Source organism: Streptomyces sp. NPDC058001, from assembly GCF_042886315.1.
Classification (GTDB): domain Bacteria; phylum Actinomycetota; class Actinomycetes; order Streptomycetales; family Streptomycetaceae; genus Streptomyces.
The window spans coordinates 1-113,517 of the sequence record NZ_JBHVQT010000011.1 but is presented as its reverse complement, the minus strand read 5'-3'; the positions used below and the strand labels follow the sequence as shown (position 1 = coordinate 113,517).

Sequence of the window (113,517 nt, the reverse complement as noted above, 5' to 3'; positions counted from 1 at the left end):
CAATGGTAATGGCGGGCTATTCGGCGGCACAGGATAGCGATTTCGGCCGCGGGGATGGCTTGATCGCATCATTGTTCCCTGTGGATCACCGGGCTAGGGTCAGTCTCTGAAGCGCCGTTCGACCTCAATCCAATGCTTTGTGGATTGAGGTCGAACGGTGTCCGGGAGTATCTGAATCGTAGATTCGATTGCGGGGGGAACATGAAGAAGGTCCTCACTCGTGCTGCCACGATTTCGGCGGCAGCGGTGACACTGACCCTGATTCCGCTGGCCGGCACGTCCTACGCGGCCAGCTGCTCGGGGGCAGGGTGCGACAACAAGGGGCCCGTGGCGACGGGATGTGACGTCACGGATGTGGCCACGCAGCGCACGGTGAACAACAACGAGCGAGTGGCCGAACTCAGATGGTCTTTCGACTGTCAGGCCGCCTGGGTTCGCGTCGTCCAGAAGTCCAGCAATCCCGTGTATCCCGCTTACGGGTACATCGAGAAATATAATTCTTCAGGAACTCTCCTGAAGTCTCTCTCGGTTGCTTTTCCCAGTAGTGGAAGCGACTGGTCGAATATGCTCGGTGGCACCGCCTACTACTACCGGGTGTGCGTCAAGTTCGTAGGGAACGAGTACCCGCTCAAGTGCTCCACCAAGTTCTGATCCGCACGACGTCGAGCGCCAGGCGCCACTCCAGGCCGCCTCGTCACTGAGCGTGGTCGATGTTTCACGTGAAACCAGGGCCGCCGCACCCACCGGTGCGGCGGCCCTGGCCCCGTTCTCGGCCGCGTACGGCAGGATGTGCGGCATGCCCAGTGCAGAGACGACGCGCACCGATGTGCCCAAGCCCGAGCCGGTACAGCCGACCAAGGAAGACAAGGTCGCCGCTGCCGGCAGTGAGCTGATCGGAGGGCCGCTCGGTCGGCGCGCCCTGCTCGGGACGTCCTGGTTGACCCCCGTACGGGTCATGGCGCTCGTGATGATCGGCATGTTCGCGCTCGGCATGGTGCAGAAGTTCCCCTGCTACGACGGTGCCTGGTTCTTCGGCGCCAGCTCGCAGTACACCCACGCCTGCTACTCGGACATTCCGCACCTCTACCAGGGGCGCGGATTCGCCGAGGGACTGGTCCCCTACTTCGACCGGCTCTCCGGCGACATGGACTACCTCGAATACCCGGTGCTGACCGGTGTGTTCATGGAGGTCGCCGCGTGGCTCACCCCCGGCGGCGGCAGCATCCAGGACCAGGAACAGGTCTACTGGATGGTCAACGCCGGCATGCTGATGGTGTGCGCGGCGGTCATCGCGGTCTGTGTCGCGCGCACCCATCGCCGGCGCCCCTGGGACGGCCTCCTGGTCGCCCTGGCACCCGCTTTCGCGCTCACCGCCACCATCAACTGGGATCTGCTCGCCGTCGCCCTGCTGGCCGCCGCCATGCTGATGTGGGCGCGGGGCCGTGCCGTCGCCTTCGGTGTCCTCCTGGGGCTCGCCACGGCCGCCAAGTTCTATCCGTTCCTGCTGCTCGGACCGGTCTTCCTGCTCTGTTGGCGGGCCGGGAAATGGCGGGACTTCTGGCGGGCGCTGGCCGGGGCGGTGGGGGCCTGGCTCGCCGTGAACCTTCCGGTGATGCTGCTCGCTCCGGAAGGCTGGGCGAAGTTCTACACGTTCAGCCGGGAACGCGGAGTCGACTTCGGCTCCATCTGGCTGCTGATCACGCAGCGCATCAGCATCCAGATCACCCCCAGCCAGGCCAACACCTACGCGATGCTGTTGATGTTCCTGGTCTGCGGTGGCATGGCCGTACTGGTGCTGACCGCTCCTAGGCGCCCCCGGTTCGCGCAGCTGGCGTTCCTGATCATCGCCGCGTTCATCCTCACCAACAAGGTCTACTCACCGCAGTACGTACTGTGGCTGATCCCGCTCGCCGCACTGGCCCGGCCCCGTTGGCGGGACTTCCTGATCTGGCAGGCGTGCGAGGTCGCGTACTTCCTGGGGATCTGGATGTATCTCGCGTACACGACCAGCGGAGACGCCCACAAGGGCCTCCCGACGGACGGCTACCACCTCGCCATCGTGCTGCACCTGGTGGGCACGCTCTATCTGTGCGCCGTCGTCGTACGCGACATCCTGATGCCGGAGCGGGACGTGGTGCGCCGGGCCGGGGACGACGATCCTTCGGGCGGCGTCCTGGACGGCGCACCGGATGTCGTCGTGTTCGGCAGGGCGGACTATCCACCGCGGCACGCCGGGTATTACGAGGGCCCGTACGTGCAGTGGGGCACGGGATACCCGGAGGGTTCGCACCCGGGCGGCTGGTACGGGGTCGGGGCGAACAACGCCGGCGGGAACATCGCCGGCGGCGACAAGGTCGAGGGTGACGAGGTCGGTGGCCACGGGCACGGCGGTCACGAGGGCGGTCCCCCGCAGGGGCGTTCGCTCTGAGCGAACAGGCTCTCCGGGGCAGACGATTGAGGGCGGTACACGGTCGGTCCGACCGTGTACCGCCCTCATGCGTGACCCGTGACCCGAGACCCGTCAGCGGTCGACGATCCGGTCGAACTGGGTCGTGGTGTGCCGCAGATGGGCCACCAGTTCCTCGCCGACCTTCGGCTCGGGCGCGTCCGAGGGGACGAACAGGATCGACACCTGCATGTGCGGCGGCTCCGCGAACCAGCGCTGCTTGCCGGCCCACACGAACGGCGCGAGGTTGCGGTTCACCGTCGCCAGGCCGGCGCGGGCGACGCCCTTGGCGCGGGGCATGACGCCGTGCAGCGCCTTGGGCGCCTCCAGGCCGACCCCGTGGGACGTACCGCCCGCGACGACCACCAGATAGCCGTCCGAGGCCGCCTTCTGCTGCCGGTAGCCGAAACGGTCGCCCTTGGAGACACGCGCGACGTCGAGGACGGCGCCGCGGTACTCGGTCGCCTCGTGGTCCCCCAGCCACAGCCGCGTACCGATACGGGCGCGGAAGCGGGTCTGCGGGAACTGCTGCTGGAGACGCGCGAGTTCCTCGGACTTCAGATGGCTGACGAACATGGTGTGCAGTGGCAGCCGGGCCGCGCGCAGCCGGTCCATCCAGCCTATGACCTCCTCGACGGCGTCGGAGCCGTCGGTGCGGTCCAGCGGCAGATGGATCGCGAACCCTTCGAGCCGTACGTCCTCGATGGCGGCGTGCAGCTGGGGCAGATCGTGCTCGCTCACCCCGTGCCGCTTCATCGAGGACATCACCTCGATGACGACGCGGGCGCCGACGAGGCCGTGCACCCCGTCGATCGAGGAGACGGAGCGGATGACGCGGTCGGGCAGGGGCACGGGCTCCTCACCCCGGCGGAACGGCGTCAGCACGAGCAGGTCACCACTGAACCAGTCCTTGATCCGGGCGGCCTCGTAGGTCGTGCCGATGGCGAGGATGTCGGAGCCGAAGCGCGTGGCCTCCTCGGCGAGCCGTTCATGACCGAAGCCGTAGCCGTTGCCCTTGCAGACCGGGACGATGCCCGGAAACTGCTCAAGCACGTGCTTGTGATGTGCCCGCCAGCGCGCGGTGTCGACATAGAGCGTGAGCGCCATGGCCGGTCCCGGAACCTTTCTCGTGGTTGCGGTGTATCAGAGATATGTACGGAAATTCTGCCGGGTCCGCCAGTCCATCGGCGCACCGGAATCGGCGCACGACGGGCTCAGCGGCGCGACATGTAGATGTCGAGCGCCTTGTGGAGCAGCTTGTTGAGCGGGAAGTCCCACTCGCCGAGGTACTCGGCCGCCTGCCCACCGGTGCCCACCTTGAACTGGATCAGTCCGAAGAGATGGTCCGACTCGTCGAGCGAGTCGGAGATGCCGCGCAGGTCGTAGACCGTGGCACCGAGCGCGTAGGAGTCGCGGAGCATCCGCCACTGCATCGCGTTCGACGGCCGGAACTCCCGCCCGATGTTGTCCGAAGCCCCGTAGGAGTACCAGACGTGCCCGCCGACCACGAGCATGGTCGCGGCGGACAGGTTCACGCCGTTGTGCCGCGCGAAGTAGAGCCGCATCCGGTTGGGGTCCTCGGTGTTGAGGGCCGTCCACATGCGCTGGAAGTACGACAGCGGGCGCGGCCGGAAGTGGTCGCGCGTGGCCGTGATCTCGTACAGCCGCTGCCACTCCGCCAGGTCCTCGTAGCCGCCCTGGACGACCTCGACGCCCGCCTTCTCAGCCTTCTTGATGTTGCGCCGCCACAACTGGTTGAAGCCCTTGTGGACGTCCTCCAGGGAGCGGTTGGCGAGCGGCACCTGGAAGACATAGCGCGGCTGGACGTCACCGAAGCCCGCGCCACCGTCCTCGCCCTGCTGCCAGCCCATCCGGCGCAGCTTGTCGGCGACCTCGAAGGCACGCGGCTCGATGAAGTCCGCCTCGATGTCGCGCAGTCGCTTCACATCCGGGTTCTGGATGCCCTGCTTGATGGAAGCGGCTTCCCACCGACGGATGATGACCGGCGGGCCCATCTTCACGGAGAAGGCGCCCTGCTGCTTCAGATGCGCCAGCATCGGCCGCATCCACTCGTCGAGATTCGGCGCGAACCAGTTGATGACCGGGCCCTCGGGCATATAGGCGAGATAGCGCTTGATCTTGGGGAGTTGGCGGTACAGCACCAGACCGGCTCCGACGATCTCACCCGTCTTGTCGTCGAACCACCCGAGGCTCTCGGCACGCCACTCCGCCTTCACATCGGCCCACGCCGGGACCTGCATGTGACTGGCGGCGGGCAGACTCTGGAGGTACGCCAGATGCTGCTCGCGGCTGATGGTCCTCAGGGTCAGACTCATTCGGGGCGCTCCTCGGGCTGGGGTGTCCCCATGGGTACAGGGGCTCCGGCTCTCGCGCCGAAGCCTACTGCGCCTCGCCCGCCCGTCGGCTGGCCGTGCGGCACCTTGGCGTCGGCCATGTGGCGGCCGACGCGTCCCTCCACTCCCGGGGACCGACGCGGGAACCCCGGCGCCGCGCGGGCACCGGGGATCGCGCCGGAGCGTCAGCCGATCAGACCGCCGAAGAGCCCGCCATGGGCCATTCCGATGAAGAAGCCGACGGCTGATGCCCCCAGGCCCAGGATCAGACCGAAGCGCTCGCGTGTCGTCACCGAGATGAACTGCCCGTACGCGCCGACGAGGATCCCCACCAGCCCGGTCCAGGAGCTGAGGAGGTGGAGTCCGACGAAGATCGAGGAGATCGCGGCGGTGAGCCCGAGTACCAGGGTCACCGCGACCAGCGCGTCCTGAAGAGGATGGGCCTTGCCGTCCGTGGCGAGTAGAGAGATCGCGGAGTTCGGTCGCATTGCCTGTGCCATGGGGCACCTCCTGCGGAAGGGCGGCGCATCGTAGCGCCATGCACACCCGATGTGTACAGATTGCGGGTCAGGACCACCGGATTTCAACCGGAAGCCGTGGTGCGGGTAGTCTGTACCGTCTGCACCAGTGTCTGCCCAGGCCACGACCCGGAATACCCTTCGCGGGACCCGATTGTCAGTGGCGACTGTTTTACTGGCACCACTGTTGCGAAACGCATCACAACCCTCCTGCCACGGAACGACCGTGGCCGCTGAGTCCAAAGGAGGTGGGTTCCACATGCGTCATTACGAGGTGATGGTCATCCTCGACCCCGATCTTGAGGAGCGCGCTGTCTCCCCGTTGATCGAGAACTTCCTCTCCGTCGTCCGTGAGGGCAACGGAAAGGTGGAGAAGGTCGACACCTGGGGCCGTCGTCGTCTCTCGTACGAGATCAAGAAGAAGCCCGAGGGCATCTACTCGGTCATCGACCTCCAGGCCGAGCCTGCGGTCGTCAAGGAGCTCGACCGACAGATGAACCTGAACGAGTCGGTCCTCCGGACCAAGGTCCTCCGTCCCGAGACCCACTGAGCATCCCGCTCAGCTGATCCCGGGATTCGAGTAGCAGCACCAGCAGCCAGCAGCAAACCCGCCGAGAGGTTCCCCGAATGGCAGGCGAGACCGTCATCACGGTTGTCGGCAATCTTGTCGACGACCCCGAGCTGCGCTTCACCCCTTCCGGTGCGGCGGTCGCGAAGTTCCGTGTCGCGTCCACACCCCGCACCTTCGACCGTCAGACCAATGAGTGGAAGGACGGCGAGAGCCTGTTCCTGACCTGCTCGGTCTGGCGTCAGGCGGCGGAGAACGTCGCAGAGTCGCTTCAGCGAGGCATGCGCGTGATCGTGCAGGGCCGGCTGAAGCAGCGGTCCTATGAGGACCGTGAGGGCGTCAAGCGCACGGTCTACGAACTCGACGTCGACGAGGTCGGCGCGAGTCTGCGCAGTGCCACGGCCAAGGTCACCAAGACCTCCGGTGGCGGCCGTAGCGGCCAGGGTGGTTACGGCGGCGGCGGTGGCGGCGGCCAGCAGGGCGGCGGCTGGGGCGGCGGCCCCGGTGGCGGCCAGCAGGGTGGCGGCGGGGCTCCCGCCGACGACCCGTGGGCGACCGGCACGCCGGCCAGCGGTGGCCAGCAGGGCGGCGGCGGCAACTGGGGCGGAGGCTCCAGCGGCGGCAACGGTGGCGGCAATGGCGGCGGCTACTCGGACGAGCCCCCCTTCTAGGGCGGGCCCGTACCCACACTTCTTGATCACACAGGAGAAACAGCATGGCGAAGCCGCCTGTGCGCAAGCCGAAGAAGAAGGTCTGCGCATTCTGCAAGGACAAGGTCACGTACGTGGACTACAAGGACACGAACATGCTGCGGAAGTTCATTTCCGACCGCGGCAAGATCCGTGCCCGCCGCGTGACCGGCAACTGCACGCAGCATCAGCGTGACGTCGCCACGGCCGTGAAGAACAGCCGTGAGATGGCGCTGCTGCCCTACACCTCCACCGCGCGATAAGGGAAGGGTGACCGACATATGAAGATCATCCTCACCCACGAGGTCTCCGGCCTCGGTGCCGCGGGCGACGTCGTGGACGTCAAGGACGGTTACGCTCGCAACTACCTGATCCCGCGGAACTTCGCGATCCGTTGGACCAAGGGTGGCGAGAAGGACGTCGCGCAGATCCGTCGCGCTCGCAAGATCCATGAGATCGCGACGATCGAGCAGGCCAACGAGATCAAGGCACGCCTTGAGGGCGTCAGGGTCCGTCTGGCCGTCCGCTCCGGCGACGCCGGTCGTCTCTTCGGTTCCGTCACGCCGGCCGACATCGCCTCGGCGATCAAGGCCGCCGGTGGTCCCGACGTCGACAAGCGCCGTATCGAGCTGGGCACGCCGATCAAGACGCTGGGCGCCCACGCGACGTCCGTGCGTCTGCACCCCGAGGTGGCCGCCAAGGTCAACATCGAGGTCGTCGCTGCCTGAGCGCTCCGCGCCAGGCCGAGCTGACAGCTCTGTGGGGCCGCATCCTTCGGGGTGCGGCCCCACACGCTTGCCGGGTGCCGGGTGCCGGGTGCCGGGTGCCGGGTGCCGGGTGCCGGGTGCCGGATGGTGCGTCGTGCGTCGTGGGGTGTTTCACGTGAAACATGCCCTATCGCGTGGCGCCCGTGACGATCCAGCGGCCCGAACGGGACCGTAGCCACAGGGTCAGCATGCGGACGGTCATCATCAGGGTCATCGCGGCCCACAGCGCGGTGAGGCCACCGCCGAGTGCGGGGACGAGCAGGGCCACCGGAGCGAAGGCGGCCAGGGTCACGATCATCGCCCAGGCCAGATACCGACCGTCTCCGGCGCCCATCAGTACACCGTCGAGGACGAAGACGATGCCGCAGACCGGCTGGGAGAGGGCCACCACGACCAGGGCGGGCAGTGCGGTGTCCTGGACGAGTTGGTCGCCCGTGAACAGCGGGATGAACAGCGGCCGGGTGAGGACGACCAGCACTCCGAGGACGAGTCCGGCGACGATCCCCCACTGCACCATCCGCCGGCAGGCGGCACGGGCGCCTTCGGGGTCGTTCGCGCCCAGATAGCGCCCGATGATCGCCTGTCCCGCTATGGCGATGGCGTCGAGGGCGAAGGCCAGCAGACTCCAGAGCGACAGGATGATCTGGTGGGCGGCGATGTCCGCGTCCCCCATGCGGGCGGCGACCGCGGTGGCGATCATGAGGATTGCCCGCAGCGAGAGCGTACGGACCAGGAGGGGGGCGCCCGCCTGGGCGGAGGCCCGTATCCCGGCGAGGTCGGGACGCAGAGAGGCGTTGTGCCGCCGGGCGCCGCGTACGACGACGACGAGATAGACCGCGGCCATTCCGCACTGGGCGATCACGGTGCCCCAGGCGGAGCCCGCGATACCGAGGCCGGCGCCGTAGACGAGGCCGACATTGAGCACGGCGTTGGTGACGAAGCCCCCGATGGCGACATACAGCGGGGTGCGGGTGTCCTGGAGGCCGCGCAGCACTCCGGTGGCGGCGAGTACCACGAGCATGGCGGGGATGCCGAGGGATGAGATCCGCAGATACGTGATGGCGTAGGGCGCGGCGGTGTCGGAGGCGCCGAAGAGGTCGACGAGTGCCGGTGCGGTGGGGAGTACGACGGCGATGACGGCGGCGCCGAGCAGCAGGGCGAGCCAGATGCCGTCCATGCCCTGGCGGATGGCGGCCTGGAGATCACCGGCGCCGACCCGGCGGGAGACGGCGGCCGTGGTGGCGTAGGCGAGGAAGACGAAGACGCTCACGGCCGTCATCAGAAGGGCCGACGCGATGCCGAGTCCGGCGAGTTGGGCGGTGCCGAGATGGCCGACGATCGCGCTGTCGGCCATCACGAAGAGAGGCTCGGCGACGAGTGCGCCGAAGGCGGGGACGGCCAGCGCGACGATCTCTCGGTCGTGCCGGCGCCGGGCGGCCTTGGTCACCGCGGGAGCCTGGGTCATGGGCGCCAATCTAATCTTCCACAGGTAAGAGATGCAATGCTCATTGGCCCCTTACTTTTGTGGGGGTTCGGCACGGGGTGCCGTGTGGCTCGGAGGGATCTTGCGCCGACTGGGAAAGTTTTTCTTCTGCACAGCCGGTGGATGGGAAAAGCGCAGGTCACAGAGGGTTGATCGGGGTGTTCGAGGGCTTGTTCACAGCGCTGTCCACCGTGTCGTGCACAGGTTTCGCGGGGTTCTCCACAGCGTAGGGGGAGTTGTCCACAGCGCCTGTGGATAACCAGATTGGCTGACGGTGGCCACGGGCCTAACGTGGGTCGGCGCCCGCCCTGTCCCACGGCCTCGGAAACGTCACAAAACCGACGCGTCGCAACCGGAGTTGGGCACCTGAATTGTCAGAGCCGTGCCGTAGGAATGAAGGCACGGCGAGGTCCGCTCGGCGGACGGGAGGAGGTGGCCCGGTGAGTATTTCCGAGCCCTTGGACGACCCCTGGGCCGACAGCGGTCCCAGTGATCGTCTGCCCGTCTCCCGTCAGCGCGGCGACGGTGGCCGGGGGCGTGACGAGCAGCACGAGCGGGGCCGCGAGGGCGGTTCCTGGGACGGCGGGCCGTCCTCGTTCGAGCGGGTGCCGCCGCAGGATCTCGACGCCGAGCAGTCGGTGCTCGGCGGCATGCTGCTCTCCAAGGACGCCATCGCCGATGTCGTCGAGGTCATCAAGGGCCATGACTTCTACCGGCCCGCGCACGAGACGATCTTTCAGGCGATCCTCGACCTCTATGCGAAGGGTGAGCCCGCCGACCCGATCACGGTCGCCGCGGAGCTGACCAAGCGGGGGGAGATCACCAAGGTCGGCGGCGCGTCCTATCTGCACACCGTGGTGCAGACGGTGCCGACAGCGGCGAACGCCGAGTACTACGCGGAGATCGTCCACGAGCGCGCGGTCCTGCGGCGCCTGGTCGAGGCCGGTACCCGTATCACCCAGATGGGATACGCGGCGGACGGCGACGTCGACGAGATCGTCAACAGCGCCCAGGCCGAGATCTACGCGGTCACCGAGCAGCGCACCAGCGAGGACTATCTGCCGCTCGGCGACATCATGGAGGGCGCGCTCGACGAGATCGAGGCCATCGGGTCGCGCAGCGGCGAGATGACCGGTGTGCCCACGGGGTTCACCGACTTCGACTCCCTGACGAACGGTCTGCACCCCGGCCAGATGATCGTCATCGCGGCCCGGCCCGCGATGGGTAAGTCCACCCTGGCCCTGGACTTCGCGCGGGCCGCCTCGATCAAGAACAACCTGCCCAGCGTGATCTTCTCGCTGGAAATGGGGCGCAACGAGATCGCGATGCGTCTGCTGTCCGCCGAGGCCCGGGTGGCGCTGCACCACATGCGGTCCGGAACGATGACGGACGAGGACTGGACGCGGCTCGCCCGCCGGATGCCGGACGTCTCGGCCGCCCCGCTCTACATCGACGACTCGCCCAACCTGTCGATGATGGAGATCCGCGCCAAGTGCCGGCGGCTGAAGCAGCGCAATGATCTGAAGCTCGTCGTCATCGACTACCTCCAGCTGATGCAGTCCGGCGGTTCGAAGCGGGCCGAGAGCCGCCAGCAGGAGGTCTCGGACATGTCCCGTAACCTCAAGCTCCTCGCCAAGGAGCTGGAACTCCCGGTCATCGCGCTCTCCCAGCTGAACCGTGGCCCCGAGCAGCGCACCGACAAGAAGCCGATGGTGTCGGACCTCCGTGAGTCGGGCTCGATCGAGCAGGACGCGGACATGGTGATCCTGCTGCACCGCGAGGACGCCTACGAGAAGGAGTCCCCCCGCGCGGGCGAGGCGGACCTGATCGTCGCCAAACACCGAAACGGCCCGACTGCGACGATCACGGTGGCGTTCCAGGGCCACTACTCCCGCTTCGTGGACATGGCCCAGACGTAGCGGCTCGTCTTTGCTGCTCGGGCGTGGGGTATGCCGCGTGATCACTCATCGACGGAGTCCCAGGAGCTACCCGACTCACCGAGTTCGTCCACGGTTTCGGAGCCGGGCTTCTTCTGTCCGGCAGGGTGAAAACGCCGTACCCCACGGATTCATCAGATGGTGTAGATCATCCGCTGTTTGGTCGTCTCGCCTTTCTTGTCCGCTGATGCTCAAGGAGCGTCCGTTGGCCAGGGAGCGTTGTCCGTGACCTCGGCATATCCGGCCGCACGCACCATCCGGCCAACAGAATTGAGTCATAGTGCATTTGACTCCGCATGAGCAGGAGCGCTTGCTGATCCACGTCGCGGCCGACGTAGCAGGGAAGCGCCGCGACCGGGGGCTGCTTCTCAACTATCCCGAGACCATGGCCCTGCTGACCGTTCACGTCTTCGAGGCAGCGCGCGACGGTAAGACGGTCAGCGACGTCATGGACTCGGGCCGACGGGTGCTCACCCGTGACGACGTGATGGACGGCGTCCCGGAGATGATCAAGAACGTCCAGGTGGAGGCGACCTTCCCGGACGGCACCAAGCTGGTCACGATCCATGACCCCATCCCGGAGGCCGCGGAGGAGCCCGAGGTCTACCCGGGCAAGGTCGAGCACCCCCAGCCGGCGCGCAGGCCGGAGTGCCCTGTCGACTGCGACGACACCGACTCGCCTGCCTGTTGCGATGAGTGCGAGGACGCCGCGTCCTGGCATGAGGCGATCGCGTTCAACGCGAACCTGCAGCCCGACAAGAAGACGATCAAGGTCAGGAACACGTCCGATCGTCCCGTCCAGGTCGGCTCCCACTACCACTTTGCCGAGGTCAACCCCGGCCTCAAGGTGGTCGAGAACCCCGTCGGCAGGTCCGTGCCCGACGAACCGCTCAAGGACTGCGCTGAGGCGAAGGGGCGACGGCTGAACATCGCCGCGGGCACGTCCGTGAGGTTCGAACCAGGAGACGTGTGCTGTGTTGAGCTGGTGAAGATCGAGGGCGATGCCAAGAACGACACCAGCAAGATTCAGGGACTGCGCGAGGGGGTCGTCCGATGAGTGGCCAGCCGGGGCAGAGGGGCCGGCAGAGGCAGAGCAACTTGCTGAAGCGGGTGGACTACGCCGCTCTGTACGGGCCCACCAGCAAGGACCGGGTCCGCCTCGCCGACACCGATCTCACCGTCGAGATCGAAGCCGACTGGAGCGGCGGACCGGAATACAGCGGCAATGAGATGATCTTCGGTGGCGGGAAGGTGATCCGGGAGTCGATGGGCATGTCCCACATCCCGAGGGACGGGGACGGCGAAGAGGGCCGCGTTCCCGTGGACACGGTCATCACGGGGGCGCTGATCCTCGACTGGTGGGGTGTGGTCAAGGCCGACGTCGGCATCAGGGACGGCAAGGTTCATGCCATCGGCAAGGCATACAACCCCGAGACGATGGACCCGATCTCGGCGTTCGAGAAGCCCGCTCGTGAACAGGCGGGCGAGCAGCTGCCGGTGACGGCGACGAACTTTGTGGTCGGCCCGAGCACCGAGGTCATCTCCGGCAACGGCCGGATCCTCACCGCGGGGGGTGTGGACACCCACGTTCACTTCATCTGCCCGGAGGAGATCCACGAGGCCCTGGCATCGGGCGTGACCACTCTCATCGGCGGCGGCACCGGTCCCGCTGAGGGCAGCACGGCCACCACCGTGACTCCGGGCAAGTGGCACATCACCCGAGTCTTCGAGGCCCTGGACGAGTACCCGGTCAACATCGGTCTGCTCGGCAAGGGCAGCACGATGAACGACAAGGCTTTGAACGAGCAGGTGGACGCCGGTGTCATCGGCTTCAAGGTGCACGAAGACTGGGGCGCCACTCCGGCGGTGATCGACAAGGCGCTGGCAGTCTGTGAGAAGCGCAAGGTCCAGCTCGCTCTGCACGCCGACTCGCTCAACGAGTCCGGTTTCCTGGAGAGCACCAAGGCCGCTTTCAAGGGCCGTTCCGTCCATGTCTTCCATGTCGAGGGCGCCGGAGGGGGCCACGCCCCGGACATGATCGAGCTGGTCAAGGAGGAGAACGTCCTGCCCGCCTCGACCAATCCCACCCGGCCCTTGACGGTGAACACCGTCAAGGAGCACGTCGACATGATGGTCGTGTGCCACCACCTCAACCCGGACATTCCGGCGGACATGGCTTTCGCGGATTCCCGCATCCGACCGTCCACCATGGCGGCGGAGGACCTCCTCCACGACATGGGCGCGATCTCGATGATGTCCTCGGATGCCCAGGCGATGGGGCGCATCGGCGAGATGATCATGCGCACCTGGCAGACCGCGCACGTCATGAAGGCCCGCTACGGCGCGCTGTCCGAAGACCTGCTGAGCGCGAGAGTCCGACCGATCGAGGCGGACGAGAACCACTCCTTCAATGAGGACAGGCTGAAGCCGAACGACAACTACCGGGCGCGCCGGTACGTCGCCAAGTACACGGTCAACCCGTCGATCACGCACGGCATCGCGGGTTACGTCGGTTCCGTGGAGCCGGGGAGGCTGGCGGACCTGGTGCTGTGGGAGCCGAAGTTCTTCGGCGTCAAGACGCACATGGTCCTCAAGGGCGGCCAGCTCGCCTACGCGCAGGTCGGCGACGCCAATGCGTCGATCACGACGCCGCAGCCCTACCTGCCGCGGGCGGTCTGGGGGTCCACCGGTCGTGCCCCGGGGAGCAACTCGGTGAACTTCGCCGCCCCGGGCGTGGCTGACAGGCTGAACACCCAGTTCGTCATCACCCAGGACAGCCGCAACAAGGTCACGGAGGCGAGGACGGAGGGGCTCGGGCTCAGTAAGAAGTTCGTCGAGATCTCGGACACCCGGGGCGTCAGGAAGAGCGACATGAAGCTGAACGACACGGTGCCGGACAGCCTCGAAGTCGACCACAACAGCTTCGAGGTCACCATCGGCGGTGCGACGACGAGCGACGCCCGCACCGAACTCAACGGTGCGACCGTACCGCGCTCCTACGTCAACGAAGTCCCCCTGGCACAGCGGTACTTCCTCTTCTGACCCGACACCAGGCCCGGCCGTCGGCGCCGCCGCAACGGCCGGGCCTGGTGTGCCCGTCCGGGCCACCGCATCACTGTCTACCCTGCGAAAGGCAGCCGCTCGCCCATGAGCCGCGCAGCCCTGCTCCTCCTGGCCGACGGCCGCTTCCCCGCCGGAGGGCACGCCCACTCCGGCGGCGTCGAGGCCGCGGTCGCCCACGGAGCCGTACACGACACCGACAGCCTGGAGGCGTTCTGCCGCGGGCGTCTGCACACCACCGGTCTGACGATGGCCGGGCTGGCCGCGGCAGCCGCCGGCGGACATGACCCGCTGCTGCTCGACGCCGCCGCCGACGCCCGCACCCCCGTCCCCGCACTACGTGCCGTCGCCCGCAGGCTCGGCCGGCAGATGATGCGCGCGGCGCGTGCCACCTTTCCGTCGGCCGAACTCGAACACCTGGCCTCCGCGCGACCCCAGGGCGCACACCAGCCCATCGTTGTGGGCCTCGCCGCCCGCGCCGCCGGGCTCGCCCCGGTGGACGCCGCCTACGCCGCCGCGTACGAGAACATCGGTGGCCCGGCCACCGCAGCGGTGCGCCTGCTGAGCCTCGACCCGCTCGACGCCTCGGGGCTGCTGGCCCGCCTCGGCCCCGAAACCGACCACGTCGCGGCAGCCGCGGCCGACGCCGCGACCCGCGCCATGACCGAGGGCGTCGACGCCCTGCCGTCGGCCTCCTCACCCCTGCTGGACATCACCGCGGAGCAGCACGCCGCCTGGACCGTCCGGCTCTTCGCCTCCTGACCACCACCCGAACACCCGGATTTCCCAACGGAGTCGCCATGCACCTCGACCACTCTCCGCCTCACCAGCACATCCCCAGCGCCTCCGCGACCCGGCCCGACGGCAGCCGCCGCGCCCTCCGCGTCGGCCTGGGCGGCCCCGTCGGCTCCGGCAAGACCGCGACCGTCGCCGCGCTCTGCCGCACCCTGCGCGACCGCTGGTGCATCGCCGCTGTCACCAACGACATCTACACCCGGGAGGACGCCGAATACCTGCTGCGCGAAGCCGTCCTGCCGCCCGAGCGCATCACCGCCGTCGAGACCGGCGCCTGCCCGCACACCGCGATCCGCGACGACATCTCCGCCAACCTGGAAGCCGTCGAGCACCTGGAACAGACCCTCCACCCCCTCGACCTGGTGCTCGTCGAGTCCGGTGGTGACAACCTGACCGCCACCTTCTCCAAGGGCCTCGTCGACGTACAGATCTTCGTCATCGACGTGGCCAGCGGCGACGACATCCCCCGCAAGGGCGGCCCCGGCATCACCACCGCCGACCTCCTCATCGTCAACAAGACCGACCTCGCCCCGCACGTCGGCGCCGATCTGAACACCATGGCCATCGACGCGAAACGACAGCGCGGCGACCTTCCCGTCATCTTCACCAGCCTCACCTGCGACGACGGCATCCGCGAAGTCGCCGACTGGGTAACCGGCCACCTCGCCCAGTGGCGCGCCGGGGCAACTGCATGAGCCCCTCCTCCCCACCCGCCTCCGCCCAAGCCACGTCCGACCTCGACGCTCCCCCAGCCGGCGCCCAGAAGGCCGCCGGCCACCCCGACGGCGTACGTGCCACGGCCCGGATCCGCGCCGCGCACAACGGACGCGTCACCACCCTCCCGCAGTTGCGCAGCGACGGTCCCTTCCACCTGCGGCGCATGCGCACCGCCGGCAACGCCGCCACGGTGGGGATCATCGGCGCGATGAGCGCCCCGCTCGGCGGCGACCGGCTCACCCTCGACATCACCGCCGAGGACCGGGCCGAGCTGGAGGTCACCACGGCCGCCGCCACGCTCGCCCTGCGCGGCCCCACCACCGAAGCGGCCACCTACGACGTGCGGCTCACCGCCGGAGAACACGCCCAACTGCGCTGGCTGCCGCAGCCCCTGATCAGCGCCGCCGGCAGCAATCTCAGACAGACGTACACGGTCGAACTCGCCGCCACCTCACGGTTCGTACTGCGAGAAGTGCAACTCCTGGGCCGGGCCGACGAGGAACCAGGCCACCTCGTCAGCCGGATCCTGGTCCACCGCGCCGGGCGCCCACTACTCGACCAGCACACGGCTTATGGGGCGCCAGAACCCGGCTGGGACGGCCCGGCCGTCCTGAACAGGCACCGCGCCGTCGGCCAGCTCCTTGTCGTGGACCCGCGCCTCAACGTCCGACGAGACCCCGTACTCCTCGGCGAAGGCACCAAGGACGGGTGTGCCGTCCTCGCACCGCTGGCAGGCGGCCCGGCACTGCTCGCCACCGCCATCGCACCAACCACCTCGGCGCTGCGGGAACTACTCGACGAGGCACACGCACACGCCCTCACCCGCTAGTGCGGACGGGCCGACGCCCTCGGCAGGCAGACGGCCGTCCGGTGTGGACGTTCAGCCGCCGAGGATCTCCGCCGCGGGTCGCCGCGGGTCGTAGGGAGTCCAGCCCGGGTTCCCGGTGCCGGCGAACGTGACCCAGGCGCCGTGTATCTGGGACCCGAGTCCTGCTGGGGCGGGGTCGGGGCCGAGTAGGCGGGTGTCCCCGTGCAGCCAGGGTTTGTCGGCGATGTCGAACACGAAGGGCAGTTCGACGGTGTGGGCGGCACCGAGTCGCCCGTTCAGGGCCGTCGAGCGGTACCCGAACGAGTAGAGGTACGTACGGCCGCCCGAGATCCGCGCGTGGGCCTGCGCCAAGCGTGTCGTACCGGCCTCGAACAGGGCCTGCCCGAGTACGGCGGAGCGCAGCTCGCCCGGTGTGTCGTCCGGCCGGGCCGCGCGGTGCGCGGCGAGCGCGGCCTCCGGGTCCGTATGCGTCCGGGTGGCGACGGCGAGCACATCGGCTTCCGTGGTGGACTCCAGGTCGCCCCGCGGTACGAGATAGAGGTGCCCCTCTTCGGTGTTGGTACCGATGAGCAGGTCGACGTCGCCGGCCGGGCCGTCGGCGAGAGCGTCGGCGGGCTGGACCGGCAGGACCAGGCTGAACGGGCTGAGCCCGGCGAGCGGGTCCGTGGCGGTGCTGGTGCGGAGGTCGAGGCCGGCCAGTGCGGGCAGGATCGCCAGGAAGCGCTCGTCCGTGATCCGGGCGAACGCCTCGGCGGTCGGTTCGACGCCCAGCGCGGCGGCTGCCGTGGCGGTGACCCGTCGCGCCTGCTCCGGGGTGAACGCGCCGGTGCCGCTGCCGCTCTGGACGATCGCTCGCCGGAACAGGCCCTTGGCCTCCGGTGTCGCGAGCAGCGCGCCGACGAGCGTGGCGCCCGCGGACTGGCCGAAGACCGTGACGTTCTCGGGGTCGCCGCCGAAGGTCGCGACCGTGTCGTGCACCCAGCCGAGTGCGGCGAGCACGTCGAGCAGTCCGCGGTTGGCCGGAGCACCCGCCAGATCGAGGAACCCGGGGATGCCGAGGCGGTAGTTCACCGTCACAAGGACGACGTCGTCGCGGGCGAACGCGCTGCCGTCGTAGAGCGCGGCGCGGTTCGAGCCGGTGACGAACCCGCCGCCGTGCACGAAGACCATGACGGGGCGCCTGCCGCCGTCGGCGGCGGGCGTGTGGACATCGACGGTCAGGTATTCCTCGCCGGGCACCCAGCCCGGCCCGAAGTAAGGGGTCATGTCGAGTCGGCCGAAGTCGCGGGCCGGCTGGGGTGCCGTGGGCGAGGGCCGGATGCCGTCGCGGACACCGGACCAGCCCGGGTGCGGCGCGGGCGGGGCGAAACGGCCGGCGCCGGTCGGTGCCGCCGCGTAGGGGAGGGCGCGGTAGCGCTCGCCGGATCGGTCACGGACGCCGCGCACGGCGCCCGCCGGGGTTTCGACCACCGGATCTGCCTGTGGGGACACGGGACACACGGGACACACTTCCTCTCCGGAGGGGGACATCAGGCATCAGGTCTGGAGGGGGACATCAGGAGATGCGGGAGAAGCCCGCCCACTCCTTGATCGCGAACTTCGATCCGCTGCGCGCGACCTGCGCGGCGCCTTGGCCGCCGAAGTGCGCAGGGAAGACGAGCGCGTTGTTCTCGCTGGCGCGGCCGAGCAGCTTGTGCCGGGTGGCGCGGGACTCCGCCGGGTCCTCGCAGAAGCAGGAGTTGGTCTCCGGCTCCGCGATTTGCAGCGCGGTGTGCACCAGGTCCCCGACGAACAGGGCCTGATCGCCGCCAGATTCCAGGGTGAGCACGGACGAGCCGGGGGTGTGCCCAGGAGCGAGATCGAGACGCAGGTTCCTGTCGATCCGGTACGTCCCCTCCCACAGGCGCGTCAGTCCCGCCCGGTGGACCGGCGTGACGCTGTCCTCGAAGACGTTCTGGTTCCCGCGGCCGAGCACGGTCCTGTTCTCGTTGGCCGGGTCCCAGAACTCGAAGTCCCGGCTGCTCATCAGGTACGTGGCGTTCGGGAAGGTCGGCACCCAGGTCCGGCCGTCGAGGCGGGTGTTCCAGCCGACGTGATCGATGTGCAGGTGGGTGTTGACCACGATGTCGACGTCCTCGGGCCGCACTCCGGCGGCGGCGAGGTTGTCGAGGTAGTGCGTGTCCAGGCGGCTCCACACCGGCGCGTAGGGCCGGTCCTTGTGGTTGCCCACACCGGTGTCGACGAGGATCGTGCGCCCCTCGCTGCGCAGCAGCCAGGACTGGATCGCCGAATGACACTCGTCCGTCCCCGGGTTCCAGAAGTCGGGTGCCAGCCAGGCGCGGTGCTCGTCCCACGAGCCGTCGGGGCTGTCCGGGAAGAACTGGCTCGGGGGCATCCGGACCGAGCCGTAGAACTCTTTGATGCGGGTGACGGTGACGTCGCCGAGGGTGATCTGCCCCGGGTTCTGATCCATGCGGTCCGTCCTCGGGTCTGGGGTACGTGGCCGAATGAGACCGATCCTGGACACGCGGACGGGCACGGACCACTCCCGGTCTGTCCTCCCCCTCGCAGGGTGTGGCTGGGATCGGGCCGCGCACCGAATACTGGGGTGATGAACGGACCCGGCCCACTCGGCGCCTTCCTCCAAGCCCGACGGACCCGGCTGCGACCCGAGGACGTCGGCCTGCGCGACCTCGGGCCCCGCAGACGGGTGGCCGGGCTCCGGCGCGAGGAACTGGCCCAGCTGGCGGGCGTCAGCGTCTCGTACTACGCACGGCTGGAACAGGGCATGTCCCGCGGGGCCTCGGCCGAGGTGCTCGACGCGATCGCCCGCGCTCTCCTGCTCGACGACCACGAGCGCGAGCACCTCGACCGGCTCGCCGGCGCCGCCCGCCACGCGCCCCGGGTGCGCCGCCCGCGGCCCGAGAAGCTCGCCGACGAAACGCGCGACCTCCTCCGCGCCGTCGACGGCGTCCCGGCGGTCGTGCTCGGCCGCCGTACGGACGTGCTGGCCTGGAACACCCTCGGGCACGCGCTGCTCGCCGGTCACCTGGACTTCCTCGGCCCGGACGACCCGGCGCGACGCCCGAACATGAGCCGGATGCTGTTCCTGGACCCGCACTGTCAGGAGCTGTACGCGGACTGGAAGCGCAAGGTGCGTGCGGTGGTCGGCAACCTGCGCGGCGCCGTCGGCAGGCACCCGGAGGACCCGCTGCTCGCGGAGCTGATCGGCGAGCTGACGATGAAGAGCCCGGAGTTCGTCACCCTGTGGGGGGACCACCGGGTGGCGCCGTGCGATGCCGCGTCGTACGAACTGCGCCATCCCGTCGTCGGCACGGTGACGGTGACACAGCAGACGCTGTCGATCGCCCGTTCACCGGAACAGGTGCTCATCGTGTGCACAACCCCCGCCGGTTCCTCTTCCGAGGAGGCACTCGCGCTCCTCCGGCAGGCGAGCGGCAGCCGGGCGCCGCACGCGGATGACGTCCGGAGGATCCCCGGGTGAGGAAATCCCGGGTGAGGAAATGACACGGCGGTGAGAGCGGGTCGCGGCGAGAGCGCATCGTGCTGAGAGCGCATCGCTGTGAGAGCGGGTCGTGGTGAGAGCGGGTCGCGAGAACCTACATGTGGCTCTCGGCGAAGGGCAGGAGAAGTGCGGCGGTCCGCGCCGGTTCCTCCAGAATGGGTGTGTGTCCCGCGCCGGGCAGCAACTCGACCCTCGCGCCCGGAACGACGCGGTAGTCGGCCGCGGACGAAGGTCGCCATCTGCGGTCCTGGTCACCGAAGATCACTTGCAGCGGCTTACCGAGGGTCCTCAGCCGATCCGGGAGCGCTTGCCGGTTCAGATACGCGACGGACGCCTGCATCGCCGTGGTGACCGCGTGGTACGTCATACCCCGCAGTTCGTCGACGAGTTCTTGCGGGACCTCGTACCCCGCGCGGAACGCGGTGCTCGCGAACTGGCGGATCTGATCGTCGGTCGGTGGCCACCGCGCGGGATCGATCACGGCGGGCCCCGGTGCGGTGAAGGCATCCATGCCGGGGCCGGTGTTGATGAGTACGAGCGCGGTCACCAGGTCGGGCCGTTGCTCGGCGAGAGCGGTGGCGGCATACCCACCGCTTGAGTGGCCGACGACGACGGCGTGCCCGACACCGAGCCGGTCCAGTGCCGTGCCGACCCTGCGGCCCTGCTCGCGGATCGCGTAGTCGCCGTCGACCGGTTCGGCCGAGCGGCCGTGCCCCGGCAGGTCGATCCGGATGACGCGATGGAGCGTGGTCAGCAGCGGAACCAGCGCGTTCCACGAACGGCTTGTCGCGGCGGATCCATGGATGAGCAGGAGCACGGGGCCGTCGCGCGGGCCGTCCTGGCACAGGTAGATGTCGCCGTGCTCCAGGGAGAGGACCGAATCCTCGGTGGCGCCGGCGCCACCGTTCTGATGAGGGTGCCCGTCGGGAGGAGTCATGAGCCCACTGTCGCCCCCGGTGCGCACGGGCGGCTTGGACAAATGTTCCCTCTGGTGGCCCGCGTAAAATTTGGTGATGGAGTCCACCACGAGGCGATGTGACGATCCCGCTGTGTGGGAGGTCGCCCGTCCGCAGCGGCCCAGCCGGGTGGCCGGTGTGGACATGGCCGGATTCCGGGTCCCCGGCCCGCCCCTCAATGGCCTGCGGGTGGTACCGCACCCCGCGGTGATGCTGATCCTGGAGTTCGGGCCGAGCCAACCCACCCTGGAGGATGGCGCCGGGCGGCGACATCGGGGCAGCCTCGTCGCCGGGCCCGGATTCGGCTCCGGAGGCGGGGTCCGTGCGTGGGGCGAACAGGTCGAGTGCGTGCAGGTGCGTCTGTCCCCCGTGGTCGCGGGCGCGGTTCTGGGTGACAGTCCGGCCGATCTGGCCGGCTCCCTGGTGTCCCTCGATGACCTGTGGGGCAGGGAGGCATCACGGATCCGTGAGCGCCTGAGCGACATCCCCTCGTGGGAGAAGCGCTTCGCGTTCATGGACGCGTTGCTCGCCCGCCGACTTGAGGCGCGGTCACCGGTGGACCCGGCGGTGGCCTGGGCCTGGAACCGGATCGTCGTCAGCAGGGGCGTCGTCCGGGTCGACCACCTGGCGGCCGAACTCGGATGGAGCCGCAAGCGCCTGTGGTCGCGGTTCCACTCGCACCTCGGCATTCCGCCCAAATACGCGGCGAAGCTGGTCCGCTTCGACCATGCCGTGCACCGTCTGGTCGCGGGTGAGGGGGTGGCCCGAGTCGCGGCGGACGGGGGCTACTGCGACCAGTCCCATCTGCATCGGGACGTCGTGGAGTTCACCGGCACCACCCCGGCGACCGTGCTAAGCGAGCCCTTTCTGACGGTGGACGACCGCGCGTGGCCGACCGTGGGACACCCACCCGAGCCCAACTTTTCCTGACGTCGGTTCACCGGCCCGGCAGTTGGCCGCTCTCGGGCGGTAGCGTGCGCGCATGACGTGGCGGGGACCGACGTATCGGACGGTGGGCGGGGAGAGGATCGAGGGGGTCTGGTGCCACGTCTGGCAGTTGAATCAGTCGTCCGGCCGGTACTTTCTCGACGATCTGATCGTGTTCGCGGACGGGGCGATCAGATGCGAAGAGTGGACCGATCTGCGCGGTCTGGAGACGATGCTGGCAGCGGGTCGGATCGCGGCCACGGATCCCGCGGCCGTACAGCGTCCTGACGAGCCGTCGAAGTGGGCCTCCCGGCTCGGCGAACCACTGACCCCTGAGGGGTTTCTCCTCGAAGTCGCCGACAAGGTCGAGGAACTCAACGGACGACCTATGGCCGGGCAGCGTTGCTGGGATGCGATCCGACGATTTCAGCAGGACCGGAGTGAGTCCCGTCGCATCTCGCTACGAGACGCCTACCTGGCGGTTCCCCCTCACCTCCGTATCTACGTCCTCGGCGACATGGACCGTCAGGACCGGCCCCTGCGGATTCTGCTGACCGACGTGGGCACCGCCGTCGACGGGGACGGTCCGGTGGTGACAGCGGACATGCACAGGGAGGCCCTGGACTACTTCGACCGGGGTGACCAGGGAGTCGCACGCGAGCAGGAGCGTCGCGCCGTCCAGTACGCGGACGATCCGGTCGAGGCCGGTCAGGCCGCCTTCATGTTGCATGAGACCGTCCATCCACGGGGCTGGCCGGAAGTACTCGGACGGTTCGTGCTGCGCAACGAGTTCCCGGCGCCGGTGGACTTCGCCGGGGAAACCTACCCCTCCGTACTCCATGGTTACTGGGCCCTGTCAGTCGCCGACGCCTCCGAGCACGATCGGATCCGCGACGCCCCGAGCGGAAAGGAAGCGCACGACAGAGGAGGTCGCGCAAAGCGCAGAGCCGATTGGCCCGGCATGCGGCTCGCGGTCATGGAGGGCCTGCTGGAGGCGAAATTCACCCAGCACCCCGACCTCGCCGAGATCCTCCTCGCCACCGGGGACAGCGTGATCAGCTACACCGGCCTCTCGGACTCCCCCTTCTGGCGGGACGCTCACGACCACCGAGGGCGCAACTGGATGGGCCGCCTGCTTGAGCTGACCCGCTCCAAACTCGTCACCCGACAAAGGCTCGTCGGCCGGCAAACGCTCGCCGCCGAACAAGCACCGCCTAGCTGATACCGCCCACACCGCGCAGGTGCACGGCACGTCCACCGCGCGTCGAGCGGCGCGTCGAGCGGCGGGTCGTGGGAAATGCGCTCGACGTTTCGCGGCGCAGTGGATGGACTGGGGGGATGACGTCATCTTCTGAAGGTTTGTTGGCCCCCACGCGGCGGGCTCTGCTGCGGCGGATCGCCGTGGCGCAGGCGGAGGGCCGGGCGCCCTCGCTGGTCGCCTGTGTCGTACGGGACGGGGAGGTCGTCTGGAGCGGCGCCCGGTCCTGCGTGGCCGGACACGCTCCCGACGACAATGTGCAGTACCGCATCGGCTCCATCACCAAGACCTTCACCGCCGTGCTGGTGATGCGGCTGCGCGACGAGGGCCTGCTCGACCTCGGGGATCCACTGGAGAAGCACCTGAAGGCAACCGGAGTCGGCGAGGTGACCATCGCCGAACTCCTCACCCACAGCGCCGGACTGGCCGCCGAGTCACCCGCGCCCTGGTGGGAGCGGACCCCGGGCTCACTGCGGCCCGACCTCGCGGATGTCCTCGGTGACCAGCCGTTCAAGCATCCGACCGGCCGAAGGCACCACTACTCCAACCCGGGCTTCACGCTTCTCGGCGCCCTTGTGGAGGAGCTGCGTGGAGCCCCCTGGGAGGACGTGCTGCGCCAGGAGGTCCTGGAGCCGCTCGGGCTGCACCGGACCAGCGGACAGCCGCAGGCGCCCCACGCGGGCGGCTGGGCGGTGCATCCCTGGGCCGATGCCCTGCTGCCGGAACCCGTCGAGGACCTGGGACGGATGGCGCCGGCCGGGCAACTGTGGTCGACCACCGCCGACTTGGCCCGTTTCGCGGTCTTCCTGGCCCGTGGCGACGACCGGGTGCTCAGCGCCGCGTCGGTCCTGGAGATGCGGACCCCCGCGTCCCCGTCCGAACTCGCGGACGTCGCCACCGGAGGGGCGTACGGGCTCGGGATGCAGCTCCAACTCATGGGCGGGCGGATGATCGTGGGGCACTCGGGGTCGCTGCCCGGGTTCCTCGCGGGGCTCGCCATCAGCGTGGAGGACGGCCTCGCCGCCGTCACGCTCGCCAACTGCACCTCCGGCCTGCCGATCTGGGGCCTCGCCGCTGATCTCGTACGGATCGTGGCGGAGGCCGAGCCGACGATTCCGGAGCCGTGGCGCCCTTTGCCCGAGGTCGACCAGGCCGTACTGGAGCTGACCGGACCCTGGTACTGGGGGACGGGGGCGGTCGCGCTGCGGTTGACCGCGGACGGCGGTGCCACGCTGGGGCCACTGTCGGGACAGGGACGCGCTTCCCGTTTCCGGGTGCGGGACGACGGCTCCTGGCTCGGCCTTGAGGGCTATTACGCGGGGGAGACCCTGCGGGCCGTGCGGCGACCGGACGGTTCGGTGAGCCATCTCGACCTGGGGTCGTTCGTGTTCACCCGGCAGCCGTACGACCCGGAGGCGGAGGTGCCGGGCGGAGTCGACCCGGAGGGCTGGCGGGGACTGCCGCAGTAGCCCACCAGGCACCAGCCGGCAACCACCGAGCACCGACCGAGTACCCACCGACGGCAACCTCCCGCACGCGGCGAAGCGTCTTGTTTCACGTGAAACAGGACGCTTTGTTTCACGTGAAACATGGCGCTTTCGCGTTCCCGCCCCTCGGAACGGTTCATGCCCGCCCCTCGGAACGGCTCGTCCGGTGGCCTCAGAGCGGCAGCTTGAACCCCACATGCGACGCCTCGAAGCCGAGCCGCTCGTAGAACCGGTGCGCGTCGATCCGTCTGGCGTCGGATGTGAGTTGTACCAACTGGCAGCCCTCACGCCGGGATACGTCGATCGCCCACTCGATGAGCTGGGTGCCGAGTCCACTGCCACGCTCGTCGGCGTGGATACGGACCGCCTCGATGATCGAGCGGGAGGCGCCCTTGCGGGACAACCCCGGAATGACGGTGAGTTGCAGGGTGCCGATGACGCGCTCGTCCCGCACGGCAACGACCAGATGCTGGTGAGGATCGGCGGCCAGCCGCTCGTACGCGGCGCTGTACGGCGTGAGGTCGTCGGGTGATTCCCGCTGGGCGCCCAGCGGGTCGTCGGCCAGCATGGCCACGATCGCCGGGATGTCCTCGGCGACGGCCGGCCGGATGGCGAGATCTGTCATGAGGGCAGCCTACGAGGGCGCGTGACGACGACACGCTACGACCGCACGCTACAGCGGCACTCGTACCGCCTCGACGGCCCTGACCAGGGGTGCCAGCTCCGGATCGCGGGCGCTCTCGTCCAGCGCCTCGCGCAGGGCGCGGTCATGGGTGGGGCGCGCCTCTTCGAGGAGCTTCAGACCGGCGTCGCCGACATTGGTATAGATCCCCCGGCGGTCCGTCGGGCACAGATAGCGCGTGAGCAGGCTCCGGTCCTCCAGCCGTGTCACCAGTCGGGTGGTGGCGCTCTGGCTGAGTACGACGGCGTCGGCGACCTGCTTCATCTGGAGATGACCGCCGGGGCCGTCGTGCTGCCGGCTGAGGGTGTTGAGCAGCGAATACTCCCGCACGCTCAGACCGTGCCCGGACTGAAGGGCCCGCTCGATATGCGTCTCGATCCTGCCGTGGAGCGAGGAGAGGGCGCACCAGCCCTGGGCGAGGGCGGTGAGTGCGGGGTCCGTGGCTGTCATGGCGGTGGGTCCTCCGTCCCGGAGCGGCTTCCCCCAGGGTAGGGCACAAACGCAATAGCCCGCGCTTGCAAGTATCGCGCGTCTGCAATTATTGTGTTCGCAAGTTAACCGCTCTTGCAATCGTCTGGGAAGGTCTCCTCCTCATGCCTCTCGCCCTCCTGGCCCTCGCGATCGGGGCCTTCGGCATCGGCACCACGGAGTTCGTGATCATGGGTTTGCTGCCCGAGGTCGCCGGTGACTTCGGTGTGTCGATCCCGACCGCGGGCTTTCTCGTGACCGGCTATGCCCTGGGTGTCATGATCGGGGCGCCGATCATGACCGTCCTCGGCACCAAGGTGTCCCGTAAGCGGATGTTGATGCTGCTGATGGGGCTGTTCATCGTCGGCAATCTGCTGTCCGCCGTCGCACCCGTCTTCGGCGTGATGCTCATCGGCCGGATCGTCGCCTCACTGGCACACGGCGCCTTCTTCGGCATCGGCTCGGTCGTCGCGGCCGAACTGGTCGCCCCGCACAAGAAGGCCGGGGCCATCGCGATGATGTTCACCGGTCTGACCGTCGCCAATGTCGTCGGCGTACCGCTCGGCACGCTCCTCGGGCAGACCGCCGGCTGGCGGATCACCTTCGTCGCCGTGGCCGTGCTCGGGGTGATCGGGCTCGCCGGTGTCGCCAAGCTGGTGCCGGAGATGCCCAGGGCCGAGGGGGTGCGGCTGCGTCATGAACTGGCCGCGTTCCGCAATACGCAGGTGCTGCTCGCCATGGCGATGACGGTCCTCGGCTTCGGCGGTGTCTTCGCCGCCATCACCTACATCGCGCCGATGATGACGCAGGTCACCGGCTTCGCCGACGGCTCCGTCACCTGGCTGCTCGTGCTGTTCGGCCTCGGCATGGTCGGCGGGAACCTGGTCGGTGGGAGGTTCGCCGACCGCGCCCTGATGCCGATGCTGTACGTGGCCCTCGGAGCCCTCGCGGTCGTGCTCGCCCTGTTCACCGTGACCGCCCACAACAAGATCGCGGCTGCCGTGACCATCACACTGATCGGTGCCCTGGGCTTCGCGACCGTACCGCCGTTGCAGAAGCGGGTGCTCGACCATGCCCAGGGTGCGCCGACGCTCGCCTCGGCCGTGAACATCGGTGCCTTCAACCTCGGCAACGCCCTGTCGGCCTGGCTCGGCGGAGTCGTGATCGCCGCCGGGTTCGGCTACACCGCGCCGAACTGGGTGGGAGCGGCGCTCGCCGCGACGGCGCTGATGCTGGCCGTGGTGTCGGCGACCCTGGAACGCCGTGCCGTACGCGTCGGGCGGGTCGTCACCGGTTCCCAGGCTGTCACAAGTGCCCAGACCGTCAGGGGTGCCCAACACATCGGGAGTGCCCAGGACGTCGGTAGTGCCCAGGACGCTGGAGGGGCGACGGGTGGAGGGACGGCCGCCACCGACCAGGCCGAGCGGGCGACGGCCGACCGACACTGATCCCGCCCGTCCAACCGGTACGCGGCCCTCTCTGGATGCGCGGCGGTCCTCAGCCCGCCGCGACCGTCAGTGGAGCGAATCGCCGGACCCAGTCTCCGGGCAGGTCCGGGGCGCTGTGCACCATCACCGTGTTGAAGGCGACCGGCTCAAGACCGCGCTCCTTCAGCCAGGTCAGCAGCTCCTCATGGCGTACGTCGATGTCGGTACGCAGCGGTCGCACCGCCCGCGCGGCGAGTGAGGTGATGAGTGCCTTGGCCGTCTCCGTGTCCCGGGCGATCAACGGCCCGACGACTTCGTGGTGCGTGTTGGGCCAGGCGGCGGCGTAGCCGACGATCTCACCGTTCGCCTCGGCGACCTGGAGCTGATCCGCGAAGGCCGGCAGACGCGTGATCATATGGGTGCGGTCGAGGCCGAACACCTCGTCGTCCAGGCGGAGGATCGCGGGCAGATCCTCGGCGGTGGCGGAGCGCGTGGCCACCGACGCCCCGGTCCCCTTGGCTCCCCTGGCTTGCTTGGTTCCCGCCGTGTCCGCGGCGGCGTCGACACCCTCGGCAGTGAAGGCGCCGACCATCATCTCGGCGCTGCCCACGGCCTTGAAGCCCAACTCCTCGTACAGCGGGCGGCCGTTCGGTGTCGCGTGCAGGGTGAGCGGCGTCGTGCCCGCCTCCGCGAGCAGGTGGCGCATCATCCGGCGCCCGACGCCCTGGCGCTCGTACCGCTGGGCGACCAGCACCATGCCGATCGCCAGCAGGTCAGGGCTGTCCTGTCGGCCGTAGGCGGTCACGACGGCTGCGCCCATCAGTCCTTGGCCGTCGGGGGCATCGATGCCGTATCCCGTACCGGCGGCGAGGAGCAGGCCCCATTTGTGGTCCTCGGGGGACCAGCCGCGATCCTGGGAGAGATCGGCACAGGCGGTCACATCCCGAGGGGTCAGTCGGCGGATGGGCAGTGCGGAGAGAGAAGGTGTCGACACCCTGGTCAGGCTGTCTGACGCAGACCCTCGGCGTCCAGCGGTTTGCGCCCACTCGACCGTACCTTTCGGCCACGCCGAGTGAGACCCCACGGTTTGAGGACGGAGAGGGCCGTCATGAAGGCGTAGGCGCTGAGCGAGACCAAAGGCGGTACGACGAGACCGGCCGCACCCTCGACCGGTACGCCGGCGACGGCTTGCGCGGCTGCGTTGTCGACGCTCGGCCGCAGCGCGAAGACCGACGCGGCGGTGGTGACGAGGGTGAGCCAGAACTTGGTGTAGACCCAGCGGTGCTGGGCCAGGCCCCAGGGGGTACCGAGTGAGAGCAGCAGTCCGGTGCCCAGCGTGATCAGTGCCACCGGAAGGATCAGCCAGTCGGTGAACACCTTCATGGAGCGGTACGAGGCTTCCATGGCCTCCGTCGATCCGCTGGTCGCCGCAGTGACGGCGAGTGCGAGCAGCCCCAGGCTGAGGCCGAGCCAGCTGACCGAGAAGGCGATATGCAGGACGAGGGTGGCCCTACGGGCCGGGCGGCGTAGTTTCACGTGAAACAGCGTGCCGTGCGCGGCCCGGCAGGGCGTCTGACAGCGGGAGTAACCCCGCGTACTAGCGTCGGCGTACGGGGGCAGTGCTTCGACGGCTCGGTGGGTCAGCCCAGATCGGGCGCGTGCATCGCCCGTACACCCTCGATGTTGCCGTCGAGATAGTGGCGCAGGGACAGCGGCACCAGATGCACTGAGGCGATACCGACCCGGGTGAACGGCACCCGTACGATCTCGTACTCGCCACAGGGCTCGTCCACCTCGGGACCGTGCCGTTGGGTCTCGTCCAGGGACTCCAGTCGGCAGACGAAGAAGTGCTGGACCTTCACTCCGGTCGACGCACTGTCCTCACCGATGTGCTCGACGGTGTCGACAAAGCAGGGCACCACATCGGTGATCTTGGCGCCGAGTTCCTCGTGTACCTCGCGGTGCAGGGCGTCGACGACCGTGGAATCCTCCGGTTCCACTCCGCCGCCGGGGGTGAGCCAGTAGGGATCGACGCCGGGCTTGGTCCGCTTGATCAGGACCAGGTCGTCTCCGTCGAGCAGGATGGCGCGTGCGGTGCGTTTGACCACGGGTCGAACGGTCATGGGAGAAATGTGGCCCGGCTGGTTCCACGTGAAACATTCCGCACGTCCGGCGGCCCTTGGCGGCCCTCGGTGGCCTTCGGCGGCCTTCCTCAGTCCCAGGCGCCCCCGGCCCGCAGCAGCCACTCGTGTGCCCGCGCGACGTGCGGCATCGCCAGGGTCCCCGTACGGACCACGAGGAAGTACGTCCGCAGAGGCGGGACCGCCGGGTCGAGCAGGGAGACGATGTCGCCGCGCTCCAGGGCGGACGTACACAGATAGCGCGGCAGTACGGCGAGCCCGGCGCCCGCTGCGGTGCAGGAGAGGACCGCGCGGAGATCGGGGACGACGACTGTGCCAGAGGCGGCGGGGACGGAGTCGAAGACGGCTGCCCAGTAGCGCGTCACGAACGGCAGTGACTCATGCACCTCGACCACCGGCAGGTTCTCCAGCACGGGTGCGCCTTTGCGGCGCAGCTTGCCCGGACCGATGTGGGTCGCCCAGCGGGGTGCGGCGACCAGGACGTGCTCCTCGTCGCAGAGCGGAGTGGCGGTGAGCAGGGCGCCGCGTGGACGGGCCGTGGAAAGGGCCAGATCGTGATGTCCGGCGGCCAGCCCCTCCAAGGTCTCCTCGGCGGTGCCGAACGAGGCGCGCAGCGCGAAGCCCTGGCCGTCGTGGCCGGTCAGCGCGGTGAGGGCGGGTAGGGCGCGCTCGGCGGTGAACTCGGGGGGACCGGCGAGGTGCAGCGTGCGCAGCGAGGAGTCCTCGTCCAGGCCGGTCTCGGCGATCTCCACAAGGGCGTCGAGATGGGGCGCGGCCTTGTGGGCGAGTTCGTCACCGATGGTTGTGGGGGTGACCCCACGGGCCTGACGCAGGAAGAGGGGGCGGCCCAACTGGCGTTCCAGGGTGCGGATCTGGGACGTCACCGCAGGCTGCGAGAGGCCGAGCAGTGCGGCGGCCCGCGTGAAGGAGCCGGCTCGGTGCACGGTGACGAAGGTGCGCAGCAGGGCCAGATCCATTGCGCTCCCCTCCTCCTGTCCTTGCCCCCGTCCCCCACCCTCCCCCTGCCGTGCCAAGTATAAATATGTCGATAGGTCTCTGTCGCTGGAGTGATTGGACACTGACAGAGAGTCAACTAGCCTTGTTCGCGCGGTTCTTCACAAAAGGAACCGGGACGGCCCGAGCCACGAGGGGGGAGGTTCGGGCCGTCCGTCTGTCGTCCGCGCGTTGTCGTTCAGTGTGCTGTCGTGGTCAAGGCGTGCAGGACGTCCGGGATCAGGTCCTGGGGGTCCTCGGCGCCCGCTGAGAAGCGGATGAAGCCTTCCGGGACGTTGTCTCCGCCCCAGCGGCGGCGGCGTTCGGCCGTGGACCGTACGCCGCCGAAGCTCGTCGCGTCGTCCACGAGGGTCAGCGCTTCCAGGAAGCGTTCCGCGCGGGCGCGGGTGGGTAGCGTGAACGACACCACGCATCCGAACCGCCGCATCTGGCGCGACGCGATCGGGTACGAGGGGTCGTCGGGCAGCCCGGGGTAGCGCAGGTCCGTCACCTCGGGTCGGTCGCGCAGCGCCTCGGCGAGTGCGAGGGCGTTGGCGTTCTGCCGGTCGGCGCGCAGGTGCAGGGTGGCCAGGGAGCGGTGGGCGAGCCATGCCTCCATCGGTCCCGGAATCGCCCCGACGATCTTGCGCCAACGGCGCACGGCCGCGGCTCGTTCGGCGTCGCGGCAGGTGACGTAGCCGAGGAGGATGTCGCCGTGTCCGGTGAGCTGCTTGGTGCCGCTGGCCACCGAGAAGTCGGCGCCGAAGTCCAGGGGGCGCTGGCCGAGCGGGGTCGCGAGGGTGTTGTCGACGGCGACCAGGGTGCCCTGCGCGTGCGCCGCGTCGATGAGCCGGCGCAGGTCGCAGACGTCGAGGCCGGGGTTCGACGGGGTCTCGATCCACAGCAGCCGGGCGCCGTCGAGTACGGCGAGCTGACCGTCGCCGCCGGTGGGCGCGGTGCGCACCTCGATGCCGTACGCCTGGAGCTGTTCGCGGACCAGGGGGAGGACCTGGTAACCGTCGTCCGGGAGGACCACGGTGTCGCCCGCGCGCAGGTGCGAGAAGAGCACGGCGGAGATGGCGGCCATGCCGGACGCGAACACCAGCGTTTCGACGCCGTGGCCTGCGCCCCCCTGGTCGTTCGGGGACTCCAGTTCGCTGATGGCGCGTTCCAGATGGGTCCAGGTCGGGTTCTCGTCGCGCCCGTACTTGTAGGGCCCCGTGACATCGCCCGAGAGGTGGAAGTGGGCCGCGAACACAGGCCCCGGGAGGGTCGGTTCATGGTTCACCGGCTCGGGCAGTCCGGCCCGCACCGCCCGCGTACCGTCACCCGGCCCGCCCGCCGCCGAAGCCGCCCGCGCAGCCCCCGATCCCGCACCCGCCCCTGACCCCGCTGAAACGTCCGTCATACCGCCTGTCCCTCCACTGCCTCGCGTACGGCGTCGAGCAGGCCCTCACTTGCCGCTTCGACCATCTCCAGGCACTCCTCGAACCCGTCGAGACCACCGTAATAAGGGTCGGGTACGTCCAGGTCGGAGCCCGCGGCGGGGTCGTACGAGCGGAGCAACCGGACCTTCGCGGCGGCGGCCGGGGTGGGTGCCAGTCGGCGCAGGGCGCGTAGGTGCCCGGTGTCCAGCGCGATCACGAGGTCGAGCCGGTGGAACCACGAGGCCCGGAACCGCTGGGCCTCGTGGTCGCCCCGGTAGCCGGCGGCCACCAGGACGGACACCGTGCGCGGGTCCGCGCCGTCCCCCTCGTGCCAGCCGTCCGTGCCCGCGCTGTCGACCTCGACCCGACCGCCGAGTCCGGCCGTCTCGACCCGTGCGCGGAACACCGACTCGGCCATGGGTGAGCGGCAGATGTTGCCGGTGCAGACGAAACAGACGCGATAGGGCACGGGACTCACTCAGTCGTTGTCGTCGGGCAGGACGACGTTCAGCGCCCAGGACACCACGGAGATGATCAGGCCGCCGAGGACCGCGGTCCAGAACCCCTCCACCTGGAAGCTGAGGCTCAGCTTGTCGGCGAGCCATGAGGTGAGCAACAGCATCAGGGCATTGACCACCAGGGTGATCAGACCGAGCGTCAGAATGAACAGCGGGAAAGTCAGCACCTTGACAACGGGCTTGACCAGGAAGTTCACCAGGCCGAAGAGCAGCGCCACTATGACGAGTGTCAGCACCTTCTTGCCGGTGCCGGCCCCGCTCAGGGTGATCTTGTCGAGCAGCCAGATGGCGACGGCGAGGGCCCCTGCGTTGGCGAGCGTCTTGACTACGAAATTCCTCATCGGGGTTCCTCCATGGATACCGCACTTGTCACTGAATGTGATGATAATGGTGAGCTGTGAACGCCCACCCCGGTGAAGTGGGCGTTCAAGTACCGCTTCTACCCAACCGATGCGCGGGCAACGGAACTGTGGCGCACCTTCCGTTGTGTACGGAAGGTCTGCGCGAGACGCCTTGCGGGAGAAGATGCCCTTGGCGTCCGTACCTGGACGTATGGCTGTGCCGCGCCCCATGATCGGGGGAGCCAAGCGGCTGATCGTGGCAGACGGACATCACATCAAGAGCCCGCGCGGGCGGAACCGGCGGCGGGCCAGGGCGGACAGAGGGCGATGAAGGCATTCCGACTGGATGAGCTGGAGACGGAACGCGCCGCGAACGACGGTGCGTACCTACAGTTTCTGCGTGAACGGAACATGTCGGTCGGCCTGTACGCGCTGGACGCCGGCACCCAGGATCCGCAGCAGCCGCACGGGCAGGACGAGGTGTACTTCGTGGTGAGCGGACGGGCGTCGATCACGGTCGGCATGGAGACGACCCAGGTGGCGCGCGGCAGCGTGGTCTATGTGCCCGCGGGGGTCGCGCACAAGTTCCACCACATCACCGAGGATCTGCGGGTCCTCGTGATGTTCTCGCCGCCCGAGCGCTGACCCCGGGCCCCGGGCCTCTGTGCCAGTTCGCTGTTCTGTTCCTGTCTGTTGCTGGAACGTCCGGGTCGGCTCCCGCGTTCCCTAGGGGGACGGTCAGGGGAGGACAAGGGATCGGCGGGGCCCGCCGACGCCCGCGCCGACCTAGCATCGAAGGCAGGTAAACGAAGAGTGCGGTGACGTGGGAATGCGGCACCGCACCTGTGCGGAAGTGAGGAAGGACGATGGCTGTGCGAGAGATCTTCGCGGGCATGCCGTGGTGGGTTAAGTGGGTCGCGGTGCCGGTCATCGCCCTGTTCGTGTTCGGCGGGCTGATCGTCGGCATCCTCTCCTTCCTGGTGGGGCTGCTCTTCAAGGTGCTGGTGTTCGTGGCCCTGGTCGCCGGACTCGTCTACCTCGTACGGAAGTTCATGTCGAGTTCATCGTCACGCGGCGACTGGTGACCGCCCCGCCGTCACGCGACGCCTACGGCACGGCGTCGCGTGACGCAAGGCGCAGTCCCTCGCCCGGGGGAAGTTTTCCCCGGCGGCCCTGATGGCCCAGGGCGGACCGTTACAGTCCGGAACTCCCCCCGCTTCCGGAGTGAGCCTTGGCCACGGTTGACGACAGCCGCCCGACCGGCACCGGGCCGACCGCTACCGGCCCGACAGGCGTCGGCCCGCCAGGCGCCGGTCCGGCCGACACCAGCCCGACCCTGATCGGGTCGGTACAGCGCGCCCTGCGCCTGCTGGAGGCCGCGGCCTCGCACCCGGACGGCGCGCCCGCGAAGCAACTCGCGCGTGAGGCGGGGGTCGCCCTCCCCACCGCCTACCACTTGCTGCGCACCCTGGCCCACGAAGGCTATGTGCGCCGTGAGCGAGGGGTGTTCCTGCTCGCCGAGGCGGCCCGGCGGCTGGGCGGTGGCGCCGCCCAGCAGAATCGTCGCAGCATGATCAACGACGCGCTGGCACACTGGCGCGACGCCCTCGGCGTACCCGTGTACTTCGCCGTCTACCGCGAGGGCGAGATCGAGGTCGTGGCGATCGCCGACACCCCCACCAACCCGGCCGTCCACGAGTGGGCCGACTTCCGGGAGACCGGACACGCCCATGCGATCGGCCAGTGTCTGCTGGCCCAGCTCGACGCGGAGGCCCGGCGCGACCATCTCGACCGGCACCCTGTGGGATACGTCACTCCGTACTCCGTGCGTGACGAGCGGACGTTGCTGCGGCGCCTGGCCGCGGTGGAGCGGACCCGGCCGGTCGTCGAGCATCAGGAGTACGCGCTCGGCACGGTCTGTGCCGCGATTCCCCTCACCGCCGGCTCCACCGTGGCGGCCATGGCGGTCTCGCTGCCCGCACATCAAGCGGAGCGGTTGCTTCCGGCGATCGGGCAGCTCCAGGTCGAGGTAGGAAAGCTACTAAAGACACTCGGTTTCTCTATCAGCATCTGAAAACTCACTCCTTGTGATCTGTCGTGTACTTTAAGCAAGATGCCATGAGCGTCAGGGGGCGATTCCTGGCCAGTCGACAGCACACGACGGGGTAGGCGATGAGTGAGTCGGTACACGCAGAGGTCATGATGAGCTTCCTCGTCTCCGAGGAACTCATCTTCCGTATTCCCGTCGAGCTGCGATACAGGAGTGACGACCCGTATGCCGTGCGGCTGACCTTCCATCTGCCCGGAGACGCGCCCGTGAGCTGGACGTTCGGGCGGGAGTTGCTGGTGGACGGGGTCGCCGAGCCGTGCGGGGACGGTGATGTGCACATCGCGCCGGGTGATCAGGATCTGCTCAGCGAGGTCCTCATCACGCTTCAGGTGGGCAGCGACCAGGCGGTGTTCCGGGCCGGGGTCGCGCCGTTGATCGCGTTTCTGGACCGGACGGACAAGCTGGTGCCCCTGGGGCAGGAGCGCTCTTTGGCCGGATTTGAGTCCCTCCTCGACGAGACGCTGGACCGGATCCTGGCCGAGGAGCAGAGCGCCGGATGAACGGAGACGGTCGAGTCCACGGGCCCACGGCACTCAAGGTGCCGTAACGCTTCAGCACCCTGACGGCGCCCCTGGCGGCGCCCAAGGTGCCGTAACGCGTGAGCAACTCCCGGCGCCCAAGGTGCCGTAACGCCGTAAGGCTCAGCGCTTCCGCCGCTTGCCCCGTCCGCCCCGCATCGGAACCCGCGCCCCCAGCGCGTCCACGCGCGCCCCCAGCGCGCCGCCAAGCGCCTCTGAGCCCCCGCCCTGCGCCCCCACGCCCCCGCCCGGTACGCCCGCGCCGGCGACCGCCACGCCCGCGCCCTCGCCGGGCCGGTCCGCCGACACCACGAGCGCGGCCAGCGCCGTCGTCACCGGCACCGAGGCGACCAGGCCGATGGAGCCGATGAGCGTGCGCACGATCTCCTCGGCCACCAACTCACTGGTGGCGACCGTCCCCACGCTGCTCTGCGCGATCGAGAACAGCAGCAGCAACGGCAGCGCGGCGCCCGCGTAGGCCAGGACCAGCGTGTTCACGACGGACGCGATGTGGTCGCGGCCGATCCGGATGCCCGCGCGGTACAGCCCGCGCCGCCCCATCGTCGGATCCGCCTGGTGCAGTTCCCACACCGCCGATGTCTGCGTCACCGTCACATCGTCGAGGACACCCAGCGAACCGATGATCACGCCCGCGAGCAGCAGACCGCTCATGTCGATCGACGGATAAAGCCCGTGGATCAGGCCGGTGTTGTCGTCCGTGTTGCCCGAGAGCGCGGCCCAGCCGATGAACAGCGAACCGAGCAGCCCGATCAGCAGCAGCGACACCAGCGTGCCGAGCACCGCGACGGAGGTACGGGCTGTGAGTCCATGGCACAGATACAGCGCGATCAGCATGATGGCGCTCGCCCCGACCACCGCGACGACCAGCGGATTCGAGCCCTGGAGGATCGCCGGCAGGATGAAGAGGGTCAGCACCATGAAGCTCGCGGCCAGCGCGACCAGGGCCATCAGTCCGCGCAGCCGGCCCACCACGACCACCGCGATCGCGAAGATCCCGGCGAGCAGAGCCATCGGAACCTTCCGGTCCACGTCGGTCACCGCGTACTGCAACTCCGTTGGCGCGTCCGGGGCGTAGGCGACGATGACCTTCTGGCCGGTGCGCAACTGCCGTGGTGAGTCGGGCTGCACGATCTCCGTGAACGTACGGCCTTTGTCCTTGCCCGTGGTGACCTCGACCGTCGCCTTGCCGCACTGGCCGGTCGCCTGCTGCTGGGCCGAGTTGCCCTCGGCGGTCGAGGTGTCACCGTTGGGGGTGTCGCCGGAGGCGTTCACGGACCCGCAGTCCACGCGGTCGACGCGGACGACCTTCGCCTGCTGCGCCTGCCGGTCGAAGCCGACGCCGGTGCGCTCGTGGGACGGTGCGCCGCCGGGCCAGAGCACGACGAGGCCCACGGTGACCGCCGCCGCGAAGGGGATTAGCACCGCGGCGATGACCTTGCGCAGATGCCGCGAGACCGGGGCGGCCGGACCATGCCCGTGCCCGTGCCCGTGCCCGTGCCCGTGCCCGTGCCCGTGCCCGTGCCCGTGTCCATGCCCGTGTCCGTGGCCGCCGCCTGTGGGGCCCGAGTTGCCGTCGCCGTGGTCGTCGCCGTGCCCGTGCGGGCCGGGGCCGGACGGCGAAACGGGGGGCTGCTGCGAGGTCGTCACCGCCCGATCATCGCAAGAACGGCGGAGGCCCACTGTTCAGCACGCCCGATATGACGCTAGCGTGGAGGCACCTTTGCACACGCGGGAGCTCGGAGCACCGGGCTGAGAGGGCGCTGACCTCCGTAAACGGACGTACTCGCACGACGAGTCGGCCTACGGAATCCGCTGCGTCGACCGCCGAACCTGTTACCGGGTAATGCCGGCGTAGGGAGTAGGTCTCATGACCATCAAGGACGCACGCACGCCTGCCTCGAACCAGACACATCGTGAGGAACCGGGCGAAAAGGTCGACAGTCCCGCTGACCCCAATGGCACCGCCAACCTCATCGGCTGGCACAAGGGCTATGTGACCGGCGCGACGGGCACCCGCCCCGATCTGCGGGTGCCCGTCCGCCAGGTCCACCTCACCAACGGCCGGACGGTCACGCTGTACGACACGTCAGGGCCGTACACCGATCCGTCGACCGAGACCGACGTACGGCGCGGTCTTCCGCCGCTGCGGGAGAACTGGATCGTCGTGCGCGGCGACACCGAGGAGTACGCGGGCCGACCGGTCCGGCCCGAGGACGACGGGATCAAGCACACCTCGCCGCGCGGCGGGCTGCGCAATCTCGACGCGGTGTTCCCGGGGCGGCCACGCCAGCCGCGCCGGGGCCGCGACGGAGCACCGGTGACCCAACTCGCGTACGCACGGCGGGGCGAGATCACGCCCGAGATGGAGTTCGTGGCCCTGCGCGAGCACGTCGAACCCGAGGTCGTACGGGCGGAGATCGCGGCGGGGCGTGCCGTGCTGCCCGCGAACGTCAACCACCCCGAGATCGAACCGATGATCATCGGGAAGCGGTTCTTGGTGAAGGTCAACGCCAACATCGGGAACTCCGCGGTGACCTCGTCGATCGAGGAGGAGGTGGAGAAGATGACCTGGGCGACCCGCTGGGGCGCCGACACCGTCATGGACCTCTCCACCGGCCGCAACATCCACACCACCCGCGAGTGGGTACTGCGCAACTCCCCCGTCCCGATCGGAACGGTGCCGCTCTACCAGGCGTTGGAGAAGGTGGACGGCAGGGCGGAGGAGCTGACTTGGGAGATCTACAAGGACACGGTCGTCGAACAGGCCGAGCAGGGCGTCGACTACATGACGGTGCACGCGGGCGTACGGCTGCCCTTCGTGCCGCTCACCGCGAACCGTAAGACCGGCATCGTCTCGCGTGGCGGCTCGATCATGGCGGCGTGGTGCCTGGCGCACCACAAGGAGTCGTTCCTGTACGAGAACTTCGAGGAACTGTGCGAGATCCTCGCCGCGTACGACGTGACGTACTCCCTCGGTGACGGGCTGCGCCCCGGCTCCATCGCCGACGCCAACGACGACGCACAGTTCGCGGAGTTGCGGACGCTCGGCGAACTGAACACGATCGCCAAGCGGATGAACGTACAGACGATGATCGAGGGCCCGGGACATGTCCCGATGCACAAGATCAAGGAGAACATCGACCTCCAGCAGGAGATCTGCGAGGAGGCGCCGTTCTACACGCTCGGCCCGCTCACCACGGACATCGCGCCCGCGTACGACCACATCACCTCGGGTATCGGCGCCGCGATGATCGCCTGGTGGGGCACCGCGATGCTCTGCTACGTCACGCCGAAGGAGCACTTGGGCCTGCCCAACCGCGACGACGTGAAGACCGGTGTCATCACATACAAGATCGCCGCGCACGCGGCGGACCTCGCCAAGGGGCATCCCGGTGCCCAGGAGTGGGACGACGCGCTGTCCGACGCCCGCTTCGAGTTCCGCTGGGAGGACCAGTTCAATCTGGCCCTCGACCCGGACACGGCCCGTGCGTTCCATGACGAGACCCTGCCGGCGGAGCCCGCGAAGACGGCCCACTTCTGCTCGATGTGCGGCCCGAAGTTCTGCTCGATGAAGATCAGCCAAAGCATCACGGCGCAGTTCGGCGGTACGGCCGCCGCGGGGGCGACGGCTGAGGAGGTCGCCGAGGGGATGATGCAGAAGTCGAAGGAGTTCGCGGCCAGCGGGAACCGGGTGTATCTGCCGCTCGCCGACTGAGCACCGACTGAGTGCCACCTATCGCCGACTGATCGCCGACTGATCGGGCCGAGGAGAAAGACGGCAGGCGGAGGTGAGGGTGCCCCCAAGTTCCGGGCTGTTGAACCCGGTTCCTGGGGAACCCCACCGCTCGCTGGTGCCGCGGGGCGGACGCCCGTACGGCTGGCGCTACTCCGGCCGGCTGTCGGGGCCGCCGAAGTCCGGACTGGTGAAGTCCGGGCTCGAATAGCTCGGGCGCGAGCCGGACTTCGACCCGCCGTCCGGGCTGCTGAAGCCCGGACGGTTGTAGCCCAGGTGCGGCATCCGGCCGGCCGGTCGTGACGGCCCGGGGGCGGTCGCGGCCGGATCGGCGAGGGCGTCACGGAGGAACGGCATGATGCCGCGCTCCAGAAGCGCGTCGTGCCACGCTTCTCTGGCCAGTTCGACCTTTTCGTCGAATTCGCTGTGCGTATCGGCGTGGAGCGAGGTGGCGTCGTTGCGCAGGGCGGTGAGCAGCAGCCCGGCCCCCGCGACGAGGATCGCCACCGCGGTGACCGCGGTGAAGACCCACCCCGTGGTGAGCAGCGTCTGGGCGAACACCTGCTCGGGGTCGAGCACTCTCAGGAGATACCCGACGAGGAGGAATATCACGGCCGCCGCACCCGCGAGTACGGGGGCGAGGACCGCGAGGACGGCCACCACACCGGCGCCCGCGGGCTCGGTGACCTCGCCCATGGTGGTGGCGAGGCCCACGGGACCCGAACCGGACTCCGTGGATCCGCTCCTTTCGGTGGCGCGATCTGTGGCCCGTGAGGGTTCACGCCGTTCCTCACGGATCTGCACGTACTGCTGGTACTCGGTCGCGGCGGCGGCCGTGATCAGCGCTGTGGCGTTGAGGGCCATGGTGCGCAACTGCTCGGGGTTGAGCCGGCGACCGACCGCGGTGAGTTCAGGGCGGTACGGGGCCGAGCGCAGCGCCTCGTCGAGGATCCGCTCATATTCCTGGCGGTCCTCACTCAGCAGGTGCTGCGGAACGCTGTTCATGTGCATCCCCCGATGCTCCGTAGGGCTTGGGGCTCGCATGGTTACGAGCCGTCGGGCAGAAACGGAGGGGAGCCTGCTACGGATAAGCCGATGGTAGAGCGGCCACGGCACACGGTGACAGGGGGTTTCCGAAAATTGGCCCCCAAGCCCAGGGGACCCTCCGCTTCTGCGTCTGCCCGGGGAACGCTCAGCTATCCAGGGGAAGTTGGCAGACCAGTAGCTTTCCGGCCATGGTCACTCCGCCGTCCATGGCGATGGCCAGCCCGTCGGCGTACACATGCGGTCCCTCGACGGCGGGACCCGAGCTGCCCTCGCCGTCCTCGGACCCGACCTCGCCGAGGAGATACGGAATGGGGCTGTGACCATGGACGACGCGGGTACCGCCGTACGCGGCGAGGAGTTTGCGCGCGGCCTCGGCACCCGATTCGTCGCGGAACGCGAAGCGCTTGGTGAACTTGCGGAAGACGTCCCAGCACTCGTCGGCGTCATTGCGCGTCAGGGTCTCGCGCACGGTGTCGTTGACCGCTTCGATCGAGTCGCCGTAGTCGAGATAGGCCGTCGTGTCGGAGTGCACGAGGAGATGGCCGTCCTCCTCCTCCATCGCGTCGAGGCGGGCCATCCACTGGAGATGGTGGTCCTGGAGCCGGTCCATGTCGGACTTCTGGCCGCCGTTGAGGAGCCAGGCCGCCTGGAAGGTGGCGGTGCCCGCGCCCGAGTTGACGGGGGTGTCGCCGAACCGGCGGGCGCCGATCAGCAGCAGTTCGTGGTTGCCCATGAGGGCCTTGCAGTAGCCGCCGGCCGCCGCCGCCTGGGCGGACAGCCGCATCACGAGGTCGATGACGCCGATGCCGTCGGGGCCGCGGTCGGTGAAGTCGCCGAGGAACCACAGCCGCGCGTTGCCCGCGGACCAGTCGCCGGCCTCGTCGATGAGGCCCTTCTCGCGCAGCGCGGCGACCAGCTCGTCGAGATAGCCGTGCACATCGCCGACGACATACAGGGGTCCGAGCCCTTCGGGGGCGCGCGGATCCGGTACGGGGTCGGGCGCGATCGGCACCTGGAGGGTGTCCCCCCGGTTGATGATCGGGAGGTCGCGCTGGGTGGGGGTGTAGCCATCCGGCTCGTCGGCCGGCCCCTCGCCCTCGCCTGACGGACCGGTCTCGTGGACGTACGCCGGCACCCGGAAGTCGCGCAGCGTCGCCGTCCGCACGTCGGGTCCCTGACCGGCCCCCTGAGTCATCGACCCCTCCACCACCTTGCGCCGCAACTGCACCGGATCGGACTGCTTGGTCGCAGCGGCCCGCGGTGTCGTCCGCCCATCATAGGAATGTGGATCGCGCTGTGTGATGACCCAGGGGTGGTGAATCGGAGCAGGACCCCGGCTCGCCGCGTATTTCTCCCGAATTGGGTGGAGGTCACCTCGGGCCGACGGTGTCCTCCACCCCCCTGGGGGGTACGGCTGTTGCTTCGCTGCCCCTTCGCTACCCGTTCGAGTGAGAGAGCCGTTACCCGGTCGAGGGAGACCTCGGCGGGCTGACCGTCGTTCGGGGCGGACGTCGCTCGGACGACGTCCGCACGATCAGCTCCGTCGGTATCACCTGCTGGACGGGCTGGTCGGAATCGATCCCCTCGATCGCGTCGATGAGCAGCTGCACCACGGCCGTGCCGATCCGGCGCGGCTTCAGCGAGAGCGTGGTGATCGGCGGCTCCGTGGTGGCGTACACGGTCGACTCGCTGCAGCAGACGAGGAGCAGGTCGTCGGGGACGCGCAGGCCGTAGCGCCGGGCGGCGGCGAGCAGGTCGGTGCCGTTGGGGTCGAACAGTCCGTAGACGGCGTCGGGCCGGTCGGGCCGGGCGAGCAGTCGGTCGGCGGCGACGGCCCCGGCGCACGGGTCGTGCGCGGGGTACGCCTCGTACACCGGGTCCTGGCCGACCCGCTCGCACCAGCGCAGATACGCGGTGGTGGAGAGATGTGTGTAGGTGTCCGTGGTGGTGCCGGTGAGCAGGCCGATGCGTCGGGCACCGGACTCGGCGAGATGGTCGAGGATGCCGAGGACGGCGGCTTCATGGTCGTTGTCCACCCAGGCCGTGACCGGCAGCGAGCCGCCTGGGCGGCCGTCCGAGACGACGGGCAGGCCCTGGCGGACGAGTTCGGAGACGACCGGATCCTTGTCCGACGGATCGATGACGACCGTGCCGTCGAGCGCCACGTTCGACCAGACGTCGACGGGGCTGCGGCGGGAGGTCGCCGGGAGGATCACGAGGGCGTACCCCCGGGCGAGGGCCGCCGAGGTCGCGGCTCTCGCCATCTCCGCGAAGTACGCGAATTCCGTGAAGGTGAAAGGTTCATCCCCGTACGTCGTCACGGTGAGTCCGATGAGTCCTGACTTACCGGTGCGGAGCGTGCGGGCGGCGGCCGACGGGCGGTAGCCCAGCCGTTCGGCGACCTCGCGAACGTGGCGTCGGGTGGCGTCCGGTAACCGGCCCTTTCCGTTGAGGGCGTCGGAGACCGTCGTGATGGAGACACCGGCGGCGGCGGCCACGTCTCTGATACCCGCTCGGCCCGGCCGGCCGCCTCGGCGGGAGGTTTCCGCCCGGCTCACCTGGTGCTTCCCTGCTGCTGTCATGGCGAGCCGATAGTAGGGCTCAGGGGGTGGGGTGGTGCGGACGCATATTCACGCGTTGACAGGCACGTTTCTGCATGGCCAATCGGGGTCAATTGCCTTGCAAACAAAGGAAGTTGAGCCCTCGGCTAGGGATTGGGTGTGTGTCAGCCTGTATAGACCTGCCAAATGAGCCATGTTTCGAAGAGGTCTCAACTCACCTTCACGAGGGATGCGCGCCACGGCGTGAGCCACCGGCGCGCGGCAGAACACGGAACGCTCCCCCCAGGAAACGGGCTCGGGAGCCTCCGGCCGGAGGGCCTGGAAGCGGGCGGTCGGCGGACCCGGGAGCCTCCGGCCATTCGCAGCGGGCGCCCCGCCTCATAAGGTGGGCCATATGCCAATCGGCGAGTTCGGTGACGCACGAGGAGGACGACGGTGAGCGAGACGAACCCCAGGCTGCGCGCCGAGCTGGAGGGCATTCCCGCCTACACGCCGGGCAAGCCCGCGGGGTCGGGTCCGGCGGCGTACAAGCTGTCGTCCAACGAGAACCCCTATCCGCCGCTGCCCGGCGTGATGGAGACGGCGATCGCCGCGGCCGGGACGCTCAACCGGTACCCGGACATGGCGTGCACCGGGCTGATGAACGAGCTGGCGAACCGTTTCGGGGTGCCCCTCTCGCATGTCGCCACCGGCACCGGCTCGGTGGGTGTCGCCCAGCAGTTGGTCCAGGCCACGTCGGGTCCCGGAGACGAGGTGATCTACGCCTGGCGGTCCTTCGAGGCGTACCCGATCATCACGCAGGTCAGCGGGGCGCGTTCGGTGCGGGTGCCGCTGACCCCGGACGAGGTGCACGACCTGGACGCGATGGCGGACGCGATCACCGAGCGCACCCGGCTGATCTTCGTGTGCAATCCGAACAACCCGACCGGCACGGTGGTGCGCAGGGCCGAGCTGGAACGATTCCTCGACCGGGTGCCGCGCGATGTGCTGGTGGTGCTCGACGAGGCGTACCGGGAGTTCATCCGCGATCCCCAGGTGCCGGACGGCGTGGAGATCTACCGGGAGCGGCCGAACGTCTGTGTGCTGCGTACCTTCTCGAAGGCGTACGGGCTCGCCGGGCTGCGGGTCGGTTTCGCCATCGCCCATGAGCCGGTCGCGGCGGCGCTGCGGAAGACGGCGGTCCCCTTCGGTGTGTCGCAGATCGCGCAGGACGCGGCGGTCGCCTCGCTGCGCGCCGAGGACGAACTGCTGGGGCGGGTGGGTTCCCTGGTCAGTGAGCGCGCGCGGGTCGTGAAGACGCTGGCGGCGCAGGGCTGGACGGTGCCCGAGACGCAGGCGAACTTCGTGTGGCTGCGGCTGGGCGAGCGGACCATGGACTTCGCGGCGGCGTGCGAGAAGGCGGGTGCGGTGATCCGGCCGTTCGCCGGCGAGGGTGTGCGGGTCACGATCGGCGAGACCGAGGCGAACGACATCTTCCTGCACACGGCGGAGGCGTTCCACAAGGAGCTTCAGCCGTAGCGCAGGGCCGGGCCGTGTGTTTCAGCGCACGCGCCATATGCCTTTAAGGCGCACAAGTAGGGCATATCGGAACATGGTTGGGCGGGGTGGTTGGGCTCCTCAAGGGGGCTCCGGCCGCCCCGTCGGCATGTCCGGACCCGGTCGCCCGCCTGGGATTCGCCTTGGATCTGCCTCGGATCCGCCCCGGATCTGCCCGGTTCCGCCTCGGGTCGAGGGGCGACCACGGGTAAGGGGACCCCCCTGGAAGGGCGGTTCGGTGGTAGTACATAATGCTTGTGAATGTGAACGCGTTCACAAGCTCGCCCGGATGATCCTGTTATGCGGGTGATCAAAGGGGCAAACTGCCGCTGTGAACACGGCACGTAAGGAGAAGGAGACGTGAACCTCGCTCTGGCGCCGGAGACCCTGGCGCGATGGCAGTTCGGCATCACCACCGTCTACCACTTCCTGTTCGTCCCGCTGACGATCTCGCTCGCGGCGCTGACCGCTGGCTTGCAAACGGCGTGGGTGCGGACGGGCAAGGAAAAGTACCTCCGGGCGACCAAGTTCTGGGGCAAGCTCTTCCTGATCAATATCGCCATGGGCGTGGTCACCGGCATCGTGCAGGAGTTCCAGTTCGGCATGAACTGGTCCGACTACTCGCGGTTCGTCGGGGACATCTTCGGCGCTCCCCTCGCCTTCGAGGCGCTGATCGCCTTCTTCTTCGAGTCCACCTTCATCGGGCTGTGGATCTTCGGCTGGGACAAGTTGCCCAAGAGGATCCACCTCGCCACGATCTGGATGGTCGCGATCGGGACGATCCTCTCCGCGTACTTCATCCTCGCGGCCAACTCCTGGATGCAGCACCCGGTCGGCTACAAGATCAACCAGGCGGCGGGCCGGGCCGAACTCACCGACTTCTGGGCCGTGCTGAGCCAGAACACGACGCTCACCCAGGTCTTCCACACCCTCACGGCCGCGTTTCTCACCGGCGGCGCGTTCATGGTCGGCATCGCGGCCTACCATCTCGCCCGCAAGAGGCACATCCCCGTGATGAAGACCTCACTGCGTCTCGGCCTGGTGACCGTCGTCATCGCCGGCGCCCTCACCGCGATCAGCGGGGACCGGCTCGGCAAGGTGATGTTCGAGCAGCAGCCCATGAAGATGGCCGCCGCCGAAGCGCTCTGGGACGGCCAGAGATCGGCACCGTTCTCCCTCTTCGCGTACGGCGATGTCGACAAGGGCCACAACACCGTGGCCATCGAGATCCCCGGGGTACTGTCCTTCCTCGCTCACGACGACTTCAACTCGTTCGTCCCCGGCATCAATGACATCAACAAGTCCGAGCAGCAGAAGTACGGGCCCGGCGACTACCGTCCCAACATCCCCGTCGCCTTCTGGGCCTTCCGCTGGATGATCGGCTTCGGTATGGCGTCCTTCGCCATCGGCATCCTCGGACTCTGGCTGACCCGTAAGAAGTTCCTGCTGCCGCAGCATCTGCGCGTCGGCGAGGACGAGACACCGAACCTGGTGCTGTTCCGCAACAAGGCCCTCAGCGCCAAGTTCACGAACTGGTACTGGGTCGTGGCCCTGTGGACGCTCGCGTTCCCGCTGATCGCCAACTCCTGGGGCTGGATCTTCACCGAGACGGGCCGCCAGCCCTGGGTCGTCTACGGCGTCCTCCAGACCCGGCACGCGGTCTCCCCCAGCGTCTCCCAGGGCGAGGTCATCACCTCGATGATCGTCTTCACCACGCTGTACGCGATCCTCGCCGTCATCGAGGTCAAGCTGCTCCTGAAGTACGTCAAGGCCGGGCCGCCCGAACTGACGGACGCCGACCTCAATCCGCCCACCAAGATCGGCGGCGACCGCGATCCCGACCGGCCGATGGCCTTCTCGTACTGAGAGACAGGAGCTGAGGCATGCAACTCCACGACGTCTGGTTCGTGCTCATCGCGGTCCTCTGGATCGGCTATTTCTTCCTGGAGGGCTTCGACTTCGGGGTCGGGATCCTCACCAAGCTGCTCGCCCGGAACCGGACCGAGAAGCGCGTCCTGATCAACACCATCGGTCCGGTCTGGGACGGCAACGAGGTGTGGCTGCTCACAGCGGGCGGTGCGACCTTCGCCGCCTTCCCCGAGTGGTACGCGACCCTGTTCTCCGGGTTCTATCTGCCGCTGCTGATCATCCTGGTCTGTCTGATCGTGCGCGGGGTCGCCTTCGAGTACCGCGCCAAGCGGCCCGAGGAGAACTGGCAGCGCAACTGGGAGAACGCGATCTTCTGGGCCTCCCTGATCCCCGCCCTGCTCTGGGGCGTCGCCTTCGGCAACATCGTGCGAGGCGTGAAGATCGACGCGCACAAGGAGTACGTGGGCAACTTCTGGGATCTGCTCAACCCGTACGCGATTCTCGGCGGACTGGTGACGCTGACCCTGTTCACCTTCCACGGCGCGGTCTTCGTGGCGCTCAAGACCCTGGGGGACATCCGGGAACGCGCTCGGAAGCTGGCCACCCTGGTCGGACTGCTCACGGCGGTTCTGGCGCTCGGCTTCCTGGTCTGGACCCAGATCGACAACGGTGACGGCAAGAGCCTGATCGCCATGATCGTCGCCGTGGCCGCACTGGTCGCCGCACTCGGCGCCAATCTCGCCGGACGTGAGGGCTGGTCGTTCGCGTTCTCGGGGATCACGATCATCGCGGCCGTCGCGATGCTCTTCCTGACGCTCTTCCCGAACGTCATGCCGTCCTCGCTCAACCCGGCCTGGAGCCTCACGGTCACCAACGCCTCGTCGACGCCCTACACCCTGACGATCATGACGTGGTGTGCCGGGATCGCGACGCCGGTCGTGCTGCTCTATCAGTCCTGGACGTACTGGGTGTTCCGCAAGCGGATCGGCACCCAGAGCATCGCGGATGCCGCGCACTGAGCCGATGTCACGCACTGACCCGATACCGTCCGGGATGTTTCACGTGAAACACCCCGGATCGACCCCGAGGGTGTGTTTCACGTGAAACCGATCGACCCGCGTCTGCTCCGCTACGCCCGCGCCACCCGTCTCTTCCTGGCCGCCGTGGTGGGCCTCGGGCTGGTCGGGGCGGGACTGGTCGTCGCTCAGGCCATGCTTATCGCCGAGGTGGTCGTCGGGGCCTTCCAACATGGCCTCGGGGTCGAGGCGTTGCGTACACCGCTGCTCCTTCTGGTGGCCGTCGCGCTGGGCCGGGCGCTCATCGGCTGGCTCACCGAACTCGCCGCCCACCGGGCGAGCGCGGCCGTCAAGTCGGAGCTGCGGGGGCGGCTCCTTGAGCGGGCGGGGGCGTTGGGTCCCGGGTGGCTGAGCGGACAGCGGACCGGGTCGCTGGTGGCGCTGGCCACCCGGGGGATCGACGCGCTGGACGACTACTTCTCGCGCTATCTCCCGCAGTTGGGGCTCGCGATCGTGGTGCCGGTCGCGGTGCTCGTCCGGATCGTCACGGAGGACTGGGTGTCCGCCGCGATCATCGTGGGCACCCTTCCGCTCATCCCCGTCTTCATGGTGCTCATCGGCTGGGCCACCCAGTCCCGGATGGACCGTCAGTGGCGGCTTCTCTCCCGGCTGTCGGGCCACTTCCTCGATGTCGTCGCGGGACTGCCCACCCTCAAGGTGTTCGGCCGGGCCAAGGCACAGGCCGACTCGATCCGGCGTATCACCGACGAGTACCGGCGGGCGACGGTCCGTACGCTGCGGATCGCCTTTCTCTCGTCCTTCGCCCTGGAACTCCTCGCGACCCTGTCGGTGGCCCTGGTCGCCGTCACCATCGGCATGCGTCTGGTCCATGGCGAGATGGATCTCTATGTCGGCCTGGTCATCCTGATTTTGGCGCCCGAGGCGTATCTGCCGGTGCGGCAGGTGGGGGCGCAGTATCACGCGGCGGCGGAGGGGCTTGCGGCGGCGGAGGAGATCTTTGCCGTACTGGAGACACCGTTGCCGGGGGTGGGGACGGGGGCTGTGCCGGTGGTCGGGGGCGGTCGTGACGGGGCTCATGGCGGGGAGGCTGAGGCGGCGCTTCGGTTCGACGGGGTGACCGTCTGCTATCCCGGGCGATCGGTCGACGCCGTCTCGGACGCGTCGTTCACCGTCGCGCCAGGGGAGACCGTTGCCCTCGTCGGGCCCAGCGGAGCCGGGAAGTCGACGCTCCTCGCGGTGGCTCTCGGCTTCGTACGGCCCGACGCGGGACGGGTGTTGATCGGGGGCGCTGACCTCACGAGCCTCTCCCCCGAGTCCTGGCACGCCCAGGTGGCGTGGGTCCCGCAACGCCCTCATCTGTACGCGGGGTCGATCGCCGAGAACGTACGTCTCGCGCGGCCCGGCGCCGACGACTCGGCGGTACGCGGGGCGCTGCGGGACGCCGGGGCGCTGGAGTTCGTGGACGCGCTGCCCGAGGGCGTGGACACGGTGCTCGGTGACGACGGTGCCGGGCTGTCGGCGGGGCAGCGGCAACGTCTCGCGCTGGCACGGGCGTTCCTCGCGGATCGGCCGGTGCTGTTGCTCGACGAGCCGACGGCCTCACTCGACGGGGACACCGAGGCCGAGGTCGTGGAGGCCGTGCGTCGGCTGGCGGTGGGGCGGACCGTGCTGCTTGTCGTGCACCGGCCCGCGCTGTTGTCGGTGGCGGATCGGGTGGTGCGGTTGGAGGTGCCGGGGGAGCGGGGGTCCGGTGCCGGGGTGGAGCGGATCGGGGTGCCGGTCGTGGCCGCTGTTCCGGGGCCCGCGTCTTCTTTTGGTTCTGCTGGGTCTGGTTCCGCTGGGTCTGGTTTCGCTGGTTCCATGGGCTCTTCCGGTGCGGCGCTCGGTGATTCCTTCGGGGGCTTCCTCGACGGTGTTCCCGAGGCGGGGGGTTCGGTCGATGGCGGTGCGGTCGGTGGCGGTGCGGACGTGGTCTCCGGGGTATCGGCGGGGGCCGTCCGGCGTGGCGGTGTGTTGGGTCGGATCCGGGCGATGGCCGGTCCCCGGCGCGGACGGCTCGCCCTCGCCCTGCTGCTCGGCGCTCTCGCGCTCGGCAGTGCCGTGGGACTGATGGCCACCTCCGGCTGGCTGATCTCCCGGGCCTCCGAGCAGCCGCCCGTGCTGTATCTGATGGTCGCTGTCACGGCGACGCGTGCTTTCGGCATCGGGCGGGCCGTGTTCCGGTACGCCGAGCGGCTGGTGTCGCACGACGCGGTGCTGCGGATGCTGGCCGACACCCGGGTCGCCGTCTACCGGCGCCTCGAACGGCTCGCGCCCGCCGGACTGCGCACGACCCGGCGCGGTGACCTGCTGTCGAGGCTCGTCGCCGACGTAGACGCGTTGCAGGACTACTGGCTGCGGTGGCTGCTGCCCGCCGGTGCCGCCGTCGCCGTGTCCGCCGTGTCCGTCGGCTTCACCGCCTGGCTGCTGCCCGAGGCCGGTGCCGTACTCGCCGTGGGCCTGCTCGTCGCCGGTGCGGGTGTACCGCTCCTCTCCGGTGCCGTCGCCCGACGCGCCGAGCGGAGGTTGGCTCCCGCACGTGGGGCGCTGGCCACCCGGGTCGCCGATCTGCTCACCGGGACCGCCGAGTTGACGGTCGCCGGTGCGCTGCCCGCCCGTACCGCGCAGGTCAGGCGGGCCGACGGGGTGCTCACCCGGATCGCGTCCCGTACCGCGACGGCGACGGCGCTCGGGGACGGGCTGATCGCGCTCGTCTCCGGGCTGACGGTGACGGGTGCCGCGTTCGTCGGCGCGCGGGCGGTCGCGGACGGGCGGCTGAGCGGGGTGGCGCTGGCCGTGGTCGTGCTCACCCCGCTCGCCGCGTTCGAGGCGGTCATGGGGATGCCGCTCGCCGTGCAGTACCGGCAGCGGGTCCGCCGAAGTGCCGAGCGGGTCCACGAGGTGCTGGACGCACCCGTCCCCGTACACGAACCCGAAACGCCTGGTGAGGCGCCCGGCTCGGCGTTCCCGCTGGAGCTGCGGGGGCTGCGGGCCCGGTACCCGGGGCAGACGCGGGACGCGCTGGGCGGGGTCGATCTGACGCTGGAGCGGGGCCGCAGGATTGCCGTGGTCGGTCCGTCCGGGTCGGGCAAGACGACGCTCGCGCAGGTGCTGCTCCGGTTCCTCGACGCGGAAGGACCGGCCGGCTCGTACACGCTCGGCGGAGTGGACGCGTACGCGCTCGACGGGGACACCGTGCGGACGTTCGTCGGGCTGTGCGCGCAGGACGCGCATCTCTTCGACAGTTCGGTGCGCGAGAACCTGCTCCTCGCCCGCAAGGACGCGACCGAGGCCGACTTGAGGGACGCGCTCGGCCGGGCGCGGCTCCTGGAGTGGGCGGACTCGCTGCCCGACGGTATCGACACCCTGGTGGGCGAACACGGCGCACGGCTCTCCGGCGGGCAGCGGCAGCGGCTCGCGCTGGCCCGCGTGCTGCTGGCCGACTTTCCCGTTGTTGTCCTGGACGAGCCGGCCGAGCATCTGGACCTGCCGACCGCCGACGCGCTCACGACCGATCTGCTGGCCGCGACCGAGGGCCGTACGACGCTGCTGATCACGCATCGGCTCGCGGGTCTGGACGCGGTGGACGAGGTGATCGTCCTCGACGGGGGACGGGTGGCGCAGCGCGGCCGGTACGCGGAGTTGGTCGCGGTCGAGGGGCCGCTGCGGCGGATGTGGGAGCGGGAGGGAGCGGCGGATCTGCTGGCGCTGGGCGCGTAGCGGCGACGCGTCGGCTCCCGTACGACGGGCGCCGATTCCTCCCGTACGGGCAGGCGCCTTAGCGGGCCCACGCGCCGCTTTCTTGCCTCCGGTTCGCGGGGGAGCTGCCTTGGCTACCGGTTCGCGAGGATCCGTTCGATGACGATTGCTACGCCGTCCTCGTTGTTGGCGACCGTACGGCCGGACGCGGCGGCGATGACGTCCGGGTGCGCGTTGCCCATGGCGTACGAGGTGCCCGCCCAGGTCAGCATCTCCACGTCGTTGGGCATGTCACCGAAGGCGACGACCTCGCCGGACAGGATGCCGCGATCGGCGCAGCACTGGGCGAGGGTGCTCGCCTTGGAGACCCCGAAGCCGCTGACCTCCAGCAGGGCGCTGGGGCTGGAGCGGGTGATCGACGCGTGCTCACCGACGGCATCGCGCGCGACGGCGAGGAACGCGTCCGGGCTCAGCTCCGGGTGGTACGCGAGCAGCTTGAGCACGGGTTGTACGGGATCGCCCTCGTCGGAGAGTGCCGCGGGTTCGGCGAGCAGCTTCTCGGCGGGCGCGACGCTCTCGGCGGGGTCGAGGTGCAGCGGCGGGTAGGTCGGCTCGTGGTGCAGCCCGCCCGTGCGTTCGACGGCGAAGGACGTACCGGGCGCCGCGGCGCGGAGCAGCCGGACGACGTCGAGGGCGCGCGGGCCGGGCAGCTCGCGGATCTTGACGAAGCGGTGGTCGCCGGGGCCGCCGTGCAGGTCGACCACGGCGGCGCCGTTGCCGCAGATGGCGAGGCCGTGGCCGTGCAGATGGTCGCTGACGACGTCCATCCAGCGGGCCGGTCGTCCGGTCACGAAGAAGACCTCGATGCCCGCTTCCTCGGCCGCGGCGAGGGCCGCGACCGTACGCGGCGAGACCGACTTGTCGTCGCGCAGCAGGGTGCCGTCCAGGTCCGTGGCGATCAGCCGGGGCGGAAGCGAGGAGGTCGGGGTCCGGGGCCGTAGCGAAGCAGAGGTCACCGGCCCATTCTCCTGCATATGCCAGCACGGGCGTGCGGCAGGGCGCACATCTGAGTGCTTTACGCCCCTGGCCGGCCGAGCTGCTGGACGGCCTCCGTGGCGATCTGCTCGAACACCTTCTGATCGGCCGCGAACGGCGTGTCGGGGATGGGCCAGTGGACGACGATCTCGGTGAAACCCAGCTCGGCGTGGCGACCCGCGAAGTCGACGAACGCGGCCAGGGAGTCCAGGGCGTGGCCCGCGCCGGGCGTGGGATTGGCGCCGGGCGCGGTGCCGGACGGGGTGCCGGGCACCGTGCTGGACGAGGTGGCCGGTGGGCGGAACTCGGGCGTGAAGCCGGTCAGCAGGATCTTCTCGATCCCTCGTCCTTCGGTGCTCGCGTCGGTGTCCCGCCCGATCTCCTCGCACGCCGCGACGAGTTTCTCGACCTGCCCGCGAATGGCCTGAATCGACTGGTCGGGGGTGCCCGTCTCGTACAGCTTGTCGTCGCCGGTGGTCACCCATGCCTGCCCGTGTCGGGCGGCGAGGCGCAGCCCGCGCGGGCCGGTCGCGGCGATCGCGAAGGGGAGCCGGGGGCGCTGGACGCAGCCGGGGATGTTCCGGACGTCGCCCGCCGCGTAGAACTCCCCCTCGTACGTCGTGGCGTCCTCGGTGAGCAGCCGGTCGAGCAGCGGGACGAACTCGGCGAAGCGGTCGGCGCGCTGCCGGGGGGTCCAGGGCTCCTGGCCGAGCGCGGTGGCGTCGAACCCGGAACCGCCCGCTCCGATGCCGAGCGTGACCCGGCCACCGGAGATGTCGTCGAGCGAGATCAGCTCTTTGGCCAGCGTGACGGGGTGCCGGAAGTTCGGCGAGGTCACGAGGGTGCCCAGGCGGATGTGGTCCGTGACACCGGCAGCGGCGGTCAGGGTGGGCAGGGCACCGAACCACGGGCCGTCCCGGAACGGAACGCGCCAGGACAGATGGTCGTAGGTGTACGCGGCGTGCAAGCCCAGTTCCTCGGCGCGCCGCCAGGTGGCGCTGCCGCCCTCGTGCCAGCGGCGGTACGGGAGGATCACGGTGCTCAGACGCAGACTCATGCCGCAGAGCCTACGCAAGGCTTCTCGACCGCGTTTCGGTGGCTTTTCGGAGGCTTTTCGACGGCTTCTCGATGGAGCCCGGGGCAGTGGCCTCGGCGCCCGGGGCAGTGGCCTCCGGGGCAAGTCGCCTGCGGTCTGTTTGGCCTGCGGGTCTGTGGCCTGGGGTTTTGTGGGTCGGGGTTTCTGCGGGTCGGAGTTTTGTGGACCACGAGTCAGTCGGCCACGAGCCGGTGGTCCCCGAATCAGTGGTCCCCGGGGCCGTGACCTTCGAGGCGGTGCCTTCGGGTCAGCGGCCCCGGGGTCAGTGGCCCTGTGGGAAGCGCAGATAGGCCGGGGGGACGGCGGCGGTGAGCCAGACGCCGTTGGCGCTGACCCGGAACTCATGGCCGTCGGTGTGCATCGACCCCGCGTCGACCGACAGCACGACGGGCCGGCCACGGCGGGCACCGACACGGGTCGCGGTCTCGCGGTCGGCGGACAGGTGCACATCATGGCGGTTCATCGGCCGCAGGCCCTCGGCGCGGATCGCGGGCAGGCTGCGCGCGACGGTGCCGTGGTAGAGGTACGCGGGCGGGGTGGCCGGGAGCAGCCCGAGGTCGACCTCGACGGTGTGGCCCTGGCTGGCCCGGATCCGGTCCCCTTCGATGGCGAACCGCTGCTTGTCGTTGGCGGCGACGACATGCTCCAGCTCGGCACGGGTGATGCGGAAGCCGTGTGCGCGCGCCGCCGCGATCAGGGTGTCGATCTCCACCCAGCCGCCGTCGTCGAGGGTCAGCCCGATGCGCTCGGGCCGGTGTCGTAGGTGTTTCGACAGGTACTTGGACACCTTCACGGTGTGTTTTTCGTCCATGTCGCCAGGGTCCCGGCCGCTCGGATTTCGCGCACCCGATTTTGGGTCCGGACGTTTGATCCACAGCCAAGTGCGGTTATCCACAGGGGTTTTGGCGATTCTGTGGACAACTGGTCTTCTGTTTCAGATAGTTTGATCAACTTGAGTTGGGTTGCCATACTTTGAGGTGAGTGTATCCAATGTCCGTGCGTGTACCTCTCGTTCCGTCGCCGCGGTGACAAAGGCTTCCAGCTGGTCAGCGCCAACCAGCTTTTCCACAGACCGTGTTGTGGACACCGGAAGTCGCACCGACCGGGGTTCGTCGGACGGCTGAGGCGGTGCGCCCGCGGCCAGGTGTTGACGCAGATGCCGAGTAGCGAACATCCGCATGGCGCGGGCGAGTTCGGCGTCGACCGCCTGCTGGGCGAGCGGGCGCAGCCGGCGCACGAGCGCCGCCGCCTCGGTCGTTTCCGCGTCCGTCGGCGTGTGCTGACCGAGATAGCGCGCGAACACATGCTCGGTCGTGAACTCCAGGAATCGCGAGGCGATGTGCTCGACCTGGACCCTCAACTCCCTGAGGTGGCCCGAGATCGCGGACAGCGGAACTCCCGCCGCGTGCAACTCGGCCGCCACGGACAGCTCTTGGGGGCTCGGTACCAGGAACTCGTCGTCCCGTCCCGGCACCGGCTCCAGCACACCGAGGGCGACCGCGTCCGCGACCGCGGCGTCGTCCGGGCGGCCCCCGAACCTCTCGTCCAGCTCCGCCCGCGAGATCCGCGCGGCCTCCTCGTCCGTCCACGGCCCGTCGACCTCGGCGACCAGACCGAGCACGCCGCCCAGACCACGCCCCGCGTCCCACGCCTCCAGGAGTTCCTTGATCGACGCCAGGGTGTAACCCCGGTCGAGCAGGTCCGCGATCTGCCGCAGCCGCGCGAGATGCGGGTCGCCGTACACATTGGCCCGGCCGCGGCGCTCGGGGCGGGGGAGCAGGCCGCGGTCCTGGTAGGCGCGGATCGTCCGGACCGTGGCACCGCTGTGGCGCGCCAGGTCCTCGATCCGGTACTCGGCCCGACCACCGGTCACCGCCGACTGGCCCCCCACGTCTACGCCCACGCCCTCACCCACGCCCTCGCTCCTGACCTCTGGTTCCGGTCGGCCGGTCCCGGTCCGGCCCGCTCACCCCGTACACACCCACGGAAGCCGTCCCGCTATCCGAGGGCCGCACGGCCGATCGCTCCCGCCGCCGACCGCGCCGCGGGCGAACTCGCCAGATACGCGACGGCCCTGCGCAGCGAGCCCTCCTGCGAGGGATGGTACGACCGCCGCAGATAGCGCGGTACGGCCCGGCCGAGGTCACCCCAGGTCGGCAACAGACCCTTGCGCACCGCCTTGTTGTGCTCGGTGAGCGAATAGCGCAGGCGGCCCGCGAGCTGCGGATCGTGGCGTATCAGATACGCGGCGCCCCACACCCACAGGTACAGCATCACGGGCGCGGTGATCGCCATGGACACGATGCGCCGCGCGTGCCGGGGGAGTGCGTCGCCGCCGCAGTGCTCGTACATGTCGAAGGCGACCGCGCGGTGTTCGACCTCCTCCGCGCCGTGCCAGCGCAGCAGATCGAGCATGATCGCGTCCGCCCCGGCGTCGTCGAGCGCGTCCGCGCCCAGCACCCAGTCGCCCAGCACGGCGGTGAACTGCTCGATCGCCGCGATCGTCGCCAGCCGGACCCGCAGCCACTCGCGCGCGGGCACCGGCACCCCCAGCGGCGGACGCTCACCGAGCAGCCGCTCGAAGAGGAAGTCGACGTACTTCGTGTACGCGGCCGTGTCGAGCCGCTGGGCCGCCAGGTGGTCCAGCACATACGCGTGCTGCACGCTGTGCGTGGCCTCCTGGCCCATGAACCCCTTGACGTCCCGGAGCAGTTCGTCGTCCGTTACCAGCGGCAGGGCCTCCTTGAAGACCCGCACGAACCACCGCTCCCCCGCCGGCAGCAGCAGATGCAGCACATTGATGACATGCGTGGCGGTGGGCTCGTCCGGGATCCAGTGCAGCGGGGTCGTGTCCCAGTCGAACGAGACCCGACGCGGGCTGATCACGACGCGGTCGGAATCACTCAGCGGGTCGCTCACAACGGCGGCTCCATCCGTGCGATCGCGCGCAACGCCCTCGGCGTGAAGCGGGACATGAGGTGGGCGCCGCGCGCTTCCGGGGTGACCGGGACGACGGCCTGGTTGCGGACCACCGCGCGCAGGATCGCGTCGGCGGCCTTCTCCGGCGGGTAGTTACGCAGTCCGTACAGCCGGGCGGACTTCTTCTGCCGGCGCTTCTCCTCTTCCTCGCCGACCCCGGTGAACCGCGCGGTGGACGTGATGTTGGTGTTGACGAAGCCGGGGCAGATCGCCGAGACACCGATGCCCTGCCCGGCCAGCTCCGCGCGCAGGCACTCGCTGAGCATCAGTACGGCGGCCTTCGACGTGCTGTAAGCGGGCAGCGCCTTCGACGGCTGAAACGCCGCCGCGGACGCGGTGTTGACGATGTGGCCGCCCTGTCCGCGCTCGGCCATCTGCTTGCCGAAGAGGCGGCAGCCGTGGATCACGCCCCACAGATTGACGTCGAGGACCTTCCGCCAGTCTTCGGACGAGGTGTCCAGGAAGGAGCCGGACAGTCCTATGCCCGCGTTGTTGACGAGGACGTCCACCACGCCGTACTCCGTGGCGACCTTCGCGGCGAGCTTCTCCATGGCCTGCTCGTCGCCCACGTCGACCGTCTCGCTCCACGCCTCGGGGGCGCCGATCAGTCGGCACAGCTCCGCCGTGCGCGCCGCGGTCTCGGCGTCCCGGTCGACGGCCACCACGCGCGCGCCGGCCTCCGCGAACGCGAACGCCGTGGCCCGCCCGATGCCGCTGCCCGCACCCGTCACCAGCACGAGCTGGCCACCGAACCGCTGGCCGTACTTCCCCGTGTCCGGGGTCTCCCGGGGCGGCACACCGTCCTCGTGCGCGGTCACGAACTCCGCGATCCACGCGGTCAGTTGGTCGGGGCGGGTACGCGGCACCCAGTGCTTGGCGGGCAGGCTGCGGCGGACCAGCCGGGGGGCCCATTCCTCCAGGTCGTCGTAGAGCCGCTCGGAGAGGAACGCGTCACCGGACGGCGTGATGAGCTGCACGGGCGCGTGCGCGTAGGCGTCGGCGCGGGGCCTGCGTAGCCTCGCCCGGATGTTGTCCCGGTAGAGCCAGGCGCCGTGGGCCGCGTCCGACGGGAGCGACGGGGTCGGGTAGTCGCCGACGGGGACCTTCTCGACGCGCTGGAGGATCTTGGGCCACCGCTTGCCGAGGGGGCCGCGCCACGCCAGCTCGGGCAGGACCGGGGTGTGCAGCATGTACACGTACCAGGACTTGGCGCCCTGGCCCAGGAGTTGGCCCACCGCGCGCGGGGTGGGGTGGGCCATGCGGCGCTTGATCCAGTGGCCGAAGTGGTCCAGGGAAGGGCCCGACATCGAGGTGAAGGACGCGATCCTGCCCTCGGTGCGCGGCACCGTCACGAACTCCCAGGACTGCACCGAGCCCCAGTCGTGTCCGACCAGATGCACCGGTCGGTCCGGGCTGACGGCGTCCGCGACGGCGAGGAAGTCGTCCGTCAGCTTCTCCAGCGTGAAGCCGCCGCGCAGGGGTCGCGGTGGTGTCGAACGGCCGTGTCCGCGCACGTCGTACAGCACTACATGGAAGCGGTCGGCCAGTCGGACAGCGACCTCCGACCAGACCTCCTTGGAGTCCGGATAGCCGTGGACGAGCAGCACCGTCGGGCGTGTGGGGTCGCCCAACTCGGCGACGCACAGCTCCACGCCGCCCGTACGCACCCAGCGCTCGCGCGCTTCCTGCAAGCTCATGCCGCACCTTCCTGATGGTTCGCCTCCGCGCGCGTGGCCCCGCGCACGGTCTCCGCGTCCCGGCTCACGCGTCCCTCTTTCCCGCCGACTCGCCCTCCCCCGCTCACGCGGCCTCCGCCCAGCGCCGTACGTGCGGCAGGTCGTCGTCCAGCCAGAACGCGCTCTGCTCCGGGTCCCGCGAGTCGGTGACGACGAGGATCTCCTCGAACTTCGCCCCCGTACCCCGGAATCCCAGGTGGGGTTCGACCGCCCAGAGACCGGGCCGCGGCGGATGGTCCGAGAACTTGTACGGCGACCAGAGCGGTGACCAGCCGTCCCGGTGGCCGCGCAGCGCGTCGCTCGCCAGGCCCTTGAGGGACTGGGTGCCGAAGCCGAACAGATGCGGTGAGAAACGGCGCTCCTTGACCCGGTCGACCTTGTGCGCGATGACACCGAAGGGATACGCGCGATGGCGGTTGGCATAGCCCTGGCGGACCATGAGCCGGTCCACGTCCTCGTAGATCTCCCGCAGCGGCCGGCGCTCACGGACCTCGCGGAGGAGCAGCTCGCGATGGGCCTCCAGATCGGCGAGCAGCTTGTCGTGCACCGGATTCAGGCCCAGGCACCCCGAATAGCCGATGTCCGCCGTGAAGCCGCGGAGCACCGGGGCCATGTCGAGGATGAACGGCATCCCCGGCTCCAGCCTGCGGTCGGTGGGGAAGAACTGGAGCGGGATCCGGAAGTTCACGAACGCGGTGCGGTCGCCGAACCAGGCGAAGGGCAGATGGAACCAGTCCCGCACACCCCGCTCGCGCAGCCAGGCACGCTGCATCCGCGCCGCCTCGCGCTCCGTCACACCGGGCTTGAGCTGCGCCGCGACCGCTTCCGCACACGCGTACGCGAGCCGCTGCACCTCTCGGAACCCCTGGAGTTCCACGGAGAGTTCACCTGCCACTGCCGCTGTCATGCCACCGTCCGTCCGCCGTCCGGGCCTGTGCGCTACGTAGTCGTAACTTGACACTGATGAATGTGACAATGCTCAGCGGCTACGTCAAGGGGCGTGCGGGAGCCTGTGGAAAACCCCGCGGAGCCCTTGTCCGGAGGAGGCGGAGCCGGTGTTCTGAGGTGGGGGAGCCCATGTCCCGAGGTCGCGGAGCCCTTGTCCGGAGCGGGCGGCACCCTTCTCCGGGCTGATGGAGGGCCCCGATGATCTCGCACCTGGGTCTGACCCCTACGGGCCCCTAGTACTGGAGTCTGACTCGGGGACGGCACCCTGGTCTGACGCGGCGGTGTGGTCCACGCCACTACGGTCGGACCGTGACTGTGATCGTGACCGAAAGCCTGAGCAAGCGGTTCCCCCGGGTGACCGCGCTTGACCGGCTCTCCGTGGACATCGGGCCCGGTGTGACCGGACTTGTGGGTGCCAATGGAGCCGGCAAGTCCACACTGATCAAGATCCTGCTGGGTCTGTCCCCCGCCACCGAGGGTCGAGCCGCCGTGCTCGGTCTCGATGTCGCCACCGAGGGCGCCGCCATCCGCGAAAGTGTCGGGTACATGCCCGAGCACGACTGTCTGCCGCCCGATGTCTCGGCGACCGAGTTTGTCGTACACATGGCGCGGATGTCCGGACTGCCGCCCGCCGCGGCCCGGGAGCGCACCGCTGACACGCTGCGCCATGTCGGGCTGTACGAGGAGCGATATCGTCCCATCGGCGGCTATTCCACCGGAATGAAGCAGCGCGTGAAACTCGCGCAGGCCCTGGTGCACGACCCGCGCCTGGTCTTCCTCGACGAACCGACGAACGGCCTGGACCCGGTCGGCCGCGACGAGATGCTGAATCTCATCCGCCGTGTCCACACCGACTTCGGGATCTCCGTCCTGGTCACCTCGCACCTCCTGGGCGAGCTGGAGCGGACCTGTGACCACGTGGTCGTGGTCGACGGCGGTAAGCTGCTGCGCTCCAGCTCCACCACGGACTTCACCCAGACCACCACGACCCTCGCGGTCGAGGTCACCGACACCGACGAACACCCCGACGGCACCAGCGCCCTGCGGGACGCGCTCAAGGCGCGCGGGATCACCACCGACGCGGGCAGCGAACTGCCCGGCGCCGGACACACCCTCCTGCTCACCGCGGAGGGCGAGGAGACCTACGACGTGGTGCGCGACCTCGTCGCCGACCTCGGCATCGGCCTGATCCGGATGGAGCAGCGCCGGCACCACATCGCCGAGGTGTTCCGCACGGAACAGACGGACCAGGGCGAGACCGGCGAGGACCAGGGCGGCACGGAGCAGCAGCGGAAGGAGGCGGTCCCCCATGGCGGTTGATCAGCCCACGGCCTCGGCCGGTGAGCAGACCCGGATCCACAACATCGGGTACCGCAACTACGACGGCCCCCGCCTGGGCCGGGCGTACGCACGCCGTTCCCTCTACTCGCAGTCCCTGCGCGGTGGTTACGGACTGGGCAGGTCCGTCAAGTCCAAGGTCCTGCCGATGCTGCTGTTCGCCGTGATGTGCGCACCCGCGCTGATCATGGTGGCGGTGGCCGTCGCGACCAAGGCGAAGGACCTGCCCGTCGACTACACGCGCTATGCGGTCCTGCTCCAGGCCGTCATCGGCCTGTACGTCGCCTCGCAGGCGCCGCAGTCCGTCTCCCGTGACCTGCGCTTCAAGACAGTGCCCCTGTACTTCTCGCGCCCCATCGAGCGCGGGGACTATGTCGTCGCGAAGTACAGCGCCATGGCGTCGGCCCTGTTCGTGCTCACGGCCGCGCCGCTGCTGATCCTCTACGTCGGCGCGCTGCTCGCCAAGCTCGACTTCGCCGACCAGACCAAGGGCTTCCTCCAGGGGTTGGTGTCCGTGGCCCTGCTCTCCCTGCTCTTCGCCGGTATCGGACTCGTCATCTCGGCGATCACCCCGCGCCGCGGCTTCGGCATCGCCGCCGTCATCGCCGTCCTCACCATCTCGTACGGCGCGGTCTCCACCGTCCAGGCCATCGCCCATGAACAGGGCAGCGAGGGAGCCGTCGGCTGGCTCGGACTCTTCTCACCGATCACCCTCATCGACGGCGTACAGTCCGCGTTCCTCGGCGCCACCTCGGCGTTCCCCGGCGGACAGGGCCCCTCGAACGGCGCCGGAGTCGTGTACGTACTCGTCGTCCTGGGCCTCATCGCCGGCTGCTACGGCATGCTGATGCGCCGCTACCGAAAGGTCGGGCTGTGACCACCCTCAAGATCGACCACACATCCCGCTGGTTCGGCAATGTGGTGGCCGTCAACGACATCACGATGACGATCGGCCCCGGCGTCACCGGCCTCCTCGGGCCGAACGGCGCGGGGAAGTCCACCCTCATCAACATGATGGGCGGCTTCCTCGCCCCCTCCACGGGCGCCGTCACGCTGGACGGTCAGCAGGTCTGGCGCAATGAGCAGATCTACCGGCACATCGGCATCGTCCCCGAGCGCGAGGGGATGTACGACTTCCTGACGGGCCGCGAATTCGTCGTCGCCAACGCCGAGTTGCACGGGCTCGGGACCAAGGAGGCGCAGCGCGCGCTCGCCACGGTCGCGATGGAGTACGCGCAGGACCGGCAGATCTCGACGTACAGCAAGGGCATGCGCCAGCGCGTGAAGATGGCGTCCTCGCTGGTGCACGAGCCGTCGTTGCTGTTGCTCGACGAGCCGTTCAACGGCATGGACCCGCGCCAGCGCATGCAGCTCATGGATCTGCTGCGGTCCATGGGCGACGAGGGACGCACCGTCCTGTTCTCCTCGCACATCCTCGAAGAGGTCGAGCAACTCGCCTCGCACATCGAGGTGATCGTCGCTGGACGGCATGCGGCGAGCGGTGACTTCCGCCGTATCCGCCGGCTGATGACCGACCGGCCGCACCTTTATACGGTGCGGTCCAGTGACGACCGGGTGCTGGCCGCCGCGCTGATCGCCGACCCGTCGACGGCCGGGATCGAGGTCGACCTCAAGGAGGGCGTCCTGCGCGTCCAGGCGGTCGACTTCGCCCGCTTCACCGCCCTGCTGCCGCGCGTCGCGCGCGACCATGGCATCCGACTGCTCACGGTGTCGCCGTCCGACGAGTCCCTAGAGTCCGTGTTCTCGTATCTGGTCGCGGCGTAGGAGGCCGAAAGATGTACGACCCCACTGTCGCCCGGCTCACGTATCGAGCCCTGCTCGGCCGCCGCCGGGCCCTCATCCTGTTCGCCCTGCCCGCGCTGCTGATCGTGATCGCGGCGGCGGTCCGTGGCTTCACCGGCGCCGACGACCAGATCGCCGCCGACGTCCTCGGCGGTTTCGCGCTCGCCACGATGGTGCCGATCATCGGTGTCATCGCGGGTACGGGCGCGATCGGGCCCGAGATCGACGACGGTTCCGTGGTCTATCTGCTGGCCAAGCCCGTCAAGCGGCCCACGATCATCTTCACCAAGCTGATCGTCGCGATCGGCGTGACCATGGCGTTCTCCGCGATCCCCACCCTGATCGCGGGCTTCATCCTCAACGGCAACGGCCAGCAGGTCGCCGTCGCCTACACCATCGCCGCGCTGGTCGGCTCCATCGCCTATGCCGCGCTGTTCCTGCTCCTCGGCACGATCACGCGGCACGCGGTGGTGTTCGGCCTGGTGTACGCGCTGGTGTGGGAGGCGCTGTTCGGCACGCTGGTGGCGGGCGCCCGCACCCTGAGCGTCCAGCAGTGGTCGCTCGCGATCGCCCACAAGGTGGCCGACGCCGACCTGGTCACCTCCGATGTGAGCCTGCCGGTCGCGACCGTGCTCCTCGTCGGGGTCACGGTCCTGGCCACCTGGTACGCGGGTCAGAAGCTGCGGACGCTGAAGCTGGCCGGCGAGGAGTAGTAGCGAGGACCCGTCCCGTACCGGAACCGTCCGGTACGGGACCGGATCCTGATCTTGACGGCTTCTTCACGTTCGTACAGCGACACTGCAAACTGGACATAGTGCTGTCCGACAAGGCCGTCCAGGGAAGGAGTCACGATGGCGCAGGGGCCGACGTCCGGGGAAGACGGGTCGGAGGACGTCGAAGCCTGGGACGACATCCAGCTCGACGACGACTTCATACGGTCCGCGGAGACGACCGAACCCTCCGCGCGGGCCAGGATGCTCGCCGCCCGCTGGCGGTCTGGTGCCCCGGATCCTCAGCCGTGGCGTTCCGACGAGCCCCCTGCGGGGTGGTTCTGGAGCAGGGCGCGGCGCCGCAAGAAGCGCCGCAAATAATCGGTGGCGGCCGACTTCCGGTGAGCGCACAGTAGTCATGTGAGCGCCGGATGCGGTGCCACTGTCGGGGAGAGGAGCGTGACGTGTCCAGTAGTACGAGGGCGTCGCGCTTCCGACAGGGCAGCCCGTGGAGTGCGGCTCCGGAGTAACCCACCGGTCTCCGTCGAGTCCCTGCCGCGGGAGCTGCCCGGGGCGGCCGCTTCGAGCGCGCATCCGCGCGGGCCGCCCACCCCCGGAGGATTGGCTGAGTGGTAAAGCACCGGCTTGCTAAGCCGTGGTCGGGTCGAAGGCCCGCGCGCGTTCGAACCGCGCATCCTCCGCCAAACGCTTGTCGCTGTGACAGACCCGCAATACGGCCCCCGGACCCCCACCGAGCCGTGGAACGAAACCAGGGACCTGCGGCCCCCGGACCCCCGCCGGGTCGGGCGCCGACACCGGGATCCGCCAGGCCCGAACCCCTTGAGCAGGGGGGACGGCACACGGGGACGGTAGCCAGATGTGGCGGGTCCGGAGCCGCCGAGCCCCGGACAGCACTCAGGGCCTGCGGCTCCCGGAGCCCCCAGAGCCGGGGGACGGCACCAAGGGGCCTGCGGCCCCCGGAAGCCCGCCGGGTCGGGCCCGGACCCCCTGTGCCGGGGGGACGGCGCTGGGATGCCCGCCGGGCCGTGGGCGGTAGCCAGATCTAGACGGGCCCGGATCTGCCGAGCGGGACAGCACCCAGGGCCTGCGGCCCCGGATCCCCGCAGGGTCGAGAGCGGGACCGGGACCCGCCGGGTCCGAACCTCTTGAGCCGGGGACGGCGCTGGCTGGATCCCCCGCCGGGTCGGGGGCGGTGGCCGGGACCGATGGGCTCGTACCTGCCGAGTCCCAGAGCCTGTGGTCCCCGGACTGCTGCCGAGCCGGTGACGGTACACAGAGTCACCGTGCCCGGAGTTCAGTCGAGCCGGAGATTGTCGGGATGCCCGTCGACGGTAGCCGGATTCGGTGGCCCCGGAGCCGGCGAGTTCCGGGGGCCGTGTCCACGGGGCGGTCTTCGGGTCAGGGGTGGAGTAGGTGTTCCAGTACTTCTGCGATGCCGTCTGTCTCGTTTGATGTGGTGATTTCGTCGGCTACTGCCTTGAGGTCCTCGTGGGCGTTGGACATGGCTACGCCGTGGGCGGACCAGGTGAACATCGGGATGTCGTTCGGCATGTCGCCGAAGGCGATCGTTTCGGCGGCCGTTACGCCCAGTCGGCGTGCTGCCAGGGAAAGGCCCGTCGCCTTGGTCAGGCCCAGCGGGAGCAGTTCGACGATGCCCTCGCCCGCCATCGTCGCCCCGACCAGACCGCCCGCCGCGTCCCGCGCCGCCTGCGCGAGTTCGTCGTCGGTGAGCGTCGGGTGCTGGATGTACACCTTGTTCAGCGGCTTCGACCACAGTTCCGCGACGTCCGTGAAGGGGACGACCGGGAGCGGCCCCTCGTGCACGCGATAGCCGGGGCCCACGACGACGTCGCCGTCGAGACCGTCCCTGCTCGCGGCCAGCGCCAGCGGACCGACCTCGGCCTCTATCTTGGCGAGCGCCAGAGCGGCGAGCTGCCGGTCCAGGGTCACCGAGGTGAGCAGCCGTCGCGCCCCCGCGTCGTAGACCTGGGCGCCCTGCCCGCACACCGCGAGGCCCTCGTACCCGAGCGAGTCGAGGATGTGCCGGGTCCACGGCACCGCGCGGCCGGTGACGATGATGTGCGCGGCGCCCGCCGCGGTGACCGCGGCGAGCGCTTCCCGTGTGCGGTCCGAGACGGTGTGGTCACTGCGCAGCAGCGTTCCGTCGAGGTCGGTCGCGACGAGTCGGTAAGGGAAGGCGGAGACGGAGGCGGAGGACGTACTCGCAGGGCTCACGGGGCTACGGGCTCCAGGACCTCGCGGCCACCGAGATACGGCCGCAGCACCTTCGGCACCAGCACGGAACCGTCGGCCTGCTGGTGGTTCTCCAGCAGCGCGACGATCGTGCGCGGCACGGCGCACAGCGTGCCGTTGAGCGTCGCCAGCGGCTGGGTCACCTTCTTGCCGTCACGGTTCTCCCGCATCCGGATCGACAGCCGGCGGGCCTGGAATCCGTCGCAGTTCGACGCGGAGGTCAGCTCGCGGTACTTGCCCTGCGTCGGGATCCACGCCTCGCAGTCGAACTTGCGGGACGCGGACGAGCCGAGGTCGCCGGTGGCCACATCGATCACCTGGAACGGCAGCCCCAGGGAGTTGAGCCACTGCTTCTCCCAGTCGAGCAGCCGCTGGTGCTCGTTCTCGGCGTCCTCCGGCGCGACGTACGAGAACATCTCGACCTTGTCGAACTGGTGGACGCGGAAGATGCCCCGGGTGTCCTTGCCGTAGGTTCCGGCCTCGCGGCGGTAGCAGGGCGAGAAGCCGGCGTACCGCAGGGGCAGCTTGTCGGCCTCGATGATCTCGTCCATGTGGTACGCGGCGAGGGGGACCTCGGACGTACCCACGAGGTAGTAGTCGTCCTTCTCCAGGTGGTACACGTTCTCCGCGGCCTGGCCGAGGAAGCCGGTGCCCTCCATCGCGCGCGGGCGGACCAGCGAAGGCGTCAGCATCGGGATGAAACCGGCCTCGGTCGCCTGGGCGATCGCCGCGTTGACCAGGGCCAGTTCCAGGAGCGCGCCGACGCCCGTGAGGTAGTAGAAGCGGGAGCCGGAGACCTTGGCGGCGCGCTCGACGTCGATCGCGCCGAGGGCCTCGCCCAGCTCCAGATGGTCCTTGGGGGTGAAGCCCTCCGCGCCGAAGTCCCGGATCGTGCCGTGCGTCTCCAGGACGACGAAGTCCTCCTCGCCGCCGACCGGAACGTCCGCGTGTACGAGGTTCCCGAGCTGGAGAAGGAGCCGCTTGGTCTCCTCGTCGGCCTCGTCCTGCGCGGCGTCGGCCGCCTTGACGTCGCCCTTGAGCTGCTCGGCCCGCTTCAGCAGCTCCGCGCGCTCCTCGGGGGACGCCTTGGGGATGAGCTTGCTCAGCGACTTCTGCTCGGAACGCAGCTCGTCGAAGCGGACGCCCGACGACCTGCGGCGCTCGTCGGCGGAGAGCAGGGCGTCGACGAGTGCGACGTCCTCTCCACGGGCACGCTGCGAAGCGCGAACACGGTCGGGGTCCTCACGGAGCAGGCGAAGGTCAATCACCCTTCAAGGCTACCGGTGCGGGGTTCGGCGTCACGACCCACTATTTCATTCTGTGCGTTATGCCGGAATTGTTGGGGTTTTTGAGGGCAATCAAATGTGCCGTCGCGCAGGAGGTGGGGATATCGGGCGGCGGTGGTTGTGAAGGAATCGGGCGGCGTCAATAAAGGACGGCCATTCCTTCGAACCGGGGTCATGTGATGCGATGCCTTGACCGGATTCCCTTGTGGGGAAGGGGACTTGACGCGTTCCTCGGTTCGGTTGTCCACAGGGCTCCGTGCCGTTCGGAGAGTTATCCACAGGCTGTGTGGAAGATCTGTGGATGGCGGAGGTGATCGTTCCGAAAGCCGCATGCGGGACGAAGGATTCCCGGTTCAAACCGTACCCACACCCGCTTTCGGGTGGAAATGGTTCGCTCCAAAGAGTTGATCAAGGGAAAAGAGTGGACGAGGGGTGACGTGCGCAACTGTGGACGGAGTTGTGGACTCTGGGCCGATTTGTCGACCATGTCGTACTTCGTTGTCGACTTGTCCCCAGGTCGAGATGCTCGACTGTGGATAACTTCTGTGGATGACGAAAATAGGCAGGTAAGACCGGTGAGCCCGACAGGCAGATCCGAGGGATCCGACGAACCCGGTGGCCAGGGGTCCTAGAAGCGGCCGTCCTGGCACCGCGTCAGCCAGTCCGACGCCTCCGTGAACGCGCGGTCCGACGTCCCCGGCCGCGGCGGGCCCACCTCGTCCAGGGCCACACCCGCCCGCGGATACGAGCCGAGGAACCGCACCTGAGGACAGATCCGCTTCAGACCCATGAGGGCCTCGCCGACCCGGCGGTCCGTGATGTGTCCCTCGGCGTCGACGGAGAAGCAGTAGTTACCGATGCCCTGGCCGGTCGGGCGGGACTCGATCCGCATCAGGTTGACGCCGCGTACGGCGAACTCCTGGAGCAGTTCGAGCAGGGCGCCGGGGTGGTCGTCGCCGAGCCAGATGACGACCGATGTCTTGTCCGCGCCGGTCGGGGCGGCCGGGCGGGCCGGACGGCCGACCAGCACGAAGCGGGTCTCGGCGTTCGCCGCGTCGTGGATCTCGGTGACCAGCGGTTCGAGGCCGTAGGTGGCGGCGGCGAACTCACCCGCGAAGGCCGCGTCGTAACGGCCCTCCTGGACCAGGCGGGCACCGTCCGCGTTCGACGCGGCGGATTCCCACAGGGCGTCCGGGAGGTGGGCGGCCAGCCAGTTGCGGACCTGCGGCTGGGCGACCGGGTGGCCGGTCACCGTCTTGACGTCGTGCAGCGCGGTACCGGGCCGTACCAGGAGCGCGAAGGCGATCGGCAGGACCACCTCGCGGTAGATCATCAGCGGCTCGCCCTTGGCCAGCTCGTCGAGGGTCGCCGTGACCCCGCCCTCGACGGAGTTCTCGATCGGGACCAGCGCGCCGGCCGCTTCCCCGCTGCGGACCGCGTCCAGCGCGACCGGGACCGACACCATCGGCACGAGTTCACGCGTGGCGGCTTCGGGGAGCGTCCGCAGAGCGGCCTCGGTGAAGGTGCCCTGGGGACCGAGATACGTATACCGGGTGGCCGACATACGGTCACCCTAATGGGCTCCGGCAGGTACCGGTTCACGCTGCCGATCCGCGAAGCCGTCCCCCGACCTACCCCTCCAGCAGCCGCTGCCCCACATACCCGCCCTTCTCCGCGCCCCCCGGCACCGCGAACAGGCCGCTCGCCTCATGACGGATGAACGGGGACAGCGCGTCGCCCCGGTCGAGCTTGCGCTGCACCGGGACGAAGCCCCGGGCCGGGTCCGCCTGCCAGCAGACGAAGAGCAGACCCGCCTCCGGCACCCCGTCCGCGTCGAAACCGTCGTGGAAGGAGAACGGCCTGCGCAACATCGCGGCGCCGCCGTTCTGATCCGGACGGGTGATGCGCGCGTGCGCGTTGATCGGGACGACCAGCGTGCCGTCGGCCCCGAGTTTGTCCAGGTCGGGCTCGGTCGTCTCGGACCCACCCGTCAGCGGCGCACCGTCCGACTTATGGCGCCCGATGATCCCTTCCTGGCCCTTGACCGACAGCTTCTCCCAGTCGTCGAGGAGCATCCGGATCCGGCGCACCACGGCGTACGAGCCCCCCGCCATCCAGACCGGCACCTCGCCGCCCGGCTTTTCCGGTACGAAGATCCGCTGCTGGAAATCGGGGTCGGACGGCTTCGGATTCCTCGTCCCGTCGACCTGACCCATCAGATTCCGCGTCGTCATCGGCCGCGCGGTCGCCCCGTGCGAACGGTTGAACCCGTTCATCTGCCACCGCACCCGCGCCGCGCTCCCCGCCTCCTTCTGGAGCGCGCGCAGCGCGTGGAAGGCGACGAGGGAGTCGTTCGCGCCGATCTGCACCCATAGATCGCCGTTGCTGCGCGCCTTGTCGAGATGGTCGGACGAGAAGTCGGGCAGCGGATCGAGGGCGACCGGCCGCTGCTTCTCCAGACCGGTGCGGCCGAAGAAGCTGTGCCCGAAGCCGAAGGTCACGGTCAGCAGGGACGGCCCCGCGTCGCGCGCCACCTCTGTGTCCCCGCTCAGAGACTCGCCCGCCATCAGCCGCTCCGCCACCGCCGACCAGCGCCGCAGCAGCGCCGTCGCCTCCTTGCGGCCCGCGCCCGGCGCGAGGTCGAAGGCGATGAGATGACCCGATGCCTGCATGGGTGTCGTGATGCCGGCCTGATGTTTCCCGTGAAACATTGCTGTGTCCGCGCCAAGAGAGGTCAGCGGTGCGGCATCGGCCGTGTCGGCGGACCCAGAACGTGCCGCCGCATAGCCCGTGGCACCGCCCGCCGCCCCCAGCGCCAGGCCCGTGGCACCGGCGGTCCCGAGCAGCTGGCGCCGGGAGATCCGGGAGCCGGGGGCCGGGGCATCGGTGCCGAGCGCCGGGGCGTCGGTGCCGTCGCTGGACGGGGATACCGGGGTCGAGGACCCGGCGCCGGTCGGCGCGGTGGGGGTCTTCGCAGGGTCCGCCATGGTCGTTCAGCCGATCTTCGCGTTCTTGGTCACGGTCACTTGGTCGATGTCGGAGGTACGGATGGTCACCGCGATCTGCCAGTCACCGGCCATCGGGAGCTGGACGCCGCCTGCGCTCCAGTGTCCGGTGGCGATGCGGTCCGGGACGACCGGCAGCGGACCGATGTCCTTCGCCTTCAGCGTGAAGGCGACCTTCACCTCGGGGACGTCGAACCCGCTGCCGTTCGGGCGCTCGACATAGAGGTGCATGCCGTTGCTGCCGACCCGGCCGGGCGCGAGGTCGATGACCACCGTGCCCTTGCCGTCCTGCGCGCCGGTGTCGAACGGCACCCGTAGCGACAGGGGTCCGGAGTCCGAGGAAGCCGCTTGGGTCACCCGCGCGGCCTCCTCCTCGGTACGGCCCGGCTCGGTGGAGGTCAGCACCGTCGTGACGGCGAGCAGCACGACGGCGACGGATGCCTCGGCGAGCACCGAACGGCGCAGGCCCGAGCGCCCCGGATCGGCGTCCCGGTCCCGCTTGCGCCGCGCGGTGGCCAGGGCGGTGCGCTGCCGGGCGAGCTGGGCGGAACGGGTCGGGTCTACGGGGGTATCGGAGTCGGCGGAGGAGTGGGAGTCGGAGTCGGTGCGGGCGTCGGGTGCCGGGTCCGAGGTGGACGCCGGGTCCGAGGTGGCCGGCACGGTGACCGGTTCGGCGGGGCGCTGTGCCACGACCGTCGCCCGCTCGGCGCCGGCCGTCTCCGCGGCCTCCGCTGTCTCCGCCGTCTCCGACAACCGTGCCGTCCAGCGGCGCGAGAACCACGCGATGCCGACCACCACGGCCACCAGCCCGACCTTGATCAGCAGCAGTTGGCCGTACCACGTGCCGGTGAGCGCGGACCAGGAACCGACCTGACGCCAGGACTGGTAAAGCCCGGTCGCGGCCAGGGCGACCACACTGCCGAACGCCACCCGCGAGAACCGGCGTACGGCCGTGGCCTCGATGAACGGTGCCCGGTACAGGGCGACGAGCAGCGTGCTCAGCCCACCGAGCCAGGCGGCGACCGCGAGCAGATGCAGAACGTCCACGGGCATCGCGAGCCCGGCCTGGATCCCGGTCGAGGCGTGCTCGGCCATGGCCCAGGTCGCGGCGAGTCCCGCGGCCACGACCACCCCGCCGATACCGAGCCCGAACGCCAGATCCCGTTGCGGAACACTCCCCTCGGCACCGTCCCCCGAGGGGTCGCCGGACGATTCACCGGACGACTTACCGGCCGAGTCACCGGTCTCGCTCGCCCCGCGGGCGTACGCCCCGAACAGCACCGCGATGAACAGTGCCGCCGCGGCGAGCAGCAGCAGGCGCGATACGAGGGCCGCGCCCGTCTTCGTCTGGAGTACCTGGCCGAGCAGGTTCAGGTCGAAGATGTCGGCGACCTTGCCGGACCCGGTGTAGGAGCCGCGCATCAGGAGCATCGACAGGGTGGCGGCGGTCAGCGCGACCCAGCCGGAGACCACGACCCGCTGGACGGGCCGCACCCCCGCGCCCCGGGGCCAGCACCCCAGCACGAACGCGGCCCCGCCGACGAGCAGCACGAATCCCGCGTACGACACATAGCGCGCGGCGCCGTAGAGCGTGCCGACGACCCCGCCGCCCGCGGCTTCGGACGGCAGGTCCACGGTGGTCTTCGACGGCGCCCCGATCGAGAACGTGTACGCCCCCGAGACGGGGTGGCTGTCGGCGGACACCACCTGATAGGTGACCGTGAACGTGCCGTCCGGCAGCCCCGAGTGCAGGGCGACGGCGTAGGTGTCGTTGCCGAGGGACGCCGCCTTGCCCTTGTCGACGCGCTTGCCCGACGGATCGAGCACCCGGAGGGAGTCGTCGGCCAGCGCCACGTTCTCGGAGAACGTGAGCGACACCCGGTCCGGGGCCGTGTCGACCACCGATCCCTGCTTCGGGTCGCTCCCGGTCAGCGCGGCGTGCGCGGAGACCGGCGCGGCAGCGGCGAGAAGCGCGCCGGTGACCGCGAGGAACAGCAGGAGCAGGTTCCGGAAGCGGGGAACGACGGTCCGCATCAACGTGCCCTCCCTCAGTTGGCCTTCATCAGTGGCGATTCATCCATCAGTGATTCATCCATCGGTGGTGCTTCATCGGTTCTGCTTCATCAGTGGTGCTTCATCCGTGGTGCTTCTTCGATGACGTCGGGTTGTACGTGGCTTCCCGCACCGGAACCTCGACCGTGACGGCACCGGCCTTCTTGAAGTGCAGGGTCACGGCGACCTTTTCGCCCTCTTTCGGCTGATGCGTCATCTTTTCGAACATGACGTGATTGCCGCCGCGCGCGAAGTCGAGGGTGCCTTGCGCGGGCACCTTGAACGAGGACTTCTCCACCATCGCGCCGCCGTCGGTGGAGGTGTGCAGGGTGACATCGGCGGCGAGATCGCTGGTGACGGAGGTCAGCTCGTCGGCGCCACCGGAGTTGGTGACCGTGAAGAACCCGGAGGCCATGTCGCCGGTCGGCGGCGCGGGAATGAAGGCGCCGTCGACCTTCAACTCGGGCTTGGCACCGGCGGACCCCGCATCGGAACCGGAATCGCTTCCGCACCCGGCGAGGGCAACCCCGGCCACCAGCACGAGGACCCCCGTACCGACCGCCCGGACCCCGCTAACCCTGCGGACCCCACGGAGACTCACGGGTTCTCCCCCTTGACGAGCCGGGGCAGATCCTTGGTGTAGTCGTCGATGGTCGTGGAGTCGCCGTCGTAGATCACGTACCCGGCGTCCGTCTTCGGTGAGAAGGCGATGACCTGCTTGCCGTGGACGGAGACGACCTTGCCGTTCTTGTCCTTCGACGGTGCGTCGATGGCGATGGCGAGCTGACGGGCACCGGCCTGGATGGTCGAGAAGTCGCCGGTCAGCCCGATGAACTCGGGGTCCTGCGCCTTGAGCCACTTGCCGAGCGAGGCCGGAGTGTCCCGTTCCGGGTCGGTGGTGACGAAGATGACCTGGAGCTTGTCCTGGTCGGCCTTGGGCAGGCTCTTCTTGGCCTGCGCGATATTGCCCATGGTCAGCGGGCAGACGTCGGGGCAGTTGGTGTAGCCGAAGTAGATCAGCGTGGGCCTGCCCTTGGTGGCGGCCCGCAGATCGAACTTCTCGCCCTTGGTGTCGGTGAGGACGAGATCCGGCTTGGTGTACGGGGAGTCGAGGACCGTGGCGACCTTCTGGTCCGTCTCGGACTCCACCTTGACGATGGGTGCGGAACTGTCGTCGCCGCTGCCGCACGCGGACAGCGTCAGGGTGGCCGCGGTCAGCAGGGCGGCGGCGAACAGGGTCTTCTTGCGCATACTGCATTCTCCAGGCGGACCCCCCGCGGTCCCCGGCCGGAGGGTGGTCCGGCCGGGGCCCGGTGGGATCCGGGACGTTCGAAGGAATCGAAGCGATCGAAGGGGTCGTTCGAAGGGAAAGGGACCGGAAGCGGGCGACTCAGCTCGCGGTGCCGGAACCGGAACCGGAACCCGAACCGGAACCCGTTTCGCCGGTGCGCCGACGGCCCGCGAACACCCCGTACGCCACGCCCAGGACACCGATCACGATGCCCGCGATGCCGAGGGCACGCGCGGTCGTGTCACTGCTGTCGGCCGAGGCGGACGCCGTCTCGGTGTGGTCGTCGGACCCGGACGTGGCGTCCTTGTCCGAGGCGGTCGTGGGGCTCGCGGCGGCGCCGCCGTGGTGGTCGTCGGACGCGGCGCTGAGCTGGAGGACGGGCGCCGGGTTCGCCGGCTCGTCCTGCCCCTCCTGCTGCGGCTCGATCCAGCGGACGACCTCCTTGTTGGAGTACGTCTGGACGGCCTTGAACACCAACTGGTCCGTGTCCTCGGGCAGCTGGCCGACGGAGAGCGGGAACTTCTGGAAGTAACCCGGCTCGATGCCCTTGCCGTCGGCGGTCCAGGTCACCTTCGAGATGTACTCGGAAATCTTCTTGCCGTGCAGCTCAAGGGGCTTGTCGAGCGCGCTTTTGGTGACGTCGGCCTTCCAGCCGGGCACGGGCTGCGGCATCACGGAGGCGAGCGGGTGGTCGCCGTCGAAGCTCACTTCGAGCTTGGTCGTCGACGCGTCGTCGCGCTCGTTGGGCACCTTGAAGTTGATCGTGGCGTAACCGCCCTTGGCGGCCGGGCCGTCCGGCTGCACGCTGACGTGCGCGAAGGCGGGGGCCGAGAACAGGAGTACGGCGGTCGCGGCGGTGGCGCCGACGACGGACACGCGGGACATCTTCATGGCAGAAAGCACTCCACTTTCAGCGGTGGTGACGGTGAGAGGGCGCGCGTGAGCACACGTACGCGCGCGTGCCGCGCGACAGGAGGTCGCGTCAGCCAGCGAGAACGAGAGCGGCGGCCCCGGCGGGCGGCCCTCGTCTGATCACCGAGTGCTGAAGTGCGGCGGTACGTGGCTTCGGTACCGCCCGTCGATCCGTACGCGGCACCTGCGGCGCCGCGTCGGGCGCGCCCGACAGTCCGGCGAGCAGGGCGCGTACAAGAGCGAACGCGCCGCGCAGGGCACGGACGAGCGCCCCTTCGGCGACTCCGTGCGCCGAGAGCCGGACGAGCCGGAACAGCGCGAGGTCGCCGCGGCGCAGCAGCCAGCCCGTGGCGAGCGCCGCGAGCAGATGCCCCAGCAGCATGGGCAGTGAGGGCAGCAGCGCCATGGCCGGCATGGACGCCATGGAGGACGCGGAGGCGTCACCCGCGGCCGAACCCGCCATGCCCGCCGAACCCGCCGTGCCCATGGCACCCATCGCGTCCATCGCCCCGGACGCGTGCCCCATGCCCGCGCCCGTACCGGATCCCGTTCCGGAACCCGCGCCGGCGCCCACGCCCTGTCCGCCGCCCACACCGGCGAGGAGGCGCCGGGCCTGGGCGGGTCCGATGGCCACCGCGCCCGCGCCGCACACCAGCCGTGCGGCCTGCTGCACGAGCGAGGCGTCGGACGGCCCGGCGGACGCCGAAGCGGCGGCGGTGCCGTGCTGGCCGAGCCCGAACAGTGTGTGCAGGGCGATCTGCCCGACCGCGAGCAGCGCCGCGACCCCCGGCAGGGAACGCGTGCGCCCGGCGAGCGGGACGACCACGGCGAGCAGGACGAGGAACCCGGCGGCGAGCGTCCACAGCGGGACCGTCTCGACGGAGGCGAGTTGGTGACTTGCCGCGGACAACGCGACGCAGACCGCGGTGAACACCGCGGCCCGCAACAGCCGGAGATCGAACCCGGCCCGTTCCTCGCGCTGGTGGGGGGCAGTCATGGCGGGGCCATCATCGCACCGGCCCCACGGGCCCCGTACGGCAGGTCCGGAAGGTCACGTTCTGCGGGGACACGGTCGCCGACACGGTCGCCGGTGGCGCCGCATACACCGACGCCATCCTGTTGCGCGTCCGCCGTATGGGCGGTATCACGTCCTTCGCGCGATTGCGCGTCGCCGGTTGCGGCAATACGTATCGGTATGTCGAGCCGCGGCCAGGAGGCTGGAGCATGAGCATCTGGTGGTCACTCCACTTGCGGCGCGACGCCGCGAGCGTTCCGCTCGCGCGGCGCCTCCTGGTCGGCACCATGGAGACCGCGGGTGTGGACCCCGATGTCTCCTACGACCTGTCGGTCGCGCTCAGCGAGGCGTGCGCCAACGCCGTCGAGCACGGCGGTGCCGGTGCCCCGGGCGGCACCCCTGGCGCGTATCGCGTGACCGCGTATCTCGACGGCGAGAAGTGCCGTATCGAGGTCGCCGACTCCGGACCGGGCTTCCCCGGCGCGGGCCGTGTCCGCGCCAAGGCCGTGCCGGCGCCCGAGGACGCCGAGCACGGCCGCGGTCTCGGTCTCATCCAGGAACTGGCGGACCACGTCCACTTCGCCAACAAGCCGGGCACGGGCGGCGCCGTGGTGAGCTTCGACAAGATCCTCAAATGGACGAAGGACCCGTCACTCCTGACGGCATGACCCGCCCCCACGGCCAACACCACTCCATGGTCCCCACGGCGTGACCCCGTTGGCGCTCCTTCCGGTACTCCCTAAGACGGAAGATGCGGTTCCAGGTCCCGGTCGATCCGCTGCCACCGCATCGCCGCCACCGTCCACGGATGCGTCCCGCCCAGCCGGTGCGTGAACGCGTCGACGGCCCGCCCCCGCAGCCGCTCCGCCTCCGCCGTGCCGCCCAGCGAACGCAGTGTCACCGCCAGATTGGAATCGCCGATCACGGCGTCCGGGTGCCCCCTGCCGAGCACCCCGCCCAGGGTGTTCGCGCAGCCGCGGCCGAGCTTCTCGGCCTTGTCCAGCTGGTGCAGATCGGCGAGCGCGTTGGCGTAGGTCAGCAGGGCGCACAGCGTGCCGGGGTGCCGGGCGCCGAGGGTGTCCTCCAGCGCCCGAGCGGTCGACGCCGCCAGATCGTGGGCCTCCTTGAACGCGGCGGTGCCGCGCAGCCGTACGGCCAGATTGTGGGCGCACGTCAAGGTGTCCGGGTGCTGTGCCCCCCGCAGCCGGGTGAACTGGGGCAGCAGCAGACGCGTGCTCTCGCAGGCGCCCGCCGCGTCACCGCTGTCGGCGAGCAGGGCCGCCCGGCCCAGGGCGCAGGCCAGGGCTTCCGGATCCTTCTCGGGCTCCGGGAACCGGGCCGCGTACCCCTCCTTGGCCATCGCGGCCAGCACTTCGGCCTCGGCGACCCGCCCGGTCCTGCGCAGCGACACCGACAGGCTCGCGCGGGCCCGGAGCGTTTCCGGACCCTGGCCGCGTGGACCGGCCGCCAGGGCGGAGCGCAGGACCTCGACGGAGCCGTCGTAGTCCCCGGCCTCACGCAGATCGCGGCCCAGGGCCAGCGCCGAGTACAGCGCGGCGGGATGTCCGGGGCCGAGGACCGTGCCCCGCTGGGCGAGCGCGGCGCGGTCCTGTTCGGCGGCGCCCGTGAAGTCCCCGGTCAGCCGCAGCGACAGGGCCAGTGCGTCGGCCGCCGCGAGCGCCCGGTCGTGCTCGTCGCCGAACGCCGCGCGGAAACCGGCGTACGCCTCCCGGTCGAGGCGCAGGGCGTCGGCGAACCGGCCGAGCGGCTGGAGCGGACCGCCCTCGGCGCGCTCACCGAGACCCTGGGCGCCGATCATCCGCAGACGCTGGCCTGTGCCATGAACCTGTCCGTCACCCTTGCGGAGCTGGGCCGGGACGAGGAGTCCCGTGCCGTGCGTGCCGACTGCCGGACAAGGCTGGGCCGGACCCTCGGCGAGACACACGTCCTCACGGAGCGCGCGGGGGCCGGCCGCCGGGTGTCCTGGCACCTCGAACCACCCGGGTTCTGACCTCCGCCTCCGGCCTCCGTCGAGGATCGCTGGGGGGCCGGCCCTTGAGCTTCGAGTCGGGCTCAGCCCTTGAGCTTCGCCATCCACAGCTCGATCGCGTCCGAGCGGCGCGGCAGCCCGTCGGACAGATTCCGGTTGCCGTCCTCCGTGACCAGGATGTCGTCCTCGATCCGGACGCCGATGCCGCGGTACTCCTCCGGCACGGTCAGGTCGTCGGCCTGGAAGTACAGACCGGGCTCGACGGTCAGGCACATGCCCGGCTCCAGGGTGCCGTCGACATAGGTCTCGGTGCGCGCGACCGCGCAGTCGTGGACGTCCATACCGAGCATGTGACCAGTGCCGTGCAGCGTCCAGCGGCGCTGGAGACCCAGCTCAAGGACCCGCTCGACCGGCCCTTCGACGATGCCCCACGCGACCAGCTTCTCGGCGAGGACCCGCTGCGACGCGTCGTGGAAGTCGCGGTACTTGGCGCCCGGCTGGACCGCCGCGATGCCCGCTTCCTGGGACTCGTACACCGCGTCGTAGATCTTCTTCTGGATCGCGTTGAACCGGCCGTTGATCGGCAGCGTGCGCGTCACGTCGGCGGTGTAGAGCGTGTGCGTCTCGACGCCCGCGTCGAGCAGCAGCAGCTCGCCGGAGCGGACCGGTCCGTCGTTGCGGACCCAGTGCAGGGTGCAGGCGTGGGCGCCCGCGGCGCAGATCGAGCCGTAACCGATGTCGTTGCCCTCGACGCGGGCGCGCAGGAAGAAGGTGCCCTCGATGTAGCGCTCGCTGGTGGCCTCGGCCTTGTCGAGGACCTTCACGACGTCCTCGAAACCGCGCACGGTCGAATCGACGGCCTTCTGCAGCTCCCCGATTTCAAACGCGTCCTTGACCAGCCGCGCCTCGGACAGGAAACCCCGCAGCTCCTCGTCACGCTCACGGGTGACCTTGTCGGTGAGGGCGGCCTCGATCCCGGCGTCGTACCCGCGGACGACCCGCACCGGGCCGGTCGCCTCGCGCAGCAGGTCCGGCAGCTCGCGGACGTCCGACGCCGGGATGCCGTACAGCCGTCCGGCCTCGGTGAGGGAGTTGCGGCGGCCGACCCACAGTTCGCCCTGGCCGTCGAGCCAGAACTCGCCGTTCTCCCGGTTGGAGCGCGGCAGCAGGTAGATCGTCGCGGTGTGCCCGGCCGATGTGGGCTCCAGGACCAGAACGCCGTCCTCGGTCTGGTTGCCGGTCAGGTACGCGTACTCGACGGACGACCGGAAGGGGTACTCCGTGTCGTTGGAGCGGGTCTTGAGGTTGCCGGCGGGGATCACCAGGCGCTCGCCCGGGAACCGCGCGGAGAGCGCAGCGCGGCGGGCCGCCGTCTGCTCGGCCTGGGCGATCGGACGCAGGTCGTGCAGCTCGGTGTCGGCCCAGCCCGACCGCATGCTCTCGGCCAGCTCGTCGGACACGCCCGGATACAGCCCGTTCTTGCGCTGCTTGACCGGCTCGCCCGCCTCGTCGTCCGCGACCTCTGAGACATCCGGGTTCTCCGGCGAGACACCCGGGTTGTCCGGCGTGAGCTGCTCCGACACGGTCTTCCTCCTTGGATACGGCTTTGGACCCCCTCCATCGTACGGGCGTACGGAAGGGGGCACAGGGCCGGAAGACCCATTACGTATCCGATTATCGATCCGGGGATCCGGTTACCGGTCCGGTTCGCCGGGCCGTGGAGATCCGCGGCGGGTGGCCCCGCTCGCTCACTCGAATCACTCGAAGCGGGCGGCGAGCAGCACCACGTCCTCCTCGCTGCCGGGATCGTCGAGGGCGTCGGGCAGTACGCATCGCAGCACATGGTCGGCGAGGGCGCCCGGGTCGTCCCGCGTGCCGCGCGCCGCGCCGGCCGCCGCCGCGTGCAGCCGCGCGAAGGCCCGGTCCATCGGGTCGCCGGTGCGCTGGAGCAGGCCGTCGGTGTACAGAAGCACTGTTTCTCCGGGCTCCGGCTGGAGTTCCACGCTCGGCGCCTCCCAGCACGCGAGCATGCCGAGCGGCGCCGACAGGGACGTCTCGACGAACTCGGTGCGCCGCTCGCCCACGATCAGCGGCGGGCAGTGCCCGGCGCCGGCGAGCGTGATCTTCCGCAGTGCCGGCTCGCAGTACGCGAACAGGGCGGTGGCGCTGCGCGCGGGCTCGGTCAGCCGCAACAGCAGTTCGAGGTCGGACAGGACGGCGACCGGATCCTCGCCCTCCATCACCGCGTACGCGCGCAGGGAGGCCCGCAGCCGTCCCATCGCGGCGACCGCGCTGGGCCCGCAGCCGGTGACGGAGCCGACCGAGAGGCCGACCGCGCCCTCGGGCAGCGGCAGCGCGTCGAACCAGTCGCCACCGCCCCGCGCCCCGCTGTGATGCCGTACGGCCACCTGTACGCCGGGCACGCGCGGCAGCCGCGCGGGCAGCAGTTCGGCGGCGACGGTCGCCATCGTGGAGCGGGTCCGCTCCAGTTCGACCAGCCGGGCCAGGTGTTCGGTGGCATAGCGGGCGTAGAGGCCGATCAGATGGCGCTGGCGCTCGACCGGTTCGGCGGGCTCGTCGTACAGCCACACGGCGGCGCCGAGACGGCCCGCCTGCTCGGTCGAGAGCGGCAGCGCGTAACTCGCGGCATAGCCGAGGCGGTCGGCGACCTCGCGGTGGCGCGGGTCGAGCCCGTCGTCGGCGAGCAGATCGGGCTGCGCGATCTCGCGCTCGCCGCCCGGGAGTCCGGCCGGGGTGTCGAGCAGCCGTCCGTACGCGGTGGAGCGGCGCGGCACCGTCTCGATGTGCCCGAGGTCGGCGCGTGCCAGGCCCAGGCCGACCGTTCTGTCGGGGCCGAGCCGGTCGGCGGGTTCCAGGACGACCAGGCCGCGCCGGGCGCCCACCAGGGCGGCTCCGGCGCGCAGGAGTTCATGGAGCGCGTCGTCCAGGGTCGCCGTGCGCGCGAGCCGTTCGGTGAGTTCGTGCAGCGTGGTGAGGTCGGACACCCAGGCCGCGAGCCGGTCCTGGAGGACCGCGCCGGCGGGAGATCCGGCGAGGGGCCCGGCGGGGGACCCGGCCGACGGAGCGGACGAGGCGGCCGTTGGGGACGCGATCGGCGCGACAGTGTGTGCGGGCGCTGGAACCGATGAATCGATTCCAGCCACTTTCGGAAGCTGTGGGGCGGTCATGGTGTGCGACTCTCAGGCCGGTGCGTATTGCTCAATAGCATCGCAAACCCCCAGTCATTCTGCGCCGCGAGCATTGTCTCCACATCTACACGCACTGATGAGGAGATGTCCAGCATTGTCCTGCTGGGTTCGCCGATGTCTACGAGGCGCAGGCGGTTCTGGCAACTTGGCAAAAAACTGACCCTGGTAATGGCATATTGCGGTCGACTGGCATCGTTCGACAGAGCGTCATAGCGGTTGTGATGGGTACGTACTCGGAGAAGGCCGGGGGCGGTTGGGATCGTCCTGGAACCTGGCGACGGACCCGGGCGTCTTAACCACCAGTGACCGTGCCCCATCCTCCGTGGCGGAGGCGGCAAGAAGCAGCACGGGACGGCAAAGCGCCAGGCGCCGCCACCCCACGCCATGCCCATGCTTGAGACAGACGCACTATGGACGCAGCCAGAACGCTCGGCCCATAGGGGTTCCCCATGCCCACGGCTGGGGTGTGACGCGCCAGCATGTACGCACAGTGAAGTGATCGACACATGGTGTGATGAGGTCTTCGGCGTTTCAACGGAAAGGAACGAGCGCTCATGCGCGAGATCCTCGGAAAGGGACGCAGGCTCCTGTCCAGGCGCAACAGCCGTCGTGCCAACCGGCGTGACAACGGGAAGCCTGAGTTGATCAGCGCGGCCCTGACCTTCGCGGCCACTTGGCAGTGGCCCGTACTCCCGGGTGTGGGCACGGAGCCCCGCGGCGGTGGCCGCTGCGCCTGCCCCGACCCCGAATGCACGGTGCCCGGCGCCCATCCCTTCGACCCGGGGCTCCTCGCGGCCACCACCGACGAGCGCATGGTGCGCTGGTGGTGGAGCAACCGGCCGGCGGCGCCCATCGTCCTCGCCACCGGCGGCAACGCCCCCTGCGCCGTCAGCCTGCCCGCACTCGCGGGGGCCCGCGCGCTCGAAGCGCTCGACCAGCGGGGCATCCGGGTGGGCCCCGTCGTCGCGACGCCGACCCGCTGGGCCGTGCTCGTGGCGCCGTACTCCTTCGAGCAGTTGGGGGAGTTGCTGCACGCCAAGGACTTCGTGCCCGGATCCCTGCGGTTCCACGGCGAGGGCGGCTATCTCGCGCTGCCCCCTTCGGAGACGGGGCAGGGCCAGGTCCGCTGGGAGCGCGCCCCGCTGCCCGGCTCGGCCACCCCCTGGGTGCCCGATGTCGAGGCCGTCGTGGACGGTGTGGTGGACGCCCTCACTCGTACGGGTGTGAGCGCGCCGGAGTTGTAGGGGAAACGGGTGCGCGGGGCGTCTCGCGCACCCACCCCGCCGCTATCTTCGGGCCCATGAACCTTCGCCTGGTCACCCTCATGGGCGTGGTGACGCTCACGGTTCTGCTGCCCTTCGCGGGGGCGTCGGCGGGACCGCTGGGAGCGGCCGGGAACTCCGGTCGGGACAGCGGCCGGGACGGTGGCGGGTCGGCGGGTCGGTCGGCGCCGCGGGAGCGGCCGGAATCGGGCGCGTCCGGGCAGTCGGGATCGGGTTCGTCGCAACCGTGGCCGTCGGGGCGGCAGGCATCGGATGCGCGTAACGGGTCGGCCTCGGGGCCCGAAACACCCCGGACGCCGTCGTCGTCCCCCCTGTCCTCCCCATCCTCCTCCTCGCGTTCCTCCTCCCTCCTGACCGGGCTCGGTCTCACCAGCGGTGCGCGGTGCGGGCCGGAACTGGCTTCCCCGGACGGCCTGGAAGCGCAGACCTGTGTCCTGACCCAGGGGGGCGAGACCTGGGCGCGTACCTACTACCGGAACGCGACAGGGGCGGCCGTGAGTTCCCTGCTGACCCTGATGGCACCCGGAGGGCTTACCGTCCAGACGCATTGCACGGTCGGTACGTCCGACGATCCGGGGGCGTGCGAGACGCCACGGGGGCGCACTCGGGGGAGCGCGGAGGCGTATACGGCCATCGCGGAGTTCGCGGCTCCCACCGGGTCCGTGGACGGCGCGCACGGGGCCGTGAGCAGTGCGGAGAGTGGGCCGCTGCTGTTGCGCTCCGGCAGCAACTCGGCGGCGCCGGAAGCCCGTTGACGCGCGGGCGAGGGGGAGGCGCTCCGGGGGCGCGCGAGGCGTACGCGGGCGGGTGCCGAAGCGGGAACGTCAACGCCCGGTTGCTGGCGACGGGGGATGCACCAGCAACCGGGCTATCTAAACGGTAACAAGAGATCGGCGGTTCGCAAATTCGATCCCGCCTATTCGGACAGCGATTTACCTGCCCGCACGGGGAGTTGTGACCGGAGTCACCACCTCCGTCGGCTGACCGGTCGGTCAGCTGAGGGTCACCTGTCGGTTGGTGAGCCCCCCGCGCGCGCGGCGCTCGTCGCCGGTGAGCGGGGTTTCGGTGGCGAGGGCGACGGTGAGCCGCTCCGCGAACTCGGCGGCGGGCTTCTCGACGTCATCGGCGCCGACGCCCGTGGGCAGGTCCCACACGGGGACGGTCAGGCCGTGCGCGCGGAACGAGCCGACCAGCCGGGTGCCCTCGCCGAGCGACGACGTACCGGCCGCGTGCAGCCGCGCGAGCGCGTCCAGAAGCTGCTCCTCGGGGTACGGCATCACCCAGCGCAGATGGTTCTTCTCGGTGGTCTCGCACCAGTACGCGGCGTCCACGCCGGACAGCTTGGCGGTCGGGATGGCGGCGGCGTCGGCCCGCTCCAGGGATGCGGTGACCTCCGGTGTCGCGTTCTCGGCGTCCGGTACCCAGAACTCGAAACCGGGGTGTACGACCGGTTCGAAGGGGGCCTTCGGGTCGAGCAGGTCCTGGAGCCGGGGACCTTCGGCCGGAACCCGACGGCCCTGCACGGGGGTGCCCGGTTCGGCCGTCAGCGCGCGCTGGAGGGTGTCCGCGAGGTCTCGGCTGATGTCGCCGGACGACGTGTCGTTCTGGAGGCCGAGCAGGACCGAGCCGTCGTCGCGGCGCAGCGCGGGCCACGCCATGGGCAGGACGGTGGCGAGGGTGACCGAGGGGACGCCGTCGGGCAGCCCGTCCGCGAGCGTCAGTTCGACGGTGGCGGCCGGCACGAGTTCGCGCAGCGCCACCCAGTCGCCCTCGCCCGCGAGGCCCTCGAAGGGGCGCTGCACCAGCTCGGTGACGGCGTGCGACGCGGCGCGCCCGTGACACGCCTTGTAGCGCCGCCCCGATCCGCAGGGGCAGGGTTCCCGGGCTCCGACGACCGGGATCTCCGCGTCACTGACGCGCGGCTTGGCCTTGGTCTGGGGGCGCTTCTTGGCCATGGTGGATGTCTCCCGGTGACAGCTCGTGCGATACGGCGGCGAGCCTAGCCTCTGTGGGGGTCCGCGGGGGGACGAGGCTCGTGGGGGTGCCGGGTGGCTTCTTGAGGGACTTCCCGGGGGAGGGTGGGTGTGCGGTGGCGACGGCTACGGGTGCCCTGTTACGGGTGCCCTGTAGTGGTCGAGCGCGGGATGCGAAGCCGCGACGCCTGGTCCCCTGGTTTCTGGTCCTCTGGCCCCTGGTCCTCTGGTTCTCGCAAAGTCCAGGTGGTCCTTGCCTAGTCCAGGTCGTCGAAGGCGTCCGCGAAGTCCAGGTCCGGTATCCCCGAGACCGGTGGCGACGCGATCCGCGTCGCGAAATCGTCGCGGCGGCGCTCGGCGTGCACGTCGTCGTGCACGACCACCCACACCGTCACTTCGCCGCGCGCGTCGTCCCGTACCCCCCAGTCGTCGGCGAGCGCCGTGATGATGTTCAGCCCACGGCCGCCGTGCGCGGTCACCGACGGTGTGGCCGGAACCGGGCGGGTCGGACCGCCACCGTCCGTCACCTCGACCGTCAGCCGACCCCCCGTGTCGACGCGCCACGCGGCCCGGACATCCCCGTCCCCCGCCAACGCCTCACCCAGTGGCCGGCCGTGCCGACACGCGTTGCTGAGCAGTTCGGAAAGGATCAGAACGGCGTCGTCGATGACCGGCTCCGGCACCTCGCTGCCGCGCAACTGCGCCCGCATCCGGTGTCGTGCCTCCCCCACGCCCGCAGGACCATGAGGTACGGCCATGCTCGACGACGTGGGCACTTCCTGTGCCACCACCAACGCCACCCCCGAGACCTCCTTCGCCCCACGCCACGGTGTGAATGCCCCCGTGGACTGGACCGGAAACCGGCCAATCCCCGTGCGGTGACGCACTCGTAACGATCGAACACGGAGCGAACGCGCCGGTGCACTCCCCGTAGTCGCGGCTACAGGCGTCCCAGCTGGGACAGCACCTGCCTCGGGCGGTTGGTGATGATCGCGTCGATGCCCAGCTCCACGCAGAGAACGACATCCTCGGGCTCGTTGACGGTCCACACGTGGACCTGGTGCCCGGCGCGCTGGAGGCGTGCGATGTACGCGGGGTGATTGCGCACGATCCGGAGCGAGGGTCCCGCGATGCGCACGCCCCGCGGCAGCCGCCCGTCCCGTAGGCGGGGAGACAGGAACTGCACCAAATACACCGTCGGCAGGCCCGGTGCCGCCGCCCGCACCCGTTGCAGCGACCGCGCCGAGAAGCTCATGATCCGTACCGGGGACGTCTCCCCCGCGCGCGGGGCGTCGAGTCCGAAGCGCTTGAGCTGCACCAGGAGCCGTTCCTCGACCTGTCCCGCCCAGCGTGTGGGGTGCTTCGTCTCGATGGCCAACTCGATACGGCGCCCCGCGTCCGAGACGAGTTCCAGCAGCCGTTCCAACGTCAGTACGGACGTGTCCGCGCGGTCCGGGCTCGCCTCCCAGTCGGGGCTCTCCTCCCAGCCCGGCCCTTCCTGTCCCTCGGAACGCCTCTTCCAGGAGCCGAAGTCGAGGGCGGCCAGCTCGGACAGTTCGAGCGCGGACACGGCACCGCGGCCGTTCGACGTACGGTTGACGCGGCGGTCGTGGACACAGACAAGATGACCGTCGGCGGTGAGCCGTACATCACATTCCAGCGCGTCGGCACCGTCCTCGATGGCCTTCTTGTACGCGGCCAGGGTGTGCTCGGGAGCGTCTTCGGAGGCTCCTCGGTGGGCGACGACCTGGATCGGGTGCTGTCGTGCGTGGGTCACCGCGTCATGGTGCCATCGAGAACGGGTACGCGCGCGTAGTGGGTGGTTCTGCGGGCGGCCCGCGGGCGGCGTGCGGGCGGCTCTGCGGGGACCTTCCAGTGGCCTTCTGGGGATGCGTCCGTTTCGTCCGACATAAAGGATGGCATCGGACGCACAGGAACGTCTTATGGTGCCCTGACGGCCCGTGGGAAAAGCTGACCGCAGACAAAAGCGCAGCGGGACAGTGCAGCGGGGTGCCCATATGGCCCTGTACGACGCCATATGGACCCGTATGACAACCGACAGAGACAGCAGTGGACCGAGGAGAAAAGCTGTGAGCACCGAGAACGAGGGCAACCCGGTACCCCCGGCCCCGTCCGCACCTCCCGTGCCGGTGGACACTCCCGCAGCTTCCGCGGACACCGCGCAGGGCGCCGCCCCGGAGGCCCCCGCCGGGGCGGACGGCACGCCCGCGTACCCGGACAGCCCCCCGGCGCGCGTGGATGAGACGGCTACTCAGGCGGCCCACTCGGCGGACGCCCCGGACCCCGCGTCACCGGCCGACCCGGGCTCCCCGGCCGCCCCGCAGGGCGAGTGGCCGCCGCCCGCGCCCCCGGCGGTCCCGGCGTACGCGAACGAAGGCGGAGACGGATCGGGCCCCGGCGGCTGGGGCTCCTCGTACCAGCCGCCCGAGCCCAAGCCGGGCGGCCGTCGCGGCGGACTCGTCGCGGCGGTGGCCGTCGCGGCGCTGCTCGCGGGCGGCATCGGCGGCGGCGTCGGCTACTGGGCGGCGGAGCGCAACGACGACACGTCCAACTCGACGACTGTCTCCGCGGCGGACACCCCGGACGCGCCCAAGCGCGACGCGGGCACGGTCGCGGGCGTCGCACAGGCGGCACTGCCCAGCGTGGTCACCCTGGAGGCGCAGGGGGGCAACGGCGAGGGCAGCACGGGCACCGGCTTCATCTACGACACACAGGGCCACATCCTCACCAACAACCACGTGGTGGCGTCCGCGGCCGACGGCGGAAAGCTTTCGGCGACGTTCTCGAACGGCAAGAAGTACCAGGCCGAGGTGATCGGCAAGGCGCAGGGCTACGACGTCGCGGTCATCAAGCTGAAGAACGCCCCGTCGGACATCAAGCCGCTCCAGCTCGGCAACTCCGACAAGGTCGCGGTCGGGGACACGACCATCGCGATCGGCGCGCCCTTCGGCCTGTCGAACACCGTGACGACGGGCATCATCAGCGCCAAGGACCGTCCGGTGGCCTCCAGCGACGGCGGCAACAGCAAGGCGTCGTACATGAGCGCGTTGCAGACGGACGCGGCGATCAACCCCGGCAACTCCGGCGGCCCGCTGCTGGACGCGCGGGGCGCGGTCATCGGCATCAACTCCGCGATCCAGCCCGCGAGCAGCGGTGGCGGCATGGGCGGCTCGGGTCAGTCGGGCTCCATCGGCCTGGGCTTCGCGATCCCGGTCAACCAGGCGAAGACCGTCGCGCAGCAGCTCATCAAGACCGGTCAGCCGGTCTACCCGGTGATCGGCGCCTCGGTCTCCCTGGACGAACAGAGCGACGGCGCGACGATCACCCAGGAGGGCGCGGGCGGCTCGAAGTCGGTGACTCCGAACGGCCCCGCGGACAAGGCGGGTCTGAAGCCGGGCGACGTCATCACGAAGCTGGACAACACGGTGGTCGACAGCGGCCCCACCCTGATCGGCCAGATCTGGACCCACAAGCCGGGCGACACGGTCAAGATCACCTACGAGCGCGACGGCAAGGAGCACACCATCGACGTGGTCCTGGGCGAGCGCAAGGGCGACAGCTGACCGGCTAGTCTTGTCCCCGCGCCGCCCCACGGGCCGGCGCGGGGAGGCGTGCCCGAGCGGCCGAAGGGAACGGTCTTGAAAACCGTCGTGGCAGCGATGTCACCGTGGGTTCAAATCCCACCGCCTCCGCCCAGGTCAGCGTAGACGCAGGTCAGAAGGGGTGCCCCGACTCGGGGCACCCCTTCTGCGTGGGTGGGGTGTCTCACCCTGGATCGCCCGTATCCCGGGTGTGACCAGGGCGTGCGGCCAACCTGTGGCCAGGCTGGCCGCACCGCTCAGCCGTCGCTATCGTCGGCCAACGCCGCGTCAATCATGCGGTTTGAGGTCTCCTGCTGGCCCCGGAGGATCTTGGCGTAGAACTTCCACAGCACGGCGGGACTGTGCCCGGCGCGACGGGCGACCTCGACCGGGTCCACCCCGGCTTTGATCCACAGCGAGACCCCAGCGTGCCGCAGTGAGTACGGCACCTTCGCGAACGGTGTCGCCGCGTCCTCAGCGGATAGGGCCGCTTCCCGCGCTGCCTTCCAGACGGCCGTGTACTCCGCCGTACTCCTGGCCGATCTGGGCGCGGGACGGGAGGCGGTCCCCCGGCTCCGACACGTGGTCCGCGATCCGCCGCCGGAGTTCGTCGGCCATGCGGAGATAGGGCGGTTGCTCAGGCATATGGAAAATCTAGTCCACTAATCGCTTTCACCCTGGTTCAACGCTGTTCCCCGCTCTATCTGGTGCGCTTGTGGTGCGGCAGTCGCGTCCTGGCCTGGTGCCGTCGGCTCATCGGCTCCGCCGTACAGGTTGGCGCGGAGACGCTCCTTCGCTGCTTCAAGCCGTGGGCCGTAGTCGGGCATGAAGATCTCACTCAGCGTCTTGTCCAACGTTCCTGAGATCGCGTAGATCGGTGACCAGACGGCTCGGTCGCGCACGATCCCTTCAAGGTCGTCCGACTGGAACATCACGTCATAGAGCCAGTCCGACAGCACGAACGCTTGATCGTGTGTGAGCCTGATGGTGATCGCTTCCTCATCCACGACCTCAACCTAGCGGCTTGACAGACGGCGTCGTGGGCCCGAGCTTCCATGGGCGGACCAACATGGTTTCCCAGTCTGTTGGTGGCTCGGAGGCGTGGGTGCAGGGACGTTCACTCCGTTCATGGGGGAGTCCCTTGCTGAGGTGCTGCTGGGCCTGGTCTTGTCCGAACGCCCGCCAACGGGGCTGAATGAGACGCAAACTGAGACGGCTGTCCGTCGGCACCGTCGGCGGTGCGGTTGAAGGACCTATCAGAAAGGGGGATGGACGTCGTAACCGCTCCACGTCTCGTCGGTCCGGGGCGATGGTTTGTGCTCCGAGTCGCAGAACGCGTACCGCTCTTGTCGGACCTCTAGTCCCGTGGTGTCCTCACCCCAGCTCGTCAGGGCTTCGATCGACCGCTCGCGGTACTGCCACAGCGCGCTTGCGGCCAGAACTTTCCGCAAGAGAGGGATCAGGGCAACTCGATGATGGAGCAAGCGGGGGTCGTCCAGCAGCGGGATGCAGGCGGAGACGGCTGCCTCGCGTACGTGGATGTCTGGGTCGTCGAAGAACGCGGACGTGGAGTGAAAGAGCTGCGGTCGAATACGGCAGATCTCGACGTACGGCGGGTACTCCTCTGGCGGGAAGCCGAAACGGCGGCTGCTCGTTGCGGCTTCGTCGCCTGCCCCATTCGCGACGGAGTTAAGCCATCCCAGCAACTCGGCGCGCAGCGGCCCGGGAAAGCTGTGAGGGTCCTTCTTGACGGACCACAGCGAGCGGGCATCGTCGAGGATCCCCGCCACGTACACGGCGGCCGGGGCCGTGGCGGTGAACAGGGTGTTCTGGTGGTGAACCACGTGATGCAAGTCGTCCAGCGCCCGGGACCGTACCCCTTCACCCACGTCGAGAAGACCAGTCAGCATCTCGGGGACATCAGCGGCCGGCCCATAGGCGTGCTCCAAGGCACTCCAGCACGTTGCGGCCAGAACTTCCGCGGGATCCATCGGCTCGGCGAACTCCTGGGTCGAGGGTCACGCAGGGAGTATGGCAGCGCTCGTAAAGGGTTCAGACTCAGCCGCTGGGCGATCACTCTACGACCCATCCGGCGTGACAGCGGCTGGCGACCGTGATGCCGCCAGTCTTGTGCACCTTTTGATCCGTAGCTCTATGCAGAGCGGTCACCATTCGTCAGCGGCGTTCGATGGGTCGTGTTCGATGGACAGTAGCGAGGTGCCTTTGTGAGTCAGTACTACGACCTGGGTGAAGAGACCCTGTGGAATCCGTCCAACGGTGCCTCTCGGCTGTTTCGGCGGCAAGTGGCTGTGCATGAAGCCGAGCTGGGGTTGCCGTCCGGGATCGGGCCCATGGAGAACGACGAGTGTCAGATCGGGGTCGCCGAACTCGCCGCCTTTGTCGACGCCCTGCTGACGCGGCACCGCAGGACGAGCCATGCCGTGATACTCGCCCTCTCCGAGGGGTTCGTCGTCACGGTGCTCGTGCTCGCGGAGAGGGCCGGGATCGAGGTGCGGTGGACGTCGACCGACCCCCACGCGCTGGAGGGGCTCCGGGACATCCAGGTCCCGATGCGCCAGGCCCTCGACGACGAGGCGTGGGCGACCGCGCTGCGCGGGAAGGTTGGCGAACTCAGTCGGTTCATGCCGCGCTGAGCCATTGGCCGTCATGCCTCAGCTCGGTGCGTCGCAATGGCCGGGGCGGGCGAAAAGGACCACCTGGGCCCCCTTGACCTCGGTACGGGAGCATTCCGTGAAGAATTGGTCGAGCATCTGTCGTTTGGTGACCTCTTCCGGGTATGCGTCCAGGGGCTGACCCTTCGGGTCCATCAAGGCCACGATCCGCTTGCTGTTCAGCATGTTGCGGCGAATATCTTCCGCGGAGAGTTCCGTGCCCTGGAGCGTGGTCGATTCCACCGGTGACTCGCGGAGTGCCAGGTCCTTCAGGGGTGCGTAGTCCTTCACATAGGACAGGGCCCACTCTCTGCGGCGCGCGGGCATATAGAGAATTCCGTCCCCCTTCGACGACGCTTGGCGGACCTCCTCGGCGATCGCCGCGACATCGTCTTTCCGGCTTTCCGGCGTACGCATCTGAAGCGTGACCGGAACGAGCGCCGTAATGACGACGAGGCCGAACGTCCAGAGTGCCCAGGGTTTGCGCCTGGCCAGTACATCGAGTGCTCCGGCCATCAGCAGGGCCAGGCCGATCTGCGAGAAGAGAACGTATCTGTCGAGGTAGACCGGGTCCCGGAGAGAGGCCAGGAGCAAGGCCGCCGTCGGGAAGATCAGCAGAGGGAGGGACAGTTTGGGGAGAGTGAGGGGATTCCCCTCGGGCCGCTCGGGCCGCTCAGGCTGCTCGGGCCCCACGGCCCCGGAATGGTTCGGATGCCGCGCCGCGACGATCTTCGCGCAGAGCAGGCCGATCGCCGTCGTCACGCCGATGACCAGCCACTCCCGAGGCTTCGGCATACCGATCCAGGAGACCTGGCCCGACTGCCCGAGGCTGAAGAGGACGAGTGGGAGCGTGAGGGCGACGGTGGCCGCCGCCGCGATGATCCATTGACGTCGGACTCGGGCGGAAACCGACGACATCGCCAGCGTGATGCCGTGGGCCAACAGGCACAGTACGGCGAATTCGTGGAGCAGTACGGCAGCGATGAGCGTCGCGGAATATGCCGTCCAGAGGCGCGCCGAGGGAGCGTCCATGGCTCGGACGAAAAGGTAGGTGGAGATTCCGGCGAAGGCGCACACGAGCCCGTAGGAACGGCCCTCCTGCGCGTACATCTGGACGAGGGGAATCAGCGCGAAGGTCAGGCCGCTGAGGATTCCCGCGCGGTTTCCGGTGAGTCGTCTTCCGGTCAGGGCGACGAATCCGCAGCACACGCTGATCGCGAGGACCGAAGGGAGGCGTAACGCCCAGAGCCCGCCGTCCCACACGGAGAAAACGGCGTGCATCAGGAAGTAATAGGCACCGTGCACGGCGTCGACATGATGCAGCAGAGCCCATATCTCCGGAACGCTTCGATGGGCCACCTGATAGGTGACCGATTCGTCGCGCCACATCGATCCCTCGCGTGAGATCCCCCAAAGATTGAGTGCGAGCGCGAGCAATGCCGGAAAGGCGAACACGGCCGCGGGTGACACCCTTTCGCCGGGTGTATCGGGCACCCGCGAATTCCGTGCAATTTCCGCCGCGTGTTCCCTGGTACCGCTCGTCATGCCCGCAACTCCCCCGCACTGTCAGATACGCGCCCGCACGTCCTTCGCCGGCGCCCGCCCGCCGCCAGCCTCGCACGGCGTCACCGACATGGGGTGCCCTCTACGCGCGCGTGCCCGACGAGGCGTGCCCGGAAGTGCCCTCCCGCGCGCGTGCCCTACGGATGGTTGCCGGTGAGGCGGGCCGCCGAGGCGATGGTGGCGCGGGCCTCCCGGTCCGTGAGCCCGGTATGGATGGCCGCGTCGACCAGCGACTCCAGGAGTTCGTGCCCGATCCCGTTCTCGTACGCGCGGCAGGCAGCCCAGAACAGGCGTGTGTTGCGCTGGCCCTCGTGCGCCGCGAGGACGAACTGCACCAGGCCCTGGCCGTGTTGCGGATCCGGTGGCACCGGTGCGGGCCGATGCGACCGGGACGGGGGCGTGAGCAGCCGCAGCAGCGCCGGTGGACACGGCGCGGGCGGCAGATGCGCCGTACCCGGGACCGTGCTGTACACCCCGTGCTCCGTACGGGACCCGGGGCCGACGAGATAGCCGCCCGCGCCGCGCACGTCGATGCCGGGGGCGAGTCGGCCCGCCGAGTTCGGAACGACCACGTCCGGTGGGCCGGACAGCCACACATGACGGCCCCCGCTCGGCGTGACGACCACCACCGTGTCCGGAATCGTGAACAGATGGCGCAGCGCCAGCTCCCGCAGGGCGGCCGACGAGTCCGTACCGGACTTGGTGTCGAGGTCGACGCCGATGAGGTGGTGCGGCGGCAGCCCGCACGCGATGCCGTATCCGCTCGCCCAGGGCGCGGCGGCGAACAGTTCGCGGATCCGCCGGGGATCGGTCGTCGCGTCGTACACGCCGTGCCCCGGGCGTCCGCACTCGCCGCGGCACAGGGCCGGCTCGGGGTCGTCGCGGTGGGGGGAGCGCAGCGCGGGGAGCTTGGCGCGGGAGAGCGGGATGACGGCCAGTCCGCGTTCGGCGGCGGACAGGGCATGGGCGAGGGCCAGGGTCGCGGGGGGCACTGCATGCCGGTCAGTGGTGGCCATGCCCTCTATGTTCGTACACATGTTCGATGAAAGGAAGGGTGGCGCGCCCGGGAACGGCCATTCGCCGAGAATGTGCCGAAACGCTTCCTCGCGTGCGGCGCCTGGGTCACGGAAGTGTCGCCACACTGATCCCGCACTTTGGGGGCATGAAGGGCGTTTGCCGACTTGTCCTCACACTTGCGAGCGAATCAGGGCATCCAGGCTGGTTCGCGGGGGATTCGGTGGGCAACTCTGATCTCGCGACGTCGTGACCCATCCCGAGGCGGTCGGCCAACTGCCCGGAAACAAAACGTACTTCTCGTACTTCCCGGTTCTCACCGGTGTGTACATCCGGTTCTGGAGGAATCTGACATGGCAAGCATCCGTACCGCTCGCGTTCTCGCCGCCGTCGCCGCCGTACCCCTGGCGGCAGCCCTGTTCTCGGGTGTGGCCAGTGCCGACAACGGCTCTTTCGCGAACGACGGATCGAACGCCGCCGTGGCGAACATCGTCGGCAGCGGTGTCGACGGCAGCAACCACGGCAACTCGTCCACCACACAGCAGCAGGCGGTCGGCTCCGGCGCCTCGAACCAGAACAACACCGCCCAGGTGAAGGGCTCGGCGTTCACGGCGATTCACCAGTCGAACGAGAACACCAGCGTCCACTTCAAGAAGCTTTGGTGAGCCGGCGGCCAGCCAGGCCGTGACGGCCTGACCGGCCGCTGAACGGCCGCTGAACGGCCGAGCAGCCGAGCGGCCGAGCAGCCGAGTGACTGAAGCGGCTGAACGCTTCAGGTAGGAAGGCCCCGCCCCGGCGGCGGCTTCATGGGGTGGCATGAACGTCCGCGCGGCGATGCTTCGGCATCGCCGCGCAGGCGTGTGTGGGGCGATCACATAGTGCGCACGGGCGAGGCGGGTGTGACCTGTTGACACCCGACGGCATCTGACACACAGTCAGAAACTCGGTACGAGCCCGCTCTACGAGACGGAGAGGCCCCGTGCACCTCGCCCCCACCGAACGCCAGCGTGAGCTGCGCGCGGAACTGCGCGCGTACTTCCGGCGCCTGATGCCCGACGGGCCGCCTCCGGCGACGGACCCCGCGCGCGGGCGCGCCCTGCTGCGCCGTATCGGATCCGACGGACTCCTCGGACTCGGCTGGCCCGTCGAGTACGGAGGCCAGGGGCGCGGCGCCGATGAGCAGTTCGTCTTCTTCGACGAGGCCCATCGCGCGGGCGCGCCCGTGTCCATGGTCACGCTCAACACCGTGGGGCCGACGCTCATGCGGTACGGCACCGAGGAACAGAAGGCCGCGTTCCTGCCGCGCATCCTCAGCGGCGACCTCGTCTTCGCCATCGGGTACAGCGAGCCGTCGGCCGGGACGGATCTCGCGTCGCTGCGGACCCGGGCCGTCCGGGACGGCGACTCCTGGGTCATCGACGGGCAGAAGGTCTTCACCTCCAACGCCCAGAACGCCGACTGGATCTGGCTCGCCTGCCGGACCGACCCCGAGGCCCCGAAGCACCAGGGCATCTCGATCATCCTGGTCCCGACGGACACGCCCGGATTCTCGTGGACCCCGATCGAGACGGTCGGCGGCCTGACGACCACGGCCACGTACTACGACGGCGTCCGGGTCCCGGCCGGCCGGCTCGTCGGTGAGGAGAACGGCGGCTGGGGCCTCATCACCAACCAGCTCAACCACGAGCGGGTCGCGCTCGCCGCGATCGGCATGCAGGCCGAGGACTTCTACGCGGCGGCACTCGCCTCGGCCCGCACTCCCGATCCGGTGACAGGGCGGCGCCGTGTTGACGAGCCGTGGATCAATTTCCGGCTGGCCGAAGCGCATGCCCGGCTGGCGGTATCGCGCCTGCTCAACTGGCGTTTGGTGGGGGATGTCGGGGCGGGCCGGCTGGCCCCCGGAGACGCCAGCGGCGTGAAGTTCGTGGGAACCGAATCCGCGGTCGAGGTGTACCGAATATGTCAGGAGATCGTGGGGGAGGCCGGGTCGATCCGGGCCGGTTCGCCGGGGGCGTTCGGGGACGGCGAGCTGGAGCGGATGAACCGCGCGGCGCAGATCAACACCTTCGGGGGAGGGGTGAGCGAGGTGCAAAGGGAGATCGTGGCGACGATGCGGCTCGGCATGCGGAGGGGGCGGCGATGAGCGAGTACGAGACGTTGTGGAAACGGGACGACATCGGTGAGCCCGCCGATGTGTACGGCCGGTTGAAGGAGTTCGAGGGGCGCCCGGCGGCGACGGCGGGCATCGCCAAGGACCTGGTGAACGAGGCGATGATCCGGCACTGGTGCGAGGCGATGGGCGACACCAACCCGGCGTACACCGGGCCGGACGCCATCGCGCCACCGACGATGCTGCAAGCCTGGACGATGGGCGGCCTGTCCGGGCACCAGGGGCGGTCGGCGGCGTACGACGAACTGTTCGCACTCCTCGACGCGGCGGGCTGCACCTCGGTCGTCGCCACGGACTGCGAGCAGGAGTACGTCAGGCCACTGCGGCCCGGCGACGAGATCACGTTCGACGCGGTCATCGAGTCGGTGTCCGAGCGGAAGACGACGAAGCTGGGGACGGGCCACTTCGTCACGACCCGCATGGACATCAGAGCGGGCGGCGAACTGGCGGGCACCCACCGGTTCCGCATCCTCAAGTACGCCCCCGCGGCGCCCGGCGCGCGGCAGACCCGGGTGCCGGAAGCGGCCCCTGTCCCCCGCCGGCCGAGGCCGGTCGTCAACCGGGACAACGCCGGGTTCTGGGAGGGCGTATCCCAGCACCGTCTGCTGATCCAGCGCTGCGCCGCCTGCGCCGCACTCCGCTTCCCCTGGCTGCCCGGCTGCGGGACCTGCGGATCCCAGGACTGGGACACGATCGAGGCGAGCGGCCAGGGCACGGTGTTCTCGTATGTGGTGATGCACCACCCGCCCTTCCCGGCCTTCGACCCGCCGTACGCGGTCGGGCTGATCGAACTGGCGGAGGGCGTGCGGATCGTCAGCAATGTGGTGGGGGTGCCGCCCGACAAGGTGCGGATCGGGCTGCCGGTCCGGCTCGCATTCCTGCGCGTGGACGACGAGGTGGAACTTCCCGTGTTCCGAGGGGGTGAGGGCTGATGGACTTCACGCCCACGGAGGAACAGACCGCCGCGCGCGACCTGGCGGCGCGGATCTTCGGCGACCTGTCCACGCACGAGCGACTGACCGCGGCGGGCACCGGCACGGACGGGGAGCTGTGGAAGGCCCTGTGCGCCGCGGGTCTACCGGCCGCCGTCGAGGAGATCGGGCTCCTCGGACTGGTGCTGCTCCTGGAGGAACAGGGCAGGACGACGGCTCAGACACCGTTCGCGGCGAGCTGTGTGTACGGGCTTCTCGCGGTGACGGCCCATGGCTCACCGGAGCAGCGGGAGCGGCTGCTGCCGGGGATCAGGGACGGCAGCGTGGTGGTGTGCGGGGCCTTTCCGGCGCGGGCGGGGGTACGGGCTCGTGGCGCGGGGACCGATGAAGCGGCGGGGAGCGAGGGGGCGGCGGGGATCCTGAGTGGCCTCGTCCCCGTGGTGCCGTGGCTGCGTGACGCGACCCATGTGCTCGTGGCCGCCGAGGACCACGGCCTATGGATCGTGCGGACCGCCGACGCGGGAGTCGAGCCGGTCGAGCTGACCGCACCCTGGTCGGCCGGGCGCCTGGTCCTGGACGGGACACCGGCCCAGCGGCTGGGGACGACGGCCGGACCGAACGAGGGGCCCCCGCCGATCGCCGGCCCACTTCCGGCCGACCCGTACGACGACGTGCTGGCCACCGCCCGTACCGCCTTCGCCGGGCTGCAAGCCGGAGTCTGCGCGGGGTCGCTGGCCCGAGCGGTGGAGTACACGAACGTACGCGAGCAGTTCGGGCGCCCTCTCGCCGCCAAACAGGGGGTCCAACTGCGGGCGGCGGACGCGTACATGGACACCGAGGCGATACGGGTCACCGCGTATGAGGCGGCGTGGCGACGGGACGCGGGGCTGCCGTACGCGACCCATGCGCTGACCGCGGCCTGGTGGGCGTCGGAGGCGGGGCGACGAGTGGTGCACGCGGGCCAGCATCTGCACGGCGGTATGGGAGCGGACCTGGAGCACCCGGTGCACCGGCACTTCCTGTGGGGACGGCAACTGGACGCGTATCTGGGCCCCGGGGGCGAAGTACTGGCGGAGTTGGGTGAGTTGATCGCGAAGGGGGAGGGGACGGAATGACGGAGACACGGGCGCCGGACGGCAGTACGCGGGCGCCGGACACGCCAGGGGTGGCGCCGGGTGCGCCGCGGGTCGGTGACGAGATGCCGTCGCTGGAGATCCCGATCACCCGCACCCTGATCGTGGCCGGAGCGATCGCCTCGCGGGACTACCAGGACGTGCACCACGACGCGGAGTCGGCGCGGGAGAAGGGGTCGCCGGACATCTTCATGAACATCCTGACGACGAATGGCCTGGTGGGCCGGTACATCACGGACCACTTCGGCCCGGCGGCGAGGTTGCGGAAGGTGGCGATCCGGCTCGGGGCGCCCAACTACCCGGGCGACACCATGGTGCTGACCGGCACGGTCACGGAGGTCGGCGACGACGCCACGGTGACGGTGCGGGTGACGGGGGCGAACGGGATCGGGCGGCATGTGAGCGGCACGGTCATGGTGACCCTGCCGCTCACAGAATCCGGAAGCCCCACCTCCGCCAGCGCGGGAGGCTCGTCATGAGTGTGCGCAGCCGTGACTCCCTGGGCGGCAGGGCGGCGATCGTGGGGATCGGGGCCACCGAATTCTCCAAGGACTCGGGCCGCAGTGAGCTGAAGCTGGCCGTCGAGGCGGTGGGCGCCGCGCTGGACGACGCGGGGCTCGCCCCCGCCGACGTCGACGGCATGGTCACCTTCACGATGGACACCAACCCGGAGATCACGGTCGCCCAGGCGTGCGGGATCGGGGAGCTGTCCTTCTTCTCCCGGGTGCACTACGGCGGTGGCGCGGCCTGTGCGACGGTCCAGCAGGCGGCCCTCGCGGTGGCGACGGGCGTGGCCGAGGTGGTGGTCTGCTACCGGGCGTTCAACGAGCGGTCGGGCCGGCGGTTCGGTTCAGGGGTGCAGCACCGGGAGCCGTCGGCGGAGGGGGCGGCGCTCGGCTGGGCGCTGCCGTTCGGACTGCTGACGCCGGCGTCCTGGGTGGCGATGGCGGCGCAACGGTATCTGTATACGTTCGGGCTGACACCGAAGGCGTTCGGGCACGTCGCCGTGGTGGACCGGAAGTACGCGGCGACCAATCCGGCGGCGTACTTCCACGGCAAGCCGATCACGCTCGCCGACCACGCGGAGTCGCGGTGGATCGTGGAGCCGCTGAGGCTGCTCGACTGCTGCCAGGAGACCGATGGCGGACAGGCACTCGTGGTGACCTCGGTGGAGCGGGCCCGCGACCTGCCGAACACGCCGGCCGTGATCAACGCGGCGGCCCAGGGCGCGGGCCGGGCGCAGGAACAGATGACCAGCTTCTACCGGGACGGCCTGACCGGGCTGCCGGAGATGGGGGTGGTGGCACGGCAGTTGTGGCGGACCGCGGGGTTGGGGCCGGGGGACATCGACGTGGGGATCCTGTACGACCACTTCACACCGTTCGTGCTGATGCAGCTGGAGGAGTTCGGGTTCTGCGGGCCCGGTGAGGCGGCGGACTTCGTGGCCGAGGAGAGGCTGCCGCTCAACACCCATGGGGGTCAGCTCGGGGAGGCGTATCTGCACGGGATGAACGGCATCGCGGAGGCCGTGCGGCAGGTGCGGGGCACGGCGGTGAACCAGATACCCGGCGCCCGCCGCACTCTGGTCACGGCGGGCACAGGCGTTCCCACATCGGGGCTCGTCCTGGGGACGGACGATTGAGGTCCGGTTGACGGCCGGTCGACGGCCCGTCGAGGTCCGGTGGAAGGGGCCTCAGGGATGAACCCTCAGTGATGTGCACCCCCTCCTCCACCTTCAGGAGGTGGGGCTAGCACCCCGCCTACAACCTGAGGCGGACATGGCTTCGGGACCTGTGGGCGATCCCTAAAGGTAGGGGTCACTCCTAGCGTGGAGCCATGACCGCAACCATGGCGCCTGTCTGCACCAGCGCAGCGAAGCACGTGGCACCGATGGCCACGCCGCACGTGGCACCGACGGCCACGCCGTACGCGGCACCGACCGCCACGACACCGGCCACGACGCCGACGGCACACCGGGCGTACCCGTCGTTCGCGTCCTATGTACGGGCACGGGGGCCCGTGCTGCTCCGTACCGCCCGGTCGCTCACGGCGAATCCGAGTGATGCCGAGGACCTGCTCCAGACCGCGCTCACGAAGACGTATGTCGCGTGGGACCGCATCGAGGACCACCGCGCCCTCGACGGGTATGTGCGGCGGGCCCTGCTGAACACGCGGACGTCGCAGTGGCGTAAGCGCAAGGTGGACGAGTTCGCGTGCGACGAACTGCCGGAGCCGGAGACGGTTCCGGCGGGGGATCCGGCCGAGCAGCAGGCGCTGCGGGACGCGATGTGGCGGGCGATCACGAAGCTGCCGGCCCGGCAGCGGGCGATGGTCGTCCTCAGGTATTACGAGGACCTCAGCGAGGCGCAGACGGCGGCGGTGCTCGGGGTGTCGATCGGCACGGTGAAGAGCGCCGTGTCGAGGGCGCTCGGCAAGCTCCGCGAGGATCCGGAACTCACGGCGGCCTGACGTCCGAGGGCGCCCGGCGGGACCGCGCGCGGGCATCGGGTAGGAGAAGTTACGCGGGGGTAGTGACATACCGCGCGGTATGAACGCAGAATCGGCTCACCGATCCACGTTCCTCTCTGCCGACGCCACCGGAGGCCGCCGTGCTGAGCACCATGCAGGACGTTCCGCTGCTGATCTCAAGGATCCTGACCCACGGGTCGACGATCCACGGTGCCTCCCAGGTGATCACCTGGACGGGCGAGGGCGCACCGCAGCGCCGCAGCTTCGCAGAGATCGGTTCCCGGGCGGCCCAGCTGGCGCACGCGCTCCACGACGACCTCGGCGTACGCGACGGCGACCGGGTCGCCACGCTCATGTGGAACAACGCGGAGCATGTGGAGGCGTACTTCGCGGCGCCGTCCATGGGCGCGGTGCTGCACACGCTCAATCTGCGGCTCCCGGCGCACCAACTCGCCTGGATCGTCGGTCACGCGTCCGACCGCGTGATCATCGCCAACGGCTCCCTCCTCCCGCTGCTCGGTCCGCTGCTGCCGCATCTGCCGGGCGTGGAACACATCGTGATCTCGGGGCCCGGCGACCGTTCCGTCCTGGCGGGCGCGAGCGCGCGGGTGTACGAGTACGATGAACTGCTGGCCGGGAAGCCGACCACGTACGACTGGCCCGAGCTGGACGAGCGGCAGGCCGCCTCCATGTGTTACACCTCCGGTACGACGGGCGACCCGAAGGGCGTGGTCTACTCGCACCGTTCGGTGTACCTGCACTCGATGCAGGTCAACATGGCCGAGTCGATGGGCCTGACCGACGCGGACACCAGCCTGGTCGTCGTACCGCAGTTCCACGTCAACGCGTGGGGACTTCCGCACGCCACCTTCATGACCGGCGTGAATCTGCTGATGCCGGACCGCTTCCTCCAGCCGGGACCGCTCGCCGAGATGATCGAGGCGGAGCGACCGACGCATGCCGCCGCCGTACCCACCATCTGGCAGGGACTCCTCGCGGAACTCGCCGCCAAGCCGCGCGACGTCACGTCCCTCACCCAGGTCACCATCGGCGGCTCGGCCTGCCCGCCGGCCCTGATGGAGGCGTTCGACAAGCTGGGCATGCGGGTCTGTCACGCGTGGGGCATGACGGAGACCTCGCCGCTCGGCACCATCGCGCGACCCCCCGCCCACGCCGTCGGCACGGACGAGGAGTTCACGTACCGGCTCACACAGGGCCGTTTCCCCGCCGGTGTCGAGGCGCGGCTCAGCGGACCCGGCGGTGAGCGGCTGCCGTGGGACGGTCAGTCGGCGGGCGAGCTGGAGGTGCGCGGCCCCTGGATCGCGGGGGCGTACTTCGGTGGGACGGACGGTGAGCCGTTCCGGCCCATGGACAAGTTCAGCGAGGACGGCTGGCTCAAGACCGGCGATGTGGGGACGATCAGCCCCGACGGTTTTCTGACGCTCACCGACCGGGCCAAGGACGTCATCAAGTCCGGTGGCGAGTGGATCTCGTCCGTGGACCTGGAGAACGCGCTCATGGCGCACCCGGATGTCGCGGAGGCGGCCGTCGTCGCGGTCCCGGACGACAGGTGGGGGGAGCGCCCGCTCGCCACGGTCGTCCTCAAGGAGGGCGCGAGCGCCGACTTCGAGACTCTGCGTACGTTTCTCGCCGAGCGGGTCGCGAAGTGGCAGTTGCCGGAGCGGTGGACGCTGATTCCGGCGGTGCCGAAGACGAGCGTGGGCAAGTTCGACAAGAAGCTGATCCGGAAGCAGTACGCGTCCGGGGACCTGGATGTGACACAGATCTGACGTCGGTCACGGCCTGACGACGGTCACAGCCTGACGTCGGTCACCGGCTGACGTCGGCCAGGGATTGTCGTCAGCTGGGGGTTGCCGTCAGCCGGGGCGGCCCCGGCCGGTGCGGCCCCATCTGGGCGGGTGTTTCACGTGAAACACCCGCTCATCGTCGTCAGTTGGTCCCTATTTTCGCGAGCAGGTCGACGATCCGGGCCTGTACCTCGGTGCTCGTGGAGCGTTCCGCGAGGAAGAGGACGGTCTCGCCCGCCGCGAGTCGGGGCAGCTCGGTCCGGTCGACGGCGGCGGTGTAGACGACGAGCGGGGTGCGGTTCAACTGCCCGTTCGCGCGGAGCCAGTCGACGATTCCGGCGCGTCGTCGGCGTACCTGCATCAGGTCCATCACGACGAGGTTCGGCCGCATCTGTGCGGCCAGGGTCACCGCGTCCGCGTCGGTCTCCGCCCGCGCGACCTGCATCCCGCGCCGTTCCAGTGTCGCCGTGAGCGCGAGCGCGATCTCGGCGTGCTCCTCGATGAGCAGTACCCGCGGCGGATGCTGCTCGCTGTCACGCGGCGCCAGCGCCTTGAGGAGTACGGCGGGATCGGCGCCGTACGCGGCCTCGCGCGTCGCCTGGCCGAGACCGGCCGTCACCAGGACGGGCACCTCGGCGGCGACCGCGGCCTGGCGCAGCGACTGGAGCGCGGTCCGGGTGATGGGACCGGTCAGCGGGTCGACGAACAGCGCGGCCGGGAACGCGGCGATCTGGGCGTCGACCTCCTCGCGGGAGTGGACGATGACGGGACGGTAACCGCGGTCGCTCAGCGCCTGTTGGGTACTGACGTCGGGGGCCGGCCAGACCAGGAGGCGCCGGGGATTGTCCAGCGGCTCCGGGGGCAACTCGTCGTCCATCGGCTGGAGCTGCGGCTGATCGGCGATCTCGACGGCACCGCCGGGACCGTCCAGCGGCTCCGGACCCTCGTCGGCGTCCTCGTCCGGCGCTCCTATGGCGTACGAACGGCCGCTGGGGGCGGACGCGGTGGCGAGGCGGGACTGCGGGTGGGGGTGGGCCTGCGGCTGGGCTTGGGGGTGCGGTGGGGTCTGTCCTTGTGCCGGAGCCGGTGCCGGAGTTTGGCCCTGGGGTTGTCCCGGTGGCGGAGTCGGAGTCGGTGCCGGTGCTGCGGGCTGGTCCTGGGTGGGGTCGGGGCGGTTGGCGAGTTTGCGGCGGCGGCCGGCCAAGGCGCTGTTGGCGCCGCCGAGCGTGCCCTGTGTTGCCTGGGTGCCCTGGGTCCCCTGTGTTCCCTGGGTGCCGTGGGGTGGGGTCTGCTGGGGTTGGCCGGTGGCGCGCTGCTGCTCGGCGATCTGGCGGTCGAAGGGGACGCCCTGGCCGAGGGTGCGGACGCTTATGGCACGGCCCTGGGTGGAGGACGACGGGTCGCCGGGGGCGGCCTCGACGGGCTGGGCGGGCTGGGCTTGTGCGGCGCGGACGCGGGGGTCCAGTTGTGGGGCGAGGGTGCCGGGGGCGGGTGTGCCTTGGGCCGGTGTGCCCTGGGTCGGTTGCTGCGGGATGCCTTGGGCCGGAGTGGCCGGTACGGGACCGCCCTGGGCCGGGATCCCCTGGCCGGGCGTCGCCGGACCGGGAACGGACTGCCCCGGAACCCCGGGCATCGGAACTCCCGGCGCCGGGACCACCGCCCCGGGATACGTCCCGCCCTCGATCTGCTGGGCCCTGCGGCGCCCCGTCGGGCGGTCCGCGGGGTGGGGTTGCGGCGGGGTGTGGTCCTCGGTCGGGTCGGGCGGCGCGGCGGCGTGCTGGCCGGTGTCGCCGTGTACGTCGGGGTCACCGTGGCCGTAGCCACCGTCGCCGTGGGCACCGGCCGGTCCGGCTCCGGGGAGGCGCCGCCCGTCGATCTGACGGCCGTCGACCTGACGGCCCGGGGCCTGCGCGCCAGGCAAAGCAGGGGCGCCCGGCACGGCGGGGACTCCAGTCGCACCCGGTACGCCGCCGGGCGCACCTGGTACTCCCGGCTGTCCCGGTACTCCCGGCGCACCCGGTCCCGTCGGTGCGCGGTCCGCGTCGGCGGGGGGCAGTGCGAAGACGGGACGGGGACTGTTCTGTTCGGCGGCGCCGGAGTCGGCGGGCCGTTCGGGGGCGGGACCCAGCGCGCGCCGGGCCCGGCGTCCCGCCGACTGCCCCGCGGCTTCCGCGCCCTCGGCCTCGTTCATCACGCTCGCCCCGGCCCCGGCGGGCAGCGCGAACGGAGACGCCGGTACCGCACCCATGGACGTACCGGAACCGCCCGGCCCACCTGGTCCGCCCGCTCCGCCCGGTCCGCTCGACGCGCCCGGTGGCAAAGCGTGCTGTTCGTCGCCCCGGCGCGCCCGGCGGCCGGTCGGGGCGGGGACGCCCTGCGGCGGCACCGTCTGGCCGAGGCCCGGGGGCAGCGCGGACTGTTCGTTCGAGGCGACCACGGAACCCTCGGCAGGGCTGGGCCGCCCACGCCTGCGCCCGGTACCGCCATTTCCGCCATTTCCGCCGGTCGCGTCGCCGCCCGGCATCCCGTCCGCCGTCCCGTCGCCCGCCCTCGGCGCGGGCACCGGCGGCACCAGGGCCTCGGCTGATTCCGGTGCTTCGGGAGCGCGTCGCCCCCGCCGCCGCCCGGTCGGTACGCCCGGCTCCGGCACATCACCCGAACCCGGACCCGGACCCGCACCCGTACCGGCACTGGCCGTATCGCCGTCGCCGCCGAGACCGTCGCCCGGGACCCCGCTCTCCAGGAACGCGTCGACGGAGGCCCGACGCGCCCGGCGCCGCCCACCACGGCCACCGCCCGTACCCGCCACCTGCTCGGGCCCGGCCACCTGACCGCCACCGCCACCGACCCCCGTACCGGCACCGGCACCGGCGCCAGCACCGGCCCCCGTACCCGCTCCCGCGTCCGGCGGCGGAACCATCCCGGCCCCACCCCCGATCGGGACCTCCAGCACGAACGCGCTGCCACTCATCCCGGGCACCACATGGGTCTGGAGCACACCGCCGTGCGCCCGCACGATCCCCCGCACGATCGGCTCGTGCACCGGGTCGCCCCCGGCGTAGGGCCCGCGTACCTCGATCCGGACGACCTCGCCGCGCTGGGCCGCGGCCACCACGATCGTCGAGTCCATGTAACCGCCCGCCGCGACCGGTGCGTTGCCCGTCGCGTCGACGCCCGCGACGTCCGCGACGAGATGCGCGAGCGCGGTCGCGAGGCGTTCCGGGTCGACCTCGGCCTCGATCGGCGGGGCGTGCACCGCGAACTGCGCGCGCCCCGGGCCGATCAGCTCCACCGCGCCCTCGACACCGGCCGTGACGACGGCGTCCAGCATCGCGGGCCGCTTGACGAGCACGTCGGTGCCCGAGTCGAGCCGCTGATAGCCGAGGACGTTGTCCACGAGGGTCGTGATGCGGGCGTATCCGGCGGCGAGGTGGTGCAGGATCTGGTTCGCCTCGGGCCAGAGCTGACCGGCGTCGTCGGCGGCGAGCCCGGACAGTTCGCGGCGCAGCTCGTCGAGCGGGCCGCGCAGCGAGCCGTTGAGCACCGCGAGCAGCTGTTCGTGCCGCTCGGCCAGCGCCTCGTACCGGTCCTGTTCGCGCTCGGCGAGCGCCGCGTACCGGTCCTTCTCGGTGGCGAGTTGCTCCGTGTGCTCCTCGGCGAGTTCGGCCAGCTCCCCCGCGTGCTCCTCGCCGAGACGTGTCAATGCCTCCGCGTGCTGTCGGCCCAGCTCGTTCTTCTCGCCGGCCAGCGCGTCGTACGCGCGCCGGTCGGTGAAGGTCAGCACGGCGCCGACGAGCAGGTCCCCGTCGCGTACGGGCGCGGTCGTCAGGTCGACCGGGACCTTCTCGCCCTTCTTCGACCACAGGACCTGCCCGCGTACGCGGTGCTTGCGGCCGGACTTGAGGGTGTCGGCGAGCGGCGACCCCTCGAACGGGAACGGCTCGCCGTCCTCGCGCGAGTGCAGGACGAGGGCGTGCAGCTCCTGGCCGCCGAGGTCGCTGGCGCGGTAGCCGAGTATCTGCGCGGCGGCCGGGTTGACGAGGACGACCCGCCCGTCGGTGTCCGTGCCGACGACGCCCTCGGAGGCGGCGCGGAGGATCATTTCCGTCTGCCGTTGCGAACGCGCCAGCTCCGCCTCGGTGTCGACGGTGCCCGACAGATCGCGGACGACGAGCATCAGCAGCTCGTCGCCGCTGTATCCGTACCCGCCGCCGTGACCGTCGTACGCCTGCTGGCCGTTCTCAAGATTCGCGCTCGTGACCTCGACCGGGAATTCGCCGCCGTCGGTGCGGCGGGCGATCATGCGCTTCGGCTTGGTACGGCCGAGGGGGTCGATGGTTTCCGGGCGGCGCATCGAGCCGGGGATCAGCCGGGAGTCGAACTCGGGCAGCAGATCGAGCAGCCCACGGCCCACCAGCGCGGTGCCCGGGGCTTCGAAAGCCTCCAGGGCGATGGTGTTGGCGTTGACGACCGTCCCGTTCGCGTTGACCAGGACCAACGCGTCCGGAAGCGCGTCGAGTATCGCTGCGAGGCGAGCAGCGCCTCGGGATGGCCTGCTGCTCACGAGACGCTTCCTCCCTGTTACCGCATCTAGCCGACCGCGCAGGCCATCTTGCCTCGCGGCCCGCGACGTGTCACGCGAGGGAGTCTACGGGCAGCGGTTGCGCTCGCGACGCGGGATGAGAGGGAGGTCGCACGCAGATGCGAGGCAGATGCTGTGACGCTGCGGCGGCGTCGGCGCGGCTCCGGGCGCGGTCCTGGGTGCGACCTCGGGTGGGACCTCGGGTGGGACCTGGGATGCGATCTTGGGCGCGATCTTGGGCGCGACCTTGGTGGGGCCCGCCGGTCACACGTACGGGTGTCTCCTCACCGGGCGCGTGACGCGGCGGGCAGCACGGGCACCATCGTGTTCCAGCGCGAGATCTCGCACCCGTTGGTCCGCTCGTACGTGGTGTCGACGGCGCGGCCGTGCCAGCGGCCGGTGACGTGGGCCGTGGTGGAGCCCCCGTACTGGAGGGTGCACATGGCGCCGGCCGGTACCGGTGCGAAGGGGTCGCGGCCGTCGGCGCCGAGCTGGTCGAGACGGCGGCAGGCGGCCTCCGGGTCCGGGTGGGTGCCACCGGCGGGCGAGCAGTCGAGGCGGTACGTGCCGTCGATACGGCGCTCGGAGCCGGAGACCTTGACGGTGAGGTGGTCGGGCGCGGCGAACAGCGCGGGCAGGGGCAGGGGTCCCGCTTCGGCGTGCGCGGTGGCGGGGAGTCCGGCGCCGAGGGCGGCGACGGAGGCGAGGGACGCGGCGGCGGTGACGACGAGACGGCGCAGCATGCGGGCTCCACGGGGTGCGTACGTACGGGTTACGGTCCGGGAGGTCTAACGCGGCGGGGCTCGGGATGTTGCGGTACGGCTCACCGTGGCCAGGGCTTTGCCCTGCGCGGGGACTGCCTAGTACCGTGGGGGGCGATTGGTGACACCCCGCTCGGCTGTGTCATCATCTGCACGCACCGCATCGCGCTCGCGCGGGTGGTTGTGCGGGAGGCGTCGCCTAGTCCGGTCTATGGCGCCGCACTGCTAATGCGGTTTGGGCCTTCAAGCCCATCGAGGGTTCAAATCCCTCCGCCTCCGCACCTTGTTACCGAAGCCCCGGTCGACCCCGACCGGGGCTTCGGTGCGTCTCGGTCCCCACCGCCAAAAGTGGCATCTGCCCAGGTCAGACCGGCTGAGACAAACGGATTTCACCTCACGCCGCCGGTCATGTAATGTTGTTCCCGCAACGCCGACCGGGCCGCAACCCGGGCCAGGAAGAGCAAGAAACACAACAGAACAACAGGCACTCGTAGCTTAACGGATAGAGCATCTGACTACGGATCAGAAGGTTGCAGGTTCGAATCCTGCCGAGTGCACATTGCGTCAGAGGCCCTGTGGATCACTCCACGGGGCCTCTGACATTTTCCCTCACCGCCACCGCCCACAGGGACCCGGGCCACCCGCGTCGGTCGTCGTCGATCGGCTCGCCCGGTGCCCGGCTTCGACACGGCATCGGGATTCTCGGTGAGTTGGTCGGGGCGGTCGGGGAAGGGTTCGCTGTTTCGCGTGGCGACTGGGGAGTCGGGCATCCGTGCGGTACGGGAGGGGTATTCATGAAGATCAAGGTTGTGGTGGCGGGGCTCGCTGCCGCGATGCTGGTCGCACTCGTGGGGTGTGGGTCCGGGGCGACCCACGATCGTCTCTCGTCCCAGAGTCTCCAGAGCCGGTGGTGGACGTGGGCGGCGGCGGAGCCCGAGCCGACGAATCCGGTCGCCGATCAGGACGGAAGCTTCTGTGGGCGGAATCAGCCGCGGGACGTGTGGTTCCTGGCCGGCACATTCGGCACGCAGGTGAAGCGCACGTGCAGTGTTCCCGACGGGGTGCCCGTTGCCTTTCCCCTCCTGAACACGATCGCTGAACCGGCGGACTGCGCGGACTTCATGAGCACGGCCAAGGGATCCGCCGTGCTGGACGGCAAGAAGGTCGACTCGGACACCTACCAAGCAGAGCTGATCGCGGTGCGCGGTGTCACCGACAACCCCGTCACGGGTACGACCGGGCGCGTCTTCACCACCGGATGTGGCATCTGGGTCCAGTTGGCCCCGTTGAAGCCGGGGAAGCACAAGCTGACGATTCGCGGTCAGTCCGACGACTTCTCGGTCGGCGTGGACTACGCCCTGACAGTGGATGCTCCGTAGGGGCCGCAGAAGTTGGATTCCTGGGCTTTGTGGCGGGGGTGGGTGATTCTTTGGGGATGGAGTTCTTTTGTTATCAGCGGGATCGGGTGGGGTCTGAAGGGTTGCGGGGGGAGTTGGTTGAGGATCATTGGGGGTATATGGATCGGTTTGCCGAGGTGTTGATTGCTCGGGGGCCGACCTTTGTGGAGGGGGGTGAGGTGCCCAGTGGGAGTGTGCACATCGTGGAACTGCCTGATGCCGGGGCCGCTCGGGCGTTCGCCTTCGATGAGCCCAACTATCAGGCCGGTGTGTACCGGGACGTGATGCTGCGGCGGTGGCGCAATCTGCTCGGGCGGACCATGTGGGAGTTTCCCGGTGGGCGGACCGGGGGTCGTCGGTATCTGGTGCTCGGGTTCGGGGTCGGGGCCGGAGAGGGTGTCGATCTCGCCGTGCCGGGCGACCGGGACTCGCTCATCGCCTTTGGGCCGCTGCTGTCGGACGACGGCGCCTCCTGGCTGGGTACGGCCGCGCTGGCTCGGGCGACGGGTCCGGAGGCCGCTCGCGCCGTGCTGGCCTCGGATCTGTACGCCGACATCGAAGTGCACGAGTGGGAGTTCGGCGGCAGGCGGTAGGCCCTGAGAAAAGTGGCCAGATCTTCGGTGGGTGTGGGTGATCTGGCCACTTTTCTTGGGAGGGTGTCAGTGGGGGCGGCTAGCTTTGAGCGTGTGAGTTGGTCGTGTGTGGGTGTTCGGTGGGGGGAAGTCGGGCCTCGGCTTCGGTGGGTGGGAGGCGAGGGTGCGGAGAGGGAGAGCGCTCTTGTGCGGGGGCGTCCCATCGCCTTTCGGGTGGTGGGGGTGCGGCGGTGTCCTGGGGTGTGGCGGGGTGGGCGGTGGGTTTCGTGTGGGGAGCGGGCCGTCGTGCCGGGGCGGAGTACGCGCGGGCAGTGTGACGGGTGCGCTCGGGTCGACCGGGCCCATTCCGTGGCGGCCGACACCTTTCTCGATGATCCGCGGCCGTATCACGTCTACCTCGCCTGGTTCGGGGACGGCCTGGTCAAGGTCGGGATCACCGGGGTGCACCGCGGCGCGGACCGGCTGCTTGAGCAGGGCGCCGTCGCTTTCAGTTGGCTCGGTGCCGGGCCCCTCATGGCCGCCCGGCGGGCCGAGGAACTGCTGCGGGCCGCGCTCCGGGTGCCCGACCGGATCCCGTACGTCGCCAAGCGGGCGGTCCGGGCCGAGCTGCCGGGGCAGGGGCACCGCGCCGCCGAACTGACCCGGCTCCATCGCACCGCCCGCGCCCTGGACGGCTGGCCCGAGTCCCTGGAGCCGTTGCCGTGTGCGGTGGTCGATCACGGCGCGGTGTTCGGGCTCGACGGGTTGGTGCCCGCCAGTGGTGTGGTCACCGAGTTGGTCACCGACGCGGTGGTGCGGGGTCGGTTGCTCGCGGTCGCCGGGCCCGATCTGCATCTCGACGTCGCGCGATCACCCGACGACGACGCCCCACATGTCGTCGTGCTCGACAGCCGGCTGATGAAGGGGTGGTCGCTTGTCGCCGACGATGGCCTCCCAGGGCACATCACCTTGCCCGTACGGGACGTTTCGGCGGTGCAGAAAGAGTTGTTCTGATGGACATGGACATGGACGGGGGCCAGGAACCATCGTGGGCGTCATGAGCGATCACCCTGTGGCACCTGTCGCCCCGCACGAACCCCCGTACTACGCCGTGGTCTTCACCTCCGTACGGACCGACGGGGACAACGGGTACGGCGAGACGGCCGACCGTATGGAAGAACTGGTCCAGGAGATTCCCGGGTTTCTCGGCATGGATATCGCGCGGACGCCCGGCGGACTCGGCGTCACCGTCGGGTACTTCCGTGACGAGGACGCCATCAAGGAGTGGCGGGCGGTACTGGATCACCGTGCCGCGCAGAGTCGCGGTCGCGCCGAGTGGTACGAGCGGTACGCGGTCCATGTCGCCAAGGTCGAGCGCAGTTACGCGTTCGAGAGAGGCCACGCAGTGGACGAGGGTGTGGAGTGAGGGGCGAGGCAGAGGGCGTTCGGGGCTTTCTGGAGCGGCACCGGCTTCCCGGGCTCATCGATGTGCACACGCACTTCATGCCCGAGCGCGTGCTGCGGAAGGTGTGGGCGTACTTCGACGGAGTCGGGCTCTTGACGGGGATTCCGTGGCCGATCGCGTACCGGCAGGAGGAGGAGCAACGGCTCGCGCTGCTGCGGGAGTTCGGGGTGCGGGCCTTCACCGCGATGCTGTATCCGCACAAGCCGGGCATGGCTGCATGGCTCAATGAGTGGGCCGTCGGGTTCGCCGCCCGGACGCCCGATGTTCTGCACACCGCGACGTTCTTCCCGGAGCCGGGCGTGGAGGCGTATGTGCGCCGTGCGCTCGATGACGGCGCCCGGGTGTTCAAGGCACATGTGCAGGTCGGCGGGTACGACCCCGCCGATCCGGTGCTCGACCCCGTGTGGGGGACGCTCGCCGACGCCGGTGTCCCCGTCGTGGCGCACTGCGGTTCAGGGCCCGTGCCCGGTAAGCACACCGGGCCTGAGCCGGTCGGACGGGTCCTCGCGCGCCACCCCCGGCTGCGGCTGGTCGTCGCGCACCTCGGCATGCCCGAGTACGCGGACTTCCTCGACCTCGCGGAGCGGTACCCGGAGGTGCGGCTCGACACGACGATGGCGTTCACCGATTTCAGTGAGGAGATGAGCCCCTTTCCGCGCGCCGAGTTGGGGCGGCTCGCCGATCTCGGGGACCGGGTGCTGCTCGGTACGGACTTTCCCAACATCCCGTATCCGTACGTCCATCAGCTCGACGCGCTCGAAGGGCTCGGCCTCGGCTCGGAATGGCTGCGGGCCGTTTGTTACGGGAACGGGGCTCGGCTCTTCGACCTCGGCTGAGAGCGCCGACTGAGCGCCTCCACTGAGCGTGCCGACTGAGCGCGCCCGCTGAGAGCACCCGGCTCAGGCCAGAACCCGCTGAGGCGCGAACCTGACAACCCCGACAACCGTTTCTCAGCAGATTCACAGGTTCCCGAAAGAGCCCTCTCAGGCCCGCGCCCCAGGGTGTGCGGTATGACCGCGACCACGCCCCAGGGGCGGACCGAACTGCTGAGGCCGGACGGGAGCCCCGTCCGGGTGCTTGTCGTGGACGACGAGCTGTCCATCACCGAGCTGCTGTCGATGGCCCTGCGCTACGAGGGCTGGCAGATCCGCAGCGCGGGCGACGGGACCGGCGCGGTGCACACCGCGCGCGAGTTCCGGCCCGACGCCGTCGTACTCGACATGATGCTGCCCGACATGGACGGGCTCGCCGTCCTCGGTCGGCTGCGCCGCGAACTGCCCGACGTACCCGTGCTGTTCCTGACCGCGAAGGACGCCGTCGAGGACCGGATCGCCGGGCTCACGGCGGGCGGCGACGACTATGTGACCAAGCCGTTCAGCCTGGAGGAGGTCGTCGCCCGGCTGCGCGGACTGATCCGCAGGTCGGGGGCGGCCGACCGGCGCAGCGAGTCGATGCTCGTCGTGGGGGACCTGACCCTTGACGAGGACAGTCACGAGGTGACCCGCGACGGGCGTTCCATCCACCTCACGGCCACCGAGTTCGAACTGCTCCGGTTCCTGATGCGCAATCCGCGCCGGGTGCTCAGCAAGGCGCAGATCCTCGACCGGGTGTGGAGCTACGACTTCGGCGGCCAGGCCAATGTGGTCGAGCTGTACATCTCGTATCTGCGGCGGAAGATCGACGCCGGGCGCCAGCCGATGATCCACACGCGACGCGGCGCCGGGTATCTGATCAAGCCCGCCGTCCCGGCATGACCCGCGCGCGGGCGCCCCGTACGAGGTCACCCCGTGCAAGGTCACCCCGTACGAGGTCGCTGCGTACCCGCCTCGTCGTGGGCTCCGTCGCGCTCATCGCCGTCGTCTGCGCCGTCATCGGCACGGTCACCACGATCGCGCTCCACTCGCATCTGTACGAACAGCTCGACGCCACGCTCGACCCCGTCGCGGCGCGCGCGGTCAACCCGCCGCCGAAGCGCGACGCGCGGGCGGACAACCCCCTGTACTTCGTTGAATCGGGACCGCAGGAACTCGGCACCCTGGGCGCGGTCGTCGGCAGCGACGGCACCGTCGCCGAGGGCATGGTCAGCAACGAGACCCAGGGCACCGGAGGCGCCCTGGAACTCACCCCCGACGCCCTCACGCCGGCACAGGGGACAGCCCTCAACGGTGTCCCGAAGGACGGCGACAAGCACAATGTCGACCTGCCCGGACTCGGCGAGTACCGCGTGACCTACGCCTGGGGCAAGAACGGTGCCTTCTACGTAGGCATACCGACCGCCAAGGTCACCAACACCCTCAACACCCTCGTCGTCGTGGAGATCAGCGTCACCGCCGCCGGACTCGCCGCCGCCTCGCTCGCCGGCGCCGCCATGGTCGGCGTCGCCCTGCGCCCCCTGCGCCGGGTCGCCGCGACCGCGACCCGGGTCTCCGAACTCCCCCTGCACAGCGGCGAGGTCGCCCTGCACGAACGCGTCCCCGACACGGAGGCCGACCCGCGTACCGAGGTCGGCCAGGTCGGCGCCGCGCTCAATCGCATGCTCGACCACGTCCACGCGGCACTCGACTCACGCCAGCACAGCGAGACCCGGGTACGGCAGTTCGTCGCCGACGCCAGCCACGAGCTGCGCACCCCGCTGGCGTCGATCCGTGGCTACGCCGAACTGACCCGCAGGGGCCGCGAGCCCACCGGGCCCGACACCCGGCACGCCCTGGGCCGTATCGAGTCCGAGGCGAACCGGATGACCGGCCTGGTCGAGGATCTGCTGCTGCTCGCCCGGCTCGACGCGGGCCGGCCCCTGGAGTACGCGTGCGCCGACCTGTCGCCCCTCGTGGTGGACGCCCTCAGCGACGCGCGCGCCGCCGACCAGGACCACGCCTGGCGCCTCGACCTGCCGTCGCAGCCGCAACTCGTGCTCGCCGACGCGGCCCGCGTCCAACAGGTCCTGGTCAATCTGCTCGCCAACGCCCGTACCCACACGCCCCCGGGCACCACCGTCACCGCGCGCGTGCACCGGCACGGGCGCTGGGTCTGCCTGGACGTGTCCGACGACGGGCCCGGTATTCCGCCCGCGCTGTTGCCGCACGTCTTCGAACGGTTCGCGCGCGGCGACTCCTCGCGCTCCCGTGTCTCCGGGTCCACCGGGCTCGGACTCGCCATCGTGCAGGCCGTGACGGCCGCCCACGGGGGCGGGGTGACGGTCGAGAGCGTGCCGGGGCGGACGGTGTTCACGGTCCATCTGCCCGCGTACGACGGGGGCGCGTCCTGGCCTGTCACGGCCACCCACACCGGGCCTGTCGCGGCCACCCACTCCGGACCCGGAACGACCGTCCACACCATGCCCGGTACGGGAGTTCACACGGCTGTCACGCACTCACAGGCGGGGCACAGCCCGACCACACAGCCCTGACAGCGGCTCTGGCGAGTGTCGGTCCCATGCGAACCGACTCTTCATTCGGCACCGGCCCCACCGGGCCGACCATGGGTGCCCTGCCGGCCAGGCAGCACCTTCCCGCCGGTGCGGACGGTGTGCCGGTCCTCGATGTGGTGGTCCCCGTCTTCAACGAAGAGAAGGACCTGGAGCCGTGCGTCGTACGGCTCCACGACCATCTCGCCCGCACCTTCCCGTACCGCTTCCGCATCACGATCGCCGACAACGCCTCCACGGACAGCACCCCCCAGGTCGCCGCATGGCTCGCGGCGTCGCTCCCCGAGGTCGCCAGCGTGCGGCTCGAACAGAAAGGGCGTGGCAGGGCACTCGGCACCGTCTGGTCCGCGTCCGACGCGCACGTCCTCGCGTACATGGACGTAGATCTGTCCACCGACCTGAACGCGCTCCTCCCCCTCGTCGCACCGCTCATCTCCGGCCACTCCGACCTGGCGATCGGCTCCCGTCTCGCCCGCAGTTCGCGGGTGGTACGCGGGCCGAAGAGGGAGTTCATCAGCCGCGCGTACAACCTGATCCTGCGCGGTTCGCTGGCCGCCCGGTTCTCCGACGCGCAGTGCGGGTTCAAGGCGATCCGGCGCGAGGTCGCGCAGGTGCTGCTGCCGCTGGTCGAGGACACCGGCTGGTTCTTCGACACGGAGATGCTGGTGCTCGCCGAGCGCGCCGGGCTGCGGATCCACGAGGTGCCGGTCGACTGGGTCGACGACCCGAACTCGACCGTGCACCTCGTGAAGACCGCGTCCGACGACCTCAAGGGGGTGTGGCGGGTGGGGCGCGCGCTCGCGGTGGGCGCGCTGCCGCTGGACCGGCTCGCCCGCCCGTTCGGAGACGACCCGCGCGACCGCGCGCTGCCCGGGGTGCCGCGCGGACTGGCCCGCCAACTCGTCGGGTTCTGCGTGGTCGGGGGCCTGTCCACGCTGTTCTACCTCCTCCTGTACTCCGGCTTCCGGCTGGTCGCGGGCGCGCAGATCGCCAACGCCCTCGCGCTCCTGGTGTCCGCCGTCGCCAATACGGCGGCCAACCGGAGGCTCACCTTCGGGGTACGCGGCCGGGACCGTGCCGTACGGCACCAGGCGCAGGGCCTGGTCGTCTTCGGGATCGGACTCGCCCTGACCAGCGGGTCTCTCGCCGCCCTCGACTCGGCCGCGTCGAACGTCTCGCACGGTACAGAGCTTGCGGTGCTGATCGCGGCCAATCTCGCGGCGACCGTGCTGCGGTTCCTGCTGTTCCGGGCGTGGGTGTTCCCGGACCGCGACCAGGGTCGGGCGCAGCAGGCGGAACCGGACGCCACCCCCCGGCCGCCCACCCCAGAGGCATGGTCCCCGTTCGAGAACAGGCACCAACTCCCCCACCAGGACCCGAGCGCGCCCCGGCACGCCCGCCGTCCGCTCGACTCCGACCAGAGGAACGCCCGATGACCACCTCGCCCACCGATCCGTCCCTGGCGGGCTACCCGCCCGCGGCGCCCGTCACCGCCGCGCCGCCCGGCACCGCCCCGGCCGCGGCGCGCCCGCAC

General features: G+C 69.9%; 103 protein-coding genes, 4 tRNA genes, 3 pseudogenes and 1 riboswitch (1 of these 111 only partly in view). Of the genes and pseudogenes, 60 read left to right on the top strand and 50 right to left on the bottom strand.

Annotated elements, in window-relative coordinates:
- The 3 genes from ACFVT5_RS27200 to ACFVT5_RS27190 form a co-directional block, all read left to right on the top strand.
- Positions 1–37: the 3' end of a transglycosylase domain-containing protein gene (locus ACFVT5_RS27200; RefSeq protein WP_389893288.1), read on the top strand. The gene continues 2,639 nt to the left of window position 1, outside the view; only the last 37 of its 2,676 coding nucleotides appear in the window; its start codon lies beyond the left edge, outside the window; its stop codon occupies positions 35–37.
- Positions 38–201: 164 nt separating this feature from the next.
- Positions 202–651 (top strand): DUF2690 domain-containing protein, encoded by a 450-nt coding sequence (locus ACFVT5_RS27195; protein WP_389893285.1) that lies wholly within the window; start codon positions 202–204, stop codon positions 649–651.
- A 145-nt stretch (positions 652–796) separates the two neighbouring features.
- Positions 797–2,428 (top strand): glycosyltransferase family 87 protein, encoded by a 1,632-nt coding sequence (locus ACFVT5_RS27190; protein ID WP_389893283.1) that lies wholly within the window; start codon positions 797–799, stop codon positions 2,426–2,428.
- A gap of 93 nt (positions 2,429–2,521) precedes the next feature.
- On the opposite strand, the gene ACFVT5_RS27185 is transcribed toward ACFVT5_RS27190, so the two are convergent.
- The 3 genes from ACFVT5_RS27185 to ACFVT5_RS27175 all read right to left on the bottom strand — a co-directional run bounded on the left by ACFVT5_RS27185 (position 2,522) and on the right by ACFVT5_RS27175 (position 5,300).
- Entirely contained in the window at positions 2,522–3,553 is a 1,032-nt protein-coding gene (locus ACFVT5_RS27185; protein ID WP_389893280.1) for an alanine racemase, read from the bottom strand.
- A 107-nt stretch (positions 3,554–3,660) separates the two neighbouring features.
- A complete protein-coding gene (locus ACFVT5_RS27180) occupies positions 3,661–4,782 on the bottom strand; it encodes a lipid II:glycine glycyltransferase FemX (protein ID WP_389893278.1) in 1,122 nt (373 codons plus the stop codon).
- A gap of 203 nt (positions 4,783–4,985) precedes the next feature.
- Positions 4,986–5,300, bottom strand: coding sequence for a hypothetical protein (locus ACFVT5_RS27175; protein ID WP_389893275.1), 315 nt, complete (start codon positions 5,298–5,300; stop codon positions 4,986–4,988).
- A gap of 277 nt (positions 5,301–5,577) precedes the next feature.
- Between ACFVT5_RS27175 and rpsF the strand changes: the two genes are divergently transcribed.
- The 4 genes from rpsF (at position 5,578) to rplI (ending at position 7,303) form a co-directional block, all read left to right on the top strand.
- The gene (rpsF, locus tag ACFVT5_RS27170) at positions 5,578–5,868 is read left to right on the top strand and encodes a 30S ribosomal protein S6 (protein WP_006604399.1); all 291 of its coding nucleotides are present in this window, start codon (positions 5,578–5,580) and stop codon (positions 5,866–5,868) included.
- A gap of 77 nt (positions 5,869–5,945) precedes the next feature.
- Positions 5,946–6,557, top strand: a complete 612-nt coding sequence (locus ACFVT5_RS27165; RefSeq protein WP_389893272.1) for a single-stranded DNA-binding protein — start codon at positions 5,946–5,948, stop codon at positions 6,555–6,557.
- A gap of 44 nt (positions 6,558–6,601) precedes the next feature.
- Positions 6,602–6,838, top strand: coding sequence for a 30S ribosomal protein S18 (gene rpsR, locus ACFVT5_RS27160; protein WP_003949403.1), 237 nt, complete (start codon positions 6,602–6,604; stop codon positions 6,836–6,838).
- A gap of 18 nt (positions 6,839–6,856) precedes the next feature.
- Positions 6,857–7,303: a 50S ribosomal protein L9 gene (gene rplI, locus ACFVT5_RS27155; protein ID WP_389893269.1), complete on the top strand. Its 447-nt coding sequence runs from the start codon at positions 6,857–6,859 to the stop codon at positions 7,301–7,303.
- A 166-nt stretch (positions 7,304–7,469) separates the two neighbouring features.
- On the opposite strand, the gene ACFVT5_RS27150 is transcribed toward rplI, so the two are convergent.
- Entirely contained in the window at positions 7,470–8,807 is a 1,338-nt protein-coding gene (locus ACFVT5_RS27150) for an MATE family efflux transporter (protein ID WP_389893266.1), read from the bottom strand.
- Positions 8,808–9,265: 458 nt separating this feature from the next.
- Between ACFVT5_RS27150 and dnaB the strand changes: the two genes are divergently transcribed.
- The 7 genes and pseudogenes from dnaB (at position 9,266) to ACFVT5_RS27115 (ending at position 16,163) form a co-directional block, all read left to right on the top strand.
- Entirely contained in the window at positions 9,266–10,744 is a 1,479-nt protein-coding gene (dnaB, locus tag ACFVT5_RS27145; RefSeq protein WP_389893263.1) for a replicative DNA helicase, read from the top strand.
- A 298-nt stretch (positions 10,745–11,042) separates the two neighbouring features.
- Positions 11,043–11,339: pseudogene (locus ACFVT5_RS27140) on the top strand (urease subunit gamma); the annotation flags it as partial.
- Positions 11,316–11,819 (top strand): urease subunit beta, encoded by a 504-nt coding sequence (locus ACFVT5_RS27135; RefSeq protein ID WP_389893877.1) that lies wholly within the window; start codon positions 11,316–11,318, stop codon positions 11,817–11,819. The pseudogene ACFVT5_RS27140 and the gene ACFVT5_RS27135, both read left to right, overlap by 24 nt.
- Positions 11,816–13,804, top strand: coding sequence for an urease subunit alpha (ureC, locus tag ACFVT5_RS27130; protein WP_389893260.1), 1,989 nt, complete (start codon positions 11,816–11,818; stop codon positions 13,802–13,804). The genes ACFVT5_RS27135 and ureC overlap by 4 nt, the downstream gene beginning before the upstream one ends.
- 105 nt (positions 13,805–13,909) lie before the next feature.
- Positions 13,910–14,584 carry an urease accessory protein UreF gene (locus ACFVT5_RS27125; protein WP_389893257.1) on the top strand — a complete coding sequence of 225 codons (675 nt, stop codon included), beginning with the start codon at positions 13,910–13,912 and terminating at the stop codon, positions 14,582–14,584.
- A gap of 38 nt (positions 14,585–14,622) precedes the next feature.
- The gene (gene ureG, locus ACFVT5_RS27120) at positions 14,623–15,312 is read left to right on the top strand and encodes an urease accessory protein UreG (protein WP_389893254.1); all 690 of its coding nucleotides are present in this window, start codon (positions 14,623–14,625) and stop codon (positions 15,310–15,312) included.
- Positions 15,309–16,163, top strand: coding sequence for an urease accessory protein UreD (locus ACFVT5_RS27115; protein ID WP_389893251.1), 855 nt, complete (start codon positions 15,309–15,311; stop codon positions 16,161–16,163). Before ureG ends, ACFVT5_RS27115 begins: the two co-directional genes overlap by 4 nt.
- A 51-nt stretch (positions 16,164–16,214) precedes the next feature.
- On the opposite strand, the gene ACFVT5_RS27110 is transcribed toward ACFVT5_RS27115, so the two are convergent.
- Together ACFVT5_RS27110 and ACFVT5_RS27105 are read right to left on the bottom strand one after the other, a co-directional pair.
- Entirely contained in the window at positions 16,215–17,654 is a 1,440-nt protein-coding gene (locus ACFVT5_RS27110; RefSeq protein ID WP_389893248.1) for a carboxylesterase/lipase family protein, read from the bottom strand.
- A 64-nt stretch (positions 17,655–17,718) separates the two neighbouring features.
- Positions 17,719–18,636, bottom strand: coding sequence for an MBL fold metallo-hydrolase (locus tag ACFVT5_RS27105; protein ID WP_389893245.1), 918 nt, complete (start codon positions 18,634–18,636; stop codon positions 17,719–17,721).
- Positions 18,637–18,774: 138 nt separating this feature from the next.
- Here ACFVT5_RS27105 and ACFVT5_RS27100 point away from each other — a divergent pair, with 138 nt between their 5' ends.
- Complete coding sequence (locus tag ACFVT5_RS27100; protein WP_389893242.1) at positions 18,775–19,668, top strand: helix-turn-helix domain-containing protein; 894 nt, start codon at positions 18,775–18,777, stop codon at positions 19,666–19,668.
- Between the two features lie 115 nt (positions 19,669–19,783).
- Here the strand turns inward: ACFVT5_RS27100 and ACFVT5_RS27095 are convergent, their stop codons facing one another.
- On the bottom strand, positions 19,784–20,626 hold the full coding sequence (locus tag ACFVT5_RS27095) for an alpha/beta fold hydrolase (protein ID WP_389893240.1): 843 nt from the start codon (positions 20,624–20,626) through the stop codon (positions 19,784–19,786).
- Positions 20,627–20,789: 163 nt separating this feature from the next.
- On the opposite strand from ACFVT5_RS27095, the gene ACFVT5_RS27090 reads away from it, so the two are divergent.
- The 3 genes from ACFVT5_RS27090 (at position 20,790) to ACFVT5_RS27080 (ending at position 24,299) form a co-directional block, all read left to right on the top strand.
- Entirely contained in the window at positions 20,790–21,575 is a 786-nt protein-coding gene (locus ACFVT5_RS27090) for a helix-turn-helix domain-containing protein (RefSeq protein ID WP_389893875.1), read from the top strand.
- A 52-nt stretch (positions 21,576–21,627) separates the two neighbouring features.
- Complete coding sequence (locus tag ACFVT5_RS27085) at positions 21,628–22,794, top strand: NADAR family protein (RefSeq protein WP_389893237.1); 1,167 nt, start codon at positions 21,628–21,630, stop codon at positions 22,792–22,794.
- A 116-nt stretch (positions 22,795–22,910) separates the two neighbouring features.
- Positions 22,911–24,299, top strand: a complete 1,389-nt coding sequence (locus ACFVT5_RS27080; RefSeq protein WP_389893234.1) for a serine hydrolase domain-containing protein — start codon at positions 22,911–22,913, stop codon at positions 24,297–24,299.
- Between the two features lie 190 nt (positions 24,300–24,489).
- On the opposite strand, the gene ACFVT5_RS27075 is transcribed toward ACFVT5_RS27080, so the two are convergent.
- Both ACFVT5_RS27075 and ACFVT5_RS27070 read right to left on the bottom strand, forming a co-directional pair.
- Positions 24,490–24,942, bottom strand: a complete 453-nt coding sequence (locus ACFVT5_RS27075; protein WP_389893231.1) for a GNAT family N-acetyltransferase — start codon at positions 24,940–24,942, stop codon at positions 24,490–24,492.
- Between the two features lie 48 nt (positions 24,943–24,990).
- Positions 24,991–25,449 (bottom strand): MarR family winged helix-turn-helix transcriptional regulator, encoded by a 459-nt coding sequence (locus ACFVT5_RS27070; RefSeq protein WP_389893228.1) that lies wholly within the window; start codon positions 25,447–25,449, stop codon positions 24,991–24,993.
- 143 nt (positions 25,450–25,592) lie between these two features.
- On the opposite strand from ACFVT5_RS27070, the gene ACFVT5_RS27065 reads away from it, so the two are divergent.
- Positions 25,593–26,915 carry an MFS transporter gene (locus tag ACFVT5_RS27065; RefSeq protein WP_389893225.1) on the top strand — a complete coding sequence of 441 codons (1,323 nt, stop codon included), beginning with the start codon at positions 25,593–25,595 and terminating at the stop codon, positions 26,913–26,915.
- Between the two features lie 49 nt (positions 26,916–26,964).
- Here ACFVT5_RS27065 and ACFVT5_RS27060 read toward each other — a convergent pair whose 3' ends face one another.
- The 7 genes from ACFVT5_RS27060 to ACFVT5_RS27030 all read right to left on the bottom strand — a co-directional run bounded on the left by ACFVT5_RS27060 (position 26,965) and on the right by ACFVT5_RS27030 (position 32,314).
- Complete coding sequence (locus ACFVT5_RS27060; protein ID WP_389893222.1) at positions 26,965–27,888, bottom strand: GNAT family N-acetyltransferase; 924 nt, start codon at positions 27,886–27,888, stop codon at positions 26,965–26,967.
- Between the two features lie 5 nt (positions 27,889–27,893).
- Positions 27,894–28,430, bottom strand: a complete 537-nt coding sequence (locus tag ACFVT5_RS27055; protein WP_389893219.1) for a DUF2269 domain-containing protein — start codon at positions 28,428–28,430, stop codon at positions 27,894–27,896.
- Between the two features lie 104 nt (positions 28,431–28,534).
- The gene (locus ACFVT5_RS27050) at positions 28,535–29,017 is read right to left on the bottom strand and encodes an NUDIX domain-containing protein (protein WP_389893217.1); all 483 of its coding nucleotides are present in this window, start codon (positions 29,015–29,017) and stop codon (positions 28,535–28,537) included.
- Positions 29,018–29,106: 89 nt separating this feature from the next.
- Positions 29,107–30,012: a LysR family transcriptional regulator gene (locus ACFVT5_RS27045; protein ID WP_389893214.1), complete on the bottom strand. Its 906-nt coding sequence runs from the start codon at positions 30,010–30,012 to the stop codon at positions 29,107–29,109.
- Positions 30,013–30,227: 215 nt separating this feature from the next.
- Positions 30,228–31,436 carry a cystathionine gamma-lyase gene (locus tag ACFVT5_RS27040; protein ID WP_389893211.1) on the bottom strand — a complete coding sequence of 403 codons (1,209 nt, stop codon included), beginning with the start codon at positions 31,434–31,436 and terminating at the stop codon, positions 30,228–30,230.
- On the bottom strand, positions 31,433–31,924 hold the full coding sequence (locus ACFVT5_RS27035) for a low molecular weight protein-tyrosine-phosphatase (protein ID WP_389893873.1): 492 nt from the start codon (positions 31,922–31,924) through the stop codon (positions 31,433–31,435). Before ACFVT5_RS27035 ends, ACFVT5_RS27040 begins: the two co-directional genes overlap by 4 nt.
- Before the next feature lie 9 nt (positions 31,925–31,933).
- Positions 31,934–32,314, bottom strand: coding sequence for a phage holin family protein (locus ACFVT5_RS27030; protein WP_389893208.1), 381 nt, complete (start codon positions 32,312–32,314; stop codon positions 31,934–31,936).
- Between the two features lie 72 nt (positions 32,315–32,386).
- Here ACFVT5_RS27030 and ACFVT5_RS27025 point away from each other — a divergent pair.
- The 5 genes and pseudogenes from ACFVT5_RS27025 to ACFVT5_RS27005 form a co-directional block, all read left to right on the top strand.
- Positions 32,387–32,461, top strand: a pseudogene (locus tag ACFVT5_RS27025) (helix-turn-helix domain-containing protein); the annotation flags it as partial.
- Between the two features lie 180 nt (positions 32,462–32,641).
- Positions 32,642–32,959: a cupin domain-containing protein gene (locus tag ACFVT5_RS27020; RefSeq protein ID WP_389893871.1), complete on the top strand. Its 318-nt coding sequence runs from the start codon at positions 32,642–32,644 to the stop codon at positions 32,957–32,959.
- Between the two features lie 227 nt (positions 32,960–33,186).
- Positions 33,187–33,399, top strand: coding sequence for a DUF5326 family protein (locus ACFVT5_RS27015; RefSeq protein ID WP_389893869.1), 213 nt, complete (start codon positions 33,187–33,189; stop codon positions 33,397–33,399).
- A 275-nt stretch (positions 33,400–33,674) separates the two neighbouring features.
- Positions 33,675–34,388 carry an IclR family transcriptional regulator gene (locus ACFVT5_RS27010; RefSeq protein WP_389893867.1) on the top strand — a complete coding sequence of 238 codons (714 nt, stop codon included), beginning with the start codon at positions 33,675–33,677 and terminating at the stop codon, positions 34,386–34,388.
- Positions 34,389–34,486: 98 nt separating this feature from the next.
- Complete coding sequence (locus tag ACFVT5_RS27005) at positions 34,487–34,924, top strand: SsgA family sporulation/cell division regulator (RefSeq protein WP_389893205.1); 438 nt, start codon at positions 34,487–34,489, stop codon at positions 34,922–34,924.
- 141 nt (positions 34,925–35,065) lie between these two features.
- On the opposite strand, the gene ACFVT5_RS27000 is transcribed toward ACFVT5_RS27005, so the two are convergent.
- Positions 35,066–36,610, bottom strand: a complete 1,545-nt coding sequence (locus ACFVT5_RS27000; RefSeq protein ID WP_389893202.1) for a YibE/F family protein — start codon at positions 36,608–36,610, stop codon at positions 35,066–35,068.
- Positions 36,611–36,681: 71 nt separating this feature from the next.
- Positions 36,682–36,838, top strand: a riboswitch (TPP riboswitch).
- On the opposite strand from ACFVT5_RS27000, the gene thiC reads away from it, so the two are divergent.
- Positions 36,831–38,678, top strand: a complete 1,848-nt coding sequence (thiC, locus tag ACFVT5_RS26995; RefSeq protein ID WP_389893199.1) for a phosphomethylpyrimidine synthase ThiC — start codon at positions 36,831–36,833, stop codon at positions 38,676–38,678. Its footprint overlaps the riboswitch before it by 8 nt.
- Positions 38,679–38,846: 168 nt before the next feature.
- Here the strand turns inward: thiC and ACFVT5_RS26990 are convergent, their stop codons facing one another.
- The 3 genes from ACFVT5_RS26990 to ACFVT5_RS26980 all read right to left on the bottom strand — a co-directional run bounded on the left by ACFVT5_RS26990 (position 38,847) and on the right by ACFVT5_RS26980 (position 42,325).
- A complete protein-coding gene (locus ACFVT5_RS26990; RefSeq protein ID WP_389893196.1) occupies positions 38,847–39,707 on the bottom strand; it encodes a hypothetical protein in 861 nt (286 codons plus the stop codon).
- A gap of 181 nt (positions 39,708–39,888) precedes the next feature.
- Positions 39,889–40,938, bottom strand: a complete 1,050-nt coding sequence (locus ACFVT5_RS26985; RefSeq protein WP_389893193.1) for a metallophosphoesterase — start codon at positions 40,936–40,938, stop codon at positions 39,889–39,891.
- Between the two features lie 265 nt (positions 40,939–41,203).
- On the bottom strand, positions 41,204–42,325 hold the full coding sequence (locus ACFVT5_RS26980) for a LacI family DNA-binding transcriptional regulator (RefSeq protein WP_389893190.1): 1,122 nt from the start codon (positions 42,323–42,325) through the stop codon (positions 41,204–41,206).
- A 414-nt stretch (positions 42,326–42,739) separates the two neighbouring features.
- Between ACFVT5_RS26980 and hisC the strand changes: the two genes are divergently transcribed.
- The 4 genes from hisC (at position 42,740) to cydD (ending at position 50,505) form a co-directional block, all read left to right on the top strand.
- Positions 42,740–43,822 carry a histidinol-phosphate transaminase gene (hisC, locus tag ACFVT5_RS26975; RefSeq protein ID WP_389893187.1) on the top strand — a complete coding sequence of 361 codons (1,083 nt, stop codon included), beginning with the start codon at positions 42,740–42,742 and terminating at the stop codon, positions 43,820–43,822.
- Between the two features lie 378 nt (positions 43,823–44,200).
- The gene (locus ACFVT5_RS26970) at positions 44,201–45,706 is read left to right on the top strand and encodes a cytochrome ubiquinol oxidase subunit I (protein ID WP_389893185.1); all 1,506 of its coding nucleotides are present in this window, start codon (positions 44,201–44,203) and stop codon (positions 45,704–45,706) included.
- Between the two features lie 17 nt (positions 45,707–45,723).
- Positions 45,724–46,728 (top strand): cytochrome d ubiquinol oxidase subunit II, encoded by a 1,005-nt coding sequence (cydB, locus tag ACFVT5_RS26965; RefSeq protein WP_389893182.1) that lies wholly within the window; start codon positions 45,724–45,726, stop codon positions 46,726–46,728.
- Between the two features lie 81 nt (positions 46,729–46,809).
- Complete coding sequence (gene cydD, locus ACFVT5_RS26960; RefSeq protein ID WP_389893179.1) at positions 46,810–50,505, top strand: thiol reductant ABC exporter subunit CydD; 3,696 nt, start codon at positions 46,810–46,812, stop codon at positions 50,503–50,505.
- Between the two features lie 113 nt (positions 50,506–50,618).
- Here cydD and ACFVT5_RS26955 read toward each other — a convergent pair whose 3' ends face one another.
- From ACFVT5_RS26955 to ACFVT5_RS26925, 7 genes are all read right to left on the bottom strand, one after another.
- On the bottom strand, positions 50,619–51,518 hold the full coding sequence (locus ACFVT5_RS26955; protein WP_389893176.1) for an HAD hydrolase family protein: 900 nt from the start codon (positions 51,516–51,518) through the stop codon (positions 50,619–50,621).
- Between the two features lie 41 nt (positions 51,519–51,559).
- Positions 51,560–52,576: an LLM class flavin-dependent oxidoreductase gene (locus ACFVT5_RS26950; RefSeq protein WP_389893174.1), complete on the bottom strand. Its 1,017-nt coding sequence runs from the start codon at positions 52,574–52,576 to the stop codon at positions 51,560–51,562.
- Between the two features lie 301 nt (positions 52,577–52,877).
- Positions 52,878–53,426: an RNA 2'-phosphotransferase gene (locus ACFVT5_RS26945; protein WP_389893171.1), complete on the bottom strand. Its 549-nt coding sequence runs from the start codon at positions 53,424–53,426 to the stop codon at positions 52,878–52,880.
- A 123-nt stretch (positions 53,427–53,549) separates the two neighbouring features.
- Entirely contained in the window at positions 53,550–54,530 is a 981-nt protein-coding gene (locus ACFVT5_RS26940; RefSeq protein ID WP_389893168.1) for a MerR family transcriptional regulator, read from the bottom strand.
- 83 nt (positions 54,531–54,613) lie between these two features.
- On the bottom strand, positions 54,614–55,534 hold the full coding sequence (locus ACFVT5_RS26935; RefSeq protein ID WP_389893165.1) for a metal-dependent hydrolase: 921 nt from the start codon (positions 55,532–55,534) through the stop codon (positions 54,614–54,616).
- On the bottom strand, positions 55,531–57,291 hold the full coding sequence (locus ACFVT5_RS26930) for an SDR family oxidoreductase (protein ID WP_389893163.1): 1,761 nt from the start codon (positions 57,289–57,291) through the stop codon (positions 55,531–55,533). The genes ACFVT5_RS26935 and ACFVT5_RS26930 overlap by 4 nt, the downstream gene beginning before the upstream one ends.
- A gap of 103 nt (positions 57,292–57,394) precedes the next feature.
- On the bottom strand, positions 57,395–58,237 hold the full coding sequence (locus ACFVT5_RS26925; RefSeq protein ID WP_389893160.1) for a M24 family metallopeptidase: 843 nt from the start codon (positions 58,235–58,237) through the stop codon (positions 57,395–57,397).
- A 356-nt stretch (positions 58,238–58,593) separates the two neighbouring features.
- On the opposite strand from ACFVT5_RS26925, the gene ACFVT5_RS26920 reads away from it, so the two are divergent.
- From ACFVT5_RS26920 to ACFVT5_RS26895, 6 genes are all read left to right on the top strand, one after another.
- Positions 58,594–59,598, top strand: coding sequence for an ABC transporter ATP-binding protein (locus ACFVT5_RS26920; protein WP_389893865.1), 1,005 nt, complete (start codon positions 58,594–58,596; stop codon positions 59,596–59,598).
- Positions 59,588–60,493 carry an ABC transporter permease gene (locus tag ACFVT5_RS26915; RefSeq protein ID WP_389893157.1) on the top strand — a complete coding sequence of 302 codons (906 nt, stop codon included), beginning with the start codon at positions 59,588–59,590 and terminating at the stop codon, positions 60,491–60,493. Before ACFVT5_RS26920 ends, ACFVT5_RS26915 begins: the two co-directional genes overlap by 11 nt.
- Positions 60,490–61,401, top strand: a complete 912-nt coding sequence (locus ACFVT5_RS26910) for an ABC transporter ATP-binding protein (protein ID WP_389893154.1) — start codon at positions 60,490–60,492, stop codon at positions 61,399–61,401. Before ACFVT5_RS26915 ends, ACFVT5_RS26910 begins: the two co-directional genes overlap by 4 nt.
- Positions 61,402–61,412: 11 nt before the next feature.
- Entirely contained in the window at positions 61,413–62,132 is a 720-nt protein-coding gene (locus tag ACFVT5_RS26905) for an ABC transporter permease (protein WP_389893151.1), read from the top strand.
- Between the two features lie 138 nt (positions 62,133–62,270).
- Positions 62,271–62,510: a hypothetical protein gene (locus tag ACFVT5_RS26900; RefSeq protein WP_389893148.1), complete on the top strand. Its 240-nt coding sequence runs from the start codon at positions 62,271–62,273 to the stop codon at positions 62,508–62,510.
- 234 nt (positions 62,511–62,744) lie between these two features.
- Positions 62,745–62,833, top strand: a tRNA-Ser gene (locus ACFVT5_RS26895).
- A 715-nt stretch (positions 62,834–63,548) separates the two neighbouring features.
- On the opposite strand, the gene ACFVT5_RS26890 is transcribed toward ACFVT5_RS26895, so the two are convergent.
- From ACFVT5_RS26890 to ACFVT5_RS26850, 9 genes are all read right to left on the bottom strand, one after another.
- Complete coding sequence (locus ACFVT5_RS26890; RefSeq protein WP_389893145.1) at positions 63,549–64,385, bottom strand: HAD family hydrolase; 837 nt, start codon at positions 64,383–64,385, stop codon at positions 63,549–63,551.
- Positions 64,382–65,671, bottom strand: coding sequence for a serine--tRNA ligase (serS, locus tag ACFVT5_RS26885; RefSeq protein ID WP_389893142.1), 1,290 nt, complete (start codon positions 65,669–65,671; stop codon positions 64,382–64,384). The genes ACFVT5_RS26890 and serS overlap by 4 nt, the downstream gene beginning before the upstream one ends.
- Positions 65,672–66,317: 646 nt before the next feature.
- Entirely contained in the window at positions 66,318–67,253 is a 936-nt protein-coding gene (pheA, locus tag ACFVT5_RS26880) for a prephenate dehydratase (protein WP_389893139.1), read from the bottom strand.
- Between the two features lie 67 nt (positions 67,254–67,320).
- Positions 67,321–68,676, bottom strand: coding sequence for an iron uptake transporter deferrochelatase/peroxidase subunit (gene efeB, locus ACFVT5_RS26875; RefSeq protein ID WP_389893136.1), 1,356 nt, complete (start codon positions 68,674–68,676; stop codon positions 67,321–67,323).
- 6 nt (positions 68,677–68,682) lie between these two features.
- Positions 68,683–70,728, bottom strand: coding sequence for a copper resistance CopC/CopD family protein (locus ACFVT5_RS26870; protein WP_389893133.1), 2,046 nt, complete (start codon positions 70,726–70,728; stop codon positions 68,683–68,685).
- Positions 70,729–70,828: 100 nt separating this feature from the next.
- Positions 70,829–71,347: a copper chaperone PCu(A)C gene (locus tag ACFVT5_RS26865; protein ID WP_389893130.1), complete on the bottom strand. Its 519-nt coding sequence runs from the start codon at positions 71,345–71,347 to the stop codon at positions 70,829–70,831.
- Entirely contained in the window at positions 71,344–71,997 is a 654-nt protein-coding gene (locus ACFVT5_RS26860) for an SCO family protein (RefSeq protein ID WP_389893127.1), read from the bottom strand. Before ACFVT5_RS26860 ends, ACFVT5_RS26865 begins: the two co-directional genes overlap by 4 nt.
- Positions 71,998–72,136: 139 nt before the next feature.
- Positions 72,137–72,928: a YcnI family protein gene (locus ACFVT5_RS26855; RefSeq protein ID WP_389893124.1), complete on the bottom strand. Its 792-nt coding sequence runs from the start codon at positions 72,926–72,928 to the stop codon at positions 72,137–72,139.
- Between the two features lie 91 nt (positions 72,929–73,019).
- The gene (locus ACFVT5_RS26850; protein WP_389893121.1) at positions 73,020–73,946 is read right to left on the bottom strand and encodes a hypothetical protein; all 927 of its coding nucleotides are present in this window, start codon (positions 73,944–73,946) and stop codon (positions 73,020–73,022) included.
- Between the two features lie 227 nt (positions 73,947–74,173).
- On the opposite strand from ACFVT5_RS26850, the gene ACFVT5_RS26845 reads away from it, so the two are divergent.
- Entirely contained in the window at positions 74,174–74,632 is a 459-nt protein-coding gene (locus ACFVT5_RS26845; protein ID WP_389893118.1) for an ATP-binding protein, read from the top strand.
- Positions 74,633–74,703: 71 nt separating this feature from the next.
- On the opposite strand, the gene ACFVT5_RS26840 is transcribed toward ACFVT5_RS26845, so the two are convergent.
- Entirely contained in the window at positions 74,704–75,783 is a 1,080-nt protein-coding gene (locus tag ACFVT5_RS26840; RefSeq protein WP_389893115.1) for a tetratricopeptide repeat protein, read from the bottom strand.
- A 21-nt stretch (positions 75,784–75,804) separates the two neighbouring features.
- On the opposite strand from ACFVT5_RS26840, the gene ACFVT5_RS26835 reads away from it, so the two are divergent.
- The gene (locus tag ACFVT5_RS26835) at positions 75,805–75,975 is read left to right on the top strand and encodes a hypothetical protein (RefSeq protein ID WP_389893112.1); all 171 of its coding nucleotides are present in this window, start codon (positions 75,805–75,807) and stop codon (positions 75,973–75,975) included.
- 62 nt (positions 75,976–76,037) lie between these two features.
- Here the strand turns inward: ACFVT5_RS26835 and ACFVT5_RS26830 are convergent, their stop codons facing one another.
- Entirely contained in the window at positions 76,038–77,537 is a 1,500-nt protein-coding gene (locus tag ACFVT5_RS26830) for an aminopeptidase P family protein (protein WP_389893109.1), read from the bottom strand.
- Positions 77,538–77,711: 174 nt separating this feature from the next.
- Positions 77,712–79,142, bottom strand: coding sequence for a PP2C family protein-serine/threonine phosphatase (locus ACFVT5_RS26825; protein WP_389893106.1), 1,431 nt, complete (start codon positions 79,140–79,142; stop codon positions 77,712–77,714).
- A 575-nt stretch (positions 79,143–79,717) separates the two neighbouring features.
- Here ACFVT5_RS26825 and ACFVT5_RS26820 point away from each other — a divergent pair.
- Together ACFVT5_RS26820 and ACFVT5_RS26815 are read left to right on the top strand one after the other, a co-directional pair.
- Positions 79,718–80,407, top strand: coding sequence for a bifunctional DNA primase/polymerase (locus ACFVT5_RS26820; protein WP_389893103.1), 690 nt, complete (start codon positions 79,718–79,720; stop codon positions 80,405–80,407).
- 56 nt (positions 80,408–80,463) lie between these two features.
- Complete coding sequence (locus ACFVT5_RS26815; RefSeq protein WP_389893100.1) at positions 80,464–81,201, top strand: hypothetical protein; 738 nt, start codon at positions 80,464–80,466, stop codon at positions 81,199–81,201.
- A 237-nt stretch (positions 81,202–81,438) separates the two neighbouring features.
- Here the strand turns inward: ACFVT5_RS26815 and ACFVT5_RS26810 are convergent, their stop codons facing one another.
- The 3 genes from ACFVT5_RS26810 to ACFVT5_RS26800 form a co-directional block, all read right to left on the bottom strand.
- Complete coding sequence (locus ACFVT5_RS26810; protein WP_389893097.1) at positions 81,439–82,401, bottom strand: DUF5926 family protein; 963 nt, start codon at positions 82,399–82,401, stop codon at positions 81,439–81,441.
- 275 nt (positions 82,402–82,676) lie between these two features.
- The gene (locus tag ACFVT5_RS26805) at positions 82,677–83,306 is read right to left on the bottom strand and encodes an ATP-binding protein (RefSeq protein WP_389893094.1); all 630 of its coding nucleotides are present in this window, start codon (positions 83,304–83,306) and stop codon (positions 82,677–82,679) included.
- Positions 83,307–83,359: 53 nt separating this feature from the next.
- Positions 83,360–84,196, bottom strand: coding sequence for a glycerophosphodiester phosphodiesterase (locus tag ACFVT5_RS26800; RefSeq protein ID WP_389893092.1), 837 nt, complete (start codon positions 84,194–84,196; stop codon positions 83,360–83,362).
- A gap of 313 nt (positions 84,197–84,509) precedes the next feature.
- Between ACFVT5_RS26800 and ACFVT5_RS26795 the strand changes: the two genes are divergently transcribed.
- Both ACFVT5_RS26795 and ACFVT5_RS26790 read left to right on the top strand, forming a co-directional pair.
- Positions 84,510–86,003, top strand: a complete 1,494-nt coding sequence (locus ACFVT5_RS26795) for a S1C family serine protease (protein WP_389893089.1) — start codon at positions 84,510–84,512, stop codon at positions 86,001–86,003.
- A 42-nt stretch (positions 86,004–86,045) separates the two neighbouring features.
- Positions 86,046–86,132, top strand: a tRNA-Ser gene (locus ACFVT5_RS26790).
- Between the two features lie 146 nt (positions 86,133–86,278).
- Here the strand turns inward: ACFVT5_RS26790 and ACFVT5_RS26785 are convergent.
- The 4 genes and pseudogenes from ACFVT5_RS26785 to ACFVT5_RS26770 form a co-directional block, all read right to left on the bottom strand.
- Complete coding sequence (locus ACFVT5_RS26785; RefSeq protein WP_389893086.1) at positions 86,279–86,470, bottom strand: hypothetical protein; 192 nt, start codon at positions 86,468–86,470, stop codon at positions 86,279–86,281.
- Positions 86,471–86,507: 37 nt separating this feature from the next.
- Positions 86,508–86,666, bottom strand: a pseudogene (locus ACFVT5_RS26780) (GntR family transcriptional regulator); the annotation flags it as partial.
- Positions 86,667–86,683: 17 nt separating this feature from the next.
- Positions 86,684–87,028, bottom strand: coding sequence for a hypothetical protein (locus ACFVT5_RS26775; protein WP_389893083.1), 345 nt, complete (start codon positions 87,026–87,028; stop codon positions 86,684–86,686).
- 249 nt (positions 87,029–87,277) lie between these two features.
- On the bottom strand, positions 87,278–88,012 hold the full coding sequence (locus ACFVT5_RS26770; RefSeq protein WP_389893080.1) for a hypothetical protein: 735 nt from the start codon (positions 88,010–88,012) through the stop codon (positions 87,278–87,280).
- 234 nt (positions 88,013–88,246) lie between these two features.
- Between ACFVT5_RS26770 and ACFVT5_RS26765 the strand changes: the two genes are divergently transcribed.
- Positions 88,247–88,675, top strand: coding sequence for a DUF6086 family protein (locus ACFVT5_RS26765; protein WP_389893077.1), 429 nt, complete (start codon positions 88,247–88,249; stop codon positions 88,673–88,675).
- 18 nt (positions 88,676–88,693) lie between these two features.
- Here ACFVT5_RS26765 and ACFVT5_RS26760 read toward each other — a convergent pair whose 3' ends face one another.
- Both ACFVT5_RS26760 and ACFVT5_RS26755 read right to left on the bottom strand, forming a co-directional pair.
- Complete coding sequence (locus ACFVT5_RS26760) at positions 88,694–90,082, bottom strand: glycosyltransferase family 39 protein (RefSeq protein ID WP_389893074.1); 1,389 nt, start codon at positions 90,080–90,082, stop codon at positions 88,694–88,696.
- Between the two features lie 311 nt (positions 90,083–90,393).
- A complete protein-coding gene (locus ACFVT5_RS26755) occupies positions 90,394–91,272 on the bottom strand; it encodes a bifunctional DNA primase/polymerase (protein WP_389893071.1) in 879 nt (292 codons plus the stop codon).
- Between the two features lie 351 nt (positions 91,273–91,623).
- On the opposite strand from ACFVT5_RS26755, the gene ACFVT5_RS26750 reads away from it, so the two are divergent.
- The 8 genes from ACFVT5_RS26750 (at position 91,624) to ACFVT5_RS26715 (ending at position 99,764) form a co-directional block, all read left to right on the top strand.
- Positions 91,624–91,935: a hypothetical protein gene (locus ACFVT5_RS26750; RefSeq protein ID WP_389893068.1), complete on the top strand. Its 312-nt coding sequence runs from the start codon at positions 91,624–91,626 to the stop codon at positions 91,933–91,935.
- A gap of 314 nt (positions 91,936–92,249) precedes the next feature.
- Positions 92,250–93,413: an acyl-CoA dehydrogenase family protein gene (locus ACFVT5_RS26745; protein ID WP_389893065.1), complete on the top strand. Its 1,164-nt coding sequence runs from the start codon at positions 92,250–92,252 to the stop codon at positions 93,411–93,413.
- Positions 93,410–94,372, top strand: coding sequence for a bifunctional MaoC family dehydratase N-terminal/OB-fold nucleic acid binding domain-containing protein (locus ACFVT5_RS26740; RefSeq protein ID WP_389893062.1), 963 nt, complete (start codon positions 93,410–93,412; stop codon positions 94,370–94,372). The genes ACFVT5_RS26745 and ACFVT5_RS26740 overlap by 4 nt, the downstream gene beginning before the upstream one ends.
- Positions 94,372–95,487, top strand: coding sequence for an acyl-CoA dehydrogenase family protein (locus ACFVT5_RS26735; protein WP_389893059.1), 1,116 nt, complete (start codon positions 94,372–94,374; stop codon positions 95,485–95,487). Before ACFVT5_RS26740 ends, ACFVT5_RS26735 begins: the two co-directional genes overlap by 1 nt.
- An 83-nt stretch (positions 95,488–95,570) precedes the next feature.
- Entirely contained in the window at positions 95,571–95,984 is a 414-nt protein-coding gene (locus ACFVT5_RS26730; protein ID WP_389893863.1) for a MaoC family dehydratase, read from the top strand.
- Positions 95,981–97,147 (top strand): lipid-transfer protein, encoded by a 1,167-nt coding sequence (locus ACFVT5_RS26725; RefSeq protein ID WP_389893056.1) that lies wholly within the window; start codon positions 95,981–95,983, stop codon positions 97,145–97,147. Before ACFVT5_RS26730 ends, ACFVT5_RS26725 begins: the two co-directional genes overlap by 4 nt.
- 194 nt (positions 97,148–97,341) lie before the next feature.
- Positions 97,342–97,974: a SigE family RNA polymerase sigma factor gene (locus ACFVT5_RS26720; protein ID WP_389893054.1), complete on the top strand. Its 633-nt coding sequence runs from the start codon at positions 97,342–97,344 to the stop codon at positions 97,972–97,974.
- Positions 97,975–98,114: 140 nt separating this feature from the next.
- On the top strand, positions 98,115–99,764 hold the full coding sequence (locus ACFVT5_RS26715; protein WP_389893052.1) for a long-chain fatty acid--CoA ligase: 1,650 nt from the start codon (positions 98,115–98,117) through the stop codon (positions 99,762–99,764).
- Positions 99,765–99,924: 160 nt separating this feature from the next.
- Here ACFVT5_RS26715 and ACFVT5_RS26710 read toward each other — a convergent pair whose 3' ends face one another.
- On the bottom strand, positions 99,925–104,346 hold the full coding sequence (locus tag ACFVT5_RS26710) for a PAS domain-containing protein (RefSeq protein ID WP_389893049.1): 4,422 nt from the start codon (positions 104,344–104,346) through the stop codon (positions 99,925–99,927).
- A gap of 302 nt (positions 104,347–104,648) precedes the next feature.
- On the bottom strand, positions 104,649–105,107 hold the full coding sequence (locus tag ACFVT5_RS26705; protein ID WP_389893046.1) for an SSI family serine proteinase inhibitor: 459 nt from the start codon (positions 105,105–105,107) through the stop codon (positions 104,649–104,651).
- Positions 105,108–105,313: 206 nt separating this feature from the next.
- Here ACFVT5_RS26705 and ACFVT5_RS26700 point away from each other — a divergent pair.
- From ACFVT5_RS26700 to ACFVT5_RS26655, 10 genes are all read left to right on the top strand, one after another.
- Positions 105,314–105,404: transfer RNA gene (locus tag ACFVT5_RS26700), tRNA-Ser, on the top strand.
- A 205-nt stretch (positions 105,405–105,609) separates the two neighbouring features.
- Positions 105,610–105,682 (top strand) — tRNA-Arg (locus ACFVT5_RS26695).
- Between the two features lie 237 nt (positions 105,683–105,919).
- Positions 105,920–106,504, top strand: a complete 585-nt coding sequence (locus tag ACFVT5_RS26690; protein ID WP_389893044.1) for a signal protein — start codon at positions 105,920–105,922, stop codon at positions 106,502–106,504.
- 56 nt (positions 106,505–106,560) lie between these two features.
- Positions 106,561–107,115, top strand: coding sequence for a YciI family protein (locus ACFVT5_RS26685; RefSeq protein ID WP_389893861.1), 555 nt, complete (start codon positions 106,561–106,563; stop codon positions 107,113–107,115).
- A gap of 12 nt (positions 107,116–107,127) precedes the next feature.
- The gene (locus ACFVT5_RS26680) at positions 107,128–108,108 is read left to right on the top strand and encodes a DUF2797 domain-containing protein (RefSeq protein ID WP_389893041.1); all 981 of its coding nucleotides are present in this window, start codon (positions 107,128–107,130) and stop codon (positions 108,106–108,108) included.
- 43 nt (positions 108,109–108,151) lie between these two features.
- A complete protein-coding gene (locus ACFVT5_RS26675) occupies positions 108,152–108,520 on the top strand; it encodes an antibiotic biosynthesis monooxygenase family protein (protein WP_389893038.1) in 369 nt (122 codons plus the stop codon).
- Complete coding sequence (locus ACFVT5_RS26670; protein ID WP_389893035.1) at positions 108,517–109,395, top strand: amidohydrolase family protein; 879 nt, start codon at positions 108,517–108,519, stop codon at positions 109,393–109,395. Before ACFVT5_RS26675 ends, ACFVT5_RS26670 begins: the two co-directional genes overlap by 4 nt.
- Before the next feature lie 174 nt (positions 109,396–109,569).
- A complete protein-coding gene (locus ACFVT5_RS26665; protein ID WP_389893032.1) occupies positions 109,570–110,313 on the top strand; it encodes a response regulator transcription factor in 744 nt (247 codons plus the stop codon).
- Entirely contained in the window at positions 110,310–111,965 is a 1,656-nt protein-coding gene (locus ACFVT5_RS26660; protein WP_389893029.1) for a sensor histidine kinase, read from the top strand. The genes ACFVT5_RS26665 and ACFVT5_RS26660 overlap by 4 nt, the downstream gene beginning before the upstream one ends.
- 26 nt (positions 111,966–111,991) lie before the next feature.
- Positions 111,992–113,419: a glycosyltransferase gene (locus ACFVT5_RS26655; protein WP_389893026.1), complete on the top strand. Its 1,428-nt coding sequence runs from the start codon at positions 111,992–111,994 to the stop codon at positions 113,417–113,419.
- The last annotated feature ends 98 nt before the right edge of the window (positions 113,420–113,517 follow it).

Bases quoted from the DNA above. Each gene is read 5' to 3' on its own strand.
- ACFVT5_RS27195 (WP_389893285.1), top strand. From the start codon at position 202: ATGAAGAAGGTCCTCACTCGTGCTGCCACGATTTCGGCGGCAGCGGTG.
- ACFVT5_RS27190 (WP_389893283.1), top strand. From the start codon at position 797: ATGCCCAGTGCAGAGACGACGCGCACCGATGTGCCCAAGCCCGAGCCG.
- ACFVT5_RS27185 (WP_389893280.1), bottom strand. From the start codon at position 3,553: ATGGCGCTCACGCTCTATGTCGACACCGCGCGCTGGCGGGCACATCAC.
- ACFVT5_RS27180 (WP_389893278.1), bottom strand. From the start codon at position 4,782: ATGAGTCTGACCCTGAGGACCATCAGCCGCGAGCAGCATCTGGCGTAC.
- ACFVT5_RS27175 (WP_389893275.1), bottom strand. From the start codon at position 5,300: ATGGCACAGGCAATGCGACCGAACTCCGCGATCTCTCTACTCGCCACG.
- rpsF (WP_006604399.1), top strand. From the start codon at position 5,578: ATGCGTCATTACGAGGTGATGGTCATCCTCGACCCCGATCTTGAGGAG.
- ACFVT5_RS27165 (WP_389893272.1), top strand. From the start codon at position 5,946: ATGGCAGGCGAGACCGTCATCACGGTTGTCGGCAATCTTGTCGACGAC.
- rpsR (WP_003949403.1), top strand. From the start codon at position 6,602: ATGGCGAAGCCGCCTGTGCGCAAGCCGAAGAAGAAGGTCTGCGCATTC.
- rplI (WP_389893269.1), top strand. From the start codon at position 6,857: ATGAAGATCATCCTCACCCACGAGGTCTCCGGCCTCGGTGCCGCGGGC.
- ACFVT5_RS27150 (WP_389893266.1), bottom strand. From the start codon at position 8,807: ATGACCCAGGCTCCCGCGGTGACCAAGGCCGCCCGGCGCCGGCACGAC.
- ureC (WP_389893260.1), top strand. From the start codon at position 11,816: ATGAGTGGCCAGCCGGGGCAGAGGGGCCGGCAGAGGCAGAGCAACTTG.
- ACFVT5_RS27125 (WP_389893257.1), top strand. From the start codon at position 13,910: ATGAGCCGCGCAGCCCTGCTCCTCCTGGCCGACGGCCGCTTCCCCGCC.
- ureG (WP_389893254.1), top strand. From the start codon at position 14,623: ATGCACCTCGACCACTCTCCGCCTCACCAGCACATCCCCAGCGCCTCC.
- ACFVT5_RS27115 (WP_389893251.1), top strand. From the start codon at position 15,309: ATGAGCCCCTCCTCCCCACCCGCCTCCGCCCAAGCCACGTCCGACCTC.
- ACFVT5_RS27105 (WP_389893245.1), bottom strand. From the start codon at position 18,636: ATGGATCAGAACCCGGGGCAGATCACCCTCGGCGACGTCACCGTCACC.
- ACFVT5_RS27100 (WP_389893242.1), top strand. From the start codon at position 18,775: ATGAACGGACCCGGCCCACTCGGCGCCTTCCTCCAAGCCCGACGGACC.
- ACFVT5_RS27095 (WP_389893240.1), bottom strand. From the start codon at position 20,626: ATGACTCCTCCCGACGGGCACCCTCATCAGAACGGTGGCGCCGGCGCC.
- ACFVT5_RS27090 (WP_389893875.1), top strand. From the start codon at position 20,790: ATGGCCGGATTCCGGGTCCCCGGCCCGCCCCTCAATGGCCTGCGGGTG.
- ACFVT5_RS27085 (WP_389893237.1), top strand. From the start codon at position 21,628: ATGACGTGGCGGGGACCGACGTATCGGACGGTGGGCGGGGAGAGGATC.
- ACFVT5_RS27080 (WP_389893234.1), top strand. From the start codon at position 22,911: ATGACGTCATCTTCTGAAGGTTTGTTGGCCCCCACGCGGCGGGCTCTG.
- ACFVT5_RS27075 (WP_389893231.1), bottom strand. From the start codon at position 24,942: ATGACAGATCTCGCCATCCGGCCGGCCGTCGCCGAGGACATCCCGGCG.
- ACFVT5_RS27070 (WP_389893228.1), bottom strand. From the start codon at position 25,449: ATGACAGCCACGGACCCCGCACTCACCGCCCTCGCCCAGGGCTGGTGC.
- ACFVT5_RS27065 (WP_389893225.1), top strand. From the start codon at position 25,593: ATGCCTCTCGCCCTCCTGGCCCTCGCGATCGGGGCCTTCGGCATCGGC.
- ACFVT5_RS27050 (WP_389893217.1), bottom strand. From the start codon at position 29,017: ATGACCGTTCGACCCGTGGTCAAACGCACCGCACGCGCCATCCTGCTC.
- ACFVT5_RS27045 (WP_389893214.1), bottom strand. From the start codon at position 30,012: ATGGATCTGGCCCTGCTGCGCACCTTCGTCACCGTGCACCGAGCCGGC.
- ACFVT5_RS27040 (WP_389893211.1), bottom strand. From the start codon at position 31,436: ATGACGGACGTTTCAGCGGGGTCAGGGGCGGGTGCGGGATCGGGGGCT.
- ACFVT5_RS27030 (WP_389893208.1), bottom strand. From the start codon at position 32,314: ATGAGGAATTTCGTAGTCAAGACGCTCGCCAACGCAGGGGCCCTCGCC.
- ACFVT5_RS27020 (WP_389893871.1), top strand. From the start codon at position 32,642: ATGAAGGCATTCCGACTGGATGAGCTGGAGACGGAACGCGCCGCGAAC.
- ACFVT5_RS27005 (WP_389893205.1), top strand. From the start codon at position 34,487: ATGAGTGAGTCGGTACACGCAGAGGTCATGATGAGCTTCCTCGTCTCC.
- thiC (WP_389893199.1), top strand. From the start codon at position 36,831: ATGACCATCAAGGACGCACGCACGCCTGCCTCGAACCAGACACATCGT.
- ACFVT5_RS26990 (WP_389893196.1), bottom strand. From the start codon at position 39,707: ATGCACATGAACAGCGTTCCGCAGCACCTGCTGAGTGAGGACCGCCAG.
- ACFVT5_RS26985 (WP_389893193.1), bottom strand. From the start codon at position 40,938: ATGACTCAGGGGGCCGGTCAGGGACCCGACGTGCGGACGGCGACGCTG.
- ACFVT5_RS26980 (WP_389893190.1), bottom strand. From the start codon at position 42,325: ATGACAGCAGCAGGGAAGCACCAGGTGAGCCGGGCGGAAACCTCCCGC.
- cydB (WP_389893182.1), top strand. From the start codon at position 45,724: ATGCAACTCCACGACGTCTGGTTCGTGCTCATCGCGGTCCTCTGGATC.
- ACFVT5_RS26955 (WP_389893176.1), bottom strand. From the start codon at position 51,518: ATGCAGGAGAATGGGCCGGTGACCTCTGCTTCGCTACGGCCCCGGACC.
- ACFVT5_RS26950 (WP_389893174.1), bottom strand. From the start codon at position 52,576: ATGAGTCTGCGTCTGAGCACCGTGATCCTCCCGTACCGCCGCTGGCAC.
- ACFVT5_RS26945 (WP_389893171.1), bottom strand. From the start codon at position 53,426: ATGGACGAAAAACACACCGTGAAGGTGTCCAAGTACCTGTCGAAACAC.
- ACFVT5_RS26930 (WP_389893163.1), bottom strand. From the start codon at position 57,291: ATGAGCTTGCAGGAAGCGCGCGAGCGCTGGGTGCGTACGGGCGGCGTG.
- ACFVT5_RS26925 (WP_389893160.1), bottom strand. From the start codon at position 58,237: ATGACAGCGGCAGTGGCAGGTGAACTCTCCGTGGAACTCCAGGGGTTC.
- ACFVT5_RS26915 (WP_389893157.1), top strand. From the start codon at position 59,588: ATGGCGGTTGATCAGCCCACGGCCTCGGCCGGTGAGCAGACCCGGATC.
- ACFVT5_RS26905 (WP_389893151.1), top strand. From the start codon at position 61,413: ATGTACGACCCCACTGTCGCCCGGCTCACGTATCGAGCCCTGCTCGGC.
- ACFVT5_RS26900 (WP_389893148.1), top strand. From the start codon at position 62,271: ATGGCGCAGGGGCCGACGTCCGGGGAAGACGGGTCGGAGGACGTCGAA.
- pheA (WP_389893139.1), bottom strand. From the start codon at position 67,253: ATGTCGGCCACCCGGTATACGTATCTCGGTCCCCAGGGCACCTTCACC.
- efeB (WP_389893136.1), bottom strand. From the start codon at position 68,676: ATGGCGGACCCTGCGAAGACCCCCACCGCGCCGACCGGCGCCGGGTCC.
- ACFVT5_RS26870 (WP_389893133.1), bottom strand. From the start codon at position 70,728: ATGCGGACCGTCGTTCCCCGCTTCCGGAACCTGCTCCTGCTGTTCCTC.
- ACFVT5_RS26860 (WP_389893127.1), bottom strand. From the start codon at position 71,997: ATGCGCAAGAAGACCCTGTTCGCCGCCGCCCTGCTGACCGCGGCCACC.
- ACFVT5_RS26855 (WP_389893124.1), bottom strand. From the start codon at position 72,928: ATGAAGATGTCCCGCGTGTCCGTCGTCGGCGCCACCGCCGCGACCGCC.
- ACFVT5_RS26850 (WP_389893121.1), bottom strand. From the start codon at position 73,946: ATGACTGCCCCCCACCAGCGCGAGGAACGGGCCGGGTTCGATCTCCGG.
- ACFVT5_RS26845 (WP_389893118.1), top strand. From the start codon at position 74,174: ATGAGCATCTGGTGGTCACTCCACTTGCGGCGCGACGCCGCGAGCGTT.
- ACFVT5_RS26840 (WP_389893115.1), bottom strand. From the start codon at position 75,783: ATGATCGGCGCCCAGGGTCTCGGTGAGCGCGCCGAGGGCGGTCCGCTC.
- ACFVT5_RS26835 (WP_389893112.1), top strand. From the start codon at position 75,805: ATGAACCTGTCCGTCACCCTTGCGGAGCTGGGCCGGGACGAGGAGTCC.
- ACFVT5_RS26825 (WP_389893106.1), bottom strand. From the start codon at position 79,142: ATGACCGCCCCACAGCTTCCGAAAGTGGCTGGAATCGATTCATCGGTT.
- ACFVT5_RS26820 (WP_389893103.1), top strand. From the start codon at position 79,718: ATGCGCGAGATCCTCGGAAAGGGACGCAGGCTCCTGTCCAGGCGCAAC.
- ACFVT5_RS26815 (WP_389893100.1), top strand. From the start codon at position 80,464: ATGAACCTTCGCCTGGTCACCCTCATGGGCGTGGTGACGCTCACGGTT.
- ACFVT5_RS26810 (WP_389893097.1), bottom strand. From the start codon at position 82,401: ATGGCCAAGAAGCGCCCCCAGACCAAGGCCAAGCCGCGCGTCAGTGAC.
- ACFVT5_RS26770 (WP_389893080.1), bottom strand. From the start codon at position 88,012: ATGGATCCCGCGGAAGTTCTGGCCGCAACGTGCTGGAGTGCCTTGGAG.
- ACFVT5_RS26760 (WP_389893074.1), bottom strand. From the start codon at position 90,082: ATGTGGCGCGACGAATCGGTCACCTATCAGGTGGCCCATCGAAGCGTT.
- ACFVT5_RS26755 (WP_389893071.1), bottom strand. From the start codon at position 91,272: ATGGCCACCACTGACCGGCATGCAGTGCCCCCCGCGACCCTGGCCCTC.
- ACFVT5_RS26750 (WP_389893068.1), top strand. From the start codon at position 91,624: ATGGCAAGCATCCGTACCGCTCGCGTTCTCGCCGCCGTCGCCGCCGTA.
- ACFVT5_RS26740 (WP_389893062.1), top strand. From the start codon at position 93,410: ATGAGCGAGTACGAGACGTTGTGGAAACGGGACGACATCGGTGAGCCC.
- ACFVT5_RS26735 (WP_389893059.1), top strand. From the start codon at position 94,372: ATGGACTTCACGCCCACGGAGGAACAGACCGCCGCGCGCGACCTGGCG.
- ACFVT5_RS26730 (WP_389893863.1), top strand. From the start codon at position 95,571: ATGCCGTCGCTGGAGATCCCGATCACCCGCACCCTGATCGTGGCCGGA.
- ACFVT5_RS26725 (WP_389893056.1), top strand. From the start codon at position 95,981: ATGAGTGTGCGCAGCCGTGACTCCCTGGGCGGCAGGGCGGCGATCGTG.
- ACFVT5_RS26720 (WP_389893054.1), top strand. From the start codon at position 97,342: ATGACCGCAACCATGGCGCCTGTCTGCACCAGCGCAGCGAAGCACGTG.
- ACFVT5_RS26705 (WP_389893046.1), bottom strand. From the start codon at position 105,107: ATGCTGCGCCGTCTCGTCGTCACCGCCGCCGCGTCCCTCGCCTCCGTC.
- ACFVT5_RS26690 (WP_389893044.1), top strand. From the start codon at position 105,920: ATGAAGATCAAGGTTGTGGTGGCGGGGCTCGCTGCCGCGATGCTGGTC.
- ACFVT5_RS26685 (WP_389893861.1), top strand. From the start codon at position 106,561: ATGGAGTTCTTTTGTTATCAGCGGGATCGGGTGGGGTCTGAAGGGTTG.
- ACFVT5_RS26675 (WP_389893038.1), top strand. From the start codon at position 108,152: ATGAGCGATCACCCTGTGGCACCTGTCGCCCCGCACGAACCCCCGTAC.
- ACFVT5_RS26665 (WP_389893032.1), top strand. From the start codon at position 109,570: ATGACCGCGACCACGCCCCAGGGGCGGACCGAACTGCTGAGGCCGGAC.
- ACFVT5_RS26660 (WP_389893029.1), top strand. From the start codon at position 110,310: ATGACCCGCGCGCGGGCGCCCCGTACGAGGTCACCCCGTGCAAGGTCA.
- ACFVT5_RS26655 (WP_389893026.1), top strand. From the start codon at position 111,992: ATGCGAACCGACTCTTCATTCGGCACCGGCCCCACCGGGCCGACCATG.